This window comes from Enterobacter cloacae complex sp. 397G4, assembly GCF_050031515.1.
Classification (GTDB): domain Bacteria; phylum Pseudomonadota; class Gammaproteobacteria; order Enterobacterales; family Enterobacteriaceae; genus Enterobacter; species Enterobacter hormaechei_C.
The window spans coordinates 1374838-1490180 of sequence record NZ_JBLGWE010000001.1 but is presented as its reverse complement, the minus strand read 5'-3'; the positions used below and the strand labels follow the sequence as shown (position 1 = coordinate 1490180).

102 protein-coding genes and 12 tRNA genes (1 of these 114 running past the window's edge) are annotated in these 115343 nt (G+C 54.6%); 61 read left to right on the top strand and 53 right to left on the bottom strand.

The window, feature by feature from the left end; all coding sequences use genetic code 11:
* The first annotated feature begins 41 nt into the window (after positions 1 to 41).
* The 6 genes from modF (at position 42) to gpmA (ending at position 6994) form a co-directional block, all read left to right on the top strand.
* Positions 42 to 1514, top strand: coding sequence for a molybdate ABC transporter ATP-binding protein ModF (gene modF / locus ACQG1Y_RS07085; protein WP_414234599.1), 1473 nt, complete (start codon positions 42 to 44; stop codon positions 1512 to 1514).
* 201 nt (positions 1515 to 1715) lie between these two features.
* Positions 1716 to 2732 carry a UDP-glucose 4-epimerase GalE gene (gene galE, locus ACQG1Y_RS07080; protein WP_003858554.1) on the top strand — a complete coding sequence of 339 codons (1017 nt, stop codon included), beginning with the start codon at positions 1716 to 1718 and terminating at the stop codon, positions 2730 to 2732.
* Positions 2733 to 2741: 9 nt separating this feature from the next.
* Positions 2742 to 3788 (top strand): galactose-1-phosphate uridylyltransferase, encoded by a 1047-nt coding sequence (gene galT, locus ACQG1Y_RS07075; RefSeq protein WP_017384954.1) that lies wholly within the window; start codon positions 2742 to 2744, stop codon positions 3786 to 3788.
* Positions 3789 to 3790: 2 nt separating this feature from the next.
* Positions 3791 to 4939 carry a galactokinase gene (gene galK / locus ACQG1Y_RS07070; protein WP_368740466.1) on the top strand — a complete coding sequence of 383 codons (1149 nt, stop codon included), beginning with the start codon at positions 3791 to 3793 and terminating at the stop codon, positions 4937 to 4939.
* Positions 4933 to 5976, top strand: a complete 1044-nt coding sequence (galM, locus tag ACQG1Y_RS07065) for a galactose-1-epimerase (protein ID WP_032647749.1) — start codon at positions 4933 to 4935, stop codon at positions 5974 to 5976. Before galK ends, galM begins: the two co-directional genes overlap by 7 nt.
* 265 nt (positions 5977 to 6241) lie before the next feature.
* Positions 6242 to 6994, top strand: a complete 753-nt coding sequence (gpmA, locus tag ACQG1Y_RS07060) for a 2,3-diphosphoglycerate-dependent phosphoglycerate mutase (protein ID WP_006809557.1) — start codon at positions 6242 to 6244, stop codon at positions 6992 to 6994.
* Positions 6995 to 7055: 61 nt separating this feature from the next.
* Here the strand turns inward: gpmA and aroG are convergent, their stop codons facing one another.
* A complete protein-coding gene (gene aroG, locus ACQG1Y_RS07055) occupies positions 7056 to 8108 on the bottom strand; it encodes a 3-deoxy-7-phosphoheptulonate synthase AroG (RefSeq protein ID WP_003858564.1) in 1053 nt (350 codons plus the stop codon).
* Between the two features lie 304 nt (positions 8109 to 8412).
* Here aroG and ACQG1Y_RS07050 point away from each other — a divergent pair, with 304 nt between their 5' ends.
* Both ACQG1Y_RS07050 and zitB read left to right on the top strand, forming a co-directional pair.
* Complete coding sequence (locus ACQG1Y_RS07050; protein WP_017384957.1) at positions 8413 to 8772, top strand: protein YbgS; 360 nt, start codon at positions 8413 to 8415, stop codon at positions 8770 to 8772.
* 99 nt (positions 8773 to 8871) lie between these two features.
* A complete protein-coding gene (gene zitB, locus ACQG1Y_RS07045) occupies positions 8872 to 9810 on the top strand; it encodes a CDF family zinc transporter ZitB (protein ID WP_015571102.1) in 939 nt (312 codons plus the stop codon).
* Here zitB and pnuC read toward each other — a convergent pair.
* From pnuC to mngA, 20 genes are all read right to left on the bottom strand, one after another.
* A complete protein-coding gene (pnuC, locus tag ACQG1Y_RS07040) occupies positions 9807 to 10526 on the bottom strand; it encodes a nicotinamide riboside transporter PnuC (RefSeq protein WP_017694131.1) in 720 nt (239 codons plus the stop codon). The two genes, zitB and pnuC, sit on opposite strands and share 4 nt — an antisense overlap.
* Before the next feature lie 22 nt (positions 10527 to 10548).
* Positions 10549 to 11592, bottom strand: coding sequence for a quinolinate synthase NadA (gene nadA, locus ACQG1Y_RS07035; protein ID WP_017384960.1), 1044 nt, complete (start codon positions 11590 to 11592; stop codon positions 10549 to 10551).
* 230 nt (positions 11593 to 11822) lie between these two features.
* Positions 11823 to 11898: transfer RNA gene (locus ACQG1Y_RS07030), tRNA-Lys, on the bottom strand.
* 31 nt (positions 11899 to 11929) lie between these two features.
* Positions 11930 to 12005, bottom strand: a tRNA-Lys gene (locus tag ACQG1Y_RS07025).
* Positions 12006 to 12046: 41 nt separating this feature from the next.
* A tRNA-Lys gene (locus ACQG1Y_RS07020) sits at positions 12047 to 12122 on the bottom strand.
* Positions 12123 to 12125: 3 nt separating this feature from the next.
* Positions 12126 to 12201 (bottom strand) — tRNA-Val (locus tag ACQG1Y_RS07015).
* 27 nt (positions 12202 to 12228) lie between these two features.
* Positions 12229 to 12304 (bottom strand) — tRNA-Lys (locus tag ACQG1Y_RS07010).
* 161 nt (positions 12305 to 12465) lie between these two features.
* Positions 12466 to 13254 (bottom strand): cell division protein CpoB, encoded by a 789-nt coding sequence (gene cpoB / locus ACQG1Y_RS07005; RefSeq protein ID WP_003858574.1) that lies wholly within the window; start codon positions 13252 to 13254, stop codon positions 12466 to 12468.
* Positions 13255 to 13263: 9 nt separating this feature from the next.
* Entirely contained in the window at positions 13264 to 13785 is a 522-nt protein-coding gene (gene pal, locus ACQG1Y_RS07000) for a peptidoglycan-associated lipoprotein Pal (protein ID WP_003858578.1), read from the bottom strand.
* Positions 13786 to 13819: 34 nt separating this feature from the next.
* Complete coding sequence (tolB, locus tag ACQG1Y_RS06995; RefSeq protein ID WP_017384962.1) at positions 13820 to 15112, bottom strand: Tol-Pal system beta propeller repeat protein TolB; 1293 nt, start codon at positions 15110 to 15112, stop codon at positions 13820 to 13822.
* Positions 15113 to 15212: 100 nt separating this feature from the next.
* The gene (gene tolA / locus ACQG1Y_RS06990; protein ID WP_047057813.1) at positions 15213 to 16463 is read right to left on the bottom strand and encodes a cell envelope integrity protein TolA; all 1251 of its coding nucleotides are present in this window, start codon (positions 16461 to 16463) and stop codon (positions 15213 to 15215) included.
* A 28-nt stretch (positions 16464 to 16491) separates the two neighbouring features.
* Positions 16492 to 16920, bottom strand: coding sequence for a colicin uptake protein TolR (tolR, locus tag ACQG1Y_RS06985; protein WP_032647739.1), 429 nt, complete (start codon positions 16918 to 16920; stop codon positions 16492 to 16494).
* A 3-nt stretch (positions 16921 to 16923) separates the two neighbouring features.
* Positions 16924 to 17616 (bottom strand): Tol-Pal system protein TolQ, encoded by a 693-nt coding sequence (gene tolQ, locus ACQG1Y_RS06980; RefSeq protein ID WP_003858590.1) that lies wholly within the window; start codon positions 17614 to 17616, stop codon positions 16924 to 16926.
* A complete protein-coding gene (gene ybgC, locus ACQG1Y_RS06975; RefSeq protein WP_003858593.1) occupies positions 17613 to 18017 on the bottom strand; it encodes a tol-pal system-associated acyl-CoA thioesterase in 405 nt (134 codons plus the stop codon). The genes tolQ and ybgC overlap by 4 nt, the downstream gene beginning before the upstream one ends.
* A 148-nt stretch (positions 18018 to 18165) precedes the next feature.
* Positions 18166 to 18456 carry a cyd operon protein YbgE gene (ybgE, locus tag ACQG1Y_RS06970; RefSeq protein WP_003858596.1) on the bottom strand — a complete coding sequence of 97 codons (291 nt, stop codon included), beginning with the start codon at positions 18454 to 18456 and terminating at the stop codon, positions 18166 to 18168.
* A complete protein-coding gene (gene cydX / locus ACQG1Y_RS06965; protein WP_003858598.1) occupies positions 18456 to 18569 on the bottom strand; it encodes a cytochrome bd-I oxidase subunit CydX in 114 nt (37 codons plus the stop codon). Before cydX ends, ybgE begins: the two co-directional genes overlap by 1 nt.
* Before the next feature lie 14 nt (positions 18570 to 18583).
* Positions 18584 to 19723: a cytochrome d ubiquinol oxidase subunit II gene (gene cydB / locus ACQG1Y_RS06960; RefSeq protein WP_023303309.1), complete on the bottom strand. Its 1140-nt coding sequence runs from the start codon at positions 19721 to 19723 to the stop codon at positions 18584 to 18586.
* Positions 19724 to 19738: 15 nt separating this feature from the next.
* On the bottom strand, positions 19739 to 21307 hold the full coding sequence (cydA, locus tag ACQG1Y_RS06955; RefSeq protein WP_003858601.1) for a cytochrome ubiquinol oxidase subunit I: 1569 nt from the start codon (positions 21305 to 21307) through the stop codon (positions 19739 to 19741).
* Between the two features lie 679 nt (positions 21308 to 21986).
* On the bottom strand, positions 21987 to 24623 hold the full coding sequence (gene mngB / locus ACQG1Y_RS06950; protein ID WP_063658970.1) for a mannosylglycerate hydrolase: 2637 nt from the start codon (positions 24621 to 24623) through the stop codon (positions 21987 to 21989).
* Between the two features lie 23 nt (positions 24624 to 24646).
* Positions 24647 to 26563: a PTS 2-O-a-mannosyl-D-glycerate transporter subunit IIABC gene (mngA, locus tag ACQG1Y_RS06945; protein WP_032670328.1), complete on the bottom strand. Its 1917-nt coding sequence runs from the start codon at positions 26561 to 26563 to the stop codon at positions 24647 to 24649.
* Between the two features lie 170 nt (positions 26564 to 26733).
* Between mngA and ACQG1Y_RS06940 the strand changes: the two genes are divergently transcribed.
* A complete protein-coding gene (locus ACQG1Y_RS06940; RefSeq protein ID WP_032670329.1) occupies positions 26734 to 27450 on the top strand; it encodes a GntR family transcriptional regulator in 717 nt (238 codons plus the stop codon).
* A gap of 86 nt (positions 27451 to 27536) precedes the next feature.
* On the opposite strand, the gene sucD is transcribed toward ACQG1Y_RS06940, so the two are convergent.
* The 8 genes from sucD to sdhC all read right to left on the bottom strand — a co-directional run bounded on the left by sucD (position 27537) and on the right by sdhC (position 37308).
* Positions 27537 to 28406 (bottom strand): succinate--CoA ligase subunit alpha, encoded by an 870-nt coding sequence (gene sucD, locus ACQG1Y_RS06935; RefSeq protein ID WP_003858609.1) that lies wholly within the window; start codon positions 28404 to 28406, stop codon positions 27537 to 27539.
* Positions 28406 to 29572 carry an ADP-forming succinate--CoA ligase subunit beta gene (sucC, locus tag ACQG1Y_RS06930; protein ID WP_017384968.1) on the bottom strand — a complete coding sequence of 389 codons (1167 nt, stop codon included), beginning with the start codon at positions 29570 to 29572 and terminating at the stop codon, positions 28406 to 28408. Before sucC ends, sucD begins: the two co-directional genes overlap by 1 nt.
* Positions 29573 to 29656: 84 nt before the next feature.
* The gene (odhB, locus tag ACQG1Y_RS06925; RefSeq protein ID WP_003858613.1) at positions 29657 to 30883 is read right to left on the bottom strand and encodes a 2-oxoglutarate dehydrogenase complex dihydrolipoyllysine-residue succinyltransferase; all 1227 of its coding nucleotides are present in this window, start codon (positions 30881 to 30883) and stop codon (positions 29657 to 29659) included.
* A 14-nt stretch (positions 30884 to 30897) separates the two neighbouring features.
* Positions 30898 to 33705 carry a 2-oxoglutarate dehydrogenase E1 component gene (gene sucA, locus ACQG1Y_RS06920; protein WP_003858615.1) on the bottom strand — a complete coding sequence of 936 codons (2808 nt, stop codon included), beginning with the start codon at positions 33703 to 33705 and terminating at the stop codon, positions 30898 to 30900.
* A gap of 359 nt (positions 33706 to 34064) precedes the next feature.
* Positions 34065 to 34781, bottom strand: coding sequence for a succinate dehydrogenase iron-sulfur subunit SdhB (gene sdhB / locus ACQG1Y_RS06915; protein ID WP_017384969.1), 717 nt, complete (start codon positions 34779 to 34781; stop codon positions 34065 to 34067).
* 15 nt (positions 34782 to 34796) lie between these two features.
* On the bottom strand, positions 34797 to 36563 hold the full coding sequence (gene sdhA, locus ACQG1Y_RS06910) for a succinate dehydrogenase flavoprotein subunit (protein ID WP_003858619.1): 1767 nt from the start codon (positions 36561 to 36563) through the stop codon (positions 34797 to 34799).
* On the bottom strand, positions 36563 to 36910 hold the full coding sequence (gene sdhD, locus ACQG1Y_RS06905) for a succinate dehydrogenase membrane anchor subunit (protein ID WP_003858621.1): 348 nt from the start codon (positions 36908 to 36910) through the stop codon (positions 36563 to 36565). Before sdhD ends, sdhA begins: the two co-directional genes overlap by 1 nt.
* Positions 36904 to 37308, bottom strand: a complete 405-nt coding sequence (sdhC, locus tag ACQG1Y_RS06900; protein ID WP_026080740.1) for a succinate dehydrogenase cytochrome b556 subunit — start codon at positions 37306 to 37308, stop codon at positions 36904 to 36906. The genes sdhD and sdhC overlap by 7 nt, the downstream gene beginning before the upstream one ends.
* 639 nt (positions 37309 to 37947) lie before the next feature.
* On the opposite strand from sdhC, the gene ACQG1Y_RS06895 reads away from it, so the two are divergent.
* Positions 37948 to 39231, top strand: coding sequence for a citrate synthase (locus tag ACQG1Y_RS06895; RefSeq protein WP_006809584.1), 1284 nt, complete (start codon positions 37948 to 37950; stop codon positions 39229 to 39231).
* A gap of 41 nt (positions 39232 to 39272) precedes the next feature.
* Here ACQG1Y_RS06895 and ACQG1Y_RS06890 read toward each other — a convergent pair whose 3' ends face one another.
* The 4 genes from ACQG1Y_RS06890 to ACQG1Y_RS06875 form a co-directional block, all read right to left on the bottom strand.
* The gene (locus ACQG1Y_RS06890) at positions 39273 to 40052 is read right to left on the bottom strand and encodes an oligogalacturonate-specific porin KdgM family protein (RefSeq protein WP_368740465.1); all 780 of its coding nucleotides are present in this window, start codon (positions 40050 to 40052) and stop codon (positions 39273 to 39275) included.
* Positions 40053 to 40133: 81 nt separating this feature from the next.
* The gene (locus ACQG1Y_RS06885) at positions 40134 to 41324 is read right to left on the bottom strand and encodes a glycoside hydrolase family 88 protein (protein WP_368740464.1); all 1191 of its coding nucleotides are present in this window, start codon (positions 41322 to 41324) and stop codon (positions 40134 to 40136) included.
* 21 nt (positions 41325 to 41345) lie between these two features.
* Complete coding sequence (locus ACQG1Y_RS06880) at positions 41346 to 42608, bottom strand: oligosaccharide MFS transporter (RefSeq protein WP_058688880.1); 1263 nt, start codon at positions 42606 to 42608, stop codon at positions 41346 to 41348.
* A gap of 36 nt (positions 42609 to 42644) precedes the next feature.
* Positions 42645 to 44426, bottom strand: coding sequence for a DUF2264 domain-containing protein (locus ACQG1Y_RS06875; protein WP_426736705.1), 1782 nt, complete (start codon positions 44424 to 44426; stop codon positions 42645 to 42647).
* A 197-nt stretch (positions 44427 to 44623) separates the two neighbouring features.
* Here ACQG1Y_RS06875 and ACQG1Y_RS06870 point away from each other — a divergent pair, with 197 nt between their 5' ends.
* Positions 44624 to 45472, top strand: coding sequence for an AraC family transcriptional regulator (locus ACQG1Y_RS06870; RefSeq protein WP_368740462.1), 849 nt, complete (start codon positions 44624 to 44626; stop codon positions 45470 to 45472).
* A 2-nt stretch (positions 45473 to 45474) separates the two neighbouring features.
* Here the strand turns inward: ACQG1Y_RS06870 and nei are convergent, their stop codons facing one another.
* The 7 genes from nei to ACQG1Y_RS06835 form a co-directional block, all read right to left on the bottom strand.
* Positions 45475 to 46266 carry an endonuclease VIII gene (gene nei, locus ACQG1Y_RS06865; protein WP_062938143.1) on the bottom strand — a complete coding sequence of 264 codons (792 nt, stop codon included), beginning with the start codon at positions 46264 to 46266 and terminating at the stop codon, positions 45475 to 45477.
* A gap of 18 nt (positions 46267 to 46284) precedes the next feature.
* A complete protein-coding gene (gene pxpA, locus ACQG1Y_RS06860; RefSeq protein WP_063134827.1) occupies positions 46285 to 47025 on the bottom strand; it encodes a 5-oxoprolinase subunit PxpA in 741 nt (246 codons plus the stop codon).
* The gene (pxpC, locus tag ACQG1Y_RS06855) at positions 47012 to 47944 is read right to left on the bottom strand and encodes a 5-oxoprolinase subunit PxpC (protein WP_015571116.1); all 933 of its coding nucleotides are present in this window, start codon (positions 47942 to 47944) and stop codon (positions 47012 to 47014) included. Before pxpC ends, pxpA begins: the two co-directional genes overlap by 14 nt.
* On the bottom strand, positions 47938 to 48594 hold the full coding sequence (gene pxpB, locus ACQG1Y_RS06850) for a 5-oxoprolinase subunit PxpB (protein ID WP_003858633.1): 657 nt from the start codon (positions 48592 to 48594) through the stop codon (positions 47938 to 47940). The genes pxpC and pxpB overlap by 7 nt, the downstream gene beginning before the upstream one ends.
* Positions 48595 to 48608: 14 nt before the next feature.
* Positions 48609 to 49352, bottom strand: a complete 744-nt coding sequence (locus ACQG1Y_RS06845) for a type 2 GTP cyclohydrolase I (protein ID WP_026094364.1) — start codon at positions 49350 to 49352, stop codon at positions 48609 to 48611.
* Positions 49353 to 49362: 10 nt separating this feature from the next.
* Positions 49363 to 50775 carry a deoxyribodipyrimidine photo-lyase gene (gene phrB / locus ACQG1Y_RS06840; RefSeq protein WP_045349810.1) on the bottom strand — a complete coding sequence of 471 codons (1413 nt, stop codon included), beginning with the start codon at positions 50773 to 50775 and terminating at the stop codon, positions 49363 to 49365.
* A gap of 600 nt (positions 50776 to 51375) precedes the next feature.
* On the bottom strand, positions 51376 to 51582 hold the full coding sequence (locus ACQG1Y_RS06835; RefSeq protein WP_003858637.1) for a YbfA family protein: 207 nt from the start codon (positions 51580 to 51582) through the stop codon (positions 51376 to 51378).
* A gap of 309 nt (positions 51583 to 51891) precedes the next feature.
* Here ACQG1Y_RS06835 and kdpF point away from each other — a divergent pair, with 309 nt between their 5' ends.
* The 9 genes from kdpF (at position 51892) to potE (ending at position 63824) form a co-directional block, all read left to right on the top strand.
* Positions 51892 to 51981: a K(+)-transporting ATPase subunit F gene (gene kdpF, locus ACQG1Y_RS06830; RefSeq protein ID WP_003858638.1), complete on the top strand. Its 90-nt coding sequence runs from the start codon at positions 51892 to 51894 to the stop codon at positions 51979 to 51981.
* Positions 51981 to 53660, top strand: coding sequence for a potassium-transporting ATPase subunit KdpA (gene kdpA / locus ACQG1Y_RS06825; protein WP_032652985.1), 1680 nt, complete (start codon positions 51981 to 51983; stop codon positions 53658 to 53660). Before kdpF ends, kdpA begins: the two co-directional genes overlap by 1 nt.
* Positions 53661 to 53678: 18 nt before the next feature.
* A complete protein-coding gene (kdpB, locus tag ACQG1Y_RS06820; RefSeq protein ID WP_426736704.1) occupies positions 53679 to 55727 on the top strand; it encodes a potassium-transporting ATPase subunit KdpB in 2049 nt (682 codons plus the stop codon).
* 12 nt (positions 55728 to 55739) lie between these two features.
* Complete coding sequence (gene kdpC, locus ACQG1Y_RS06815; RefSeq protein ID WP_032652982.1) at positions 55740 to 56315, top strand: potassium-transporting ATPase subunit KdpC; 576 nt, start codon at positions 55740 to 55742, stop codon at positions 56313 to 56315.
* The gene (gene kdpD / locus ACQG1Y_RS06810) at positions 56316 to 59003 is read left to right on the top strand and encodes a two-component system sensor histidine kinase KdpD (protein WP_015571120.1); all 2688 of its coding nucleotides are present in this window, start codon (positions 56316 to 56318) and stop codon (positions 59001 to 59003) included.
* Positions 59000 to 59677, top strand: coding sequence for a two-component system response regulator KdpE (gene kdpE / locus ACQG1Y_RS06805; RefSeq protein ID WP_003858643.1), 678 nt, complete (start codon positions 59000 to 59002; stop codon positions 59675 to 59677). The genes kdpD and kdpE overlap by 4 nt, the downstream gene beginning before the upstream one ends.
* Positions 59678 to 59955: 278 nt before the next feature.
* Positions 59956 to 60060, top strand: coding sequence for a leader peptide SpeFL (gene speFL, locus ACQG1Y_RS06800; protein WP_003858645.1), 105 nt, complete (start codon positions 59956 to 59958; stop codon positions 60058 to 60060).
* Between the two features lie 255 nt (positions 60061 to 60315).
* A complete protein-coding gene (gene speF / locus ACQG1Y_RS06795; RefSeq protein WP_063138440.1) occupies positions 60316 to 62514 on the top strand; it encodes an ornithine decarboxylase SpeF in 2199 nt (732 codons plus the stop codon).
* A complete protein-coding gene (gene potE, locus ACQG1Y_RS06790; RefSeq protein ID WP_063413323.1) occupies positions 62511 to 63824 on the top strand; it encodes a putrescine-ornithine antiporter in 1314 nt (437 codons plus the stop codon). Before speF ends, potE begins: the two co-directional genes overlap by 4 nt.
* A gap of 102 nt (positions 63825 to 63926) precedes the next feature.
* Here potE and pgm read toward each other — a convergent pair whose 3' ends face one another.
* Positions 63927 to 65567 (bottom strand): phosphoglucomutase (alpha-D-glucose-1,6-bisphosphate-dependent), encoded by a 1641-nt coding sequence (gene pgm / locus ACQG1Y_RS06785; RefSeq protein WP_015571122.1) that lies wholly within the window; start codon positions 65565 to 65567, stop codon positions 63927 to 63929.
* A gap of 24 nt (positions 65568 to 65591) precedes the next feature.
* Entirely contained in the window at positions 65592 to 66137 is a 546-nt protein-coding gene (gene seqA, locus ACQG1Y_RS06780; RefSeq protein ID WP_003858650.1) for a replication initiation negative regulator SeqA, read from the bottom strand.
* Between the two features lie 183 nt (positions 66138 to 66320).
* On the opposite strand from seqA, the gene ybfF reads away from it, so the two are divergent.
* From ybfF to fur, 4 genes are all read left to right on the top strand, one after another.
* The gene (gene ybfF, locus ACQG1Y_RS06775; RefSeq protein ID WP_426736702.1) at positions 66321 to 67094 is read left to right on the top strand and encodes an esterase; all 774 of its coding nucleotides are present in this window, start codon (positions 66321 to 66323) and stop codon (positions 67092 to 67094) included.
* Between the two features lie 128 nt (positions 67095 to 67222).
* Positions 67223 to 67510, top strand: coding sequence for a LexA regulated protein (gene ybfE / locus ACQG1Y_RS06770; RefSeq protein WP_003858652.1), 288 nt, complete (start codon positions 67223 to 67225; stop codon positions 67508 to 67510).
* A gap of 155 nt (positions 67511 to 67665) precedes the next feature.
* Positions 67666 to 68196 carry a flavodoxin FldA gene (gene fldA, locus ACQG1Y_RS06765; RefSeq protein ID WP_003858653.1) on the top strand — a complete coding sequence of 177 codons (531 nt, stop codon included), beginning with the start codon at positions 67666 to 67668 and terminating at the stop codon, positions 68194 to 68196.
* Between the two features lie 291 nt (positions 68197 to 68487).
* Positions 68488 to 68934, top strand: a complete 447-nt coding sequence (fur, locus tag ACQG1Y_RS06760; protein ID WP_010428651.1) for a ferric iron uptake transcriptional regulator — start codon at positions 68488 to 68490, stop codon at positions 68932 to 68934.
* Between the two features lie 142 nt (positions 68935 to 69076).
* On the opposite strand, the gene chiQ is transcribed toward fur, so the two are convergent.
* The 4 genes from chiQ to nagE form a co-directional block, all read right to left on the bottom strand.
* Entirely contained in the window at positions 69077 to 69403 is a 327-nt protein-coding gene (chiQ, locus tag ACQG1Y_RS06755) for a ChiQ/YbfN family lipoprotein (protein ID WP_032102682.1), read from the bottom strand.
* Between the two features lie 47 nt (positions 69404 to 69450).
* Positions 69451 to 70848 carry a chitoporin ChiP gene (gene chiP, locus ACQG1Y_RS06750; protein WP_426736701.1) on the bottom strand — a complete coding sequence of 466 codons (1398 nt, stop codon included), beginning with the start codon at positions 70846 to 70848 and terminating at the stop codon, positions 69451 to 69453.
* Positions 70849 to 71294: 446 nt separating this feature from the next.
* Positions 71295 to 72962, bottom strand: a complete 1668-nt coding sequence (glnS, locus tag ACQG1Y_RS06745; RefSeq protein WP_015571127.1) for a glutamine--tRNA ligase — start codon at positions 72960 to 72962, stop codon at positions 71295 to 71297.
* Positions 72963 to 73131: 169 nt separating this feature from the next.
* Complete coding sequence (gene nagE / locus ACQG1Y_RS06740; RefSeq protein ID WP_017382457.1) at positions 73132 to 75081, bottom strand: PTS N-acetyl glucosamine transporter subunit IIABC; 1950 nt, start codon at positions 75079 to 75081, stop codon at positions 73132 to 73134.
* A 325-nt stretch (positions 75082 to 75406) separates the two neighbouring features.
* On the opposite strand from nagE, the gene nagB reads away from it, so the two are divergent.
* From nagB to ACQG1Y_RS06680, 12 genes are all read left to right on the top strand, one after another.
* On the top strand, positions 75407 to 76207 hold the full coding sequence (gene nagB, locus ACQG1Y_RS06735; RefSeq protein WP_003858663.1) for a glucosamine-6-phosphate deaminase: 801 nt from the start codon (positions 75407 to 75409) through the stop codon (positions 76205 to 76207).
* A gap of 56 nt (positions 76208 to 76263) precedes the next feature.
* Positions 76264 to 77412 (top strand): N-acetylglucosamine-6-phosphate deacetylase, encoded by a 1149-nt coding sequence (gene nagA, locus ACQG1Y_RS06730; protein ID WP_045328931.1) that lies wholly within the window; start codon positions 76264 to 76266, stop codon positions 77410 to 77412.
* An 8-nt stretch (positions 77413 to 77420) separates the two neighbouring features.
* Positions 77421 to 78641: a DNA-binding transcriptional regulator NagC gene (gene nagC / locus ACQG1Y_RS06725; protein ID WP_017694286.1), complete on the top strand. Its 1221-nt coding sequence runs from the start codon at positions 77421 to 77423 to the stop codon at positions 78639 to 78641.
* Positions 78642 to 78686: 45 nt separating this feature from the next.
* Positions 78687 to 79439, top strand: coding sequence for a ribonucleotide monophosphatase NagD (gene nagD / locus ACQG1Y_RS06720; protein ID WP_003858667.1), 753 nt, complete (start codon positions 78687 to 78689; stop codon positions 79437 to 79439).
* A gap of 250 nt (positions 79440 to 79689) precedes the next feature.
* On the top strand, positions 79690 to 81354 hold the full coding sequence (gene asnB, locus ACQG1Y_RS06715) for an asparagine synthase B (protein WP_015571128.1): 1665 nt from the start codon (positions 79690 to 79692) through the stop codon (positions 81352 to 81354).
* 225 nt (positions 81355 to 81579) lie between these two features.
* Positions 81580 to 81656 (top strand) — tRNA-Met (locus tag ACQG1Y_RS06710).
* A gap of 8 nt (positions 81657 to 81664) precedes the next feature.
* A tRNA-Leu gene (locus ACQG1Y_RS06705) sits at positions 81665 to 81749 on the top strand.
* A 23-nt stretch (positions 81750 to 81772) separates the two neighbouring features.
* Positions 81773 to 81847 (top strand) — tRNA-Gln (locus tag ACQG1Y_RS06700).
* Between the two features lie 32 nt (positions 81848 to 81879).
* A tRNA-Gln gene (locus tag ACQG1Y_RS06695) sits at positions 81880 to 81954 on the top strand.
* Positions 81955 to 81971: 17 nt separating this feature from the next.
* Positions 81972 to 82048, top strand: a tRNA-Met gene (locus ACQG1Y_RS06690).
* A gap of 41 nt (positions 82049 to 82089) precedes the next feature.
* Positions 82090 to 82164, top strand: a tRNA-Gln gene (locus ACQG1Y_RS06685).
* 34 nt (positions 82165 to 82198) lie between these two features.
* Positions 82199 to 82273, top strand: a tRNA-Gln gene (locus tag ACQG1Y_RS06680).
* Positions 82274 to 82369: 96 nt separating this feature from the next.
* On the opposite strand, the gene ubiF is transcribed toward ACQG1Y_RS06680, so the two are convergent.
* Positions 82370 to 83545, bottom strand: a complete 1176-nt coding sequence (gene ubiF, locus ACQG1Y_RS06675; RefSeq protein WP_368740707.1) for a 3-demethoxyubiquinol 3-hydroxylase — start codon at positions 83543 to 83545, stop codon at positions 82370 to 82372.
* Between the two features lie 135 nt (positions 83546 to 83680).
* Between ubiF and miaB the strand changes: the two genes are divergently transcribed.
* The 10 genes from miaB to rihA all read left to right on the top strand — a co-directional run bounded on the left by miaB (position 83681) and on the right by rihA (position 93929).
* A complete protein-coding gene (gene miaB, locus ACQG1Y_RS06670; protein ID WP_017382461.1) occupies positions 83681 to 85105 on the top strand; it encodes a tRNA (N6-isopentenyl adenosine(37)-C2)-methylthiotransferase MiaB in 1425 nt (474 codons plus the stop codon).
* Positions 85106 to 85268: 163 nt separating this feature from the next.
* Positions 85269 to 86315: a PhoH family protein gene (locus tag ACQG1Y_RS06665; protein WP_003858674.1), complete on the top strand. Its 1047-nt coding sequence runs from the start codon at positions 85269 to 85271 to the stop codon at positions 86313 to 86315.
* Positions 86312 to 86779, top strand: coding sequence for an rRNA maturation RNase YbeY (gene ybeY / locus ACQG1Y_RS06660; protein WP_017694310.1), 468 nt, complete (start codon positions 86312 to 86314; stop codon positions 86777 to 86779). The genes ACQG1Y_RS06665 and ybeY overlap by 4 nt, the downstream gene beginning before the upstream one ends.
* Before the next feature lie 84 nt (positions 86780 to 86863).
* Entirely contained in the window at positions 86864 to 87742 is an 879-nt protein-coding gene (gene corC / locus ACQG1Y_RS06655) for a CNNM family magnesium/cobalt transport protein CorC (RefSeq protein ID WP_003858679.1), read from the top strand.
* Between the two features lie 5 nt (positions 87743 to 87747).
* Positions 87748 to 89286: an apolipoprotein N-acyltransferase gene (gene lnt, locus ACQG1Y_RS06650; protein WP_032670351.1), complete on the top strand. Its 1539-nt coding sequence runs from the start codon at positions 87748 to 87750 to the stop codon at positions 89284 to 89286.
* 380 nt (positions 89287 to 89666) lie between these two features.
* Complete coding sequence (locus ACQG1Y_RS06645) at positions 89667 to 90572, top strand: amino acid ABC transporter substrate-binding protein (protein ID WP_003858681.1); 906 nt, start codon at positions 89667 to 89669, stop codon at positions 90570 to 90572.
* A gap of 155 nt (positions 90573 to 90727) precedes the next feature.
* Positions 90728 to 91468, top strand: coding sequence for a glutamate/aspartate ABC transporter permease GltJ (gene gltJ, locus ACQG1Y_RS06640; protein WP_015571133.1), 741 nt, complete (start codon positions 90728 to 90730; stop codon positions 91466 to 91468).
* Positions 91469 to 92143 (top strand): glutamate/aspartate ABC transporter permease GltK, encoded by a 675-nt coding sequence (gene gltK, locus ACQG1Y_RS06635; RefSeq protein ID WP_003858686.1) that lies wholly within the window; start codon positions 91469 to 91471, stop codon positions 92141 to 92143. It abuts the gene before it with no gap.
* Positions 92143 to 92868 carry an amino acid ABC transporter ATP-binding protein gene (locus ACQG1Y_RS06630; RefSeq protein WP_017382465.1) on the top strand — a complete coding sequence of 242 codons (726 nt, stop codon included), beginning with the start codon at positions 92143 to 92145 and terminating at the stop codon, positions 92866 to 92868. Before gltK ends, ACQG1Y_RS06630 begins: the two co-directional genes overlap by 1 nt.
* Before the next feature lie 119 nt (positions 92869 to 92987).
* Entirely contained in the window at positions 92988 to 93929 is a 942-nt protein-coding gene (rihA, locus tag ACQG1Y_RS06625) for a pyrimidine-specific ribonucleoside hydrolase RihA (protein WP_058700494.1), read from the top strand.
* A 56-nt stretch (positions 93930 to 93985) separates the two neighbouring features.
* Here rihA and ACQG1Y_RS06620 read toward each other — a convergent pair whose 3' ends face one another.
* On the bottom strand, positions 93986 to 94468 hold the full coding sequence (locus tag ACQG1Y_RS06620; RefSeq protein ID WP_003858689.1) for a zinc ribbon-containing protein: 483 nt from the start codon (positions 94466 to 94468) through the stop codon (positions 93986 to 93988).
* 214 nt (positions 94469 to 94682) lie between these two features.
* Between ACQG1Y_RS06620 and leuS the strand changes: the two genes are divergently transcribed.
* The 14 genes from leuS (at position 94683) to lipA (ending at position 109639) form a co-directional block, all read left to right on the top strand.
* Positions 94683 to 97265: a leucine--tRNA ligase gene (leuS, locus tag ACQG1Y_RS06615; protein ID WP_015571136.1), complete on the top strand. Its 2583-nt coding sequence runs from the start codon at positions 94683 to 94685 to the stop codon at positions 97263 to 97265.
* Positions 97266 to 97279: 14 nt separating this feature from the next.
* Positions 97280 to 97849 carry an LPS assembly lipoprotein LptE gene (gene lptE, locus ACQG1Y_RS06610; RefSeq protein WP_332999193.1) on the top strand — a complete coding sequence of 190 codons (570 nt, stop codon included), beginning with the start codon at positions 97280 to 97282 and terminating at the stop codon, positions 97847 to 97849.
* Positions 97849 to 98880 carry a DNA polymerase III subunit delta gene (gene holA, locus ACQG1Y_RS06605; RefSeq protein ID WP_032652963.1) on the top strand — a complete coding sequence of 344 codons (1032 nt, stop codon included), beginning with the start codon at positions 97849 to 97851 and terminating at the stop codon, positions 98878 to 98880. The genes lptE and holA overlap by 1 nt, the downstream gene beginning before the upstream one ends.
* Positions 98873 to 99538, top strand: a complete 666-nt coding sequence (gene nadD / locus ACQG1Y_RS06600; RefSeq protein ID WP_032103125.1) for a nicotinate-nucleotide adenylyltransferase — start codon at positions 98873 to 98875, stop codon at positions 99536 to 99538. The genes holA and nadD overlap by 8 nt, the downstream gene beginning before the upstream one ends.
* A 268-nt stretch (positions 99539 to 99806) precedes the next feature.
* Positions 99807 to 100124: a ribosome silencing factor gene (gene rsfS / locus ACQG1Y_RS06595; RefSeq protein WP_003858696.1), complete on the top strand. Its 318-nt coding sequence runs from the start codon at positions 99807 to 99809 to the stop codon at positions 100122 to 100124.
* Between the two features lie 3 nt (positions 100125 to 100127).
* Positions 100128 to 100595 carry a 23S rRNA (pseudouridine(1915)-N(3))-methyltransferase RlmH gene (gene rlmH / locus ACQG1Y_RS06590; protein ID WP_003858701.1) on the top strand — a complete coding sequence of 156 codons (468 nt, stop codon included), beginning with the start codon at positions 100128 to 100130 and terminating at the stop codon, positions 100593 to 100595.
* Between the two features lie 28 nt (positions 100596 to 100623).
* Positions 100624 to 102525, top strand: a complete 1902-nt coding sequence (gene mrdA, locus ACQG1Y_RS06585) for a peptidoglycan DD-transpeptidase MrdA (RefSeq protein WP_015571138.1) — start codon at positions 100624 to 100626, stop codon at positions 102523 to 102525.
* 2 nt (positions 102526 to 102527) lie between these two features.
* A complete protein-coding gene (gene mrdB, locus ACQG1Y_RS06580; RefSeq protein ID WP_015571139.1) occupies positions 102528 to 103640 on the top strand; it encodes a peptidoglycan glycosyltransferase MrdB in 1113 nt (370 codons plus the stop codon).
* Between the two features lie 16 nt (positions 103641 to 103656).
* Complete coding sequence (gene rlpA / locus ACQG1Y_RS06575) at positions 103657 to 104763, top strand: endolytic peptidoglycan transglycosylase RlpA (protein ID WP_368740709.1); 1107 nt, start codon at positions 103657 to 103659, stop codon at positions 104761 to 104763.
* Between the two features lie 139 nt (positions 104764 to 104902).
* Complete coding sequence (dacA, locus tag ACQG1Y_RS06570; RefSeq protein ID WP_003858714.1) at positions 104903 to 106114, top strand: D-alanyl-D-alanine carboxypeptidase DacA; 1212 nt, start codon at positions 104903 to 104905, stop codon at positions 106112 to 106114.
* A 107-nt stretch (positions 106115 to 106221) separates the two neighbouring features.
* Positions 106222 to 106485 carry a DUF493 family protein YbeD gene (gene ybeD, locus ACQG1Y_RS06565; protein ID WP_003858718.1) on the top strand — a complete coding sequence of 88 codons (264 nt, stop codon included), beginning with the start codon at positions 106222 to 106224 and terminating at the stop codon, positions 106483 to 106485.
* Positions 106486 to 106579: 94 nt separating this feature from the next.
* Complete coding sequence (gene lipB / locus ACQG1Y_RS06560) at positions 106580 to 107221, top strand: lipoyl(octanoyl) transferase LipB (protein ID WP_368740710.1); 642 nt, start codon at positions 106580 to 106582, stop codon at positions 107219 to 107221.
* Positions 107222 to 107512: 291 nt separating this feature from the next.
* Positions 107513 to 108466 carry a YbeF family transcriptional regulator gene (locus tag ACQG1Y_RS06555; RefSeq protein ID WP_141414166.1) on the top strand — a complete coding sequence of 318 codons (954 nt, stop codon included), beginning with the start codon at positions 107513 to 107515 and terminating at the stop codon, positions 108464 to 108466.
* Between the two features lie 207 nt (positions 108467 to 108673).
* Positions 108674 to 109639 carry a lipoyl synthase gene (gene lipA / locus ACQG1Y_RS06550; protein WP_006809637.1) on the top strand — a complete coding sequence of 322 codons (966 nt, stop codon included), beginning with the start codon at positions 108674 to 108676 and terminating at the stop codon, positions 109637 to 109639.
* Positions 109640 to 109719: 80 nt separating this feature from the next.
* Here the strand turns inward: lipA and tatE are convergent, their stop codons facing one another.
* A complete protein-coding gene (gene tatE / locus ACQG1Y_RS06545) occupies positions 109720 to 109923 on the bottom strand; it encodes a twin-arginine translocase subunit TatE (RefSeq protein ID WP_003858723.1) in 204 nt (67 codons plus the stop codon).
* A gap of 125 nt (positions 109924 to 110048) precedes the next feature.
* Positions 110049 to 110837: a deaminated glutathione amidase gene (locus ACQG1Y_RS06540; RefSeq protein ID WP_368740711.1), complete on the bottom strand. Its 789-nt coding sequence runs from the start codon at positions 110835 to 110837 to the stop codon at positions 110049 to 110051.
* 67 nt (positions 110838 to 110904) lie between these two features.
* Between ACQG1Y_RS06540 and crcB the strand changes: the two genes are divergently transcribed.
* Positions 110905 to 111288: a fluoride efflux transporter CrcB gene (gene crcB, locus ACQG1Y_RS06535; RefSeq protein ID WP_017382474.1), complete on the top strand. Its 384-nt coding sequence runs from the start codon at positions 110905 to 110907 to the stop codon at positions 111286 to 111288.
* 219 nt (positions 111289 to 111507) lie between these two features.
* Here crcB and cspE read toward each other — a convergent pair whose 3' ends face one another.
* From cspE to ACQG1Y_RS06520, 3 genes are all read right to left on the bottom strand, one after another.
* Complete coding sequence (cspE, locus tag ACQG1Y_RS06530; protein WP_002439184.1) at positions 111508 to 111717, bottom strand: transcription antiterminator/RNA stability regulator CspE; 210 nt, start codon at positions 111715 to 111717, stop codon at positions 111508 to 111510.
* 190 nt (positions 111718 to 111907) lie between these two features.
* Positions 111908 to 112483: a lipid IV(A) palmitoyltransferase PagP gene (pagP, locus tag ACQG1Y_RS06525; RefSeq protein ID WP_017382475.1), complete on the bottom strand. Its 576-nt coding sequence runs from the start codon at positions 112481 to 112483 to the stop codon at positions 111908 to 111910.
* Between the two features lie 161 nt (positions 112484 to 112644).
* A protein-coding gene (locus ACQG1Y_RS06520) for an efflux RND transporter permease subunit (protein WP_368740712.1) crosses the window boundary here: on the bottom strand, positions 112645 to 115343 show its 3' portion. Its footprint extends 418 nt past the window's final position; 2699 of the gene's 3117 nt are visible here — the last part of the coding sequence; the start codon falls outside the window, past its right edge — the gene reads right to left on this strand; it ends in the stop codon at positions 112645 to 112647.

Here is a 115343-nt window from a genome sequence, read left to right as displayed (position 1 = left end):
AGTATCCCTGACATCTGTTGCTGCAAAAAATGGGATAACACATGTCATCATTGCATATTTCGCAAGGCACGTTTCATCTTAGTGATATCCGTACCTTATCGCTGCCAGAGTTAACCCTTCGCGCCGGAGAAAGCTGGGCGTTTGTGGGCACGAATGGCAGCGGAAAATCCGCGCTGGCCCGCGCTCTGGCAGGCGAATTAACCCAACTGAAGGGTGAACGTCGGTGCACCTTTACCCGGCTGACGCGCCTTTCCTTCGAACAGCTGCAAAAGCTGGTCAGCGATGAGTGGCAGCGTAACAATACCGATTTGCTCAGCCCCGGCGAAGAAGATACCGGCCGCACGACGGCGGAAATTATCCAGGATGAGATAAAAGATCCTGCCCGCTGTCAGCAGCTGGCGGAGCAATTTGGCATTACCGCCCTGCTTAATCGCCGCTTTAAATACCTTTCAACCGGTGAAACGCGCAAAACGCTGCTGTGTCAGGCGCTGATGAGCGAGCCGGAACTCCTGATCCTGGATGAACCGTTTGACGGACTGGATGTGCAATCCCGCGCGCAGCTGGCAGTGTTGCTGGCGTCGCTTAACCAGCAGGGATACACGCTTGTGCTGGTTCTTAACCGATTTGATGAGATCCCGGATTTCGTACAGTATGCGGGCGTGCTGGCGGACTGTAGCCTGACCGAAACCGGCGAGAAAGCCGTACTGCTTCGGCAGGCGCTGATTGCGCAGCTGGCCCACAGCGAGAAACTGGACGGTATTGCCCTGCCGGAGCCGGATGCGCCTTCGGCACGCCACGGGCTGGAGCCTGACCAGCCGCGCATTGTGCTGCGCGATGGGGTGGTTGCTTACGACGATCGCCCTATTCTTAATCACCTCAGCTGGACGGTTAATCCTGGTGAGCACTGGCAGATCGTCGGCCCCAACGGAGCGGGTAAATCCACGCTGCTGAGCCTGATCACCGGGGATCACCCGCAGGGATACAGCAACGATCTCACCCTGTTCGGACGTCGCCGCGGCAGCGGGGAAACCATCTGGGATATCAAAAAGCACATCGGCTATGTCAGCAGCAGCCTGCACCTGGACTACCGGGTGAGCACCACGGTGCGAAATGTGATCCTCTCTGGCTTCTTCGACTCCATTGGTATTTATCAGGCGGTATCCGACAAGCAGCACAAGCTGGCGCAGCAGTGGCTGGATATTCTGGGTATGGATAACCGGGTCGCCGATGCGCCATTCCACAGCCTGTCGTGGGGGCAGCAGCGGCTGGCATTGATCGTCCGCGCGCTGGTCAAGCACCCTACGCTGCTGATTCTTGACGAACCGTTGCAGGGGCTGGATCCGCTCAACCGTCAGCTGATCCGCCGCTTTGTGGATGTCCTGATTAGCGAAGGTGAAACCCAGCTGCTGTTTGTGTCCCACCATGCTGAAGATGCCCCTTCCTGCATCACCCATCGGCTGGAATTTGTCCCTGACCGCGAGCAATACCGCTACCTGCTGAGCAAAATCGATTAACGCGTGGAGGGCGCTGCCCTCCGCTTTTCAGACAACCTGCAACAATACATCTCTATCTCTTTGATCTACAATGCACTCAGTCTGTGAAAAAGCGCGTGTGAAAACCAGTGTAAACGATACCACTATTTTATCCCATGTCACACTTTTCGCGTCTCTGATATGCTATGGTTAATTCATACCATAAGCCTAATGGAGCGAAATATGCGAGTTCTGGTAACAGGTGGTAGCGGTTACATAGGAAGTCATACCTGTGTGCAACTGCTGCAAAGCGGCCACGATGTCGTCATTCTTGATAACCTGTGCAACAGTAAGCGCAGCGTGCTGCCGGTCATTGAACGCCTTTCGGGTAAACAGCCGACTTTCGTGGAAGGCGACATCCGCAATGAAGCGTTGATGACTGAAATCCTTCACGATCACGCGATTGAAACCGTTATCCACTTCGCGGGCCTGAAAGCGGTTGGCGAATCGGTGGCAAAACCGCTTGAGTACTATGACAACAACGTTAACGGTACCCTGCGTCTGATCTCCGCCATGCGAGCGGCCAACGTTAAAAATTTTATCTTCAGCTCCTCCGCGACCGTCTACGGCGATCAGCCAAAAATCCCTTACGTTGAAAGCTTCCCGACCGGTACGCCGCAAAGCCCGTATGGCAAAAGCAAGCTGATGGTAGAGCAGATCCTGACCGACCTGCAAAAAGCTCAGCCTGAGTGGAGCATCGCCTTGCTGCGCTACTTCAACCCGGTCGGCGCGCATCCGTCAGGTGATATGGGCGAAGATCCGCAGGGCATTCCTAACAACCTGATGCCGTATATCGCGCAGGTTGCCGTAGGGCGCCGCGATTCCCTGGCGATTTTTGGTAACGATTATCCCACCGAAGATGGCACCGGCGTGCGCGATTACATTCACGTCATGGATCTGGCCGACGGCCACGTGGCGGCGATGCAGCAGCTGGCGGATAAACCGGGCGTGCATATTTACAACCTCGGCGCCGGGATCGGCAGCAGCGTGCTGGACGTGGTGAATGCCTTCAGTAAAGCCTGCGGCAAGCCGGTGAAGTATCACTTCGCTCCCCGCCGGGATGGCGACCTCCCGGCTTACTGGGCCGATGCCACCAAAGCGGATAAAGAGCTTAACTGGCGTGTCACCCGCACGCTTGATGAAATGGCACAGGATACCTGGCACTGGCAGTCGCGCCATCCGCAAGGCTATCCAGATTAAGGATTTGTCATGACGCAATTCAATCCCGTCGATCACCCGCATCGTCGTTTTAACCCGCTCAGCGGGCAATGGATTTTAGTTTCACCGCATCGCGCCAAGCGCCCCTGGCAGGGCGCGCAAGAGACGCCGGCTAAACAGACGCTGCCGCAGCATGATCCGGACTGTTTCCTCTGCCCGGGCAATACGCGCGTGACGGGCGATAAAAACCCGGACTACCAAGGCACCTTCGTGTTTACTAACGACTTTGCCGCGCTGATGACCGATACGCCGGACGCGCCGGAAAGCCATGACCCGCTGATGCGCTGCGAAAGCGCCCGCGGCACCAGCCGCGTGATCTGCTTCTCGCCCGATCACAGCAAAACGCTGCCGGAGCTGAGCGTGGAGGCGCTGAAAGAGGTGGTCAGCACCTGGCAGGCGCAAACCGCAGAGCTGGGGCAGAGCTATCCCTGGGTGCAGGTGTTCGAAAACAAAGGCGCGGCGATGGGCTGCTCCAACCCGCATCCGCACGGTCAGATCTGGGCGAACAGCTTCCTGCCGAATGAAGCCGAGCGTGAGGACCGACTGCAAAAAGCATATTTCGCCCAGAACGGTTCGCCGATGCTGGTGGATTACACCCAGCGTGAGCTGGCGGATGGCAGCCGTACCGTGGTGGAAACCGAGCACTGGCTTGCGGTGGTCCCTTACTGGGCGGCGTGGCCGTTTGAGACGCTGCTGCTGCCTAAAGCCCATGTTCAGCGCATTACCGAACTCAGCGACGCCCAGCGAGACGACCTTGCGCTGGCGCTGAAAAAACTGACCAGCCGCTACGACAACCTCTTCCAGTGCTCCTTCCCCTACTCCATGGGCTGGCACGGCGCGCCGTTTAACGGCGAAGAGAATCAACACTGGCAGTTACATGCACACTTCTACCCGCCGCTGCTGCGTTCTGCGACGGTACGTAAATTCATGGTGGGCTATGAAATGCTGGCGGAAACCCAGCGTGACCTGACGGCGGAACAGGCGGCAGAACGTCTGCGTGCCGTTAGCGACGTCCATTACCGCGAATCAGGAGTCTAAAAATGAGTCTGAAAGATAAAACACAATCCCTGTTTGCTGAAAAATTTGGCTACCCTGCCACCCATGTTATCCAGGCGCCAGGCCGCGTTAATCTGATCGGCGAGCACACCGACTATAACGACGGTTTTGTCCTGCCGTGTGCCATCGACTACCAGACGGTGATCAGCTGCGCGAAACGCGACGATCGTCATGTGCGAGTGATCGCCGCGGATTACGGCAACGAAATTGACGAATTTTCCCTCGATGCGCCGATCGTGACCCACGACAGCCAGCAGTGGTCGAACTATGTTCGCGGCGTGGTGAAGCACCTGCAAAAGCGTAACAAGAATTTCGGCGGGGCCGATCTGGTGATCAGCGGCAACGTGCCGCAGGGGGCGGGATTAAGCTCTTCCGCATCGCTGGAAGTGGCGGTCGGCACCGTGTTCCAGCAGCTTTATCATCTGCCGCTGGACGGGGCGCAAATCGCCCTCAACGGTCAGGAAGCGGAAAACCAGTTCGTAGGCTGCAACTGCGGCATTATGGATCAGCTGATTTCCGCGCTGGGCAAGAAAGAACACGCTTTGCTGATTGACTGCCGCTCCCTCGGGACCAAAGCGGTTCCACTGCCTAAAGGGGCGGCTGTGGTGATCATCAACAGCAACTTCAAACGCACCCTGGTGGGCAGCGAGTACAACACCCGTCGCGAACAGTGCGAAACCGGCGCGCGCTTCTTCCAGCAGCCAGCCCTGCGTGATGTCTCACTTGATGAATTTAACAAGGTTGCCCACGAGCTGGATCCGGTTGTCACGAAGCGCGTGCGCCATATACTGACGGAAAATACCCGCACCGTAGAAGCCGCCTCCGCGCTGGCGAAAGGTGACCTGAAACGGATGGGCGAGCTGATGGCCGAATCGCATGCCTCCATGCGTGACGATTTCGAAATCACCGTGCCGCAAATCGACACCCTGGTTGAAATTGTGAAAGCCACGATTGGCGACAAAGGCGGCGTGCGTATGACCGGCGGCGGATTTGGCGGGTGCGTCGTCGCCCTGGTGCCGGAAGAGCTGGTCCCTGCCATTCAGGACGCGGTGGCTAAACAGTACGAAGCCAAAACGGGCATCAAAGAAACTTTCTATGTCTGCAAAGCATCACAAGGAGCCGGACAGTGCTAAACGAAACACCAACACTCGCACCGGATGGTCTGCCGTATCGCCTGTTAACCCTGCGCAACAGCGCCGGGATGGTGGTTACGCTGATGGACTGGGGCGCAACGTTACTTTCTGCCCGCGTACCGATGCCTGACGGCAGCGTGCGCGAAACCCTGCTTGGCTGCGCATCGCCGGAGCAGTATATCGAGCAGACCGCTTTTCTGGGCGCATCCATAGGCCGCTACGCTAACCGCATCGCCAGAAGCCAGTTTACGCTGGACGGCGTAACGTATTCCCTGCTTGCCAGCCAGGGCGAAAATCAGCTACACGGCGGCCCGGAAGGGTTTGATAAACGTCGCTGGAAGATTGTGCAGCAAAATGACGGTGAGGTCTGGTTCTCTCTGGACTCCCTCGATGGAGACCAGGGCTTCCCGGGCAATCTCACCGCAACCGCGCGCTTCACCCTGACCGAAGATAATCGCATCGCCATTGAGTACCGCGCGACCGTCGATAAGCCGTGCCCGGTCAATCTGACTAACCACGCCTATTTCAACCTTGACGGTAATCAGACCGATGTCCGCAGCCACAAACTCCAGATCCTGGCGGATGAGTATCTGCCGGTCGATGAGATGGGTATCCCTTATCAGGGGCTGAAACCGGTAAGCGGAAATAGCTTTGATTTCCGTCAGCCGAAAACCATTGCTCAGGATTTCCTGAGTGATGACGATCAGCGCAAGGTGAAAGGCTACGACCACGCGTTCCTGTTGCAGGCAAAAGGCGATCTTTCTCAACCTGCCGCACAGATCTGGTCTGCTGATGAGAAGTTACAGATGACGGTCTACACCACCGCCCCCGCCCTACAGTTCTACTCCGGTAACTATCTGGAGGGTACCACGGCGCGTGAACATGACGCCTACGGCGCCTGGCAAGGACTGGCGCTGGAGAGCGAGTTCCTTCCGGACACGCCTAACCATCCTGAATGGCCGCAGCCGGACTGCGTGCTACGTCCGGGTGAAGAGTACGTAAGCGTCACCGAGTATCATTTCATTCCGCGCGCTTAATGTCCGGCGGCGCACGGGCCTACGAATATAGGCCTGATAAGCGAAGCGCCATCCGGCAAAAAAGACTGGCCCTCATCGCGAGGGCTTTTTTATCTCCGCCTTGCTGAAAATAGCGGCGATCGCAGACAAAATCATAACCCTGGATTCACATGCATCTTACACTCTCGAACTATTTTCGCTATGGTTAGGGTTAAGCGTTGCTGCTGGCACAGTCACGGCAATATAATGAGAATTGTTATCATTCAAAATGCTTGAGGAGTAAGAAATGGCTAATACTAAGCTTGTCCTGGTGCGCCACGGCGAAAGCCAGTGGAACAACGAAAACCGCTTCACCGGTTGGTATGACGTTGATCTGTCCGAGAAAGGCGTGAGCGAAGCAAAAGCGGCAGGTAAACTGCTGAAAGAAGAAGGCTTCACCTTTGACTTTGCTTACACCTCTGTGCTGAAACGTGCCATCCATACCCTGTGGAACGTTCTGGACGAGCTGGATCAGGCCTGGCTGCCGGTTGAGAAATCCTGGAAACTGAACGAGCGTCACTACGGTGCGCTGCAAGGTCTGAACAAAGCGGAAACCGCAGAAAAATACGGTGACGAGCAGGTTAAGCAGTGGCGTCGTGGTTTTGCGGTCACGCCTCCAGAGCTGAGCAAAGATGACGAGCGCTACCCGGGCCACGATCCGCGTTACGCGAAGCTGACTGAGGCTGAACTGCCGCAGACCGAAAGCCTGGCGCTGACCATCGACCGCGTTGTGCCTTACTGGAACGAAACCATTCTGCCACGCCTGAAAAGCGGCGAGCGCGTCATTATCGCTGCTCACGGTAACTCCCTGCGTGCGCTGGTGAAATACCTGGACAACATGGGTGAAGATGAAATCCTCGAGCTGAATATCCCTACCGGCGTGCCGCTGGTGTACGAGTTCGACGAAAACTTCAAGCCAGTTAAACATTACTACCTGGGTAACGCCGACGAAATCGCTGCAAAAGCGGCGGCCGTGGCGAACCAGGGTAAAGCGAAGTAATATTCGCCGGACATAAAAAAAGCGTGGAGCAATCCACGCTTTTTTATTGCCCGGGACAAACTTAGCCGCGACGCGCTTTAACCGCATCCGCCAACTGACGCAGGATCGCATCGGTATCGTCCCAGCCAATGCAGGCATCCGTCACGCTCTTACCGTAGACCAGCGGCTCGCTGCCCTCCAGGTTCTGGTTGCCTTCCACCAGATGGCTCTCAATCATCACCCCAATCACTGCGCGTTCACCGCTGGCGATTTGCTGACACACATCTGCGCCGACTTCCATCTGCTTTTTAAACTGTTTGCTGGAGTTGGCATGGCTGAAATCGATCATCACCTGCGGTGCCAGACCCGCTTTCTCCAGCCCTGCTTTTACCTCCGCTACGTGTTTAGCACTGTAGTTAGGCTCTTTACCGCCGCGCAGTATGATATGGCAATCGCCATTACCGCTGGTATTCACGATAGCGGAGTGGCCCCACTTGGTCACCGACAGGAAGCAGTGCGGTGCGCCAGCCGCATTAATGGCGTCAATAGCGACTTTAATGGTGCCATCAGTGCCATTTTTGAACCCCACCGGGCATGACAGGCCAGACGCCAGCTCACGGTGAACCTGAGATTCCGTCGTACGCGCGCCAATAGCGCCCCAGCTCATCAGGTCAGCCAGATACTGCGGGGTGATCATATCGAGGAATTCTCCGGCAGCAGGCAGCCCGCTGTCGTTGATCTCCAGCAGCAGCTTACGCGCAATGCGCAGGCCGTCGTTGATCTGGAAACTGTTGTCCATATGCGGATCGTTGATCAACCCTTTCCAGCCCACGGTGGTACGCGGTTTTTCGAAATAAACGCGCATCACGATTTCCAGTTCGCCTTTCAGCTCTTCACGCAAGGCGAGCAGACGCGACGCATACTCTTTGGCCGCAGCAGGATCGTGAATGGAGCACGGCCCAATGACTACCAGAAGACGATCGTCGCTACCTTTCAGGATCTTGTGGATCGCCTTGCGGGCATGAGACACCGTGTTGGCGGCATTTTCGGTGGCGGGGAATTTTTCAAGGAGCGCTACGGGAGGTAATAACTCATTGATCTCTTTAATGCGTAAATCGTCGTTCTGATAATTCATCTTCTTTCCGGCTCTGCCATATCTTTAGTAATGAAAGCAATCCTTTCAATCTAACTTGTCGGCCACGAAGTGTAAACGGGCTTTTACACTTCGCGCAGATAATTCCTGGAATTCGCCTAAAATACACAACAAAATAGCGAAAAATGAGATCTCGCCTAAGCTTTTTACTTGTAACGACTGTTTTTAAATATTTATACGCGATTCCATCCTGACATAAATCAGGAAACTGGGATCTTTCGCCACTGAACAAGATGCACTGTTGGAGAATGTTATCCAGCGTAACGATAAGAACAGGAGCACCATGATGAAAATGACGAAACTGACTACGCTTTTCCTGACGGCAACCCTTACTCTGGCAAGCGGTAGCGTACTGGCTGCTGACGCAGGCTCATCCGGCAGCAATGGCGACGCTAATGCCGCTGCCGAAGCGGGCCAGGTTGCGCCGGATGCAAAACAGAATATTGCGCCAAACAATGTTGATAACAGTAATATCAACACGGGCAATACCAACACCGGCGGGACGAGCACAGGCACGATGAACCATGAGGGTATGACCACCGACGAGGTTCATAAAAACTCTGTGTGTAAAGACGGGAAATGCCCGGACCCGAATGACAAAGTAGGCAGCGATGCCAATACCAAAACGGACGGTACTACCCAGTAACCTTCCGTAAGGTAAAACAGGGAGAGCAAATGCTCTCCTTTTTTATTTAAGCTCTTAAAAACGCTAAACTAAAAATAATAATAAATCAGGAACGATACCATGGCGCACTCCCACTCCCACTCCCACTCCACTGGCGATGAAAATGCCAAACGGCTTCTGCTGGCTTTTGGCGTCACTGCCACCTTTATGATAATTGAGGTAACAGGCGGGCTGATATCCGGATCGCTGGCGCTGCTGGCCGATGCCGGGCATATGCTGACCGACGCTGCCGCGCTCCTGTTTGCTCTGCTGGCCGTGCAGTTTGCCCGTCGCCCTCCCAATACCCGCCACACCTTTGGCTGGCTCAGACTGACCACGCTTGCCGCCTTTGTGAATGCGATTGCACTGGTGGTCATTACTCTTCTTATCGTCTGGGAGGCTTTTCAGCGCTTTCGGCATCCACAACCGATAGCCGGGACGACAATGATGGTTATCGCCATTGCCGGGTTGGTCGCCAATATTCTGGCGTTCTGGATATTGCACCGCGGTAGCAGTGAAAAAAATCTGAACGTACGGGCCGCGGCGCTTCATGTGCTGGGCGATCTGCTGGGTTCCGTAGGGGCCATCGTAGCCGCGCTGATCATTATGGGCACGGGCTGGACCCCTATCGACCCGATTCTTTCCGTGCTGGTATCGTGCCTTGTATTACGCAGTGCCTGGCGGCTGTTGAAAGAGAGCGTCAATGAGCTGCTGGAAGGCGCTCCCACGTCGCTGGATATTGGCGAGCTAAAACGCAATCTGTGTCGTTCCATTCCTGAAGTCCGTAACGTTCACCACGTTCACGTCTGGCTGGTGGGTGAGAAACCGCTTATGACGCTGCACGTTCAGGTTATTCCGCCCCACGATCACGATGCGTTGCTTGAACGTATTCGGCACTTCCTTGAGCATCACTACGAAATTGCGCACGCCACCATCCAGATGGAGTATCAGCCATGTAACGGGCCAGACTGTCACCTGAACGAGGCGCAGTCCGGCCACTCACACGCCCATCACCATTAACGGGAAAGCGCGCGCGAGCCACGCTCACGCGCGCTGTTAATCCACATGCGGCTACCGTTCAGGGCAATGACCGTCAGCAGCATGTACTCCAGCGACATGGCATAAACACCCTGGCGGGCAAAAATCACCACGCTAATGACGTTGATGACCACCCACAGCAGCCAGTTCTCAACGTATTTACGGGTCATCAGGATCATTGCGGCAATCGACAACACCATCATGCAGGAATCCCAGAACGGGAAGGCATCCGGCTGAAGCTCAGGCATCGTCACGTTTAATCCCAGACCCGACATGACCGAGACCGCCACGCGCGTCAGGAAGGCAAATACCGGATCAATAAAGACGGTCATAAAGCCGATAGCTACCACGCAGGCCGCGAACCAGGTGATGGCTTTTGGCAACGGCAGCCAGCGGATTTGCAGTTCCGCCTCCTGCTGACTGTTTTGCCGAGACCAGGCGTACCAGCCATAGATATTGGCTGCGAAGAAGAACAGTTGTAGAAGCAGGCTGGCGTAGAGCTGGATCTGGAAGAAGATGATCGCAAACAGCGTGACGTTTATCAGCCCGAACGCATAGTTGCTGATCTTCTCAAGGCTGGCCAGCCAGATACAGAGTAAACCGGCCAGCGTACCCACCGCTTCAATCCACGACAGGTCATAGCCGCCCGCACCAATCGGGATATGAACCAGGATGTTCTGTGTGCTAAAAAAATCCATTTTTTCTCCGGGGCGTAATAAGTTAAGTACGTAGTGTAGCCGCAAAATCCAGCATACGGTTAAGTGGAATTAACGCGCCTTCACGCAGAGCGGCATCCACGTGGATCTCATGCGCTGCGCCACCGTTTTCCAGCCCCTCCGCAATCGCTTTGAGCCCATTCATCGCCATCCACGGGCAATGCGCGCAGCTTCGGCAGGTCGCCCCTTCTCCGGCGGTCGGCGCTTCGAGCAACGTTTTTTCCGGCACGGCCTGCTGCATCTTGTAGAAGATACCGCGATCGGTCGCCACAATGAGCTGCTTGTGTGACAGGGTTTTCGCAGCATGAATGAGCTGGCTGGTTGACCCGACGGCATCCGCCATGTCGACGATGGACTGCGGGGATTCCGGGTGCACCAGAATCGCGGCGTCCGGGTATAACCCTCTCATGCGCGTCAGGGCCTGGGTCTTAAACTCGTCGTGAACGATACAGGCGCCCTGCCAGCACAGCACATCCGCACCGGTTTGTTTTTGTACGTAGTTTCCCAGGTGACGATCGGGCGCCCAGATGATTTTCTCCCCCAGGCTGTCCAGATGCTCAATCAGCTCAACGGCGATACTGGAGGTCACTACCCAGTCTGCCCGGGCTTTCACCGCCGCAGACGTGTTGGCATAGACCACCACGGTACGATCAGGGTGGGCATCACAGAAGGCGGTGAACTCATCAATCGGGCAACCGAGGTCAAGGGAGCATTCGGCATTCAGCGTCGGCATCAGTATGGTTTTTTCCGGGCTGAGAATTTTTGCCGTTTCGCCCATGAAGCGCACACCTGCAACCAGCAGCGTGGAGGCAGGATGTTTTGCACCGAAACGCGCCATTTCCAGGGAGTCTGAGATACAGCCGCCCGTCTCTTCTGCCAACTGCTGAATTTCCGGGTCGGTGTAGTAATGCGCCACCATCACCGCATCACGCTCTTTAAGCAGGCGCTTAATTTTTTCACGATAGAACTGTTTTTCATCCCGGCTTAGCGGAGCGGGCTTCGGCGGGAAGGGATAGATTGCGGTTTCGGGATCAAACATCACACTCATTATGGCTTCTCGTTTTACTGGCTTAACAATATTGCCTTTGTTTTGCATGAGATAACAAAAATGAGGCAATGGTGTTTTGTATACTAAACAAGATAGCGAATTTGAGGGGGAATGTCATCGGGAATTGATGCCGGTAGCATCTGTCGGGTGGCGGCTTCGCCTTACCCGACCTACAAGGCACTGGCGAACGACAGATAGCAAAAAGGCGCCTTTAGGGCGCCTTTCAACAATGGTGGGTCGTGCAGGATTCGAACCTGCGACCAATTGATTAAAAGTCAACTGCTCTACCAACTGAGCTAACGACCCCTTGCGGGATGTACTTCAAATCTATTCAGGCTGGTGGGTCGTGCAGGATTCGAACCTGCGACCAATTGATTAAAAGTCAACTGCTCTACCAACTGAGCTAACGACCCGTTCGGGTGTTGCCTGAATTATCACTCGGAACCAATAAAATTGGTGGGTCGTGCAGGATTCGAACCTGCGACCAATTGATTAAAAGTCAACTGCTCTACCAACTGAGCTAACGACCCGAGTGGTGGGTGATGACGGGCTCGAACCGCCGACCCCCTCCGTGTAAAGGAGATGCTCTACCAACTGAGCTAATCACCCACTCTGTACTGCCAGAACTGCTTTAAGTGGTGGGTCGTGCAGGATTCGAACCTGCGACCAATTGATTAAAAGTCAACTGCTCTACCAACTGAGCTAACGACCCACTTTTGCGCTGCTTTCACGTTGTTTGATATCCCGTGGCAACGGCGGCATATATTACTGATTTAAGAATTCTGCGCAACAAAAATTTCGATGAAGATCACTTAACTGCTTAGGAATCATGCTGCACGACCAGAAATGACGCGATTTCTGGTCATGCGATAATCAACCCATCGAACTTAAACGTTTTTGCGCTTGTTTGGCGCCGTCTGTACCCGGGAATTTTGCAACCACCTGCTGATAAACCGCTTTGGCTTTTGCAGTGTCGCCTTTGTCCTGCATGATCACGCCGACTTTATACATCGCATCAGGCGCTTTCGGTGATTTCGGGTAATTTTTCACCACAGAGGCAAAATAAAACGCCGCATCATCCTTTTTACCCTTGTTGTAATTCAACTGACCCAGCCAGTAGTTCGCATTTGGCTGGTAAGTGGAATCAGGGTACTTCTTAACGAAGTTCTGAAACGCAACGATAGCATCGTCCTGGCGCGATTTGTCCTGCACCAGGGCAATGGCCGCGTTGTAGTCCGTATTCGCGTCACCGCTCTGTACAGGCGCACCAGACGACGCGGAGGCATCTGCCGCAGGTGCAGGCGTTGCCGCACCGCTTTGATCGCCTGCTGCTGGCTGTGCTGCTGCTCCGCCGCTGTTCAGGCTATCCATCTGCAACAAAATTTGCTTCTGGCGCTCCACAACCTGATTAAGCTGATACTGACTCTCCTGGATCTGACCACGAAGGGAATCAATATCATTCTGGTTATCGGAAAGCTGCTGCTGGAGTTGAGTTAAAAGCTGGCTGTGAGCGTTAGAAATACGCTCGAGTTGAGTGACCCGGTCTTCTACCGAGCCTGAGCCGACACTACTGATTGGTGCCTGAGCAAAAGCGGCCCAGGGGGCCGCTATTCCAACCAGTAACGACAGACTCATCAGATGATGTCTGAAGTTACTGCTCATGCAATTCTCTTAGTAAACGAGTACGGCACGACGGTTTTTGGAGTAAGCCGCTTCGTCGTGACCCAGTACTGCTGGTTTTTCTTTACCGTAAGAAACGATGGAGATCTGGTCAGCAGAAACGCCTTTACCCTGGAGGTACATTTTAACAGCGTTTGCACGACGTTCACCCAGGGAGATGTTGTACTCTGGAGTACCACGTTCGTCCGCATGACCTTCTACGGTGACTTTGTAAGACGGGTTGCTACGCAGGAAGTTTGCGTGCGCATCCAGCATTGCAGCGAAGTCAGAACGGATGTCGTATTTATCCAGATCGAAGTAAACGATGTTGTTCTGCTGTAACTGCTGCATCTGAAGACGCGCTTGCTCTTCAGAAGACATATTGCCATTGCCGTTAGCGTCCATACCGGTGCCGGCACCCATCATGCCTTCGCCGCTCTGGTCATTGCTTGCATTCTTGTTAGAAGAACACGCTGCGATTGCCATAACAGGCAGAGCGATCATCAGCCCCTTCAGCACTTTGTTCAGTTGCATTTCTAAGATTCCTTTAGTAATCAATTAATTATTATTACAGATACGGCGACCAGGCAGGTGATTTTACCTGTCCATCAGTTGCCGGAAGACGCGCTTTGAAACGCCCATCTGTAGAAACCAGATTCAGCACGGATCCCATCCCCTGAGAAGAGCTGTAGATTACCATGGTGCCGTTAGGTGCCAGACTTGGCGTTTCATCCAGGAACGTTGACGACAGTACTTGTACGCCCCCCGTTACCAGATCTTGTTTGGCAATGTGCTGCTGACCACCCGCAGTACTGACCATTACCATCGTTTTACCATCGGCACTGACGTCAGCATCCTGGTTCTGAGAACCTTCCCAGGTAATACGCTGCGCTGCTCCGCCGTTGATATTCACTTTATAAACTTGTGGACGACCTGCCTGGTCAGACGTAAAGGCCAGATTCTGGCTGTCCGGGAACCAGGTTGGCTCAGTGTTGTTGCTACGACCATCCGTGACCTGACGGATCTGACCAGAACCAATATCCATCACGTACAGGTTCAGGCTACCGGTTTTAGACAGGGCAAACGCCAGTTTGGTACCGTCCGGAGAGAACGCAGGCGCACCGTTGTGACGCGGGAATGACGCAACCTGACGCACAGCACCGTTAGAGAGCGTCTGGATAACCAGCGCGGAACGGCCGCTTTCGAAGGTCACGTACGCCAGCTTAGAGCCGTCCGGAGACCATGCCGGAGACATCAGCGGCTGTGGTGAACGGTGTACGGTGAACTGGTTGTAGCCATCGTAATCAGAGACGCGCAGCTCATAAGGGAACTGGCCGCCGTTGGTCTGTACTACGTACGCGATACGAGTACGGAACGCACCTTTAATACCGGTCAGCTTCTCAAACACTTCGTCACTCGCCGTATGGCCTGCGTAACGCAGCCACTGCTTGTTCACCTTATACGTGTTTTGAGCCAGAACGGTACCCGGCGCACCGCCGGTATCCACCAGCTGATAAGCAACGTTATAGCCGCCGTCTGGCGCAGGAGTAACCTGTCCGACAACCACGGCATCAATACCCAGTGCAGACCATGCAGCAGGTTGAACTTCCTGAGCGGTACCAGGCTGCTGCGGCAGACGAGAACGATCTAAGGGGTTAAATTTACCGCTGTTACGCAGGTCAGCTGCAACAATGCCGCCAATATCTTCAGGCGCAGCGCCCGGGCCTGCCCACTGGAACGGAACGACACCGATTGGACGCGCTGAGTCGTTCCAGTCGGTAATGTCGATGCTTACTGTGGCATGCACTGCTGACGTCAACAGTACTAAAAAACCAAAAGCTAATCGTAATGCCTGCTTCATCATATCTCCCTTATCCGAACAATAAGTCCTGGATAATTTAGCAGAAGGTTAACAAACTCAAATACACAAAACTATCAGAACCCGATAACCGCAGCTCTGCTTATGGCTTAAAGTTCAGCGAAGCGTCTTTGAACACTTCATAGACAGCCTGTGACGGAGGTTTTGGCAGTTTTGCCTGATTCACTGCCACAAGTGCAGCCTGGCATAACGCTTCATCTCCCCCTTCGGACTCAACGCTCAGCACCATACCATCCGTAGCCAGTTTAATATGCAGTCGGCAGGTTTTCCCGGTATAGAGCGATTTATCGTTAAGTCTGCTGGCAATAGCCGCAGCAATCTGATTCTTATAGTCGTTGATCTCAGCGCCAGAAGCACCGTTGTTCTTAGTGTTACCGCTTCCCGCCGGGGCTGCATTACTCCCTTTCGCCCCACCGCCCGTTTTCGGTGCATTCTTACCAGAACTCAGGTCGCCAATGATATCGTCAGCGGTGGCTGCTTCAGCGGCAGCTTTTTCAGCAGCGGCCTTCCTGGCAGCGGCTTTTTCAGCGGCAGCTTTCTTGTCGGCTGCGGCTTTTTCGGCAGCAGCTTTTTTATCAGCCGCAGCTTTTTCAGCGGCAGCCGCTTTTTCAGCCGCAGCCTTCTCGGCAGCAGCCGCTTTCTTCGCAGCATCGGCAGCAGCTTTCTTCTCTGCTTCCTGAGCGGCTTTCTTCGCGGCTTCTGCTTCCGCTTTCTTCTGGGCATCAGCAGCGGCTTTCTTCGCAGCTTCTGCTTCCGCTTTTTTCTGAGCATCAGCAGCGGCTTTCTTCGCAGCTTCTGCTTCCGCTTTTTTCTGAGCATCAGCAGCGGCTTTCTTCGCCGCGTCAGCCGCTAATTTCGCCTGTGCGTCAGCCTGCGCTTTTGCATCAGCCGCGGCTTTGGCTGCCGCCTCTTCCGCCTGCTTCTGCTGTTCCTGCGCCTTCTTCGCAGCGGCTTCAGCCTGCTTCTGCTGCTCTGCCTGCTCTTTCGCCGCTTCCTGCGCCTGCAAACGCTCTTTCTCAAGCTGCTTCAGACGTTCCTGCTCGGCGGCCTGCTTTTCACGCAGCTCTTCCGCCTGCTGTTGCGCCTGTTTTTCTCGCTGCTCTTCAGCACGTTTAGAGCTCGCCTGCTGCTGTTGCTGACGATTATAGTTCTGAACGATCGCACCGGGATCCACCATGACGGCGTCGATAGACGAGCCCCCACCGCCGCCTGATGCATCAAGGTGCTCATCGAACGAACTCCAGATCAGCGCTGCAAAAAGAATTACGTGCAGCACTGCGGAGACGATTATCGCTCGCTTAAGCTTGTCGTTCTGTTCGGTTGCCTTTGACACTATCGGTTCCCAAAAACTACGCAGATGATCAAATAGGCTGAGTCATTAAGCCAACTGACTTAACGCCCGCGCTATGTAGCAAGTTCAGCGCTTTGATAATTTCATCATATGGTACGTCTTTCGCACCACCGATTAAGAAGACCGTCTTCGGATTTGACTCCAGGCGTCGTTGCGCTTCAGCAATAACCTGCTCTGGCGGAAGCTGATCCATACGATCTTTCTCTACCACCACGCTGTACTGCCCTACGCCGGAAACCTCAATGATGACCGGAGGATCGTCATTGGTGCTTACCGCCTGTGATTCTGTCGCATCCGGCAGATTAACTTCCACGCTCTGGGTGATGATGGGCGCCGTCGCCATAAAGATCAGCAGCAGCACCAGCAGCACGTCCAGTAACGGAACGATATTGATTTCGGACTTGAGCTCGCGACGACCTCGTCCACGCGATCTGGCCATGGTTTACCCCTTGTTGCTCTCGGTGCTGGTAAACGCCTGACGATGCAGAATCGCGGTGAACTCTTCCATAAAGTTGTCGTAGTTCAGTTCCAGTTTGTTCACGCGCTGGTTCAGACGGTTGTACGCCATTACCGCCGGAATTGCGGCGAACAGACCGATTGCGGTCGCGATCAGTGCTTCTGCGATACCCGGCGCAACCATCTGCAACGTTGCCTGCTTCACCGCCCCAAGGGCGATAAAGGCGTGCATGATCCCCCACACCGTACCAAACAGGCCGATATACGGGCTGATGGAGCCAACGGTTCCGAGGAAAGGAATATGCGTTTCAAGATTTTCCAGTTCGCGGTTCATGGAGATGCGCATCGCACGCGACGCCCCTTCTACCACGGCTTCCGGCGCATGGCTGTTAGCGCGATGTAAGCGAGCGAACTCTTTGAAACCGCTGTAGAAAATTTGTTCGGAGCCTGAAAGGTTATCACGGCGTCCCTGGCTTTCCTGATACAGACGCGAAAGCTCAATACCCGACCAGAACTTATCTTCAAACGCTTCGGCTTCGCGGCCAGCGGCATTGAGGATACGCGTTCTCTGGATGATGATGGCCCAGGATGCGATTGAAAAACCAATCAAAATCAACATGATAAGTTTAACCAGAAGGCTTGCCTTCAGGAACAAATCAAGGATATTCATGTCAGTCACTGCTTAAACTCCGCGACAATAGACTTAGGAAGCGCACGAGGCTTCATTATGGTTGGATCAACACAGACAATCAGGACTTCAGCTGAGTTCAGTACCGTGTTCTCTGCATTGACTATCCGCTGCGTGAAAACCAGTGAAGTTCCGCGCATTGATGTAATTTCTGTTTGGACTTCGAGCATATCGTCGAGTCTGGCAGGCGCAAAATACTCAAGCGTCATCTTGCGTACCACGAAGGCAACTCGCTCAGCCAACAGCACCTGTTGACTAAAGTGATGATGGCGCAGCATCTCTGTGCGTGCCCGTTCATAAAAAGCAACGTAGCTGGCGTGGTAGACCACACCACCGGCATCGGTATCTTCGTAATAGACACGTACCGGCCATCGAAACAGCGTTGTATTCACTTTACATCCCGGTAATACAAGAAAAGTTGGAGCTTTCAAACTTCGCTACTATACGCGCGGGAATGATGGTTTGGAATGGGAGAAAGTAAACGGAGAGTAAATTTTTATGGGCCAGGGTAAGCCCATAACGTTAACGGACATTTCTTATTCAGAAGAAGAAGAAAATCAAACCGGCGAGGAGAACCAGATCGGCAATCAGTGGGCAGAAGATGCCCTGCCAGTGTAGCGCTTTCGGACGAAAGCCGACACCGTGAATCACGCCTGCGCACACCGCCCACATAATCAGGAAGCCGTGCCAAATTTCAAGCTCGCTGGTTTTCGCCGCGAAGCGCGACGGGTCCCAGAAGATACAGCCTGCCAGCAGTAATGCCATAATGAGGGAAAGCGCCCTCAAGGGGCGCTTATCCATTACCGCATATAACGTTGCGATAATATTCATTAGTGCTTTTCTTCACCTGCTTTGGTCGCTTCTACATGCTCAAGCGCCAGGGCAGTGATGACACCAAACGCACAGGCAAGAAGCGTCCCTAAAATCCATGCGAAATACCACATATTCAGCTCCTTACTTAGTACATAGAGTGGGTGTTGCTTTCGATATGTTCTTTAGTGATACGACCGAACATTTTCCAGTAACACCAGATGGTGTAAGCCAGAACAATCGGAACGAACACGCAAGCCACATAGGTCATTAAGTTCAGCGTCATATGGCTGGACGTTGCATCCCACATGGTCAGGCTGGCATTCATCATGGTGCTGGATGGCATCACGAACGGGAACATCGCAATACCGGCCGTCAGGATGATGCACGCCAGCGTCAGGGAAGAGAATACGAACGCCAGAGCGCCTTTCTCCAGACGAGACGTCAGCACGGTCAGCAGTGGCAGCAGCACACCCAGAGCCGGGATAGCCCACAGCACAGGGGTATTGTTGAAGTTCACCAGCCATGCACCGGCCTGACGCGCCACCTCTTTGGTCAGCGGGTTAGACGGTGCAGCATGGTTGATAGCGGACGTCACCACGTATCCATCAATACCATACACCACCCACACGCCTGCCAGAGCGAAGCAGACCAGCGTCACCAGCGCTGCCACCTGAGCGGTAGCGCGGGAACGCAGATGCAGTTCACCTACGGTACGCATCTGGAGATAGGTTGCCCCCTGGGTGATGATCATCGCCACGCTCACCACGCCTGCCAGCAGACCAAACGGATTCAGCAGCTGGAAGAAGTTACCGGTGTAGAACAGACGCATATATTCGTCGACGTGGAACGGTACGCCCTGCAACAGGTTACCGAACGCCACACCAATGACCAGCGGTGGAACGAAGCTACCGATGAAGATGCCCCAGTCCCACATGTTACGCCAGCGGGTGTCTTCAATCTTGGAACGGTAGTCGAAACCCACCGGACGGAAGAATAGAGAAGCCAGCACCAGAATCATCGCCACATAGAAGCCGGAGAACGCAGCCGCGTAGACCATCGGCCAGGCAGCGAACAGCGCGCCGCCTGCGGTGATCAGCCACACCTGGTTACCGTCCCAGTGCGGGGCGATGGAGTTGATCATGATTCGACGCTCGGTGTCATTACGACCGAGGAAACGGGTGAGCATGCCCACGCCCATGTCGAAACCATCGGTGACCGCGAAACCAATCAGCAGAACACCGATCAGCAGCCACCAGATAAAACGCAATACTTCATAATCGATCATTTGATGACTCCTGTCTTAGCGTGCCGGCTGAGTAGTCGCAACAGACTGCTCGTAGTGGTAGCGACCGGTTTTCAGGCTGCTTGGGCCAAGGCGCGCGAACTTGAACATCAGGAACAGTTCAGCCACCAGGAACAGGGTGTACAGACCGCAAATGAGCAGCATGGAGAAGATCAGGTCGCCTGCGGTCAGGGAGGAGTTCGCTACCGCTGTTGGCAGCACCTCACCGATCGCCCACGGCTGACGGCCATATTCCGCTACAAACCAGCCGGACTCGATAGCAATCCATGGCAGTGGGATACCGTACAGCGCGGTGCGCAGCAGCCATTTTTTCTCACCGATACGGTTACGAATGACTGACCAGAACGAGGCCGCGATGATCAGCAGCATGATAATGCCGCAACCCACCATGATGCGGAACGCGAAGTACAGCGGCGCAACGCGTGGAATAGAGTCTTTGGTTGCCATCTGAATCTGCGCTTCCGTCGCGTCGGAGACGTTCGGGGTATAGCGTTTCAGCAGCAGACCGTAACCGAGGTCTTTCTTCACGTCGTTAAATTGATCGCGAACGGCCTGGTCGGTAGAGCCGGCGCGCAGCTGTTCCAGCAGCGAGTAGGCTTTCATCCCGTTACGGATACGCTCTTCATGCTGCACCATCAGATCTTTCAGGCCAGTCACCTGTTTGTCGACGGAGCGCGTGGCGATAATACCCAGAGCGTAAGGAATTTGAATGGCGAAGCGGTTTTCCTGCGCTTCCTGGTCAGGCACACCGAACAGGGTAAACGCTGCCGGTGCCGGCTGGGTTTCCCATTCAGCTTCAATTGCGGCGAGTTTGGTTTTCTGCACGTCGCCCATTTCGTAACCGGATTCATCACCCAGAACAATCACGGACAGAATCGCGGCCATACCGAAGCTTGCTGCGATAGCAAAAGAACGCTTGGCGAACGCGAAGTCACGGCCGCGCAGCATATAGTAGGAGCTGATGCCCAGCACGAACATCGCGCCGCACACATACCCAGACGCCACGGTGTGAACGAATTTAACCTGAGCAACCGGGTTCAGGACCAGCTCAGCGAAGCTGACCATCTCCATACGCATGGTTTCGAAGTTGAAATCAGATGCGATTGGGTTTTGCATCCAGCCGTTCGCCACCAGGATCCACAGTGCGGACAAGTTGGAGCCTAATGCCACCAGCCAGGTTACCGCCATATGCTGGACTTTACCCAGACGGTCCCAACCGAAGAAGAACAGACCTACAAAGGTGGATTCGAGGAAGAAGGCCATCAGACCTTCAATGGCCAGCGGCGCACCGAAAATATCCCCTACATAGTGGGAATAGTAAGACCAGTTTGTCCCGAACTGGAACTCCATGGTCAGACCGGTTGCCACGCCCAGCGCAAAGTTGATACCAAACAACTTGCCCCAGAACTTGGTCATATCTTTATAAATCTGTTTGCCGGAGAGGACGTAAACCGTTTCCATGATGGCCAGCAGGAACGCCATACCGAGCGTCAGCGGCACAAACAGGAAGTGGTACATCGCGGTCAAGGCAAACTGTAAGCGCGACAGTTCGACTACGTCTAACATTATGACTCCTTGCTCATCGCATGAAGACTCCGAGAGTGAACCCCGTTAGATAAGGATCCACACGCATGCCCCAATACAAAGTTATCTGCTTCCCTTCTTCGTTGCTTATTCTCTTCAGGAGGAAAAAGCAATGATGAAAGGTTACAAATACGTTAAGAAAAAACCAAATTGATCCCGTAAATATAATACGCTGCAAAACCCTTACAATAAACAGGTTTTTATTCGAACAGATTTACGTTTTTCGACGGCGATCAATTTATAGCAAAATTACCACTTTTCGGCCATTTTGATCGGGAACAATTTAACGCCTTTCGGAGGCTTTTTCCAAGGATTAAACATTGATTTAAATCAAAAACAGTCAGAGCTGTTAATGATGTTTCTTTGTGGTGCGGATAGTAAAAACCTTGTTAACAATATGTATATTTAAAGCCGTTATTGGTTATAAAAGCCAGAAGATAATATAAACAGTTGTGATTTTTATTAACGCGCAAGAAAAAACGCATTTTGCCGGAAGATAAACATATAATGTTATCTGCTTCACAGTATTTTTCTTTCGCTTTGCTACCCGCCGAAACGATTACATTTCATTCACCTTTAATAATCTTAAAATTAACACCCTTTCGTGACTATTTGATGAAATAAAGGCCGCAGGAATGCGGCCTTTATTTTGTTCGGAGGATTACCTTTCAATTTTTATGCTGAAGGTGCGTGACTGGCATGGCCGGAACGACCCCGTAATGGCTGAACCCTCCTCCCCTTGCGCCTTGCGCACCTCATTCATGTCCGTTTCGCAACAGGCCTGGACCTCACGGTTCACAGACAAAGCCACGTCACAGGAGCGGGTCCCCGAAGGGTTGTACAGACGAAGAATCATCTCGTCACGATCCTCCGCTTTTTTCAGCGCACTGAGTACACATCCGTTAGGCGCCAGCGTTAACAGGCTATAGCTACAAGGGGTGGTGAAAGAGGCGCGGTTAAGCTTCATCGCATCCCACGGGATTTTGTTATAACAGTGCACTGGCGTTAACCACGACTTCGTCTGCTGCGCAACGCCAGCACTTACGGGCGTACCATTAAAACTGAACAGGCTAAAGCGACAGGTTAACTGGCCCCGCATCTGCGAATCAGGCACCGGCATTTTGATCCCGGACGGTCTGCCGGGGCGCAGCAGTAAATCTTCCTTCCCAAGCACCCCCACGCCGCGAAGCAACGTCAGGGCAAACGTTTTTTGACGCTCGCCAGTCACTTCAAATTCGCGCAACCCTTCGGTAAACAGCGCCATTCCGTTACGCCGTTCCTGGAGCACCGCGTAGTTGAGCAGATTCCACACCGGCAGCGGCGCTTCCTTCCAGCCCTCCTCCTGCCAGTTCGCCATCGCTTCATCCTGTACAGGTCGCGTCAGCGAACCGAACTGGGTATCGGCTAACACCGTGTCTGCGGTAAATGGCGTCGGGATCAGCACCCGCACACGGTGGTCATCCGCGTGATTTCCGAGACGCGCCTCAACGTCGATACGTCGGCTGTTATGGCTGAGCGTGACCGTGAGTTCTGCCTCAAGCGTTCCCGTCTGCTGACGCGCAGAACGTTCGGCGAGATCCGCCGGCACCGCCATGCGATGGCGGATCACCGCCCTGCTCTGCCAGGCCTCGTGGATCACCTCAACCTCATGCTCGCCCTGAGCGGAAGTGAGTCTCCACTCTTCCCGTGAAGGCGAGTAGTCGTACTCATCGCCATCATCCGAGCTCTCTTCTATTTCCAGCGCGCGGTCATAGATAAGCCCGGACGCTTTATCGAGCAGACGCAGGGTGCCGTCGTCGTTTAACGTTATTTCCCAGAAAGCATTTTCCAGCAACGCCTCCGACGATTTTTCTGCCGCCAGCAGCTTGCCGGCCACGTGCGGCTCGATATAGAGCGTGCGGTAACCCATTGATGGCAGGATCTGATTGAGCTGGATATCAAACTCCATAAAGGGATCGTAGTTGCCGTAATGCACAATTTGCCGGTCAATCAAGCCGGGGTCGATTTCACGCGCGCTGCGCAGGCAGTAAGGGATTTCATTCCCCCTATCGTCCAGCAGGCGGAACTGGCTGGCGCGCAGACGTATCGTGGTGTTAATCACTTCCTCACGCGGCCAGGGCGTGAGGTTAAACATCACCAGTTTGTCTTCCTCGCTCTGCGGCATGTTGTCGACAATCTTGCGCATATAGAAGCACGTCAGGTTATCGGCCATGTCTTCCGCCAGCTCGAAGCGGGACATCACCTCACGATGCACTTTGTCACTACAGCAGCAGCCGATACTGTCATGGGCGTGATTCTTGAGGATCTCTTTCCACATTTTTTCCAGCAAGCCGTGGTGATACTCAAAGCCCAGCGTCCAGGCAAGCGTGGCCAGCGGCTCAAGGACGTTGACGATTTTATTCTCTATCCGGGCGTGGGCGATTTTAATGTCCATTCGCGTGGAGCCTATCGTCCGGTGCACCCGCATATATTTACCGTCAATAAACTCCCCTTTCAGCGTCGCCAGTTCATCGCGGTGCGCGTCAATGTGGTCAAACACGTCCTCGAAGCGGCTCATCACAAACTGACGCTGCGGATAGATTTCGCGCAGCTTATCCATCACCGCAAAGATGTTCTGCTGGAGCGGCATCTGATCATGGCCGTTAGGCAGCAAAATTTCTTTCGTCACGGAGGCTTTTTCCAGCACCTCGAAGTACGTGTCGAGCCGTTTGCGCAGCCCGGCCTCATCCTCCGGTAAGTACTTACCAATCGCGTAGCCCAGCGGCAGCACCTGTGCCGTCACTTCGCTGCCGTCCTGACTTTGCCAGAGAAATTCGGTTTTATCGGTACCGTGCCGCTCGGAACACCCGCGCCAGAACATGGTACGCGTGATGCCAAAACCATTGTAAATGTGCGGCAGCTGGGAAGACATGCCGAAGGAGTCCGGCAGATAGCCAATTTTCATCGGCTCGCCAAAGGCCAGACAGTCGCGTATACCGTACATCAGATTTCGAACAATCGACTCGCCGGAAACAAGGGTGGTATCCGTCTGGGTATACCACGGCCCGATAATCAGCTTCCCGGCCGCCACCAGTGCCTTCACGCGTGGCCTGTTTTCCGGTTTCACGGCAAAATAATCTTCCAGCACCGCCGTCTGGCCGTCGAGTACGTAGTATTTATACTCTGTGTCCTGCTCAAGACGAGTGAGGATCTCTTCCATATTATTGACCAGAAGAATACGTGACGCTTCGGTGGTGAAGTACCACTCCCGGTCCCAGTGCATATGTGGCGTGATATGAACGCGAGATACAGCTTTCATCTTCGTTTCCTGTCAGTGCGTGTTTACGATGGTATGTCTTCAGTCACGTAGGTGCCGCTCTTCACGGCCTGGCGTCGCCAGAGCAGTAAAATGAGCGTAGAGATTGTGGCGCCAGCCAGCGCGGCGCCAAACCAGCCGACAGCGGCCATCACGCCGCCCAGCCCGGCATCATGCAGTAAGAAGAGCGAGAAAATGCCCGCGCCGGGGGTGGATAGCCCAATCCCCATCGCCCCGACAATCGCTCCGGTCACCATTGACCCCAGAACAAATGAGCCGATGACCCGCAACGGATCCTCGATAGCCATCGGAATTGCCCCTTCGGTGATGCCCGCCAGCCCCAGCAGCCAGGTGGACTTGCCGGTTTCAATTTCGAACTGTTTGAACAGGTTCGGAGCCAGCATCGTTGATGCCGTCACGGTAAAGGCCGATACCATTTTGACGGAGGCAAAAATCGCATAAGGCCCGTATACGCCATTGGCCATCGCTCCCAGACAGAACGCGTAAGAGGCTTTGTTGACCGGACCGCCCAGATCGAACGAGCACATAAAGCCCAGGATCGCCCCCAGCAGCAGCGCGTTCGCGCCGGACAGACCGTTAAGCCAGGCGGTCAGGGCATTATTGATCCAGGCCACCGGTTCGCCGATCACAAACAGCATCAGGCTGCCTGCGCCCAGCACGCCAATCACCGGATAGAGATAAAAGGTCAGAAAGCCGTTGTAGCGGCTACTCAGTCGGATGTGGTTTTTTACCCAGCGCATCAGGTAGCCCGCAATCAGCCCGCCGACGATGGCCCCGAGAAAACCAGAGCCGATCATATTGGCGGCAAGACCCGCCGCAAAGCCCGGCGTTAGCGCAGGTTTATCCGCCAGCGAGTAAGCGGTATAGGCTGCCAGAACAGGCACCATCAGAATACCGAGCATCCCGCCGCCCAGTTTGCGGTACATCCACAGCCACGAATTTTCCTGATCGAACAGATGCTGCAAGCCCAGGATTTGCGCCAGCAGTACCGACACCGCCAGCACCGTGCCGCCAGCAACAATCAGCGGCACCGCAAAGGAGATACCGCTGAGCAGCGCCTGCTTGAGTTCGGTTTTAACGCACTTTTTCGCGTCCGAGTCGACATGCGCAGGACGCGCATCGGATACAGGCTGTAGCGCCAGCGCACGCTCAATGAGCGCTTCCGCATGGCGTAAGGGTTCCGCGACGGGCACGGAAATGGCGGGCATCCCCTGAAAACGCTCACGCTCTTTGATCGCCACTTCCGCCGCGAAGATACACGCTTTTGCCTCCTGCAACTGCTGCGCGGTGATGCGCCCCTCAATACCATTTGCCCCCTGCTTTTCGACCACCACATTGACGCCGAGCTTACGTCCCGCTTTTTCGAGATACTCCGCTGCCATGTAGGTATGGGCGATCCCGGCCGGACAGGCGGTAACGCAGACGATCGTCGGGGCATTCTCCGCAACGGCGGTTTCTTGTGCGTCAGGCGCCGTTTCCAGCGCCGCAAGCACCGCTTCCGCGCTGGTCGCCGTCATCACGCGCGCCCTGAGCTCGTCATCCGCCAGGCGAGACGTCAGTTCCGTCAGGACCTGAATATGCGTTGATCCCGCTTGTGCGGGAGGAATGGCGAGCAGAAAAATTAGCTCGACCTCCTCCGGTCCGTCCACACCTTCCCAGGCCAGCGGCTCACGCAGTGTGGCCACGGCAAAAGCCGCTTCGTTTACCGCCACTGATTTACCATGAGGTACGGCCAGCCCCTCGCCCAGCGCCGTCGGGCCAAGCGATTCCCGATGGAAAACGTCTGCCAGAAACGTATCGGCGTCGGCTATTTTGCTCAACGCCACCAGCCGCGTCGCAAGCTGACGGATTGCCTCATCACGGCTGGTAAACTGCGCCTGCACGCAGACAGCACGGGGGTCGGTCAGAGTCGTCAGGTTCATAAGATCCTCACCTATCCAAAGTTATTGTCTGGGCAGGATTGTGGCAGACCGGATAATACATTTATGTGATCATTTTCACTAACACCGATATTTGTATCTTATTTGTATTATTTACAAATTTACCACTGAAGGCATAATTCCCTGAAAACGTATTAAAAAGGCGCGACACAATGGGCAATAAACCGATGTACCGGCAGATCGCCGATGCGTTCCGCGAGAAAATTAATGCCGGTGAGTTAAAACCTGGCGACGCGCTGCCGACGGAATCCAGCCTTCAGGAGGCGTTTAGCGTCAGCCGGGTCACCGTGCGGCAGGCTTTGAAGCTGCTCGCCGACGAGCAGATCATCGAAAGTATTCAGGGCAGCGGCTCGTATGTAAAAGAGGAGCGGGTGAATTACGATATTTATCAGCTCACCGGTTTTTACGAAAAGTTAGCGGATCGCAACGTCGATACGCACAGCGACGTCAGCGTCTTCGAAGTGGTGAAAGCCGATGAGCGGCTCGCGGCAAAACTTGCGCTCAATCCGGATGATAAGGTCTGGCACGTCAAGCGCGTACGCTTCATCAGGGAAAAGCCGGTGAATCAGGAAGAGACATGGATGCCGCTGGCGATGTTCCCCGACCTCACCTGGGAAGTGATGGAACAGTCGAAATACCATTACATTGAGCAGATCAAAAAGATGGTGATCGATCGCAGCGAGCAGGAGCTGGTGCCAGTCATGCCATCGGACGAGGCGATTGCCGCCCTGGCGCTCGATCCGGCAAAACCGATTCTGGAAAAAGTCTCTCGTGGCTTTCTGAAAGACGGCCGGGTATTTGAATACAGTCGCAACGTGTTTAACACCGACGACTATAAATTCACCCTGGTGGCTAAACGCAGGCAATAAAAAAAGGCCGCTTTACAGCGGCCAACCATGTCGAAACGGACATTTTTTTATACTTCAACGCGCCCCAATCGGGGAGCAGAGAGGACTTACTTAATGATGGATTTCAGTGCTTCACCGATATCCGCCAGGCTGCGAACGGTTTTCACGCCTGCGGCTTCCAGTGCTGCGAATTTCTCATCAGCCGTACCTTTACCGCCTGCGATAATCGCGCCCGCGTGACCCATACGTTTGCCTTTCGGCGCGGTCACACCCGCGATGTAACCCACCACCGGCTTGGTCACATGATCTTTGATGTAAGCAGCCGCTTCTTCTTCCGCGCTACCACCGATCTCACCGATCATCACGATCGCTTCGGTCTGTGGATCTTCCTGGAACAGCTTCAGGATGTCGATGAAGTTAGAGCCCGGGATCGGGTCACCGCCGATGCCCACGCAGGTGGACTGGCCGAAACCGTAGTCGGTGGTCTGCTTAACCGCTTCATAGGTCAGGGTACCGGAACGGGACACGATACCCACTTTGCCTGGGCGATGAATGTGGCCCGGCATGATGCCGATTTTGCATTCGCCTGGAGTGATAACGCCTGGGCAGTTCGGGCCGATCATGCGCACGCCTGCTTCGTCCAGCTTCACCTTCACGGTCAGCATATCCAGCGTCGGGATGCCTTCGGTGATGGTGATGATCAGCTTAATGCCTGCGTCGATCGCTTCCAGAATAGAGTCTTTGCAGAACGGCGCCGGTACGTAGATCACGGTCGCGGTTGCGCCCGTCGCTTCTACCGCTTCACGCACGGTGTTGAACACCGGCAGGCCCAGGTGCGTGGTGCCGCCTTTACCTGGCGTTACGCCGCCAACCATCTGCGTACCGTAGGCAATCGCCTGTTCGGAGTGGAAAGTCCCCTGGCTACCGGTGAAGCCCTGGCAGATAACCTTGGTATCTTTATTAATTAAAACGGACATTATTTCCCCTCCACTGCGGCAACAACCTGCTGAGCTGCATCCGTCAGACTTTTCGCTGCAATAATATTCAGGCCGCTGTCAGCCAGTTTTTTCGCGCCGAGTTCAGCGTTGTTCCCTTCCAGACGTACAACAACCGGAACGTTAACGCCCACTTCTTCTACCGCGCCGATGATACCGTCGGCGATCAGGTCGCAACGTACGATACCGCCGAAGATGTTCACCAGAACCGCTTTCACGTTGCTGTCAGAGAGAATGATTTTGAACGCTTCGGTTACGCGCTCTTTGGTTGCGCCACCGCCCACGTCGAGGAAGTTCGCTGGCTCACCGCCGTGCAGCTTAACGATGTCCATGGTGCCCATTGCCAGGCCCGCACCGTTAACCATGCAGCCGATGTTGCCATCCAGCGCCACGTAGTTCAGTTCCCACTGTGCAGCCTGCGCTTCACGCGGATCTTCCTGAGACTGGTCGCGCATTTCGCGCAGATCGGACTGGCGGAACAGCGCGTTGCCGTCAGCGCCCAGCTTGCCGTCGAGGCAGATCAGGTCGCCCTGGGTGGTGATCACCAGCGGGTTGATCTCGATCAGCGCCAAATCGCGCTCCAGGAAAATGGTCGCCAGACCCATGAAGATCTTGGTGAACTGCTGAACCAGCTTGCCTTCCAGACCCAGTTTGAATGCCAGCTCACGACCCTGGTAAGGCATTGGGCCCGCCAGCGGATCGATAGCCACTTTGTGGATCAGGTGCGGGGTTTCTTCCGCCACTTTTTCGATTTCCACGCCGCCTTCGGTAGACGCCATGAACACCACGCGACGGGAGCTACGGTCTACGACTGCGCCGAGGTACAGTTCTTTCGCGATGTCGGTTGCCGCTTCAACCAGGATCTGGTTAACCGGCTGGCCGTTCGCATCTGTCTGGTAGGTTACCAGACGCTTGCCGAGCCAATGTTCAGCAAACGCACGGATCTCTTCTTTGCTCTTAACAACCTTCACACCGCCCGCTTTACCACGGCCACCAGCGTGAACCTGACATTTAACTACCCACGGGCCGGAACCGATTTTAGACGCGGCTTCTTCTGCTTCACGCGGGGTAGTACAGGCATAACCCACCGGAGCCGGTAAGCCATACCGGGCAAACAGCTGTTTGGCCTGATATTCATGTAAGTTCATGTGTTCTATCCATCCTTCAGGTAATCGTTAGGTTGTGCTTTGTAGGCCCGGCAAGCAACGCGCCGCCGGGCAAGACTGCAAAAACTAGACGTCCAGCAGCAGACGCGTTGGATCTTCCAGCAGCTCTTTAATGGCAACCAGGAAGCCTACGGACTCGCGGCCGTCGATCAGGCGGTGATCGTAAGAGAGCGCCAGGTACATCATCGGCAGGATCTCCACTTTACCGTCTACCGCCATTGGACGATCTTTAATGGCGTGCATACCCAGGATCGCGCTCTGCGGCGGGTTGATAATCGGGGTAGACATCAGCGAGCCGAACACACCACCGTTGGTAATGGTGAAGTTACCGCCAGTCAGGTCCTCAACGGTCAGCTTGCCGTCGCGGCCTTTCACGGCCAGCTCTTTGATTTTCTTCTCGATGTCAGCCATACCCAGGGTATCCACGTCACGCAGAACCGGGGTAACCAGGCCGCGCGGGGTAGAAACCGCCATGCTGACGTCGAAGTAGTTGTGGTAAACCACGTCATCGCCATCGATAGACGCGTTCACTTCCGGGTAGCGTTTCAGCGCTTCAACTACCGCTTTCACGTAGAAGGACATGAAGCCCAGACGGATACCGTGACGTTTTTCAAACGCGTCACCGTACTGCTTGCGCAGATCCATGATTGGCTTCATGTTGACTTCGTTAAAGGTGGTCAGCATCGCGGTGGAGTTTTTCGCTTCCAGCAGACGCTCGGCCACGCGCTTACGCAGGCGGGTCATCGGCACGCGTTTTTCGCTACGTGCGCCCAGAGCTGGCTGTGCCGCTGGTGCTGCCGCAGGGGCTTTCGCTTCCGCTTTCGCCTCAGAAGGCGCTTTTGCCAGATGCTTGTCGATGTCTTCGCGCGTCAGACGGCCACCCACGCCGGTGCCTTTGATGGCTGCCGGATCGAGGCTGTGCTCAGCCAGCAGGCGACGGATCGCCGGGCTGAGCGCGTCGTTGGTCTGATCGGACAGAGACGCCTGCTGGCGCTGGGCCGGTGTAGACGCTTTTTCTTCAGATTTGGCGCTGGACTCTTTGCCCGCGCTATTGCCTTCACGCAGGCGACCCAGGATCTGGCGAGAAGTGACGGTCGTACCTTCATCTTCCAGGACTGCATCCAGAATGCCATCCGCTGAAGCCGGTACTTCCAGTACCACTTTGTCAGTTTCGATTTCTACCAGCACTTCGTCACGGGTTACCGCGTCGCCTGGTTTTTTGTGCCAGGTGGCGACGGTTGCATCTGCTACGGACTCAGGCAGGTCGGGAACAAGAATATCTACGCTACTCATTATGTATCCTTTAATTAATCGACGTTCAGCGCGTCATTGACCAGATCTTGTTGCTGCTTCTGGTGAACGGACATATACCCTACCGCCGGAGAGGCGGAGGCCGGGCGACCTGCATAACGCAGGGCAGACCCAAATGGAATCACTTCACGGAAATGATGCTGGCTGCAATACCATGCGCCCTGGTTGAGCGGCTCTTCCTGGCACCAGACAAAATCATGAACGTGAGCGTACTGTTTCAGCACTTCCTGCATCGCCTGATGCGGGAACGGATAAAGCTGTTCGATACGCACGATGGCGACATCTTTCTGATCGTTCTTACGGCGCTGTTCCAGCAGGTCGTAATAAACCTTACCAGAACACATTACGACACGCTTAACGGCCTGCGGATCCAGCTCGTCAATTTCACCGATGGCCGGCAGGAAGGTGCCGTTTGCCAGCTCTTCCAGGCTGGAGACCGCCAGTGGATGGCGCAGCAGGGATTTTGGTGACATGACTACCAGCGGACGGCGCATACCGCGCAGCGCCTGACGACGCAGCATGTGGTAAACCTGAGCCGGAGTGGACGGCACGCAAACCTGCATATTCTGCTCGGCGCAGAGTTGCAGATAACGCTCCAGACGCGCGGAGGAGTGCTCCGGACCTTGTCCTTCATAGCCGTGCGGCAGCAGCATCACCAGACCGCACATACGGCCCCACTTCTGCTCACCGGAGGAGATGAACTGGTCGATGACGACCTGCGCACCGTTGGCGAAGTCACCAAACTGCGCTTCCCAGATGGTCAGAGTGCGGGGTTCTGCGGTGGCGTAGCCGTATTCGAAGGCCAGAACTGCTTCTTCTGACAGCACGGAGTCCCAGACCTTGAACTGGCCCTGACCGTTATGCACGTGCTGAAGCGGAGTGTACGTTGAACCGTTAGACTGGTTATGCACAACCGCGTGACGGTGGAAGAAGGTGCCACGACCCGCATCTTCACCGGACAGACGAACCGGAATACCTTCGTCAACCAGCGTCGCATAGGCCAGCGTTTCCGCGCCGCCCCAGTCGAACAGCTTCTCACCCGCCGCCATTGCCTGGCGATCGCCATAGATCTTGGCCACGCGGGACTGCATCTCGATCGCTTCCGGCACGGTGCTGATGCGTTTAGCCAGCTCCTGCAAACGCTTCATCTCAACCTTGTTCGGGTAGCTCTCGTCCCACTCGTGGTTGAGGTACGGCGACCAGGTGAAGGAGTGCATGTTCATTGGGCGCAGTTCTTTCACCACGCATTCACCCGCATCCAGCGCGTCGCGATAAAGATTGACCATCTCGGTCGCATCTTCCAGCGTCGCCACTTTTTCGCTTTCCAGCTTGTCAGCGTAGATTTTACGCGGCGTCGGGTGTTTTTTGATTTTCTGGTACATCAGCGGCTGGGTTGCACTTGGCTCATCCGCTTCGTTGTGGCCGTGACGGCGGTAGCAGAAGAGGTCAATGAACACATCGCGCTTGAAGGTGTTACGGAAGTCCAGCGCCAGACGGGTAACGAAAGCAACGGCTTCAGGGTCATCCGCGTTAACGTGGAAAATTGGCGCCTGAACCATTTTACCGATGTCGGTGCAGTACGGGGTGGAACGCGCATCCAGCGGGTTAGAGGTGGTGAAGCCCACCTGGTTGTTGATTACGATGCGAACGGTACCGCCCACTTCATAACCACGCGCTTTCGACATGTTCAGGGTTTCCTGAACCACGCCCTGCCCTGTGACCGCCGCATCACCGTGAATAGTGATTGGCAATACTTTATTGCTGCTCGGCTCGTCCAGACGATCCAGACGCGCACGCACGGAACCGATAACCACCGGGCTGACGATTTCCAGGTGCGACGGGTTAAACGCCAGCGCCAGGTGAACCTGACCGCCCTCGGTTTCGATATCCGACGAGAAGCCCATGTGGTACTTCACGTCACCGGTGCCGAGGTGCTCTTTATGTTTACCCGCAAATTCGTCGAACAGATCCTGCGGCTTTTTACCCAGCACGTTAACCAGCACGTTCAGGCGACCACGGTGCGCCATGCCCAGCACCACTTCGCGCGTGCCGCTCTTACCGGCATGACGAATCAGCTCTTTCAGCATCGGGACTAACGCATCGCCGCCCTCCAGTGAGAAGCGTTTTGCGCCAGGGAATTTCGCGCCCAGATAGCGCTCAAGGCCTTCCGCGGCGGTCAGTTCGCTGAGGAAACGTTTTTTCTCTTCTGCTGAGAAATTCGCGTGGCCTGCCACGGATTCGATACGCTGCTGGATCCAGCGTTTCTCTTCGGTGGAGGTAATGTGCATATATTCCGCGCCGATGGAGCCGCAGTAGGTTTGCTTGAGCGCGTCAATCAGATCGCCCAGCTTCATCGTGTCTTTGCCGATGGCAAAGGAACCTACGTTAAAGCTTTCCTGGAAATCGGCCTCGGTCAGATCGTGATAAGCCGGATCGAGATCCGCTACACGTTCCTGCTGCCACAGTCCCAGCGGATCGAGATTCGCATGCTGGTGACCACGGAAGCGATAAGCGTTGATAAGTTGCAGGACTTTAACCTGCTTCGCATTGGTGTCAGGGTCGGAAATCGCAGAAGAGTAACGTGAGGCATCCTTCGCCAGACGACGGAAATAATCACGTGTTTTTGAATGGAATTGATCCGGTTTGACCCCTGTACCAGGCAACTGCTGGAACATGGAACGCCAGTTTGCGTCCACTGAGTCAGGATCGGTTAAGAAGTCTTCATAGAGCTGTTCTATCCAGCTCTGGTTTGAACCAGAGAGGTAAGAAGAGTCCAGCCAGGCTTTCATTGCGCCGTTCTGCATCGTGATCCCTTAAGCATTTTTATGCTTACTTTCGCCGTAGAAACTACCACGCACACCACGTGTACGTGCCGGGGTTCACCTGCGAGCTCTTTGTGGCCCGCGAAGGAACCTTTAGAAACTGTCTAAATAATCTTCGTCGTTCCGGCTGCGACTGCGTTGCGGCTTTCACTCACCCCAGTCACATAGTCAACTATGCTCCAGGGGATTCGTTCAACCGCGCCTTGTCTCGCGCTGAACGTCTCGATTATTTACTTATCTGGCAGTTTTTAAAGGTTTCTGCAATTTGCCCGGTGACGCTACGCTTACCGGGCCTACTGTTACGTAGGCCGGATAAGCGCAGCGCCATCCGGCGTTGTTACTTACGCACTGCGCTGCAACAACATCGACTTAATATGGCCGATGGCGCGCGTCGGGTTCAGCCCCTTAGGACACACACTGACGCAGTTCATGATGCTATGGCAGCGGAATACGCTGAAAGCGTCACTTAGCCCTTCCAGACGATTCTCGGTTTCGGTATCGCGGCTGTCGATCAGGAAGCGATAGGCAGCCAGCAGACCCGCAGGGCCGATAAATTTATCCGGGTTCCACCAGAATGACGGGCATGACGTTGAACAGCATGCACAGAGAATACACTCGTACAACCCATCGAGTTTTTCACGCTGCTCAGGAGACTGTAAGTGCTCGCGAGCGGGTGGATTTTGCCCATTATTCAATAAGTAAGGCTTAATCTTCTCATATTGTGCATAGAATTGCCCCATGTCCACCACCAAATCACGCACGACCGGCAGGCCAGGCAGAGGACGGATCACAATTTTCTGGCCTGGACGCTGTAGCGCTGAAATTGGCGTAATACAGGCCAGACCGTTTTTGCCGTTCATGTTTACACCGTCAGAGCCACACACCCCTTCACGGCAGGAGCGGCGGAACGACAGCGTAGGATCTTTCTCTTTCAGCTGGATTAAGGCATCCAGCAGCATCATGTCACGACCTTCTTCCGCTTCGAGGGTGTAATCCTGCATACGCGGAGCATCGTCTACATCCGGGTTATAACGATAAACTGAGAATTCGAGTTTCATTATCCTGTCTCCGCATTAGTAAGTACGAATCTTCGGCGGGAACGCCGGACGCAGTTTCGGTTCCATGTTAACGCTACGACGCGTCATGGTTTCCGACTCTGGCAGATACAGGGAATGGCACAGCCAGTTTTCGTCATCACGATCCGGGAAGTCGAAGCGGCTATGGGCGCCACGGCTTTCGGTACGGAAGTTTGCCGACATCGCAGTGGCGAACGCGGTTTCCATCAGGTTATCCAGCTCCAGGCACTCCACGCGCTGGGTGTTGAACTCGCTTGAGGTATCGTCCAGACGGGCATTCTTCAGACGTTCACGGATCGCTTTCAGCTGCTCAAGCCCTTTGGCCATCGCGTCACCTTCACGGAATACCGAGAAGTTGTGCTGCATACACTCCTGCAACGCCTTACGGATCTCCACCGGATCTTCGCCGTTACGATTACCGTTCCAGCGATTGAGGCGCTCAAGAGAGGCATCTATTTCGTCGTCGGTCGCATCACGCAGCGCGCCCTGCTCGGCAATAGATTCCTGGAGATGCAGCCCCACCGCACGACCAAATACCACCAGGTCCAGCAGGGAGTTGCCGCCCAGACGGTTTGCGCCGTGCACGGATACGCAGGCAATTTCGCCTACCGCGAACAGGCCAGGGATGACCACGTCTTCGCCCTGCTCGTTCACGGTCAGCGCCTGACCGGTCACTTTGGTCGGAATACCGCCCATCATGTAGTGACAGGTTGGGATAACCGGAATTGGCTCTTTCACCGGGTCGACGTGCGCGAAGGTGCGGGACAGCTCCAGAATGCCCGGCAGACGGGATTCCAGCACTTCTTTACCCAGATGGTCGAGTTTCAGCTTCGCGTGTGGACCCCAAGGGCCGTCACAGCCGCGGCCTTCACGGATTTCGATCATGATGGAACGCGCCACCACGTCACGGCCCGCAAGGTCTTTTGCGTTTGGCGCATAACGCTCCATGAAGCGCTCGCCATGTTTGTTCAGCAGGTAACCACCTTCACCACGGCAGCCTTCTGTCACCAGTACGCCCGCACCGGCGATACCGGTTGGGTGGAACTGCCACATCTCCATGTCCTGCACCGGCACGCCAGCGCGGATCGCCATCCCAACGCCGTCACCGGTGTTGATATGGGCGTTGGTAGTGGACTGATAGATACGGCCTGCGCCGCCGGTCGCCAGCACGGTTGCGCGGGCTTTGAAGTAGACCACTTCACCGGTTTCGATGCACAGGGCGGTACATCCCACCACGGCGCCATCGGCGTTTTTCACCAGATCCAGCGCATACCACTCGGAGAAGATGGTGGTGTGGTTTTTCAGGTTCTGCTGATACAGCGTGTGCAGCAGCGCGTGGCCGGTACGGTCAGCCGCCGCTGCGGTACGTGCCGCCTGCTCGCCGCCGAAGTTTTTCGACTGGCCGCCAAACGGACGCTGATAGATGGTGCCATTTTCCAGACGAGAGAACGGCAGACCCATGTGGTCCAGCTCCAGAATCGCTTCCGGGCCGGTTTTACACATATATTCGATGGCATCCTGGTCACCGATGTAATCGGAACCTTTTACCGTATCGTACATGTGCCATTCCCAGTTATCTTCATGGGAATTACCCAGCGCAACGGTGATACCGCCCTGCGCAGACACAGTGTGGGAACGGGTCGGGAATACTTTAGAGAGCAGCGCACAGGTCTGGCCGCTCTGGGAAATTTGTAGTGCGGCGCGCATACCTGCGCCACCCGCACCAATCACAACAGCATCAAATTCTCTGACTGGCAGTTTCATTACACACCCCACACCACAACAAATCCATAAATGACGTAAACCAGCAGAGCAACAACAATAATCAGTTGCAGCGGAAGGCGAATAGCCAGCGGTTTAACGTAATCGGTCAATACCTGCCACATGCCAATCCAGGCATGAATAAGGATGGAGAACAGGGCCAGCAGGGTGAACACTTTGGTGAAGGCCGATCCGAAGAAACCACTCCAGATTTCCCACGTCAGCGTGCCGCTGGTCGCGAAGAAACCGATCATATAGATGATGTAAAGGGTGAGAACGATGGCGGTAGCACGGACCAGGATGAAGTCATGTACGCCGTTGCGTCCTAATGCGGAGGCGTTGCTTACCATACGAGAACTCCTGCGAGAAGTGAAAGCACGACAGTGATCACAAATGAAATGTTAGCGGTACGTTTACCGGCCTCGAACGTCTCTTCCAGGTAGCCAAAGTCCATCAGCATATGGCGAACGCCGCCAACCACGTGATAGGCCAGTGCAGTCAGAATGCCCCACATGATAAATTTCACGAAGAAGCTGTTCATAATGGCTGAGGCCTGGAGGAATCCTTCAGGGGATGAGAGGCTGGTTCCCAGTAACCACAGCAAGATACCGACCGCCACAAACGTAATCACACCAGAAACACGGTGCAGAATGGACGCTATTGCTGTTACAGGGAATCGGATCGTTTTCAGATCCAGATTGACAGGTCTTTGTTTTTTCACATTTCTTATCATGAATAACGCCCACATGCTGTTCTTATTGTTTCCTTCCTCCGGACTGCGATGCGGGTCAGACAGCGTTCCTTTTCTATAACTGCGCGTCATGCAAAACATTGCTTCCAAATGCTAAAACGACACGTTACAACGCTGGGTGGCTCGGGATTGCAGGGTGTTCCGGAGACCTGGCGGCAGTATAGGCCGTTCACAAAATCATTACAATTAACCTACATACAGTTTGTTGGGTTTTCTCTGGAACAGTGATCGGGGTCACGATAACAACATCTTTTTAATTTTTAATCATCTGATTTGACAAATGTTAAACAATATTGTTACAAACGTCATCAGAAAAGGCATATAATGCGCAAAAGTTATGAGGTCTATCTTTCACCTGACAAATAGTTATGTAACAGTGTGATGGTATTGACCGAAGTTATCAGGACAGTTATTAGTGATATACAGGTTTGAATAATTCGGACTGCAAAAACGCTGATTTGCTGTTGTTTCACTGATATTTCATTCGTTTACCTGCAAGGCGCCATAGCTCTGTACCCTGGTTTCTCCTCGTGAGCTGAGCGGTAAGCCAAATAACAATCTGGTAACGATGATTAACAGCTGAAAGCAAATCCGGTAAAGCGCAGTCTTAAGCATAAGGCGCTAAGGAGACCGTAAATGGCTGATACAAAGGCAAAACTCACCCTAAATGGTGATGATGCTATTGAACTGGATGTGCTAAAAGGCACGCTCGGTCAGGATGTTATTGATATCCGTACGCTGGGTTCCAAAGGGGTATTCACCTTTGACCCTGGATTCACCTCCACCGCATCTTGCGAATCCAAAATCACCTACATTGACGGTGACGAAGGTATCCTGCTCCATCGCGGCTTCCCCATCGATCAGTTAGCCACCGAATCCAACTATCTGGAAGTGTGCTACATCCTGCTGAACGGCGAAAAACCGACGCAGGCCCAATACGATGAATTTAAAACCACCGTGACCCGTCACACCATGATCCATGAGCAGATTACCCGTCTGTTCCATGCGTTCCGTCGTGACTCTCATCCGATGGCGGTCATGTGCGGTATTACCGGTGCGCTGGCGGCGTTCTACCACGATTCTCTGGACGTGAATAACCCACGTCACCGTGATATCGCGGCGTTCCGTCTGCTGTCTAAAATGCCTACCATGGCGGCGATGTGTTACAAATACTCTATCGGTCAGCCGTTTGTGTACCCACGCAACGACCTCTCCTACGCGGGTAACTTCCTGCGTATGATGTTCTCCACGCCGTGCGAAGAGTACGAAGTGAACCCGGTGCTGGAACGCGCGATGGACCGTATTCTGATCCTGCACGCTGACCACGAACAAAACGCCTCGACCTCTACCGTCCGTACCGCGGGCTCTTCAGGCGCGAACCCGTTCGCCTGTATCGCTGCAGGCATCGCCTCCCTGTGGGGACCGGCGCACGGCGGCGCGAACGAAGCGGCACTGAAGATGCTGGAAGAGATAAGCTCCGTTGAGCACATTCCTGAGTTCGTGCGCCGCGCGAAAGACAAGAATGACTCCTTCCGTCTGATGGGCTTCGGTCACCGTGTTTACAAAAACTACGACCCGCGCGCGACCGTCATGCGTGAGACCTGCCACGAAGTGCTGAAAGAGCTGGGCACCAAAGATGATCTGCTGGAAGTGGCGATGGAGCTGGAACACATCGCGCTGAACGACCCGTACTTCATCGAGAAGAAACTCTACCCGAACGTCGATTTCTACTCTGGCATTATTCTGAAAGCGATGGGCATTCCGTCTTCCATGTTCACCGTAATCTTCGCCATGGCCCGTACCGTGGGCTGGATTGCGCACTGGAACGAAATGCACAGCGAAGGCATGAAAATCGCGCGTCCTCGTCAGCTGTATACCGGCTACGAGCAGCGTGATTTCAAATCAGATATTAAACGTTAATTCGTTACATCTGCAAAAACGCGCCCAAGGGCGCGTTTTTTTTAGTTTAAATTGTATTTGAACCCCACTCGCAGCTGATATTCACTTTTTGTATCATCGCCATCTTTATATTCATCAAGATAGCCAAGTTCAAAGAAGGGATAAAACCGTGGCGTAGTATGGAAATTAAAAACAACGTTGTGCTGTAAGGTGTGGTTTTTACCATTGGTATACACGAATTTATCAGAGTGCGTTTTACTGTAATACGTTGGGTTATATTGCACCCAAAAGTCTGGAGTAAAATATTTTGTCAGATAAATATCCACGCGATGCTCCGACGAATCATCCCACTCACCCTGACGTGTTTCACTGTCATGATTCTGATGATTGTAGCGATAGCGCAGTACCGCCCCCAACGTTGGATCAAAATGGTAACCAATGCCAATGTAGGGATCGATGCGTGACCCTGCCGATTCCCAATGAAAAACGGTTCCTGTTTCCAGCCAGAACTGGCTGGCACCTAGCGAGAAGGGCTTATTGAACTCCGCTTCCTGGTAACTGCTTTTCCACTGATCCATGTGCTTACCTAAATCGGCATCGGTTTCAAAACTCCAGTACATGCTTTTCAGGATGCTGTCAGGATCCTGAACAACGCCTGTTAACATCAACCGTTGTAAAAAACTTTCACTGGCGGTGCGGTATTGCGTACGCGGGGCAAAGAACACCGTAGTATACGGTGTCGCTTTTACCTGCGCAGCAGTAATAGTATTATTATTTTCTGCACACACACCCAGTGAAGAAAACGTTATTGCAGCGAATATAATTACGCTGTTTCTTTTCATTATATTATCCTTGCCATTACAGAGATAAGCGCTCCCCTGCCTGATTAAAGACATAATTTAGAGAACAGGGAGAGCGAGATATTACCAGTAACTATTCCATGACGACGTTGCCCGCGCGATGGCTTCCATCAGGAAATAATCTCCCCAGGCACAGCATTCATTTACGCCAACGTTACCTTTAAAATGATAGACAGAATGGTTGAGAAGTCCTTCCCCCTGCTGATGCGTCAGATTGAAATAGCGATCGATCATGCTTTCAATGATTTTTAACCCTAGCGCCTCATAGCTTTCACGATCAGGATGGGTCACCGGTAGCTGTTTCACCAGCTCCAGCAGTGCACAAGCGAGAATGGCGCTGGCAGAACTGTCTCGCTCACTATTCGGGTCGGTTAACGCCAAATCCCAATAGCAAATAAGATCGTCCGGCAGCCGGTTGATAAAGTAGTTTGCCAGGGTCTGGCTCAGCGCCAGCAGCTTTTTATCACCGGTGTAGAGATAATTAAGCAGAAAACCATACACGCCCCAGGCCTGCCCGCGCGACCAGCAGGAATCATCAGAGAACCCCTGATGGGTATTGCCAAACCGTGGCTCACCGGTTCTGACATCCATATAGTACGTATGGAATGTAGAACCATCTTCACGAACGATATAGCGTCGGGCCTGTTCAATATGCCTTTTCGCCGCTTCAGCATAGCGTGGCTCCCCGGTGGCAAGGCTGGCCTGATATAACAGCGGCAAATTCATATTGCAGTCGATGATCATTCTTCCCTGCTGCTCAGGGTTATCCAGCTCTCCCCACGCCTGAATAATGCCGCAGCGGTGATGGTAGCGCTCCATTAACAATTCAGCAGCCTGTAGGGCGATGTATTTTGCCTCTCTGTCGCCCGTTAGTTTGCTGCCTGCGATACAGGAAAGACTGTATAAGAACCCCAGATCGTGGTGGTTAGTACAATCTCGTTTGGTAATCCGCTCGCCAAATGAGCGGACGTGCTGTTCGGCTAATGTGCGATAGCTCGCTTCCCCGGTCCACTCCCAGGCGAGCCACAGCTGCCCGGTCCAGAAACCGGTCGTCCATTCCTGATTATCAATTACCGGATACTGACCGTTACGGCAGGCCGCATCGGGAAAGCGCTGTCCGAACCAGGTCATGTTCCGTTCAACCGCGCTGGCGATAAGCGGCATGGCATCACGGATTTTCGTTGCAATCGCCGCGCGCTCACCATGGCGAAGCATAACAGGGACAATCGGTTCCTTACGTATATTCTCAGACATCATTCTCTCGTTCTCGTTGCTTCAGTGAAGGGCTTCCTGACCCGGTGACGGAAGGTCCGGGACCTTTTTATGCTGGTAACACGCGGAGAGGGTAAAAGCAGAAATCCCCGTAAACACCAGTGCTATCAGCCCCATAACCAGATAGGTGTGTTCAAACCCAATTGTCTGGTAGGCATAGCCGGCCGGAGGCGCAACAACGATTGATCCCACATAGATCATCGCCTGATACCCCAGCAGATACATCGTGGCGTTGACACGCTTATCAAAATGTTCGGCAATGTACTTAAAGACCGAGACCAGAATCAGGGCGATTTCGATCCCGTACAGGGGTTTGATAAGGCAGATAATGACCGGATCGTTTGTCAGCCCGGAAACAATTAATCGCAGGCTGATCACCAGTCCGGTGAGCAATAACCCCTGTTTTGCTCCAATGCGATTTATGAGGGCAGGCACTAACATCATGCCGAAAAACTCCGTCGCAGATTGCGTTGTACTCATATAACCAAACATGGCATTCCCCTCTTCTTTTGTGCTGAAGAAGGTGACGAAGTAGCGTGAAAACTGTTGTTCAGCGATAAACATCATCCATGCCACGCCGGCGATGTAGAGCGCAAAGGTCCAGAATTTTTTGTTACGTAGCAGGTTATATACATCGCCAATCACAATTTTTTCTTTCGACAGAACGTTATTCTCTTCCTGACCGAAATGATCGACTTTGAGCGTCAGCAGCACCGCAAGCATGCACAGTGCGGAAGCGCTACTGATAACAAAGTTAATTTTTGGCGAGATGTTATAGAGGTAACCGGAAAATGAGGAGGCCGACGCCCATCCCAGTGCGGCCCACATGCGGATACGGCCAAACTCCATATCGTATAAACGGCTGAAACGATCGACATAAGACTCTTCGGCCGCAACGCCTGCGTACCATCCAAGACTGAAAAACAAGGCGCCGACGATCATGCCGCTGACAAAATGAGTCTCCAGCAGCGGCAGATAGCACCAGATAAAAAAGGGAGCCATCATTGCTGAAACGGCGCAGACAAAGTAAAGCAGATGTTTTTTCATGCCCATTTTGTCCATGATATAGCCATAAATAGGCTTAAAAATGACAGCAAAAACGCCGTTAACGGCGAACACGGTGCCAATTTCTATGCCATCAAGTCCGGCTTTATCCCCCAGCCAGATGGCATAAAGCCCAAAACTTGCAGCCCAGGTAAAGGTAAACAGAAAAACGAAGAGGCTTAGTTTGATATAAGCCGAACGTGTTGATTGAACAGGGTTCATGGTTATCTTTCTCCGCACGCACGCCAGGTGCGCCAGCTATTGTATGTGTAGGGTTTTCGTGTTCAGCGTGAGAACCTGGCTCAGGCGATCGAAGGCCAGCGTCATCGGTGGCGGCAGGACAGAGGCCATCGTGGCCGTTACGGCACACGCCAGCCAGTGCGTACCGGGTTCAAGCACGGCGCCCAGGCAGGGGATCTCGCCCGGTGCAGCATGGAGAATGTGGCTGTTGGGAGGCGTCGTGACGGTCAGCGCGTGACGCTCGCAGAGCAGATCCACAATCTGGCTACACCCGGACAAGGTGTTCAGGGCTACCTCATGAGAAGCTTTACTTGTTTTCGCGAGTAAATGACGATTGATGGCGAATCCACCCTCGACGCTGTCGAGCGCGCGCTGGGTTTCAACCCGGTGGAGTCGGATGTGCCCCTGTTGATGCGGGATAAGCCAGGTTGTGACAAATACATCCGGCCAGGGTTGCCAGGTGCTGCGGAGCCAGGCGTCAGTCATGTCGACAGAGGTGCACTCGCGACGTCCGCGCCAGTAGTTGTCCTGCTCACTGAATATCAGCATCGAATCGCATGCCGCATGATTCAGGGCGTCATTTCCCCGCGTAAGCGTGAATCCAAAATGGCTGGAATAGGCAAACTTGCTGTATTTCGCCTCGAAATTGACGAAGTTATTACGATCGTACTGACCCGACATCAGCATCCATGCGTGCCGGTTTTCGTCGGCATGTACGATGATTTGCCCGGCCTCTTTTATCTGATGAATATTTTCCCGCGCTGGCAGCGGTGCGGCCTCAGCCTGCCAAAACGGGCTATCATCCGGTAATGCAAGAATCAATAATGTTTTGCATGCCCACCAGGGTGTGCACGGGCTATTGTAATCTTCCGTCATCACCAGGTTCGGATAGGTATAACCCAGGGTAAATAAGCCGTCATTATCCGTAAAGGGCTGCGCCATCCACCAGTCAAGATGGCGAAGGATCAGGCCTTTGACGACCCCTGGCGAGAAAACATCCAGCCCGGTATAGGCCACTGCGCTCCAGAATGCGGCCTGCACAAAGCGGTAGGTCAAGCTACGGCCAAAGGGGATGGCATTACCGTCGCAGGTGAAATAGTGGAGGTAGTCGCCCGCAAACTGATGCGCCCGCTGGCGATAACAGAGACAACGCGACGGATCGACATCCTGCATAAAGTGGCTATACAACAGGCTGTAAAAATGAAAACCGCTGGAAATGTAGTAATCGCGTGGCTTTCCGGCGCCGTCGGAATACCATCCGTTACCCAGCCAGAAGGGTTCAACCGCGTTCAGATGCTTATCAATCACCATCATATCGTAATGGCGCCCTACCCGTTTCAGTCCAACCTGAACCAGGACCGGGAAAAAATGCCAGTTATTATCGGGGATGGTTATTTCGGCACTCTGGCGCAGCCAGCGTTCCAGATTGTCCTGTTCAGTAGCCGAAAGCGCCTGCCAGATCCCGGTGTCAGGTAGCGCCAGCGCCAGGCCAAACGCCGCCATTTCGACACAGCGCTGGTCGTTGTCAGACAGATCGCCCCAGTAGTCTGGATGCTGAGGGTCGCAACCACTACGGATGCCCTGTAAAAATATTTCCCTATACCCTTCCGCTTCGCCGCCGCTCAACAGCGGCGCAAGCGCCCACATCAGGCGTGCAAAGCCCTCAATACCCGCGATATCGTCTGTATAGTGAGCTGCCGTTTCCCCAATGTGCAAACGGGTATTTTCCCGGGTCAGATGGGGCACAGCAGCGGCAATCCAACCCTCTGCGAGTTGGCAATAATCGTTCTTTACCTGCATAATGAAACCTCGTTTCATTTGATGATTTCGGGGCATCATAAGGAGTCAGAGACGCAGACAAATGTGATAATTGTCGTATTTTCAAACAGCGCAGTTTATTGAGAACAATATTGGCTGGAATTTTGGCGGTAAAATTTGGTTAAGATGATAAAAGTTTAAGTTTGTTCACATCCTCTCCGAGGCAGCCAGGGGCTACCATGCAGCGTTCCGAAGACAACAGTTATCTGGAACATATCAATCTCACAGACAGGTCGATCTACTTTAACCGCATGAAAGATATGCCAGCGAATTACTATCATTGGCATCAATGTGTGGAAATTTTATCGGTGTCCCTGGGGGTTGGGATCGCGTTGATGGAGCATCAGCAATATACCGTTAAACCCGGGCGGATCTTTATTTTCCCACCGGGGAAACTTCACAAAGTTTACGTCGAGCAGGACGCACGCAATATCTACCACCGCACGACGCTGCACTTTAACGGCTCAGTGATTGACCACTATCTGCGTGATTTCCCCCGTCAGCAAAAACTGCTTCGCCAGTTGTGTGGTCGCGGAGAAAAAGCCCGGGTCTTTGATGTGCACGATGTACAACCCGTCATTGAGAACGTACTGGATCGCTTTGAAGCCCTGATGAAAAGTGAAACATTCAGCATCAGTGACAGCGCATTTCTGGTGATGCAGTTGATCAGCCTGTTACCCTGGCAGGAGCAGGCCACCGGGCAGAATACCTTTTCGGCGAATATTATCCGCTGGCTCGAAACCCGCTTTCATCAGCGCTGTACGCTGGAAGAGATCGCCAGAGCCATGGGTTGTTCCCGAGGACATGCATCCCGCCGGTTCCACGATGAAACCGGCGGGACGATTCAGGAATATTTGACGATGAGGCGCATCCGCCAGGCGTGCGAATTATTACTGCACAGCAATGCTACGGTACGGGAGATTGCCGCACAGGTTGGCTTCTCCGAATACGCCTGGTTTATTACCTGCTTTCGTAAAAATATGGGGAAAACGCCCCTACAGTATCGCAAGACCTACGCTACACCATGACGTCATCTCTGACAGTTCGGACACCAGTAAAACGGCCTGGAAGAGATCGTCGCCTTCTCAATCACCCCGCCGCACCGCTCACACTTTTTACCTGCCCGATGAAACACCTTGAAGCGGAACAGCGCCCCGTGATGCTTGTTCTCATCCACCACGCCGCGCGTGTTGTACGACAGCCGTGGGATATCCAGTAACGCGTACGACAGCGCCTCCAGCTGTTCATCGCTCAGCTGCGACGCTTTGCGCTGCGGCGCCAGCCCCACTTCCCAGAGGATCTCCACCCGCAGGTAGTTTCCCAACCCCGCCAGAAATGCCTGATCGAGCAACAGCCCGGAGAACTGCCGGTTGCGGAATGTGGGGGATAACAACCGGGCTTTCACATCGCTTGCCGTCAGACGCATGTCGAGCACGTCCGGCCCGACCCGCTGTAAGAACGGATGCGTCAGCAGCTGCTCCGGCGTTAACATTTCGATATCAGAGGCGCTGTAAAGCAGGATCGCCTTATCCGCCGTTTGTAGCCGCACGCGCAGCACGCGGGTCGTTTGCGGCTGCTCGTCCGCCTCCACCACCCGCCAGACACCGTAAAGCTGATTATGGCTGTATAACGTCAGGTTATGGGAAAAGTGGGTGAGTAACGCCTTGCCGCGCGTTTCAATGTGGGTCACCGTCTGCCCCACCAGCTGCGATTCAAACGGCTTGAGTTGAGGAAAGGCAAACCAGACGTGTGTCAGAGGTTTGCCCTTTATCGCCGCCTCCAGGCTATCCGCCGCGCGGCGGATCTCCGGACCTTCTGGCATGTTATTGTCCTTTCATGATTATTCTGCGCTGACAACAATGCCCTCTTCCGAGAACGCCGCCCGCAGGCGTCGCGCAAACTGGAGCGCATGCTCGCCGTCACTGTGTAAGCACACCGTATCAGCCTGAACGTTTGCCGTTGTCCCCTCCGTTGAGGTTACTCGCCCGAAGCGCACCATCTCCAGCGTCTGCGCCAGTGCTTTACCTTCGTCGGTGATCAGCGCACCGGCCTGCGTACGCGGAACCAGGCTACCGTCCGGCAGGTATCCCCGATCGGCAAACACTTCCTGCCGCGTCGTCAGCCCCAGCCGTTCTCCGGCACGAATAAGCTCGCTGCCCGCCAGGCCTACCAGAATCAGTTGCGGATTACAGTCCCGCACCGCACGGGCAATGGCATCCGCCAGCGCCGGATCTTTCGCCGCCTGGTTATAGAGCATGCCGTGCGGCTTGACGTGGCGCAACACGCCATTCTCAGCGCGCACTATCGCCTCCAGCGCGCCGATCTGGTAGAGCATTTGCGCGTAAACCGTCTCAGGCGGCAGATCCATCGCTGTGCGACCAAAGTTTTCCCGGTCGGGAAAGCTGGGGTGAGCGCCAATCGCCACAACGTTTTTCATGGCATTGCGCACGCTCGCCAGCATGGTCTGCGCATCGCCGGCATGAAACCCGCAGGCGATATTCACCGAGGAGACCAGCGTCATCAGCGCCGCATCGGCGTTGCTGCCCTCCCCCAGATCGGCGTTTAAATCAATCTTTACCATCGAGCCTCCACGCCAGCTGTTCGAGATAACGCTGCTGATCCTGCCGGGCTTTCAGCGCCTCCTCCAGCGAACACTGCACAAAATGAATGGGCTGACCGAGAGGAATTTGCGCCAGATGGTAGCGATCCGCTTCGATAATGCAGGCAATACGCGGATATCCCCCCGTGGTTTGCGCATCGTTCATCAGTACGATGGGCTGCCCGTTGCCCGGCACCTGAATCACCCCGGGCAACAGACCATGGGAAAGCAGCTCCCGGTCAGTCGTGCGGGTCAGCGGCTGCCCCTGAAGCCGGTAACCCATGCGGTTACTCTGCGGGCTGATCTTCCACGGCGAGCGCCAGAAAGACTCTTTCGCGGCTTCATCAAACTCATGGTATTCCGGTCCTGGTAAGGCGCGGATCACGTTCCCCCACAGCAGCTGTTTCACGCCCTGCGTGGTGGTGAAATGGCGCGTTGAGGTCTTTATCCGCAGACGATCGCCGTCACGCAGCAGCCGCCCTTCATGGCCGCCCATTCCCGCTTTCTGGTCGGTGCTGGATGAGCCCAACACCTCCGGCACGTCGATCCCCCCCGCCACCGCAAGATAGCTGCGCACGCCGTGCAGAGGACGCTTGAGCGTCAGACGCTGCCCGGCCTTCGCCCGCAGGCGCCAGCCGGTCCACACCGCTTTGCCGTCCAGCGTCGCGTCACAGCCCGCGCCGGTTAAGGCAAACCAGGTTTCCTGACCAAACTCAATCACGCACTGACCCAGCGTAATTTCTAACGCCGCCGTGCTGCCTGCGTTACCTACCAGCAGGTTGGCAATCTCCAGCGAAGGGCGATCGAGCGCACCGCAGTAGCTCACGCCCGACTGACGCAGCCCAAAACGCCCGGCATCCTGTACCGAGGTGTAAAGCCCTGCGCGAATAAGCGTTAACATACCCCCTCCTTCTGCGGGATAAAGCGCAGGGTATCCCCCGGACGCAGGAGTATGGGCGCGTCCTGGCCTGGTTCAAATAACGGCGTGGACGTGTGCCCAATCAGTTGCCAGCCTCCCGGTGAGGCGAGCGGATAAATTCCCGTTTGCTCGCCACCAATCGCCACGCTGCCCGCCGGTACGCTCAGGCGCGGCTCAGCCCGGCGCGGCGTATGCAGCTGGGGCGATAACCCGCCCAGATAGGGGAAACCCGGCTGAAATCCCAAAAACCAGACAACATAGTCGACTGAGCTATGCAGCTCCACAACCTGCTTCTCCGTTAATCCACAGTGTTCGGCCACCACGCCAAGGTCGGGGCCTCCCTTGCCGCCATAGACAACCGGGATCTCAATCGTCCGCGATTCCGGCTCCAGCGCCTCGCTCTCCTCCCACCAGCGTTGCAGACGCTCAATGGCATCCAGCGCCCCCGTGTGCGGATCACGCAGCACCACGGTGATATTATTCATACCCGGAATAGCTTCAACCACGCCGGGTAGCTCGGGCAGTCGCTGAGCCAGACGCCAGATACGCTTTTGCGTAGCAAGCGTCACCGGAGGCTCAAGCTCCAGAACTACCGCGGTTTCACCCAGAAGATAACAACGCGCTCGCTGCACTTAACTACCTCTCATCAGGCCGGATTAGGGATATCAATAAACGTCACATCCAGATCGGTATTTTCCGTCAGCCACTCGCTGAGGGCGCGGATGCCGCCACGCTCGGTGGCGTGATGGCCCGCCGCGTAAAAATGCAGGCCTTGTTCACGGGCTGAGTGAATGGTCTGCTCGGAGACTTCGCCGGTAATGAAGGCGTCGACACCAAAACGCGCCGCGCTGTCAATAAAGCCCTGGCCGCCGCCGGTGCACCATGCCACGCGCTTCACGGTATCCGGCCCGGTGTCGCCGCACCACAGCGGACGACGCCCCAGGCGCGCTTCGATCCACGAAGCCAGCTCCAGACCCGGAACCGGCATCGACAGTTCGCCCCACGGCACCAGAGGTTCAATTTCACCCATCACGGTAATCCCCAGCAGCTGCGCAAGCTGAACGTTATTTCCCAGTTCAGGATGCGCATCGAGCGGCAGGTGATAGCCGTACAGGTTGATGTCATTCGCCAGCAGCGTTTTGAGTCGGTTGCGCTTCATGCCGCGAATAATCGGTGATTCGTTTTTCCAGAAATAACCGTGGTGGACAATCACCGCATCGGCTTCCTGACGCACCGCCTCATCCAGCAGCGCCTGGCTTGCCGTCACGCCGGTGATGATTTTTTGCACCGCCTCGCGCCCCTCCACCTGCAAGCCATTCGGGCCGTAGTCGCTAAACGAAGCCGTGTTGAGTTTTTCGTTAATCAGGCGTTCCAGTTCACTGTTTTTCATCATCATTCTCTCAAACTTTTCGGGCGGCTTCGTACGCCGCCAGCGTGGCGACGCGCGCCTGTTTATGGTCGACAATGGGACGGGGATAGTTCAGGGTAACACGCTGTTTATCCGCCCATACCCAGGGTTCATGAATGGCTTTGGCCGGGACATCCTTTAGCTCAGGCAGCCAGCGACGGATAAACTCGCCGTCGGCGTCAAATCGTTGTCCCTGCGTGGTCGGATTGAAGATCCGAAAATAGGGAGCCGCATCCGTTCCGGTGGAGGCCGCCCACTGCCAGCCGCCGTTATTCGCCGCCAGATCGCCATCGATCAGCTGAGAGATAAAATAACGCTCTCCGGTTCGCCAGTCGATAAGCAGATCCTTCACCAGGAAGCTGGCGGTAATCATACGCAGACGGTTATGCATCCACCCGGTTTCATTGAGCTGCCGCATAGCCGCATCAACAATCGGGAAGCCGGTGAGCCCACGCTGCCATGCTTTAAGCAGCTTCTCATTCGACTGCCACTGTACCTGTTCGGTCCAGTGAATAAAGGGCCGATGTTTACACAAATCAGGATGATACGTCATCAGATGGCGATAAAACTCACGCCAGATCAGTTCGTTCAGCCACACTGCGCCCGCCCCCCCGTCTAAGGCCTGAGGCTGTTCCGCCAGCAGGCGATGTAAACACTGGCGCGGAGAGAGCGCGCCCAGCGCTAAACAGGCCGACAAGCGGCTGGTGCCTTCAGTCGCTGGAAAATCCCGACGCGCCTCGTACTCTGCCGCCCCCTGCGTGCAGAACTGACGCAACCGGTCAATAGCTGCTTTCTCACTGGCGGGGAATACTGTTTCATCGAACGACTGCTGGGGATAATTCAGCCTGATCGCCGGCAGATCCGTTATCGTTTCCCCTCTCACGGTCGGGGCGGTAACGCACTCAGGTAGTCCCTCTTTCAGGCGTTTGATAAAGGCATTTTTAAACGGCGTGAAAACTTTATACATTTCGTGGCTACCGGTCATTACGCTGCCCGGCGCGAGCATCACGCTGTCATCAAAGCCTTCACAGACCACGCCCGCAAGGGTTTTCTCCAGCTGACGATCCCGCTGTTGCTCGTTGAATTCATACTGATAGTTGTAATAAAGATGCGTTACTGCGTGCTGCTGGCAGATTGCCTGCACCGTCTGGCGCTGCGCGGCAAAATCATGGGCCTCTTTATAGATCAGCGGAATGCCTTTTTCAGCCAGTGAATGTTGCAGGTCATTCAGATACGCGCTGAGTAGTGCCGCTTGCCGGGGCGCCATGTCATGCTGCCGCCACTGTTCAGGCGTGGCGATAAACAGGGCCAGCACATTCGCGTCTTTAGCGCGGCAGGCCGCCGCGAGAGCGAAGTTGTCGTGAATGCGTAAATCCGCGCGAAACCAAACCAGATGGGTGGGCATAAAACTCCTGCAATTGTCCATTATGTCCGTAAGGGCATGCCGTAAAAGGAAAAAGGCACGCATTGAACTACTTTGCCATGAAGTGTAGACGGGATGAAATAAAAAAGGCCGCCCGAGGCGGCCTTAACGCTACTTGTCCTGCGCTATCAGGGTAAAGGCAATAAACACATCCGGTTTATCACTCTTTACAACGAGTGCGCTGGCGACAATGAACGCGATGCATAAATAGCGTTTCACTATGCGGTCCCTGCTGCTAACCGCTCCACCTATCACCACCGGTGATAAATCGGTGGACACAAGCTCTGTGTGGAGCCTGACTCACGGTTGTGGTAACACCTTTCCCGGGACCGGTGCCCATTTGCGAGATGGCGGAAAGGGACGCTGCATAGTAGGCATCACGTGAGCAAAGCGTCATCCATTGAACCTGTTTTTAAGAATTTATTTAGGAGTGAAGCGTTTGCTTATTAAACCAGCAGAAGTATGCTTGTAAGCCTCTGTGTGAGAGCTTGAAAACCACCCAACGGACCGCGAATCCCTAGGGACAAAAAAACCGCCACATTGCTGTAGGCGGTTTTTTTATGGCTACGATGTCACACCGTATCAGTAGAAATCGCAGGTCGCTTTCTCGGCCTGATCCATCCACACCGGCTTCTCGCTGGTTTTCGCCCAGACGCGGTGCAGGTAACTGTAGAAACGTGCGCGATCTTTCCAGAACAGCATCACCGGCAGGGCCAACACGCCAGCCACTACGGCGAAAGTGCGACGCATGAAAATGATATGAGCCGGAAACTCTTTATAAAGATCCATAATTTTCTCCCCTGTAGTTGGCCGGAAACCGTCTCCGGAAAATGTGAAATCTGTGACCTGGTTAAAATAATACCGCTTTGTTTGTAATTTTACTACTCATCCGACCACTTATTTTCATTCATTTCGTGAATATTTACATTCCCGCCTGTAATTAAGTTACAAAAAAGTTAACGATTTACTTACCAATAGTTAAAATGTGGTCTTTCCCTTTTTATACTTTTTTTACACCTGCCCTTCTGATTTTTGCGAAATCTTTGCGCCATAAATCCTACCGTTTGTACAACAACAAAAGTCACCCGGAGGTGGATTGTGAGTGCAGGTCTGATTGCCGGCATCGTGCTGGTGTTCCTGTTATTGGGTTATCTGATTTATGCCCTGATTAATGCGGAGGCATTCTGATGGCTGCTCAGGCGTTTTTGCTTATTGCCAGCTTTTTACTGGTGCTGTTTGTGCTCGCCAGGCCGCTGGGAACAGCGCTGGCGCGTCTGATAAACAACGTGCCATTGCCGGGCACGCGAAATATTGAAAACGTGCTCTGGCGCATTTCAGGTATCAGCGACCGGGAAATGAACTGGCGCCAGTACCTGATGGCGATACTGCTTCTGAATATCCTGGGGCTTATTGCCCTCTTTACGCTGCTGATGCTCCAGGGCAGTCTGCCGTTGAACCCGCAGCAATTACCGGGTTTATCCTGGCATCTGGCGCTGAACACGGCGGTCAGCTTTGTCACCAACACCAACTGGCAGTCTTACGCTGGTGAAACCACGCTCAGCTACTTCAGCCAGATGGCCGGGTTAACCGTGCAAAACTTTCTTTCTGCGGCCAGCGGTATCGCGGTGATCTTCGCCCTGACGCGCGCGTTTGCCCGTCAGAATGTCAGCACCCTCGGCAACGCCTGGGTTGATGTCACGCGCATCACCCTTTGGATCCTGGTGCCTGTTGCGCTGATTATTGCCCTGTTCTTTATTCAGCAAGGCACTCTGCAAAACCTGCTGCCTTATACCCCTTACACCTCGCTTGAAGGGGCCAGGGAACTCCTTCCTATGGGGCCGGTGGCGTCGCAGGAAGCGATCAAGATGCTGGGCACCAACGGCGGCGGCTTCTTCAACGCCAACTCATCGCATCCGTTTGAAAACCCAACGGCATTAACCAATTTTGTACAGATGCTGGCGATCTTCCTGATCCCCGCCGCGCTCTGCTTCGCCTTTGGCGATGTGGTTAACGATCGCCGCCAGGGACGTACGCTGCTGTGGGCGATGTCGTTGATCTTCGTGGTCTGCGTAGCACTGGTGATGTGGGCCGAATGGAACGGCAACAGCCACTTCATGCTGCTGGGGGCTAACAGCAATATCAACCTGGAAGGCAAAGAGAGCCGCTTCGGCATTCTTGCCAGCAGCCTCTATGCGGTGGTCACCACGGCGGCCTCCTGCGGGGCAGTGAACGCCATGCACGACTCTTTTACCGCGCTCGGCGGCATGATCCCGATGTGGCTGATGCAGATTGGCGAGGTAGTTTTCGGTGGGGTCGGTTCGGGGCTGTACGGCATGCTGTTGTTCGTTCTGCTCGCCGTGTTTATCGCCGGGCTAATGATCGGTCGCACGCCGGAGTATCTCGGCAAAAAAATCGACGTCCGTGAAATGAAATTAACCGCGCTGGCAATTCTGGTCACCCCCACCCTTGTGCTGCTCGGTACCGCGCTGGCGCTGATGACCGACGCCGGGCGCAACGGCATCTTTAACCCGGGCATTCACGGCTTTAGCGAAGTGCTTTACGCCGTTTCGTCTGCCGCCAACAACAACGGCAGCGCCTTTGCAGGATTAAGCGCCAACTCGCCGTTCTGGAACTGTTTGCTGGCGTTCTGCATGTTCATCGGACGTTTCGGCGTGATTATTCCCGTCATGGCGATCGCTGGAACACTGGTGAATAAGAAGATCCAGCCGACCACCACCGGTACGTTACCGACTCACGGCGCGCTGTTCGTCGGCCTGCTGATTGGCACCGTTCTGCTGGTGGGTGCCCTGACCTTTATCCCCGCCCTCGCGTTAGGCCCGGTTGCGGAATATCTCTCTTTACGCTGATTTTGCGGAGAATTTGTCATGAGTCGTAAACAACTGGCCCTGCTCGAACCGACGTTAGTTCGTCAGGCCCTCATGGATGCGGTAAAAAAACTGAGCCCGCGCGTGCAGTGGCACAACCCGGTGATGTTTATTGTCTGGACTGGAAGTTTACTCACCACCGCACTGGCGATTGCCATGGAAACGGGACACCTTTCAGGGAATGCAACCTTTACCGCCGCCATCAGCCTGTGGCTGTGGTTTACCGTGCTGTTCGCCAACTTCGCCGAAGCGTTAGCGGAAGGCCGCAGTAAGGCACAGGCCAACAGCCTGAAAGGGGTAAAAAAGACCGCCTTTGCACGCAAATTACGCGAACCTAAATACGGCGCGCAGATGGACCACGTTCCGGCGGATGAACTGCGCAAAGGTGACGTGGTGCTGGTGGAAGCTGGCGACATCATCCCCTGCGACGGTGAGGTGATTGAGGGCGGCGCGTCGGTAGACGAAAGCGCCATTACCGGGGAATCCGCACCGGTGATCCGTGAGTCGGGCGGAGATTTCGCCTCAGTTACCGGCGGAACGCGCATTCTTTCCGACTGGCTGGTGATCCAGTGCAGCGTTAACCCGGGCGAAACCTTTCTCGACCGGATGATCGCCATGGTGGAAGGCGCACAGCGTCGTAAAACGCCGAACGAGATCGCCCTGACCATTCTGCTGGTGGCGCTCACCATTGTTTTCCTGCTGGCAACGGCGACCCTGTGGCCTTTCTCCCCCTACGGCGGTACAGCGGTTAGCATCACCGTACTGATCGCCCTGCTCGTCTGTCTGATCCCCACCACTATCGGCGGCCTGCTTTCCGCGATTGGCGTGGCGGGGATGAGCCGGATGCTGGGCGCGAACGTCATCGCCACCAGCGGACGCGCCGTTGAAGCGGCGGGTGACGTAGACGTGCTGCTGCTGGATAAAACCGGGACCATCACCCTGGGCAATCGTCAGGCCTCTGACTTTCTACCTGCTCCCGGCGTGGATGAAAAAACGCTGGCTGACGCGGCGCAGCTTTCCTCGCTGGCCGATGAAACGCCGGAAGGCCGCAGTATCGTGATCCTCGCCAAGCAGCGCTTTAACCTGCGCCAGCGCGACGTTCAGAGCCTGCACGCCACGTTCGTGCCCTTCACAGCGCAAACCCGAATGAGCGGAATTAACATTCAGGACCGGATGATCCGTAAAGGGTCCGTTGATGCCATTCGCCGTCATATTGAAGCCAATAATGGACACTTCCCCCCGGAAGTCGACAACCTGGTGGAAAGCGTGGCGCGTCAGGGAGCAACCCCGCTGGTGGTGGCGGAAGGTGCAAGCGTTCTGGGGGTTATCGCCCTGAAGGATATCGTTAAAGGCGGTATTAAAGAGCGTTTCGCCCAGATGCGTAAGATGGGCATTAAAACAGTGATGATCACCGGGGATAACCGTCTGACTGCGGCGGCCATTGCCGCCGAAGCGGGCGTGGATGATTTCCTTTCCGAAGCGACGCCGGAAGCGAAGCTGGCACTCATTCGCCAGTATCAGGCGGAAGGCCGTCTGGTGGCGATGACCGGCGACGGCACCAACGACGCCCCGGCGCTGGCGCAGGCCGACGTGGCGGTGGCGATGAACTCCGGTACCCAGGCGGCAAAAGAGGCGGGCAACATGGTGGATCTCGACTCGAACCCGACCAAGCTGATCGAAGTGGTACATATCGGTAAGCAGATGCTGATGACGCGCGGCTCGCTGACCACGTTCAGTATCGCCAACGACGTGGCGAAGTATTTCGCCATCATTCCGGCGGCTTTTGCGGCAACCTACCCGCAGTTGAATGCCCTGAACGTGATGCACCTGCACTCTCCGGCCTCGGCCATTTTGAGCGCGGTGATCTTCAACGCGCTGATTATTGTCTTTCTTATTCCGCTGGCGCTGAAAGGGGTGAGCTATAAGCCGCTGTCGGCCGCCGCCATGCTGCGCCGTAACCTGTGGATTTACGGTCTGGGTGGGCTGGTGGTGCCCTTTATTGGGATCAAGGTTATCGACATGCTGTTAACGCTGTTCGGGCTGGTTTAAAAGGTGGATCCAATGACGATGTTACGTCCCGCTATACTGTTGTTTATTCTGCTGTCTCTGATTACCGGCGGGCTTTACCCGCTGATGACTACCGCGCTGGGCCAGTGGTGGTTTAAAGATCAGGCCAACGGCTCGCTGATTATCCAGAACGGTGAAAACCGCGGCTCGCGTCTGATTGGGCAGAACTTTACGGACCCGCGCTACTTCCAGGGACGCCCTTCCGCCACTGCGGAAAGCCCGTATAATCCAATGGCCTCCGGCGGCAGCAATCTGGCTGGCAGTAATCCTGACCTGGACAAAGCCGTTGCTGAACGCGTTGCCGCCCTGCGCGCCGCGAATCCGCAGGCCAGCCGTGAGGTGCCGGTTGAGCTGATCACCGCTTCCGCGAGCGGGCTGGATTACAGCCTGACGCCGGATGCGGTGGTGTGGCAGATCCCACGCGTGGCAGCCGCCCGTCAGCTGACCGTCGAGCAGGTGAGCCAGCTGGTCGCAGAACATACGCAAAAGCCGCTGGTCAGCTTCATCGGCATGCCGATAGTGAACATTGTTGAGCTGAATCTGGCGCTGGACGCGCTAAGGAAGAACTAAATGACCGACGAGCCCATGCGCCCGGATCCGGACAGGCTGCTTGAACAGACGGCTGAAGCCCACCGCGGCAAGCTGAAAATTTTCTTCGGCGCCTGCGCGGGCGTCGGGAAAACCTTCGCCATGCTGACGGAAGCCCAGCGGCTTCGGGCGCAGGGGCTTGATATTCTCATCGGCGTGGTGGAAACCCACGGTCGCAAAGAGACGGCTGCGCTGCTGACGGGGCTGGCGACGCAGCCGCCCCAGCGTATCAGCCATCGCGGGCGGCTGGTCACGGAGTTTGATCTTGATGCCGCCCTCGCCCGCCGCCCTGCCCTGATCCTGATGGACGAACTGGCGCACAGCAATGCGCCAGGCTCCCGCCATCCGAAGCGCTGGCAGGATGTTGAGGAGCTGCTTGAGGCAGGCATTGACGTCTTCACCACGGTAAATGTTCAGCATCTGGAAAGCCTGAACGACGTAGTGAGCGGCGTAACCGGTATCCAGGTGCGGGAAACCGTCCCCGATCCGTTTTTTGATTCTGCCGATGAAGTCGTACTGGTTGACCTGCCGCCGGACGATCTACGCCAGCGCCTGCACGAAGGCAAAGTGTATATTGCCGGCCAGGCCGAACGCGCCATCGAACATTTTTTCCGCAAAGGAAACCTGATTGCCCTGCGCGAGCTGGCCCTGCGCCGCACCGCCGATCGCGTTGATGACCAGATGCGCGCCTGGCGAGACCTACAGGGACAAGAGCGCGTCTGGCACACGCGGGACGCCATTCTGTTATGCATTGGTCACGGCAGCGGCAACGAAAAACTGGTTCGCACCGCCGCCCGGCTGGCAGCGAAATTTGGCAGCGTCTGGCACGCGGTCTACGTCGAAACGCCGCAGCTGCATGGCCTGCCAGAAAATCAGCGTCGCGCCATTTTGAGCGCGCTGCGGCTGGCGCAGGAGCTGGGTGCCGAAACCGCCACCCTTTCCGAACCGCAGGAAGATAAAGCCATTCTGCGCTACGCGCGCGAGCACAACCTGGGCAAGATTGTCATTGGACGTCGACAGCATCGCCGCTGGTTTAGCCGCGAATCTTTTGCCGACAGGCTGGCCCGCCGCGCGCCGGATCTTGATTTAGTCATCGTCGCGCTGGATGACAAGCCCGCCCCACTGCCCAACCGTACGCCGGATGCTCGCACCTTTGGCGATAAATGGCGCATTCAGATCCGGGGTTGCCTGGTGGCAGTGGTCCTTTGCGCCCTGATTACGGTGATTGCCAGCCAGTGGCTCATCGCCTTCGACGCCGCCAATCTGGTCATGATTTATCTGCTCGGCGTCGTTGTGGTCGCGCTCTTTTATGGCCGCTGGCCGTCGGTGCTGGCAACGGTGATCAACGTCATCAGCTTCGACCTTTTTTTTATCGCTCCGCGCGGGACGCTTGCTGTCTCGGACGTGCAGTACATTCTGACCTTTGCCGTGATGCTTACCGTCGGGCTGGTGATCGGGAATCTGACGGCAGGCGTACGCTACCAGGCACGCATTGCCCGCTATCGCGAGCAGCGCACGCGCCATCTGTATGAAATGTCAAAATCGCTGGCGGTTGGCCGCACGCAGCGGGATATCGTACAGACCAGCGAGCAGTTTATCCGTTCGACCTTTCATGCCAGTAACCTGATTTTGCTCCCCGACGAACAGGGGCGCCTTCGCCCGCTGACCTCCCCTTCGGGGATGACGCCCTGGGATGAAGCGATTGCCCGCTGGAGTTTCGATAAGGGGTTACCTGCCGGCGCCGGCACCGACACGCTGCCCGGCGTGCCTTACCAGATCCTGCCGCTGCGCAGCGCGGATAAAAATCACGGGCTGGTCATCGTCGAGCCGTCTAACCTGCGTCAGCTGATGATCCCAGAGCAGCAGCGCCTGCTGGAAACCTTCACCCTGCTGGTCGCCAGCGCCCTTGAACGGCTGGCGCTCACCGCCAGCGAAGAGCAGGCGCGGCTGGCAAGCGAGCGCGAAAGTATTCGCAATTCGCTGCTGGCAGCGCTGTCTCACGATTTGCGCACCCCGCTTACCGTGCTGTTTGGCCAGTCCGAAATTCTGACGCTGGATCTGGCGGCGGAAGGATCAAAGCACGCGATGCAGGCCAGCGAAATTCGCCAGCACGTGCTGAATACCACGCGCCTGGTGAACAACCTGCTGGACATGGCGCGCATTCAGTCCGGCGGGTTTAACCTCAAAAAAGAGTGGCTCACCCTTGAGGAGGTTGTCGGCAGTGCGCTGAAGATGCTGGAGCCGGGTCTCGGCGGGCGCCATATTGAGCTGGACATGCCGGAACCCCTGACGTTAATCCATGTGGATGGCCCGCTGTTTGAGCGCGTGCTGATTAATCTGCTGGAAAACGCGGCTAAATACGCCGGGACAAAGGCCCGGCTGGGGATTGCTGCCAGGGTGGATAAACGTGTGCTGCGGCTCGACGTCTGGGATAACGGGCCGGGTATTCCGGCCGGTCAGGAGCGCGCCATATTCGAAAAATTTGCGCGCGGTAATAAGGAATCCGCCATTCCGGGCGTTGGGCTGGGTCTGGCGATCTGCCAGGCGATTGTCGACGTGCATGGTGGCACCATTTCCGCAGAGAACCGCCCGGAAGGTGGGGCACGCTTTTGTGTTACACTTCCTCTTGAAACCCCACCAGAACTTGATGAATTACCAGAGGATTTGTGATTAACGTTCTGATTGTTGAAGATGAGCTCGCTATCAGCCGATTTCTGCGTACCGCGCTGGAAGGCGACGGCTTGCGCGTGCATGAAGCCGGTACGCTTCAACGGGGGTTAATTGAAGCCGCCACCCGCAAGCCAGATCTGGTGATCCTGGATCTGGGACTTCCGGATGGCGACGGCATCGATTTTATTCGTGAGGTGCGTCAGTGGAGCCAGATGCCCATTCTGGTGCTCTCTGCCCGCACCGAAGAGACGGATAAAATCGCCGCGCTGGATGCCGGAGCGGATGATTATCTGATCAAACCGTTTGGCATTGGCGAGTTACAGGCCCGGCTTCGTGTGGCGCTGCGTCGACACAGTGCCACGTCCCCTTCCGATCCGGTGTACGCCTTTGGCGATATCCGCGTCGATCTTGCCGCCCGCCGCATCGTGCGAGGGGAAGAAGAGATCCACCTTACGCCTATCGAATTTCGTCTGCTGGCCGTGCTGCTCAATAACCACGGAAAAGTGTTAACGCAGCGACAGCTGTTAAGCCAGGTCTGGGGACCGAATGCTGTCGAGCATAGTCACTATTTACGCATTTATATGGGACACCTTCGCCAGAAACTTGAAGCCGATCCCGCGCGTCCTCGTCATTTATTAACAGAAACCGGTATCGGATATCGGTTTATGATCTGAATAAGTATTCACTTTAATTTTAAATAAAAAACATACCAGCCTTAATATAGCCATGAAAATAACGATGAGTTTATTTTCATAGCTATATCCGCCCTCTTTAAACACAATTAAAACATCAAATTAACACCGAACCAACAAAACAGCATTTTGATCTGCGTTATTCACTCAAAACGATTAATTATTTCTAAAATGATCGGTTATTGGTGATCTGTTTCACAGTTAATCCCTTTTTCCTGGATAAAATGACCATGCTTTCAATTACTGAAAGGAAACTGAACATGGAAAACAATAATCGTTTAATGCCCCATATCAGGCGGACAACACATATCATGATGTTTGCCCACCGTAACTGTTTTGACTTTCATCTCTTTAACGCCCGGTAGTCCTTCGACTTCTGGCGCATCTGCTTACAGGTTATCCTGAAAAACGCTATTTTACAGGCTGTTGCCTGTGAACACCTGCGCTCATTCCTTGTGATTCAGATTCTCCGCAACCGGGCGGACTGAATTCTACTCAGCAAAAAAGCAATTAACTGATTTCGTATCAGCGGACACGCTTTGCTTTTTTTTCCGGAAATAATCGATTTCTTTACCGCAAGAAGTCGAGGGCCCCATATTGCATGAAATAAAGAGATAAAGATGAAAACGTTAAAAATTGCCGTCAGCCGTGCCTGCCCTGAATGCTTTACCACTTCGCGCGACATCGTGGATATCACCGCATCAGATTATATTGATGTGGCAGCCGTGGTTCTGGCCGTCAGCGATATTTTCAATGGCGCCATAGAAGAAATTGAAGCCACGGGATTCGGTATCCCGGTGTTTATTGCCACGCATAAAGAAGAAAGGGTTCCGGCTGAATTTCTGTCGCGTATTCACGGCGTTTTTGAGTACTCCGACACCAGCAATGCGTACTACGGACGCCAGCTTGAAGCGGCTGCACAGAAGTACGAAACCCAGCTCCGCCCGCCGTTCTTCCGCGCGCTGGTCGATTACGTCCAGCAGGGGAACAGCGCGTTTGACTGCCCCGGACATCAGGGAGGCCAGTTCTTCCGCCGCCATCCGGCCGGAAACCAGTTTGTCGATTTCTTTGGCGAAACGCTTTTCCGCGCCGATCTGTGCAATGCCGACGTGGCAATGGGCGATCTGCTGATCCACGAAGGCGCGCCATGCATCGCCCAGCAGCATGCGGCAAAAGTCTTTAATGCGGATAAAACCTACTTCGTGCTGAACGGCACCTCCTCTTCTAACAAGGTGGTGCTCAATGCCCTGCTCACGCCAGGCGATCTGGTGCTGTTCGATCGCAATAACCATAAATCTAATCACCACGGGGCGCTGTTACAGGCGGGCGCGACGCCGGTGTATCTGGAAACGGCGCGCAACCCGTACGGGTTTATCGGCGGTATCGACGCACACTGTTTCGACGAGAGCTACCTGCGGGAGCTGGTGTCAGAGGTCGCGCCTGGCCGTGCGCGGGATGAACGTCCGTTCCGTCTGGCGGTGATCCAGCTGGGCACCTACGACGGTACCATTTATAACGCCCGTCAGGTGGTGGATAAGATTGGTCACCTGTGCGATTACATTCTGTTTGACTCCGCCTGGGTGGGTTACGAGCAGTTTATCCCGATGATGGCCGACTGCTCGCCGCTGCTGCTGGAGCTGAACGAAAACGATCCGGGCATTCTGGTGACCCAGTCGGTGCATAAGCAGCAGGCGGGCTTCTCGCAAACCTCGCAAATCCATAAGAAGGACAGCCACATAAAAGGCCAGCCGCGCTATGTCCCGCATAAACGCCTCAACAACGCCTTTATGATGCACGCCTCCACCAGCCCCTTTTATCCGCTGTTTGCCGCCCTGGATATCAACGCCCGCATGCACGAGGGGCAAAGTGGGCGCAACATGTGGATGGACTGCGTGGTGACGGGTATCGAAGCGCGGAAACTGATCCTTCAGAACTGTCAGTTTATTCGTCCGTTCGTGCCGGAGACGGTGGATGGCCGTCCATGGGAAAGCTGGGATACGGCAGAGATTGCGACCGATCTGCGCTTCTTCCATTTCGTTCCGGGCGAACGCTGGCACGCCTTTGAGGGATACGCCGAGCATCAGTATTTTATCGATCCCTGCAAACTGCTGCTAACTACGCCGGGCATCAACGCCCGCACCGGTGAGTACGATGATTTCGGCGTGCCCGCCACCATCCTCGCCAACTTCCTGCGTGAAAACGGCATCGTGCCGGAAAAATGCGACCTCAATTCCATTCTGTTCCTGCTCACCCCGGCGGAGGACATGGGCAAATTGCAGCAGCTCGTCGCCCAGCTGGTGCGCTTCGAAAAACTGCTCCAGAGCGATGTGCCGCTGAAAGAGGTTCTGCCCTCTCTTTATAAGCAACATCCGGAACGTTATGCGGATTATACCCTGCGTCAGATTTGTCAGGAGATGCATGACCTCTACGCCCGCCATAACGTGAAGCAACTGCAAAAAGAGATGTTCCGCAAGTCTCACTTCCCACGCGTCATGATGAACCCGCAGGAGGCGAACTATGCCTATCTGCGCGGTGAGGTCGAGCTGGTGTCCCTGCGCGACGCGGAAGGCCGTATCGCCGCGGAAGGCGCGCTGCCTTACCCACCGGGGGTGTTGTGCGTGGTGCCGGGAGAAGTCTGGGGCGGTTCCGTGCTGCGCTATTTCGCCGCGCTGGAAGAAGGGATCAATCTGCTGCCGGGTTTTGCGCCGGAGTTACAGGGGGTTTACGTCGAGGAGTGTGACGGTCGCAAACAGGTGCGCTGCTACGTCATCAAACAACCTGCCGCTCAGCCATCGCTGCTGAAAGGAGAAAAATTATGAGTAAGGCCAACAAGATGGGCGTGGTGCAACTCACTATTCTCACCATGGTGAATATGATGGGTTCGGGGATCATCATGCTCCCCACCAAGCTCGCTGAAGTGGGGACGATTTCGATTATCTCCTGGCTTGTTACCGCCGTGGGTTCGATGGCGCTGGCGTGGGCGTTTGCCAAGTGCGGTATGTTCAGCCGCAAGTCCGGCGGGATGGGCGGCTATGCCGAATATGCGTTTGGTAAGTCCGGTAACTTTATGGCGAACTATACCTATGGCGTGTCGCTGCTGATCGCCAATGTGGCGATTGCCATTTCCGCTGTCGGTTACGGCACAGAGCTGTTTGGCACGACGCTGACCCCGGTGCAAATTGGGCTGGCGACCATCGGCGTGCTCTGGATCTGCACCGTCGCTAACTTTGGCGGCGCGCGCATCACCGGACAGCTCAGCAGCATCACCGTCTGGGGCGTCATCATCCCGGTTGTCGGCCTGTGCATCATCGGCTGGTTCTGGTTCAGCCCGACGCTGTACGCCAATTCCTGGAATCCGCATCACGTACCGTTCTTCACCGCCGTGGGATCGTCCATCGCCATGACGCTGTGGGCCTTCCTCGGGCTGGAGTCGGCCTGTGCGAATGCGGAAGTGGTGGAAAACCCGGAGAAAAATGTGCCGATCGCGGTACTCGGCGGGACGCTGGGGGCGGCGGTGATCTATATCGTCTCAACCAACGTGATTGCGGGAATTGTGCCCAACATGGATCTGGCTAACTCCACGGCGCCGTTCGGACTGGCGTTTGCGCAGATGTTTACGCCGGAGGTAGGGAAAGTGATCATGGGACTGATGGTGATGTCCTGCTGCGGCTCGCTGCTGGGCTGGCAGTTCACCATCGCCCAGGTATTCAAATCTTCCGCTGACGAAGGTTATTTCCCGAAAATCTTCTCCCGCGTCACCAAAGCGGATGCACCGGTGCAGGGCATGCTGGCGATTGTCATCTTCCAGAGCGGATTGTCGCTGATGACCATCAGCCCGTCACTGAACAGCCAGTTTAACGTGCTGGTCAACCTGGCGGTGGTGACGAACATCATTCCGTACATTCTGTCGATGGCGGCGCTGGTGATTATTCAGAAGGTGGCGAAGGTGGATCCGCGCAAAGCCCGGGCGGCCAATATCGTGGCGCTGATTGGGGCGATTTACAGCTTCTATGCGCTCTACTCGTCCGGTCAGGAGGCGATGCTGTATGGGGCGATGGTGACCTTTATGGGCTGGACGCTGTACGGTCTGGTATCGCCGAGATTTGAATTGAAGAATAAGCATAGTTAGGTAAAGCAAAACGGCAACCCATGGGTTGCCGTTTTTAGTGTTTTCTCCCTCTCCCTGTGGGAGAGGGCCGGGGTGAGGGCATCAGCCCGCACCAAACACCACTTACGCGTTTTTCAGCACTTCGCTGACAATCTCTACCGCTTCTTTCTCAATCTGCTGACGATGCTCAGCGCCGAGGAAGCTTTCACAATAGATTTTGTACGCATCTTCCGTACCGGATGGACGCGCGGCGAACCAGCCGTTTTCGGTCATCACTTTCAGGCCGCCGATCGATGCGCCGTTACCCGGCGCCGCCGTCAGACGCGCGGTGATCGGGTCACCAGCCAGGGTACTGGCACTGACCATCTCCGGAGAGAGTTTTGACAGAGCTGCTTTTTGCGCAGACGTGGCGCCAGCCTGAATACGGTTATAGCTTGGCGCACCAAAACGTTCCGCCAGCTCGTTGTAATGTTCCTGCGGGTTCTTACCGGTGACCGCGGTGATTTCCGCCGCCAGCAGGCACATGATGATGCCGTCTTTATCGGTTGACCATGGGGTGCCGTCGAAGCGCAGGAAGGATGCCCCCGCGCTCTCTTCACCGCCAAAGCCGAAGCTGCCGTCGTGCAGACCGTCAACAAACCACTTGAAGCCCACCGGCACTTCCACCAGCTTGCGACCCAGCGCATCGACCACACGGTCAATCATAGCGGAAGAGACCAGCGTTTTACCCACCGCGACCTCTTTGCCCCACTGCGGACGGTGCTGGAAGAGATAATTGATTGCAACAGCCAGGTAGTGGTTCGGGTTCATCAGCCCTGCCGGGGTGACGATACCGTGGCGGTCGTAGTCCGGGTCGTTGGCAAACGCCAGATCGAACTTGTCGCGCAGCGCCAGCAGGCCAGCCATTGCGCATTCGGAGGAGCAGTCCATACGGATCGCGCCGTCTTTGTCCAGGTGCATAAAGCGGAAGGTCTGATCGACGTGATCGTTCACGATGGTCAGATCCAGCTTGTAGTGCTCGGCAATGCGTTTCCAGTATTCAATACCGGAGCCGCCCAGTGGATCCACGCCCAGCTTCAGACCGGCTTTCTGGATAGCGGCCATATCGACGATATCCGCCAGCCCTTCCACGAACGGCTGCACCAGATCCTGCTCTTTCACGTGGCCGGAGGCCATGGCTTCATCCAGCGAGATGCGTTTCACACCGTTCAGACCGTTAGCCAGTAACGCGTTGGCACGATCTTCCACCACTTTTGTGACGTTGGTATCCGCCGGGCCACCGTTAGGTGGGTTGTACTTGATGCCGCCATCTTCCGGTGGGTTGTGGGACGGGGTGATCACAATGCCGTCAGCCTGCGCGCCACCTTTTTTGTTGTGTACCAGAATAGCGTTAGAAACCGCTGGCGTTGGCGTAAAACCGTTGTTCTCCTGAACAATCACGTCTACGCCGTTCGCCGCCAGCACTTCCAGCACGGAAATAAAAGCAGGTTCAGACAGGGCGTGGGTATCTTTCCCTACATAGCACGGACCGGTGACGCCATTTTTGGCGCGCTCTTCCGCGATGGCCTGAGCAATGGCCAGAATGTGCGGTTCGTTAAAGCTGTGGCGCGCCGCACTACCGCGGTGGCCAGATGTACCAAACTTCACTGCGTGTTCTGCGTTGCCCACCACCGGCTTCAGCACGTAGTACTGCGCGGTCAGTTGAGCGACGTTAATCAAATCGCTTTGTTGTGCAGGTTGTCCTGCACGGCTGTGATTTGCCATTGCCTGGTCCTTCTGATGCAAGGGTTAAATTGTACCGCAAACCTTTTCGATCAATTCCGCCGGGAACTGCATGGACTGCATGATATGTTCGATCATGCTGCACTTACGGCCCGTATTGGTGTTGGTGATCACCCAGTATGGTGTACCGGGAACGTGTTTGGGCTTGGTTTGGTTGCCATTTTGCAGCAGGGTCTGCTCGTCGCCTGCGAAGTAAACGCGCGTGCGACCGTGCAGCGACTCTGTCGCTTCTGCAAATGCGTTGTTATCCAGTGAGTAAAGTGTAGACAGCACCAGCATAAAGCGGTTAACCGCCTTTTTCTGCTCGGCATATTCATCGGACAGCAGCAACTCGCGCATCGCGCGCACTTTGTCTTTTGCCGGCATGACGGCAGGTTTTACTTGTGCAACAACGCTCGGCTGAGACACGACATCTTTAGTGACAGGAGTGGGCTGTGAGGCGGCGGAAATTTTAAGCATGCGCCGTAAAATGTCGGACGCGCTCTCCCCAATATGCCGCGTCTGGCTGGCAATATACTGATAGAGTTCGTCATCAACTTCGATTGTTTTCATCTTAATCCAGTGCGATATCTTATCTGAATACAAGTCGTTGAGATTATAAGGTCAAATCCCAACAGCGGATAGCGTCAAACCAGGTTGGCGGCAAAAGTCAGATTAAACTGGATCCTTGCCCCCGGGCGGCAGAATGGTCAACATGATACCCTAACCTGACAAACCTAAAAAAAGAACTTTGCCATGAAATTGAATACCCGAGCGCAAACTGCACAATCGCCGAACAATAATTCTCCCATCGTACTGGTTCACGGCCTATTTGGTAGACTGGATAATCTGGGTGTGCTGGCGCGCGATTTAGTGACCGATCACGCGATCCTCCAGGTTGATATGCGCAATCACGGTCTTTCTGGGCGCTCGGAGGAGATGACCTACGCAGCCATGGCGCAGGATCTGCGGGACACCCTCGATGCGAATAATATCCAGAAAGCGACGCTTATCGGGCATTCAATGGGCGGCAAAGCGGTGATGGCGCTCACTGCGCTGGCCCCTGAGCGAATTTCCGGGCTGGTGGTCATCGACGTTGCGCCCGTCAATTACGACGTTCGCCGTCACGATGAGATTTTTACCGCCATCAATGCGGTCACCGAAGCGGGTGTCGCAACCCGCCAGCAGGCGGCTGCCGTTATGCGTGAGCATCTTGATGAGGAAGGCGTAGTTCAGTTCCTGCTGAAATCGTTTGTTGACGGACAATGGCGCTTTAACGTCCCGGTATTGTGGGATCAGTATTCGCATATTGTGGGCTGGGAAACCGTCCCCGCCTGGCCGCACCCTACCCTTTTTATTCGCGGCGGCAACTCCCCTTACGTCACTGATGCGTATCGTGACACGCTGCTGGCGCAATTCCCGCAGGCTCGCGCTCACGTCATTGCCGGTGCCGGACACTGGGTACACGCGGAAAAACCGGATGCCGTCCTGCGCGCCATTCGCCGCTATCTTACTGATACAGCTAATTGATTAAAAAGCCAGCGACCGGAAGACGACGGGCTTCCAGTCGTTGGCGTGTGGATTTGGGTGATGTATGATGGCGCGCTTATCGCCCGGGCATTAGCAGGGCGGCGTGTTTCCCCCGAAGTCTCAGAATCATGGCCAAAGAACAAACGGACCGTACGACACTAGATCTGTTCGCGAATGAGCGTCGACCGGGACGACCGAAAACGAATCCGCTTTCGCGCGATGAACAGCTGCGTATCAATAAACGCAACCAGCTTAAACGCGATAAAAATCGTGGGCTTAAGCGTGTCGAACTGAAGCTGAATGCCGATGCCGTCGATGCGCTTAACGAGTTAGCTGACGCGCGCAACATCAGCCGCAGCGAACTGATCGAAGAGATGCTGATCGCCCAGCTTGAGACGTTACGCGGCAAGGCGTGAGTCAGAAAATCCCCAATATTACCTTTTTCATGTAGCACAGAGTGCAGTCCTGCGTGATAGCTGTTTCCGCAGGGTTGCCTGTTCTGCTATTATTGCCCTTATCCGTGGACAATTTGCGCCACCATACCATTAAGTTTCAAGAGGTTATTTTACTCATGGCAATCATCGGCATTTTCTTTGGCAGTGATACCGGCAATACTGAAAATATCGCAAAAAACATTCAAAAACAGCTCGGTAAAGACGTTGCTGATGTGCATGACATCGCCAAGAGCAGCAAAGAAGATCTCGAGGGCTATGACATCCTGCTGCTGGGCATCCCGACCTGGTACTACGGTGAAGCACAGTGTGACTGGGACGATTTCTTCCCGACGCTGGAAGAAGTAGACTTCAACGGCAAGCTGGTTGCCCTGTTTGGCTGTGGCGATCAGGAAGACTATGCTGAGTATTTCTGTGATGCGCTGGGCACTATTCGCGACATCATTGAGCCACGCGGTGCGGCGATCGTCGGTCACTGGCCAACGGCGGGTTACCATTTCGAAGCGTCCAAAGGTCTGGCAGATGACGATCACTTCGTTGGCCTGGCCATTGATGAAGACCGTCAGCCAGAGCTGACCGCTGAGCGTGTAGAAAAATGGGTTAAGCAGGTTCGTGAAGAGCTGAACCTGGACGATATCCTTAACGCCTGATATCCCTGCGGCGCAACTCCGGTTGCGCCCGTTTTCCAGGTAAAACCGATTAAATTAATTGCTACAAACTTTTAACTTTTTCGCCCAGACCTGTACAATATCCCCCTGGTAAAAAGTGGGTGCCATCGAACAAGTTTGTTGGTGATACCACGTTTTTATAAGCATACTTTGCTTGAGACTTGCAGTTTTCATTTAGCCATGGCAGTTCTATAATGAGACGCATTATCCCAAGTGCATTTTCTGTCACTTCTTCTTTTGAAGTGAATCGTTTAGCAACAGGACAGATTCCGCATGACTGACAACAATACCGCATTAAAGAAAGCTGGCCTGAAAGTAACGCTTCCTCGGTTAAAAATCCTTGAAGTGCTTCAGGGGCCAGACAATCACCATGTCAGTGCGGAAGACCTTTATAAGCGTCTTATCGATATGGGTGAAGAGATTGGGCTGGCAACCGTCTATCGTGTGCTGAACCAGTTTGATGACGCGGGCATTGTTACTCGTCATAATTTCGAAGGCGGTAAATCCGTGTTCGAGCTGACTCAGCAGCATCACCACGATCACCTGATCTGCCTCGACTGTGGCAAGGTCATTGAATTTAGCGATGATTCCATTGAATCACGCCAGCGTGAAATCGCCGCCCGTCATGGCATCCGCCTGACCAACCACAGCCTGTACCTGTACGGTCACTGCGCTGAAGGCGATTGCCGCGAAGACGACCACGCGCACGACGCGAAATAATATCGTGTTCATACTCTGAGCCAGCCGTAAGGTTGGCTTTTTTTTGCCTGAAAAAAGTCCGGTGGCGCTGCGCTTACCGGGCCTACGGGCTGTGACACCGTTGTAGGCCCGGTAAGCGCAGCGCCACCGGGCATAAAGCAACTTATTTATTGTTATTGCGAATCTCGTCCCAGATCTTATCGCAACGCTTCGCCACTTCCTGATCGTTACCGCTTTTCCGCGCCTGGATACAGGCCTGGTAATCCATCACGCGAACATTTTCCTGCGTCGCAAACTGCTCATGCGCTTTCTCTTTTTTCAGCACATTCAGCACGCTCTGGCAGGCTTCAATCTTCTCTGGCGATCCTTGTGCTGTATTGATGCAGGCGCTATACGCCTCCTTCAGACGGGAGTCTTCTTTCTGCGCCTGATCCTGCGCACACGCCACCAGCCCCGATGCCAGCAGCGCAACGATTACCATTTTTTTCATCATATGCAGTCTCCATGCAGGCGGGATTTCGCCCGCCTGCGTGTTCATCAGAAGATTGTGAATGGCGCAATCACCATGAATTTCACGTCACGTTCATCCTGGAAGATGTTGCCGTAACCGCCCGCGTAGCTCGGGATATCGGAGTGGTTGTCATACTGGGTGAAGTGCAGTTTGAACATCGTGCCTTTCGCACGGCCCTCCTGAAGGGTGTAAATCGCATCCAGGCTGTATGAAGACTCTTTCAGACGGTAGTTCGGATCGTAGTAGGCGTCTGGCGTAGCCATATCTGCTGGCTTCGCGTCCCAGGCGTACGCGTAGGACGCACCCACCGCCCAGCCAGGCAGGTTCCAGTTCTTCAGGTCATACATTGCGCCGAAGAAGACCGCCTTTTCGCCGTCGGCGTTAAAGTCAGAGCGGTTATCCCACCAGATATCCAGACGACCATTGGAAGAGGCGTAGGTTGGCGTCATACGTTGCAGGAAGTAGCCCTGCTGCCCTTCTGCCTTGACCCATGTTCCCTCCAGACGTAAATCAACCTGACCTACCTTGTAACCGAAGGTCAGCGCCTGTAACCACGCGGTGCCGTCATAGATATCATTTACGCTGCCATCACTGACTTTGTCGCGCGTACCGTAGAACTGATAGCTGGTGCTCAGCGGGCTACCCGCGATATCAAATTTGTAGCTGGCTTTAGCAAAGTACTGATCGATATAGCCTTCAGCCTGACTAAAAGCAGCTTCCAGCACCAGATCGTTTTTGAAGTCGTACTTCGCCCCCAGCGAGTGGAGATAATCAACTTTGGTTTTTTTATCGTTCTGATAGAACTTGTCCATCTCAATGTGCCACGGCGCTTTATACTCGTTGGTCCACATATAGGAGAAGCTCAACGCCCCCGCATCGCCGTAGTCAAAATTAGCACCGGCTTCCGCACCCTGATAGGTACCTGGCATAAAGCTCCAGTGCGGTGCTAACAGCGTCTGGCCGGTTGGCTGGATATAACCTCCACGCGCCCAGACCGGACCATATTTGAATTTTGCAGCCGCTTTATACAGGCTGATTCCGCTTTTATCGCCGGACCAGTCTTCGTCGTAGGCTTTATTGCTGGAGGAGAACGCAATTTCGTTCGGATGGCCGCTGTCGCCATTTTCGGCCATTTCAATTGCGGTGAACGCTGCAATATCGATCCCGAACATATCGGCGGCATATCCCGACTGGAAATCAAGGTTGGCGTTCCAGGTCGAGTGAGAAAGGTTGGTTTTGTATTTATCTTCAGTGACGTCTTTACGGTCACGCTCACGCTGCCAGTAATAAATACCGCCCGTGAGGGTGGAATCTTCGATGAAACCTGCTGCTTTTGCCTCTGGCGCAACCACCAGGCCCGACATTGCTGTCACACCGGCGATAGCCAGCGCCAGCGCACTACGTTTGCCACTGAACGTACGCATAGATTATTCCTCTTTGACGAATTAAAACGCCTTAAACGGCGAAAAACAGAAAAGACCAAGTGGTCAGGGGTAGTCAGAAATACCCTCGAATTAACTACCGTCTTTAGGTTATTTTTCGCGACGCGAATTATCAATGCTTTTATCAGGCAAAAGTCAGGATTATGACGAAGAGCACATATTTCGTAGTGCTTTGTAACATTTACCGGGAAGCAAGTACTGGCGGGGGAATACGCTAATTTTCAGTAAGTAACATTGATATTGTGAATATATTTTTCAGCGTTTCTGTTTTTTGGAAAACAACAAACTTTTTTAAATAAAATAAGTAGCACCACATTGACCTGGAATGTTGGCTTTAATTCATCATCCCGATGCTTAACGACATGATCGTTAAATAAAAAAACGCCGCATTACGCGGCGTTTGTTTCTCATTGACCATGCCAGCGTGATTATTCGCCGATCTTAGTCCAGGTATCACGCAGACCGACGGTACGGTTAAATACCGGTTTTTCCGCCGTGCTGTAACGGCTGTCCAGGCAGAAGTAACCCTCACGTTCAAACTGGAACGCTTTACCGGCTTCAGCGGCTTTCAGAGACGGCTCGGCATACCCCTGCTTGATAATCAGCGACTCAGGGTTGATAACCGCCAGGAAGTCCTCCGCAGCGCCTGGGTTAGGTACGCTGAACAGACGATCGTAGAGACGGATCTCAACCGGCAGCGCATGCTGCGCACTCACCCAGTGGATTACACCTTTTACTTTACGGCCATCCGCCGGATCTTTACTCAGCGTCTCTGCGTCGTACGTACAGAAGATGGTCGTGATGTTACCTTCCGCATCTTTCTCTACGCGCTCGGCTTTGATCACATAGGCGTTACGCAGACGCACTTCTTTGCCCAGCACCAGACGCTTGTACTGCTTGTTCGCTTCTTCACGGAAGTCGGCGCGATCGATCCAGATTTCACCGCTGAACGGCACGTCGCGGGTGCCCATTTCCGGTTTGTTAGGATGGTTAGGCATCGAGACCAGTTCGCTTCCACCCTGCGGATAGTTTTCGATGACCAGTTTCACTGGATCGATCACTGCCATCGCGCGCGGCGCGTTTTCGTTCAGGTCTTCGCGAATGCAGGATTCCAGAGACGCCATTTCGATGGTGTTGTCCTGCTTGGTAACGCCAATACGTTTGCAGAACTCACGAATAGACGCCGAGGTATAGCCACGACGACGCAGGCCAGAGATGGTGGGCATACGCGGGTCGTCCCAGCCTTCAACGTGCTTGTCGGTGACCAGCAGGTTCAGCTTACGCTTGGACATCACGGTGTATTCCAGGTTCAGACGAGAGAACTCGTACTGACGCGGATGCACAGGAATGGTGATGTTATCCAGCACCCAGTCGTACAGACGACGGTTGTCCTGGAATTCCAGCGTGCACAGAGAGTGCGTAATGCCTTCCAGCGCATCGCTGATGCAGTGGGTGAAGTCGTACATCGGGTAGATGCACCACTTGTTACCGGTCTGGTGGTGTTCAGCGAACTTAATGCGGTACAGCACCGGATCGCGCATCACGATGAACGGAGACGCCATATCGATTTTGGCACGCAGACACGCTTTACCTTCTTCGAAGCCACCGGCACGCATTTTTTCAAACAGCGCCAGGTTCTCTTCCACGCTACGATCGCGGAACGGGCTGTTTTTACCAGGCTGAGTCAGCGTACCGCGGTATTCACGGATTTCGTCAGCAGACAATTCGTCGACGTATGCCAGACCTTTGTTAATCAGTTCAACCGCATAGGCATACAGCTGATCGAAGTAGTCTGAGGAGTAGCAGATATCGCCAGACCAGTTGAAGCCCAGCCATTGCACGTCGTTTTTAATCGACTCAACGTATTCGATGTCTTCTTTTACTGGGTTGGTGTCATCGAAACGCAGGTTGCACTGCCCCTGGTAATCTTGCGCAATACCAAAGTTCAGGCAGATCGATTTGGCGTGACCAATGTGCAGGTAGCCATTTGGCTCCGGCGGGAAACGCGTGTGGACTGTGGTGTGCTTACCACTGGCCAGATCTTCATCGATGATCTGACGAATAAAGTTACTCGGGCGGGCTTCTGCCTCACTCATCGTGGATTCCTCAAAGCGTAAACAACGTATAACGGCATATGATCTTATAAGCCGGACGTAGTGACAACCCTTAAAACGTCCCGGAAGAAAATAATGGGGGCAATTGCTGCAAAAAAAAGCGGCGGAGGATATCCCCCGCCGCTAAAGGCATAACTCTACTCAGGAGCGATTACTTGCCTTTAATCTCATACAGTGGCGTCTGGCCTGCAACCACCTGACCCTGCGCCTGGATCACCAGACCGCTGAAGTCGTCGATGTTGCTGCACACGACCGGGCTTATCATGGAGCGCGCGTTGGCATTCAGGAAGTCCAGATCCATTTCCAGAATCGGCTGACCTGCCGCCACTTCAGCACCCTCTTCCACCAGACGAGTAAAGCCCTGACCGTTCAGCGCAACGGTATCGATACCCATATGAACAACGATCTCCGCGCCTTTTTCCGTTTCCAGGCAGAACGCGTGGTTGGTGTTGAAGATTTTCACGATAGTACCGGCAGCCGGAGAGACCACGGTTTTGTCCGTTGGTTTCACCGCCACGCCGTCACCGACCGCTTTGCTGGCGAACGCTTCGTCAGGCACCTGCTCAAGCGCAACAACGTCACCTGTCACCGGAGAAACCAGCGCAGCGATGGTCACCGCGTTTGGCACAGCCTGCGGTTTTGCAACCGGCGCGTCAGCCACTGGCGCGTTATCCGTTGAGGCGGCAGCGACCGGCCCACGGGCAACCACTTTTTTCATTTCATCGCCGATAGATTCGGCTTTCGCACCCACGATAACCTGGATGGTTTGTTTGTTCAGTTTCACCACACCAGACGCACCCAGGCGTTTGCACATTGCATCGCTCACGCGTGCGGAGTCACCTACGGTCAGACGCAGACGGGTAATACAGGCATCGATCGCTTTCAGGTTGTCGGTGCCACCCACAGCGGCAATGTAGTTGGTTGCCAGCTGGGTTAAACCCTCTTCGGTATTGCTGTTGGCTTCACTGGTCACAACATCATCTTTCGTATCTTCGCGGCCCGGCGTCTTCAGGTTAAACATACGAATAACCGCGCTGAACAGAACGAAGTAGATAACGAAGAAGATCAGGCCCATCACCATCAGGATCCAGACGTTGCTGCTTGCCGCCGGCAGGTTGTACATCAACACATAGTCGATGGCGCCTGCGGAGAAGGAGAAGCCAGCATGGATACCCAGAAGGGTGGCGACGAACAGGCTGATACCGGTCAGGATCGCGTGCATCAGATACAGCAGCGGAGCCAGGAACATGAACAGGAATTCCAGTGGCTCGGTCACGCCGGTCAGGAAGGCGGTGATCGCAACGGACAGCAGCATCCCGCCAACCATTGGGCGACGCGCTTTCGGCGCAGCCAGGTACATTGCCAGCGCCGCGCCAGGCAGACCAAACATCATGATTGGGAAGAAGCCAGACATGAACATGCCCGCGGTGCCGTCGCCTGCGTAGAAGCGGTTGATATCACCGTGGAATACCGCGCCGGCCGCGTTGGTGAACTCACCAATCTGGAACCAGGCGATGGTGTTCAGTACCTGATGCAGACCGGTTGGGATCAGCAGACGGTTAATGAAACCGAAGATGCCCGCGCCCATTGCGCCCGCAGACACGATCCACTCGCCACCCGCATGGATAGCATGCTGCACCGGTGGCCAAACGTAGCCAAAGATGGCGGCGAGGATCAGACAGAAAAAGCCCGTCGCAATCGGCACAAAACGTTTACCGCCGAAGAAGCTCAGGAAGTCAGGAAGTTTGATACCTGCCCAACGGTTGTACACGGCGCCACCCACCAGGCCGGTAATGATACCTGCCAGCACACCCATATTGATTTCAGGGTTGATGGTTACCATCGCTTTCGTGAGGATGAAGTAACCGACAGCCCCTGCCAGTGCCGCGGCACCAGCGCTGTCTTTTGACCAGCTTGACGCCACACCGATGGCGAAAATCAGCGCCAGGTTGTCAAAAATTGCACCGCCTGCCTGGGCAATAAACGGCACGTTAAGAAGATCGGGTTGCCCGAATCGCAGCAGCAACGCTGCAACCGGTAGCACGGCGATAGGGAGCTGCAAAGCCCTACCGAGGCGCTGGAAAAAACCTAAAATATTCATCCTATTCCCCCTACGAGACCCTTTGTTAAGACTCGCGCATAAACTATGTTTTTATTGTGTCACGAACGATAGATACAGTTGATGATTCACTGGCAGTGTGAGTGTGTGAAAAATTAATTCGTATCGCAAATTAAACACCTATTTTTTGTGATTATTGTCACCAAATATCGTATTAAACCCTCCCTTTCACTGGCTAAAGACGAAAACTTATTTTACCATTCAAAAAATCAAGACGGATTGATCCGGCCTGAAAGGTTCCAGGTTACGCTTAGTTCAGGTTGCACTAATCATCCGCCCACTTTTACTTAAACTTTAGAGGTGAATAATGAGACTGATTCCCCTGGCAACAGCTGAACAAGTCGGAAAATGGGCTGCTCGTCATATCGTTAACCGCATCAACGCGTTCAAACCAACAGCCGATCGTCCTTTCGTTCTCGGTCTTCCAACCGGTGGCACGCCCCTGACCGCGTATAAAGCTCTGGTTGAAATGCACAAAGCGGGCCAGGTTAGCTTTAAACACGTTGTGACCTTCAACATGGACGAATATGTCGGCCTGCCGAAGGAACATCCGGAAAGTTACCACAGCTTTATGCACCGTAATTTCTTCGATCACGTTGATATTCCGGCTGAAAACATTAACCTGCTGAATGGAAACGCGCCTGATATTGACGCAGAATGCCGTCAGTATGAAGAAAAAATCCGTTCCTACGGTAAAATCCACCTGTTTATGGGCGGCGTAGGCAACGATGGTCATATCGCGTTCAACGAACCGGCATCTTCACTAGCTTCCCGTACCCGTATTAAAACGCTGACCCATGATACGCGCGTGGCTAACTCCCGCTTCTTTGACGGCGACGTCAATCAGGTGCCTAAATACGCGCTGACCGTGGGCGTGGGCACGCTGCTGGATGCCGAAGAAGTGATGATTCTGGTGCTGGGCGCGGTGAAAGCGCAAGCGCTTCAGGCTGCCGTTGAAGGTAACGTGAACCATATGTGGACGATCAGCTGCTTACAGCTGCATCCAAAAGCGGTTGTCGTGTGTGACGAACCGTCCACCATGGAGCTGAAAGTGAAAACGCTGAAATACTTCAACGAGCTGGAAGCTGAGAACATCAAAGGTCTGTAATTGAATAACCGCCTCTTTATATCCGGGGCGGTCGCTTTTTTTAACCGGGGGTCGATATGTACGCTTTAACCCACGGTCGGATTTATACCGGCCATGAAATTCTGGATGACCATGCGATTGTAATCGCCAATGGCCTGATTGAACGTGTTTGCCCGCTGGCGGAACTGCCGCCGGAGATCGAACAGCGTTCCCTCAATGGAGCAGTAATCTCCCCCGGTTTCATCGACGTACAGCTTAACGGCTGCGGCGGTGTCCAGTTTAACGATACCGCAGAGGCGGTATCGGTTGAAACGCTGGAAATCATGCAAAAAGCCAACGAGAAATCGGGCTGCACCAGCTATCTGCCAACGCTGATCACCAGCAGCGATGACCTGATGAAACAGGGTATCCGCGTCATGCGCGAATACCTGGCAAAACATCCGAATCAGGCGCTGGGCCTGCACCTGGAAGGACCATGGCTGAATATGGTCAAGAAAGGCACCCATAACCCAAACTACGTGCGCAAACCGGATGCCGAGCTGGTGGATTACATGTGCGCCAATGCCGATGTGATCGCCAAAGTAACGCTGGCCCCGGAAATGACCGGCACGGACGTTATCAGCAAACTGGCCGCCGCCGGGATTGTGGTGTCTGCGGGCCATTCGAACGCGACGCTGAAAGAGGCGAAGGCCGGTTTCCGCGCAGGCATTACGTTTGCCACACACCTTTATAACGCGATGCCCTATATTACTGGCCGCGAACCGGGACTGGTTGGCGCCATTCTGGATGAACCAGACGTCTACTGCGGCATTATCGCCGACGGCTTGCATGTCGATTACACCAACATCCGCAACGCCAAGCGTCTGAAAGGCGACAAGCTCTGCCTGGTGACGGATGCTACCGCTCCGGCAGGAGCGAATATTGAGCAGTTCATTTTTGCTGGTAAAACAATATACTACCGGAATGGACTGTGTGTGGATGAGAACGGCACGCTGAGCGGTTCTTCTCTGACGATGATCGAAGGGGTACGTAACCTCGTTGAACATTGCGGCATCGCGCTTGAGGAAGTGCTGCGCATGGCCACGCTTTATCCGGCGCGCGCCATTGGCGTCGATAAACAGCTCGGCGGTATTGCGCCAGGTATGGTTGCAAACCTGACGGCGTTCACACACGATTATAAAATTATTAAGACCATCGTTAATGGTAACGAGGTCGTCACTGAGTAAGTAAAAGTATGACACCAGGCGGACAAGCTCAAATCGGTAATGTCGATCTCGTTAAACAACTTAACAGCGCGGCGGTTTATCGCCTGATTGACCAGCACGGGCCAATCTCACGCATTCAGATAGCCGAACAAAGCCAGCTTGCTCCCGCCAGCGTGACAAAAATTACACGTCAGCTTATTGAGCGCGGCCTGATCAAAGAAGTCGATCAGCAGGCCTCCACCGGGGGCCGCCGCGCGATTTCCATCGTCACGGAAACCCGCAATTTTCAGGCCATTGGCGTTCGCTTAGGACGTCATGACACCACGCTTACGCTCTACGATCTGAGCAGCAAGGCCATTGCCGAAGAACACTACCCCCTTCCTGAGCGCACGCAGGAGACGCTTGAACACGCGTTGCTGAATACCATTGCGCAGTTTATCGAAAGCTGTCAGCGCAAGATCCGTGAACTCATCGCCATCTCGGTGATTTTGCCCGGCCTGGTTGACCCGGAAAGCGGCGTTATTCGCTACATGCCGCATATTAAGGTAGAGAACTGGGGGCTGGTTGAGGCGCTGGAAAAGCGCTTCAAGCTGACCTGCTTTGTTGGTCACGATATTCGCTCGCTGGCGCTGGCGGAGCACTACTTTGGTGCGAGCCAGGACTGCGAAGACTCTATTCTGGTGCGCGTTCACCGTGGTACAGGTGCGGGCATCATCTCGAATGGCCGCATTTTTATTGGCCGTAACGGTAACGTAGGCGAGATTGGTCATATCCAGGTGGAACCGCTTGGCGAGCGCTGCCACTGCGGTAACTTTGGCTGTCTTGAAACCGTTGCCGCCAATGCCGCCATTGAACATCGCGTTCGCCATCTGCTGGAGCAGGGTTACCAGAGCCGCGTCACGCTGGACGATTGTAAGATCGGCGCCATCTGCAAAGCGGCAAACAAAGGCGATGCGCTGGCCTGCGAAGTGATCGAACAGGTAGGACGCCACCTGGGTAAGACCATCGCCATTGCCATCAACCTGTTTAATCCGCAGAAAGTGGTGATTGCCGGCGAGATCGTTGAAGCCGAAAAAGTGTTACTGCCCGCCATTGAAGGCTGCATCAATACCCAGGCGCTGAAGGCATTTCGCCAGAATTTGCCGGTGGTGCGATCTACGCTCGATCACCGCTCGGCAATTGGCGCATTCGCCCTGGTAAAACGTGCCATGCTCAACGGGATCCTGCTGCAACATTTGCTGGAATCCTGATCGGACCTTATAGTAACGCCTTCTTTTTTTGATGTCGGATTGTCCATGACCATTAAGAATGTAATTTGTGATATCGACGGCGTGCTGATGCACGACAACGTTGCCGTGCCGGGTGCTGCGGAGTTTCTTCACCGCATCATCGACAAAGGAATGCCACTGGTTCTTCTCACGAACTACCCTTCACAGACTGGTCAGGATCTGGCAAACCGCTTTGCTACCGCAGGCGTCAACGTCCCGGACAGCGTGTTCTATACCTCTGCGATGGCGACCGCGGATTTCCTGAAGCGTCAGGAAGGCAAAAAAGCCTATGTCGTTGGTGAAGGTGCGCTGATCCACGAGCTGTATAAAGCGGGCTTCACCATCACCGACGTGAACCCGGACTTTGTCATCGTGGGCGAAACGCGCTCCTTTAACTGGGAGATGATGCATAAGGCAGCCTACTTTGTCGCCAACGGTGCGCGTTTTATCGCCACCAACCCGGACACGCACGGTCGTGGTTTTTATCCCGCCTGCGGTGCGCTTTGCGCCGGTATCGAAAAAATCTCGGGTCGTAAGCCGTTTGTTGTCGGTAAACCGAGCCCGTGGATCATCCGCGCCGCACTGAATACGATGCAGGCACACTCAGAAGAAACCGTCATCGTGGGCGACAACCTGCGTACCGATATTCTGGCTGGCTTCCAGGCGGGGCTTGAAACCATCCTGGTGCTTTCTGGCGTTTCACAGCTTGATGACATTGATACGATGCCGTTCCGGCCAAGCTGGATTTACCCTTCTGTCGACGAAATCGACGTTATTTGATTCAGAACCACGCCTCAGGGCGTGGTTTTTCATTTCTGCTGTCTGAAAACATCACTTCATCTAAAGAAATCAGCCCTTCATTGAGAAATCATCAATAGAATTGCTTAAGACATACTCTTTTTTTAAGATTCGGCAATCGTCATTGCACTTTTTACGTTTTCATCGGTAAAACGCTTGCGCCCCCTCCCCCTTTTGCGGCATTTTCATAAGCAAGCAACATCACAACGCAACAGGGTTAACGGAGAAGGTTATGTGTTCTATTTTTGGCGTACTGGATATTAAAACTGACGCGGGCGAACTGCGTAAAAAAGCACTCGAATTGTCCCGCCTGATGCGCCATCGCGGTCCGGACTGGTCAGGCGTATACGCCAGCGATAAAGCGATTCTGGCTCACGAACGTCTCTCCATTGTTGATGTAAACGCTGGCGCACAGCCGCTGTATAACGAGAAAAAAACGCACGCGCTGGCTGTTAACGGTGAAATTTACAACCATCAGGCGCTGCGCGCCGAGTACGGCGATCGCTACGCGTTTCAGACCGGCTCAGACTGCGAAGTGATCCTGGCGCTGTATCAGGAGAAAGGCCCGGAGTTCCTCGACGATCTGCAAGGTATGTTCGCCTTCGCGCTGTACGACAGCGAAAAAGACGCTTACCTGATTGGCCGCGACCATATCGGTATTATCCCGCTGTACATGGGACACGATGAGCACGGCAACTTCTACGTTGCCTCAGAGATGAAAGCCCTGGTACCGGTGTGCCGCACCATCAAAGAGTTCCCGGCAGGTAGCTACCTGTGGAGTAAAGACGGCGAGATCCGCCCGTACTACCAGCGCGACTGGTTTGATTATGAGGCGGTGAAAGACAACGTGACGGACAAAGCCGAACTGCGTCAGGCCCTGGAAGAGTCAGTGAAAAGCCACCTGATGTCAGACGTACCTTACGGCGTACTGCTCTCCGGCGGTCTGGACTCCTCCGTGATCTCCGCGATCACCAAGAAATTCGCCGCACGTCGCGTGGAAGATCAGGAGCGCTCTGAAGCCTGGTGGCCGCAGCTGCACTCCTTTGCCGTGGGTCTGGAAGGGGCACCTGACCTGAAAGCCGCCCAGGAAGTGGCAAATCATCTCGGCACGGTGCACCATGAAATTCACTTCACCGTACAGGAAGGTCTGGATGCGATCCGCGATGTGATCTATCACATTGAAACCTATGATGTGACCACCATTCGCGCCTCCACACCGATGTATTTGATGTCGCGGAAGATCAAAGCGATGGGCATCAAGATGGTGCTCTCCGGCGAGGGTTCTGACGAAGTGTTTGGCGGTTACCTCTATTTCCACAAAGCGCCAAACGCCAAAGAGCTGCATGAAGAAACGGTGCGTAAGCTACAGGCGCTGCACATGTTTGACTGCGCGCGCGCCAACAAAGCGATGTCCGCCTGGGGTGTGGAAGCCCGCGTGCCGTTCCTCGATAAGAAATTCCTTGATGTGGCGATGCGCATCAACCCGCAGGACAAAATGTGCGGCAACGGCAAAATGGAGAAACATATCCTGCGTGAATGTTTTGAATCCTACCTGCCGGCAAGCGTGGCGTGGCGTCAGAAAGAGCAGTTCTCGGATGGCGTGGGTTACAGCTGGATCGACACCCTGAAAGAGGTGGCGGCGAAACAGGTTTCTGATCAACAACTGGAAACTGCGAGCTTCCGTTTCCCGTACAACACGCCAGCCTCGAAAGAAGCGTATTTGTACCGTGAGATCTTTGAGGAGCTGTTCCCGGTTCCAAGCGCAGCAGAGTGCGTACCGGGTGGCCCATCGGTCGCCTGCTCTTCTGCTAAAGCCATTGAATGGGATGAATCATTCAAAGCGATGAACGATCCGTCAGGACGCGCGGTGGGCGTTCACCAGTCTGCCTATAAATAATGTTCAGAGTATCATCAGGCCCTCCGGGGCCTGATTTTTTTGCCTCTCTTTTCTCCGCATAAAATCGATTAATAACCAATAATTGTCGAATATTCGGCCTCGCTGTTCGCAACCTAACCAAACAGTCACATTCCGGCTATTTTCATTGAAAAAGGTGTTGACGCTGCAAGGGTCTATACGCATAATGCGCCCCGCAACGCCGATAAGGTAACGCGAAAAAAAGATGGCTACGTAGCTCAGTTGGTTAGAGCACATCACTCATAATGATGGGGTCACAGGTTCGAATCCCGTCGTAGCCACCATCTTTTTTGCGGGAGTGGCGAAATTGGTAGACGCACCAGATTTAGGTTCTGGCGCCGCAAGGTGTGCGAGTTCAAGTCTCGCCTCCCGCACCATTCCCAGGTAAGCGTTGCACGGATGGGGTATCGCCAAGCGGTAAGGCACCGGTTTTTGATACCGGCATTCCCTGGTTCGAATCCAGGTACCCCAGCCATATTTCTTCGATTATGCGGTTCTCCGCAGTATTGGGGTATCGCCAAGCGGTAAGGCACCGGTTTTTGATACCGGCATTCCCTGGTTCGAATCCAGGTACCCCAGCCATCGAAGATTGCAGTACTGGCTACGTAGCTCAGTTGGTTAGAGCACATCACTCATAATGATGGGGTCACAGGTTCGAATCCCGTCGTAGCCACCATATTTATGTTATCGAATACGATTCGGTAAACTGAACATTGTTGGGGTATCGCCAAGCGGTAAGGCACCGGATTCTGATTCCGGCATTCCGAGGTTCGAATCCTCGTACCCCAGCCACTTTAAAGTCGTTAAGCAGTTTGTTTAACGCAATTGGGGTGTCGCCAAGCGGTAAGGCTCTGGTTTCTGATACCAGCATTCCGGGGTTCGAATCCCTGCACCCCAGCCACTTAAAACAAACAAGCCCGCTCTGCGGGCTTTTTTGTTTTTGTTGTTCAGAATAGTGCGGCCTGATGCCCTCTCCCACGGGGAGAGGGAATAAAGATCAGAGTCCGAGGGCATATTTCAGGGCCTGACGCTTCAGACCACCGGCGCGTTCCGCTGCCATCAATCCAATATTGCGCACTATACGCACCGGACCAACATCGTTGCTGAACCCGGCATAGAACAGATCCATCCCCGACTGCATAATGAAGTTATCCGCCATACGGCGCGTCTGGTAGCGCTTCAGTACCTGATGGCTGGCCCAGGCTTCCGCGTGGGCGCGAGCGTTACCCAGCACATCCAGTAACGCATCGACGTCACGGTATCCCAGATTCACCCCCTGCCCCGCCAGCGGATGAATGGTGTGCGCCGCGTCCCCCACCAGCACCAGTCCTTCAAGGGCATACTGCAACGCATGGCGTCGCATCAGCGGGAATGCGCCGGCGGCAACCGGGGTCACGTTGCCCAGACGGCTCGGGAAGTGCTGGCGGATTTCGCGCTGCAACTGATCCATGGACAGCCCCTGCAACTGTCGAATGCGCGCCGGTTTGTCGTACCACACCAGCGAAGCCCAGTTATCAAACAGCGGTAAGAATGCATGCGGGCCGTTCGGCGTAAAATGCTGCCAGGTGCTTTCGCCCGGCGCGTTTTCTGACTGCACGGTGATCAGCATGCAGGACTGCTGGTACTGCCAGGCATGGATCCCAATGCCTGCCATCTGCCTGACCTGCGAGTTCGCGCCATCCGCCCCCACCACCAGCTTCACGGCCAGCTCATCGTCGTTGTCCAGCGTCAGGAGATACCCGCCCTCATGACGATGCAGGCCTTTCAGCGAGTCCGGAACGCGCAGCGTCACCTTCGGGTGCGCCTCCAGCGCCTGCCAGAGTGCCTGCTGGAGCACGTTGTTTTCCACCATATAGCCCAGGCGCGGCAGTTTCAGCTCGGCGGCATCAAACGACACGTGAGCATTTTCCCACTCCCAGGTTTCAAGACGGCTGTATGGGTGCGCGCGCATCGCCAGCACCGCCTCCCAGACGCCCAGCCCGCGAAGCAGATCAACAGAGGCCGCGCTGATGGCGGAAATACGCACGTCCGGTTGGCTGGCAGGATCGAATGCCGGCGGAGCCGCCTGTTCAATAACGGTTACGTCAAATCCCTGCTGCGCCAGCCCCAGCGCCAGTGCGCCGCCGACCATACCGCCGCCAACAACGGCAACTTCGATGTTCAGGAGTGTCATGGTCACTATTCCTTATTGGAGAATACCTTAAGTTTACCGGATTTTTGCGGCCCTGAGGTTGACAACCTTCATACTGGTCACAACCGCACCAAAGCATTACAATACGCGGCTTGCAATCCTGAGCTGAGCAAGTCGATGACTAAAAAACTCCATATAAAAACGTGGGGCTGTCAGATGAACGAATACGATTCATCGAAGATGGCCGATCTGCTGGATACCACCCACGGATACCAGCTGACTGAAAATGCGAAAGAAGCCGATGTGCTGCTGCTGAACACCTGTTCAATTCGTGAAAAAGCACAGGAAAAAGTTTTTCATGTGTTAGGCCGCTGGAAGCTTCTCAAACGGAAAAATCCGGACCTGATTATTGGCGTGGGTGGCTGCGTCGCATCGCAGGAAGGTAAGCTGATCCGCCAGAGAGCCCCCTATGTGGATATCGTTTTTGGCCCTCAGACCCTGCACCGCCTGCCAGAGATGATTAATCAGGTTCGCGGCAGCCGTAGCCCGGTGGTTGACGTGAGCTTCCCGGAGATCGAGAAATTTGACCGTCTGCCTGAGCCGCGCGCTGATGGCCCGACCGCCTTCGTCTCCATCATGGAAGGCTGCAACAAATACTGTACTTACTGCGTGGTGCCTTACACCCGCGGTGAAGAAGTGAGCCGCCCGGCAGACGATATCCTGTTTGAAATCGCGCAGCTTGCCGCGCAGGGCGTTCGTGAAGTGAACCTGCTGGGTCAGAACGTGAACGCCTGGCGCGGGGAAAACTACGACGGTACCACCGGCAGCTTTGCTGAACTGCTGCGTCTGGTGGCGGCGATTGACGGCATCGACCGCATTCGCTTTACCACCAGCCATCCGATGGAATTTACCGACGACATAATTGACGTCTATCGCGATACGCCAGAGCTGGTGAGCTTCCTGCACCTGCCGATCCAGTGCGGTTCTGATCGCGTGCTGAACCTGATGGGTCGTCCACATACGGTGCTCGAGTATAAGTCCACCATCCGCAAGCTGCGTGAAGCGCGCCCGGATATCCAGATTAGCTCCGACTTTATCGTCGGCTTCCCTGGCGAAACCGCTGATGACTTTGAGCGCACCATGAAGCTCATCGGCGAGGTGAATTTCGACGTCAGCTACAGCTTTATCTTCTCTGCGCGCCCGGGCACCCCTGCGGCCGATATGGTTGACGATGTGCCGGAAGAAGAGAAAAAGCAGCGTCTGTATATTCTACAGGAGCGTATCAACCAGCAGGCCAACGCCTGGAGTCGTCGTATGCTCGGCACTGTCCAGCGTATTCTGGTGGAAGGCACCTCCCGTAAGAGCGTCATGGAACTGTCTGGTCGAACCGAAAATAACCGCGTGGTGAATTTTGAAGGCACCCCGGACATGATCGGTAAGTTTGTGGACGTCGAGATTGTCGAAGTACTCACGAACTCGCTGCGCGGGAAGGTGGTACGCACTGAGGACGAAATGGGTCTGCGTATTGCCGAGACGCCGGAATCCGTTATCTCTCGCACCCGCAAAGTCAACGATTCTGGCGTGGGTATTTACCAGCCTTGATCCTTCTGGCCTGCCTGTCCGGCAGGCCTTGTATTTCCTCTCATCGCCCCCAATATCTACCGCAACGCTTGCGCCTTTATTCTGTGGCGTGAATAATTTCGGTAATGACCGTTTTATTACGCCGTGTGGCCACAGGTCAGTTAACCAATTAAAGAGGAACAGTTTGAACATAGATACGCGTGAAATTAGCCTTGAGCCCGCAGACAACGCTCGCCTGCTGAGCCTGTGCGGGCCGTTTGATGACAACATCAAACAACTGGAGCGACGTCTGGGTATCGAAATCAATCGTCGCGATAACCATTTCAAACTCACCGGACGCCCAATCTGCGTCAACGCCGCGGCGGATATTCTCCGCAGCCTGTATGTTGATACCGCCCCGATGCGCGGTGAGATCCAGGATATTGAACCTGAACAGATCCACCTGGCCATTAAAGAGGCACGCGTGCTTGAGCAGAGCGCGGAGAGCGTGCCGGACTATGGCAAAGCCATCAACATCAAAACTAAACGCGGCGTGATTAAGCCTCGTACCCCGAACCAGGCGCAGTACATCGCCAACATTCTCGACCACGACATCACCTTCGGCGTGGGCCCGGCGGGTACGGGTAAAACCTATCTGGCGGTTGCCGCTGCGGTTGATGCGCTCGAGCGTCAGGAGATCCGCCGTATCCTGCTGACCCGCCCTGCTGTTGAAGCCGGTGAAAAACTGGGCTTCCTGCCGGGCGATTTGAGTCAGAAAGTAGATCCCTACCTGCGCCCGCTGTATGACGCGCTGTTCGAAATGCTCGGCTTCGAGAAAGTTGAAAAGCTCATCGAGCGTAACGTGATTGAAGTTGCTCCGCTGGCCTACATGCGTGGCCGTACGCTTAACGACGCGTTCATCATTCTGGATGAGAGCCAGAACACCACCATCGAACAGATGAAGATGTTCCTGACGCGTATTGGCTTTAACTCGAAAGCGGTTATCACCGGTGACGTCACCCAGATTGACCTGCCGCGTAACACCAAATCGGGTCTGCGTCACGCCATCGAAGTCCTGGCCGAGGTAGAGGAAATCAGCTTTAACTTCTTCCACAGTGAAGACGTGGTACGCCATCCGGTCGTCGCGCGTATCGTTAACGCTTATGAGGCCTGGGAAGAGGCAGATCAGAAGCGCAGGGCCGAGCTGGCCGCAGAACGTAAGCGCGAAGCGCAGGAGCATGAACAGAAATGAGTCAGGTGATCCTCGATTTACAGCTGGCCTGTGATGATAATTCCGGCATGCCAGAAGAGGCACAGTTTCAGAAATGGCTGGATGCCGTTATCCCCCAGTTTCAGGAAGAATCAGAGGTCACGATTCGCCTGGTGGATGAAGCAGAAAGCCATGAGCTCAACCTGACCTACCGCGGGAAAGATAAGCCGACCAACGTGCTCTCTTTCCCGTTCGAAGCCCCTCCGGGCATTGAGATGCCGCTGCTGGGCGATCTGATCATCTGCCGTCAGGTGGTTGAGCAGGAAGCCAAAGAGCAGCAAAAGCCGCTGGAAGCGCACTGGGCACACATGGTGGTGCACGGTAGCCTGCATCTTCTGGGTTACGACCATATTGAAGATGACGAAGCGGAAGAGATGGAATCCCTCGAGACAGAGATAATGCTTGCTCTGGGCTATGAGGATCCGTACATTGCCGAGAAAGAATAGTCAGTCACTGACTACCATGCCGCCGCGCAGGGACATAGCGCGGCGGTTAACATTGAACTAACAAGAGAACCCTTAACAAACGCCATGAGCGACGACAATTCACACAGTAGCGACACGACAACCACTAAAAAGGGATTTTTCTCCCTCATTCTGAACCAGCTTTTCCACGGCGAACCGAAAAACCGTGATGAACTGCTGGAGCTGATTCGTGATTCCGGGCAGAACGACCTTATCGACGAAGATACGCGCGAAATGCTCGAAGGGGTGATGGACATCGCCGACCAGCGCGTCCGCGACATCATGATCCCCCGCTCGCAGATGATTACCCTGAAACGCAACCAGACGCTGGACGAGTGCCTCGATGTGATTATCGAATCGGCTCACTCACGTTTCCCGGTCATCAGCGAAGACAAAGATCACATTGAAGGGATTTTGATGGCGAAAGATCTGCTGCCGTTTATGCGCAGCGATGCCGAAGCCTTCAGTATGGAAAAGGTGTTACGCCCGGCCGTGGTTGTGCCGGAAAGTAAACGTGTGGATCGGATGCTGAAGGAGTTTCGCTCCCAGCGCTATCACATGGCGATTGTTATTGATGAATTTGGTGGCGTTTCCGGTCTGGTCACAATCGAAGACATCCTTGAGCTGATCGTGGGCGAAATCGAAGATGAGTATGACGAAGAAGAGGATATCGACTTCCGTCAGCTGAGCCGCCACACCTGGACCGTGCGCGCGCTGGCCTCCATTGAAGACTTCAACGATACCTTTGGCACCAGCTTCAGCGATGAAGAAGTGGACACCATTGGTGGTCTGGTGATGCAGGCCTTCGGCCATCTTCCGGCCCGCGGTGAAACCGTTGACATCGATGGTTACCAGTTCAAGGTCGCAATGGCTGACAGCCGACGTATTATTCAGGTTCACGTCAGAATGCCGGACGACTCACCGGTGCCAAAACTGGAAGATTAATGTAAATGGCATTTGCCCCACTCTTTGAACGCCAGCGCGTCCGTTTGCTGCTGGCGCTGTTACTCGGAGCCAGCGGTACGCTGGCTTTTTCTCCTTACGATATCTGGCCAGCCGCTATTCTCTCCCTGATGGGGCTACAGGGTCTTACCCTGAACCGTCGTCCGGTACAGGCCGCGGCCATTGGCTACTTCTGGGGGCTGGGGCTGTTCGGCTCTGGTATCAACTGGGTCTACGTCAGTATCGCGCAATTTGGCGGAATGCCGGGGCCGGTTAACGTCTTCCTGGTTGTGCTGCTCGCTGCCTATCTCTCGCTCTACACCGGCCTGTTCGCGGGCATCCTGTCTCGCCTGTGGCCAAAAACGACCTGGCTGCGCGTGGCGATAGCGGCACCCGTTGTCTGGCAAATCACCGAATTTCTGCGCGGCTGGGTACTGACCGGCTTCCCGTGGTTGCAGTTCGGTTATAGCCAGGTAGACGGCCCGCTGAAAGGCCTGGCCCCGGTCATGGGCGTGGAAGCCATCAATTTCCTGTTGATGATCGTCAGCGGCCTGCTGGTGCTGGCACTGGTGACACGTAACTGGAAGCCGCTGGTTGCCGCGTTGATCCTGTTTGCCCTGCCCTTCCCGCTGCGTTATATCCAGTGGTTTACGCTGGAGCCCGCGCGCGCCACGCAGGTTTCACTGGTACAGGGCGATATCCCGCAGTCCCTGAAATGGGATGAGAATCAGCTGCTGAACACGCTGAAAATCTACGCCAACGCCACTGAAAAGGTGATGGGCAAATCGCAGCTCATCATCTGGCCTGAGTCTGCGATCCCGGACCTGGAGATCAATCAGCAGCCCTTCCTGAAGATGATGGATGATCTGCTGCGCGCGCGCGGCAGTACGCTGATCACCGGAATTGTGGATGCGCGTCTCAATCAGCAGAACCGCTATGACACGTACAACACGATCATTACGCTCGGTAAGGACAGCGAATACAGCTATACCTCCACCAATCGCTACAACAAAAACCACCTTGTACCGTTTGGCGAATTTGTTCCGCTGGAGTCTATTCTGCGCCCACTGGCACCGTTCTTTGATTTGCCGATGTCCTCATTCAGCCGGGGCCCTTACGTTCAGCCGCAGCTGCATGCGCACGGTTTTGCCCTGACGGCCGCCATTTGCTACGAGATTATCCTCGGCGAGCAGGTGCGCGATAATTTCCGCCCGGACACCGACTATCTGCTGACCATCTCAAACGATGCGTGGTTCGGTAAATCGATTGGCCCGTGGCAGCACTTCCAGATGGCGCGAATGCGTTCTCTGGAGCTGGCACGTCCGTTGCTGCGCAGCACCAATAACGGCATTACCGCCGTGATTGGTCCGCAAGGTGAAATCCAGGCCATGATCCCGCAATTTACCCGTGAGGTGCTGACTACTAACGTCACGCCAACTACCGGGCTTACGCCTTACGCGCGCACCGGGAACTGGCCGCTGTGGATTTTGACCTTGCTGTTCGGCTTTGGCGCAGTACTGATGAGCCTGCGTCAGCGTCGTAAATAACCTTACCTTCTGTTGTCGGGTGGCTGCTACGCCCTACCCGACCTACTCTCCAGCGCCGCCACCCGACAATTTCCTCCCAAACTTCAATTCTGGCACGCCTGTTGCTTTGTTTATTCACATCAACGCTGTCTGGCTTAACGTGCAACTTTGTCGCACCAGCGTAGATCATCGGTAGCACCGAAACGGTGCAACGAGGGATTATTGCCTCTGAATGGTGCGGCGCGCTTCGCAAAAATAAACAATAACGCAGCAAAATCTTTACATTAAGCCAGACTAAATGTTAACAAGCTTGCATAACACTGCACTCGCATTGCGCGAGATATAACAACATCACAATGGGTATCTATGCGTCACTGGCGCTGATAAGAAAGGAGTTGGGTATGCAATTACGTAAACTGGCCACAGCAATGCTGGTTATGGGAATGTCTGCGGGGGTTGTCCACGCTGAAGACGCTCCGGCAGCAGGAAGCACTCTCGACAAGATTGCCAAAAACGGCGTGATCGTGGTCGGCCACCGTGAATCTTCTGTCCCGTTCTCTTACTACGACAACACGCAAAAAGTCGTGGGCTATTCACAGGATTACTCCAACGCCATCGTTGAAGCCGTGAAGAAAAAGCTGAACAAACCTGACCTGCAAGTGAAGCTGATCCCCATCACTTCACAAAACCGTATTCCTCTGCTGCAAAACGGCACATTTGATTTTGAATGTGGCTCAACCACCAACAACCTTGAGCGTCAGAAACAGGCCGCTTTCTCGGACACCATCTTCGTTGTGGGCACCCGCCTGCTGACGAAGAAAGGCGGCGACATCAAAGATTTTGCTGACCTGAAGGGCAAAGCGGTTGTCGTGACCTCCGGTACCACGTCCGAAGTGCTGCTGCACAAGCTGAACGACGAGAAGAAAATGGACATGCGCATCATCAGCGCGAAAGACCATGGCGACTCCTTCCGTACCCTGGAAAGCGGCCGTGCTGTCGCGTTTATGATGGATGACGCCCTGCTGGCGGGCGAACGCGCGAAAGCGAAGAAACCAGACAACTGGGAAATCGTCGGTACCGCCCAGTCGAAAGAAGCCTACGGCTGTATGCTGCGTAAAGGTGACGAGGACTTCAAGAAACTGATCGATGACACCATCGCTCAGGCGCAAACCTCCGGCGAAGCGGCAAAATGGTTCGACAAATGGTTCAAGAACCCAATTCCACCAAAAAACCTGAACATGAACTTTGAACTGTCTGACGACATGAAAGCGCTGTTCAAATCACCAAACGACAAAGCTCTTAACTAATTAGAACGACAGGGGCGGGATCTCCTGCCCTCTCGATTGTCGGGAAGCATGGACAGACTATACGTTGAGTGGTCGTTCCCCACTCAGCGCAAAAATTGAGCTTCTCACCAATCTTCGAGGGTAGCGCTGCTACCCTTTTTTTTCTGGAGTTTACTATGTCAATTGACTGGAACTGGGGCATCTTTCTGCAACAAGCCCCGTTCGGCAACACCACCTATCTCGGCTGGCTGTGGAGCGGCTTTCAGGTTACCGTTGCGTTATCGATAACGGCGTGGATTATCGCGTTTCTTGTCGGTTCGCTGTTCGGTATTCTGCGTACCGTCCCTAACCGTTTTCTCTCTTCGATTGGCACGCTCTATGTGGAACTGTTCCGTAACGTTCCGCTGATCGTGCAGTTCTTTACCTGGTATCTGGTGATCCCGGAACTGCTGCCGGAAGATCTCGGCATGTGGTTTAAGGCCGAGCTGGATCCTAACGTACAATTTTTTGTCTCCTCTATGCTGTGTCTGGGGCTGTTCACCGCTGCGCGCGTCTGCGAGCAGGTACGTGCCGCCATACAGTCACTGCCGCGCGGGCAAAAGAATGCGGCACTGGCAATGGGCCTGACTCTGCCCCAGGCCTACCGTTACGTACTGCTGCCTAACGCTTACCGCGTCATCGTTCCGCCGATGACGTCCGAGATGATGAACCTGGTAAAAAACTCGGCTATCGCCTCAACCATCGGTCTGGTGGATATGGCGGCACAGGCGGGCAAACTGCTGGATTACTCCGCTCACGCCTGGGAATCCTTCACGGCGATTACGCTCGCCTATGTTCTGATTAACGCTTTCATCATGCTGGTGATGAACCTGGTTGAACGCAAAGTACGCCTGCCGGGCAATCTGGGGGGCAAATAAATGTACGATTTTGACTGGAGTTCCATTGTTCCCTCCATGCCCTATCTGCTGGATGGACTGGCAATCACCTTAAAGATCACCGTTATCGCCATTATCGTCGGTATCGTCTGGGGCACCCTGCTGGCAGTGATGCGCCTGTCGAGCTTTAAGCCGCTCGCCTGGTTTGCCACGGCTTACGTTAACGTATTCCGCTCCATTCCACTGGTCATGGTGCTGCTGTGGTTTTATCTGATTGTTCCCGGCTTTTTACAGAACGTACTGGGACTGTCGCCAAAGACCGATATCCGCCTGATCTCTGCCATGGTGGCGTTTTCCATGTTTGAAGCCGCCTACTACTCAGAGATCATCCGCGCAGGTATTCAGAGTATCTCTCGCGGGCAGTCCAGCGCTGCGCTGGCGCTCGGTATGACGCACTGGCAGTCCATGAAGCTCATTATTCTGCCGCAGGCGTTTCGCGCCATGGTTCCGCTGCTGCTGACGCAGGGCATCGTCCTGTTCCAGGATACCTCCCTGGTCTACGTGCTGAGTCTGGCAGACTTCTTCCGTACCGCCTCCACCATTGGCGAACGTGACGGAACGCAGGTTGAGATGATCCTCTTCGCGGGCGGGGTCTATTTTGTGATTAGTTTAAGCGCATCGCTGTTGGTCAGCTGGCTGAAGAAAAGGACGGTATAATGATTTCCCTGAAAAATGTTTCTAAATGGTATGGGCACTTTCAGGTGCTGACCGACTGCTCAACAGAAGTAAAAAAAGGCGATGTGGTAGTGGTATGCGGCCCGTCCGGTTCCGGTAAGTCCACGCTTATCAAAACCGTTAATGGGCTGGAACCTGTCCAGCAGGGCGAGATTGTCGTTAACGGCACCAAAGTAAATGACCGCAAAACCAACCTTGCCCAGCTTCGCTCCCACGTAGGGATGGTGTTCCAGCATTTTGAGCTGTTCCCTCACCTGTCCATCATTGAGAACCTGACGCTGGCGCAGGTCAAAGTGCTGAAGCGCGACAAAAAAGCGGCGCGCGAAAAGGGGCTGAAGCTGCTGGAACGCGTCGGGCTGTCTGCGCATGCGAATAAGTTCCCGGCCCAGCTTTCGGGCGGCCAACAGCAGCGTGTGGCAATCGCGCGTGCGCTGTGCATGGATCCGGTGGCAATGCTGTTTGATGAGCCGACGTCCGCGCTCGACCCTGAGATGATCAACGAAGTGCTGGACGTCATGGTGGAGCTGGCGCACGAAGGGATGACCATGATGGTGGTGACGCACGAAATGGGCTTCGCCCGTAAAGTGGCCAACCGCGTGATCTTCATGGATGAAGGGAAAATTGTTGAAGACTCACCAAAAGAAGAGTTCTTCGCAAATCCTAAATCTGAACGTGCAAAAGACTTCCTCGCCAAAATCCTGCATTAATCTTTTTAGTGCGCAATCTGCGGATTGCGCACTGCTTCACGCTTTAGATCTCTTTTTCTATTCGGCGTCACATCGCAGCGTTAACCTTGTCACAAATAATGCTGAGAATGGAGAACGCTATGGCACAGCCAATTATTCTCGACTGCGATCCGGGTCATGATGACGCGATCGCACTCGTCCTTGCTCTTGCTTCCCCTGAACTGGACGTAAAAGCTGTCACCTCCTCCGCCGGGAACCAGACGCCGGATAAAACCTTGCGAAACGTGTTGCGCATGTTGACGCTGCTGAAACGCACCGATATTCCGGTCGCAGGTGGCGCCGTTAAGCCACTGATGCGCGAGCTGATCATTGCGGATAATGTTCACGGTGAAAGTGGGCTGGATGGCCCGGCGCTACCGGAGCCGAATTTCACACCGCAAAACTGCACTGCCGTCGAGCTCATGGCGAAGGTGCTGCGTGAGAGCGCAGAGCCCGTGACGCTGGTGGCGACCGGCCCGCAGACCAACGTAGCGCTGCTGCTGAACAGCCATCCTGAACTGCACAGCAACATCGCCCGTATCGTCATCATGGGCGGGGCAATGGGGCTGGGGAACTGGACGCCAGCAGCAGAGTTCAACATCTTCGTTGACCCGGAAGCCGCGGAAATCGTCTTCCAGTCGGGCCTGCCGATTGTGATGGCGGGGCTGGACGTGACGCATCGGGCACAGATTATGACAGGCGATATTGAACGCTTCCGCGCCGTGGGCAACCCGGTTGCAACGACCGTGGCCGAGCTGCTCGACTTCTTTATGGAGTATCACAAAGCCGAGAAGTGGGGCTTCCACGGCGCCCCGCTGCATGACCCATGCACCATCGCCTGGCTGCTGAAGCCGGAAATGTTTACCACGGTCGAGCGTTGGGTTGGTGTGGAAACACAGGGGAAATATACCCAGGGAATGACGGTGGTGGACTATTACTCATTGACGGGAAACAAGCCGAATACCACGGTAATGGTGGATATCGATCGGGAAGCGTTTGTGGATTTGCTGGCGGAGCGGCTGGCTTATTATTCTGCGGCCTGATGCCCTCACCCCGCCCCTCTCCCACAGGGAGAGGGTGCAAACAATTTTGCTTTTACCTACGGCTCAAATGGTCGACGCTGGAACTGGTCGTGCCCGCACTTCGGACACAGCGACAGCACCTCCGGCGTATAAACGGCGATATGGTGGTGGCACTTCTCACACACCAGGTTCCCCAACCCCACTACTTCGCCGCTGTGATAGACACCGTGGTGGTTTAAATCCTGAAACACCTCACGCCATTCCAGCTGAGTTTTATCGGTAATATCCGCCAGCTCCTGCCACAGGCTCTCTTTGATGACCCGCATAAAAACGCTGTCGGCGATCTCGTCCTGGCTCTCTTCATAGCTTCGCGCGAACTCCTCCAGGTCACGGCGCACGGCGCGCGTCACCTCTTCCACTTCGGTTCGCGTTAACTCACCCGTTTGCGTCACGCGTGCGCGTGCCTGTTCGACCAGCGCGTCGATATCACGCTCGCCGTTACGCAGCCGTTCCGTCAGAGTCGCTACCAGTTCACGGTAAAATTGAGCAACCTTGTTCATCATTTTGCCTCCCGGGTAAGTAACTGCCTCTAATAATAGACCTTATTTCGCCGCCGCTTTGTCAGGTGAAGCACAGACCCGGTAAATTCCTGCAAAGTGCATTTGCGTGAAAGGCTGTTTTGACGCGGGCGTTTGGGCTATGCTATGCGGATCTGAATTACCACATCCATTGGCTACATTTGTAGCTGTATTGAACACAGGACCACTGGCTGCCATGCAAGAGCAATACCGCCCGGAAGAGATAGAATCAAAAGTCCAGCAACACTGGGACGAGAAGCGCACCTTTGAAGTAACCGAAGACGAGAGCAAAGAGAAGTATTACTGCCTGTCGATGCTTCCCTATCCTTCTGGTCGACTACACATGGGCCACGTGCGTAACTACACCATCGGTGACGTGATTGCGCGCTACCAGCGTATGCTGGGCAAAAACGTTCTTCAGCCTATCGGCTGGGATGCGTTCGGCCTGCCTGCTGAAGGCGCGGCGGTGAAAAACAACACGGCACCGGCTCCGTGGACGTACGACAACATTGCGTACATGAAAAACCAGCTGAAAATGCTGGGCTTTGGCTATGACTGGAGTCGCGAGCTGGCAACCTGTACCCCGGAATACTACCGCTGGGAGCAGAAATTCTTCACCGAGCTGTATAAAAAAGGCCTGGTGTACAAGAAGACCTCTGCCGTTAACTGGTGTCCGAATGACCAGACCGTTCTCGCGAACGAGCAGGTTATCGACGGCTGCTGCTGGCGCTGCGACACCAAAGTAGAGCGTAAAGAGATCCCGCAGTGGTTTATCAAAATCACCGCCTACGCTGACGAACTGCTGAACGATCTGGATAATCTGGACCACTGGCCAGATACCGTTAAGACCATGCAGCGCAACTGGATCGGCCGTTCCGAAGGTGTGGAAATTACCTTCAACGTTGAGAACTACGACCAGACCCTGACCGTCTATACCACCCGTCCGGACACCTTCATGGGCGCGACCTACCTGGCCGTGGCCGCAGGTCACCCGCTGGCGCAGAAAGCGGCAGAAAACAATCCGGAACTGGCGACCTTCATCGACGAATGCCGCAATACTAAAGTGGCCGAAGCCGACATGGCGACGATGGAGAAAAAAGGCGTTGATACCGGCTTTAAAGCCATTCACCCGCTGACGGGCGAAGCGATCCCTGTCTGGGCAGCCAACTTCGTACTGATGGAATACGGCACAGGCGCAGTGATGGCCGTGCCGGGTCACGACCAGCGCGACTACGAATTTGCCACCAAATACGGCCTGACCATCAAGCCTGTTATTCTTGCTGCTGACGGCTCTGAGCCCGATCTCTCTGAGCAAGCGCTGACTGAAAAAGGCACCCTGTTTAACTCCGGTGAGTTCAGCGGCCTTAGCTTCGAAGAAGGCTTCAACGCCATCGCCGACAAGCTGGCCTCCCTGGGCGTGGGCGAGCGTAAAGTGAACTACCGTCTGCGCGACTGGGGCGTTTCCCGTCAGCGTTACTGGGGTGCGCCAATCCCAATGGTGACTCTGGAAGATGGCACCGTGATGCCAACGCCGGAAGATCAGCTGCCGGTGATCCTGCCGGAAGACGTGGTCATGGACGGCATCACCAGCCCGATCAAAGCCGATCCTGAGTGGGCGAAAACCACCGTCAACGGTCAGCCAGCGCTGCGTGAAACCGACACCTTCGACACCTTTATGGAATCCTCCTGGTACTATGCGCGCTACACCTGCCCGCAGTACAAAGAAGGCATGCTGGATTCCGATGCAGCAAACTACTGGCTGCCGGTAGACATCTACATCGGTGGCATTGAACACGCCATTATGCACCTGCTCTACTTCCGCTTCTTCCACAAACTGATGCGTGACGCAGGCCTCGTCAACTCCGACGAGCCGGCAAAACAGCTGTTGTGTCAGGGTATGGTGCTGGCAGATGCGTTCTACTACGTTGGCGCGAACGGCGAGCGTAACTGGGTTTCTCCGGTTGATGCGATTGTGGAGCGCGACGAGAAAGGCCGTATCGTGAAGGCGAAAGACGCCGAAGGTCATGAACTGGTGTATACCGGCATGAGCAAGATGTCCAAGTCGAAAAATAACGGTATCGACCCGCAGGTAATGGTTGAGCGTTACGGCGCTGACACCGTGCGTCTGTTCATGATGTTCGCCTCCCCGGCAGATATGACGCTGGAATGGCAGGAATCCGGCGTTGAAGGGGCAAACCGCTTCCTGAAACGCGTCTGGAAACTGGTGTACGAGCACACCTCTCAGGGAGATGCGCCAGCGCTGAACGTGGCTGCACTGAGCGAAGATCAGCAGGCGCTGCGTCGTGATGTTCATAAAACCATTGCGAAAGTCACCGATGATATTGGTCGTCGTCAGACCTTCAATACCGCAATTGCGGCTATTATGGAACTGATGAACAAGCTGGCGAAAGCCCCGCAGGACGGCGAGCAGGATCGCGCCTTAATGCGTGAAGCGCTGCTGGCGGTCGTTCGCATGCTTAACCCGTTCACGCCGCACGTTAGCTTCACCCTGTGGCAGGAGCTGAAAGGCGAAGGCGATATCGACAACGCGCCGTGGCCAGTGGCGGATGAATCCGCTATGGTGGAAAACACCACGCTGGTGGTGGTGCAGGTTAACGGTAAAGTGCGCGGTAAAATTACCGTCGCGGTCGACGCAACCGAAGAACAGGTTCGCGAGCGCGCTGGCCAGGAGCATCTGGTCGCGAAATACCTTGAGGGCGTTACCGTACGTAAAGTGATCTACGTACCTGGTAAACTGCTGAATCTGGTCGTTGGCTAAGCGCGGGAGGAAACGTGCGACAACTGGCAACAATACTCTTATCTCTGGCGGTGCTGGTCACCGCTGGCTGCGGCTGGCACCTGCGCAACACCACGGCAGTGCCTGCTCAGATGAAAACAATGATCTTCGACTCATCCGATCCGAACGGACCGCTGAGCCGGGCCATTCGTAACCAGCTGCGTTTGAACGATGTTGAGCTGATCGAGAAGGGAACCCTGCGTCAGGATGTTCCTTCGCTTCGCGTCCTGAAATCAACGCTGTCACAAGATACGGCCTCGATCTTCCAGGATGGGCGGACGGCGGAATATCAGATGGTGCTTACCGTTGATGCGGCCGTCTTGATGCCAGGTAAAGATATTTATCCTATCAATACCAAAGTCTACCGCTCGTTCTTCGATAACCCGCAGACGGCGCTGGCAAAAGACGCCGAACAGCAGATTATCACCAAAGAGATGTACGATAAGGCCGCGGAACAGCTGATCCGCAGACTGCCTGCCATTGCCACGTCGACGAAAAAAGGCGCTGACGTCATCGAAACACCGGATGCCAGCACGCCGGATATGCCAACGTCTCTGGGTAACTGATGATCAGGTTGTATCCTGAACAACTCCGCGCGCAGCTCAACGAAGGGCTGCGCGCGGCCTATCTGCTACTCGGCAATGACCCCCTGTTACTTCAGGAAAGCCTTGATGCGGTTCGCCATGCGGCAGCCGCGCAGGGTTTCGATGAACATCATACGTTCCAGATCGATAACAGTACCGACTGGAACGCTATCTTCTCGCTTTGTCAGGCCATGAGCCTGTTTGCCTCTCGTCAGACAATCCAGATCCTGCTGCCGGAGAATGGTCCTAACGCTGCCATCAATGAACAGCTGGCTATGCTGGTGAGTTTGTTACACAGCGATCTGCTGCTTATCGTACGCGGCAACAAACTCACAAAAGCGCAGGAAAACGCGGCCTGGTTTACCCGGCTAGCCCCCAGTGCGGTGCTGGTCACCTGCCAGACGCCAGAGCAGGCGCATCTGCCAAAATGGGTTGCCGCGCGAGCAAAGCAGCACAATTTGCAGCTGGATGAGGCCGCCAGTCAGCTCCTGTGCTACTGCTACGAAGGCAACCTTCTGGCACTGGCGCAGGCGCTGGACAGGCTCGCCCTGCTGTGGCCCGATGGTAAGCTGACGCTGCCGCGCGTGGAACAGGCGGTGAATGATGCCGCGCACTTTACCCCCTTCCACTGGGTTGATGCGCTGCTGTCGGCGAAAAGTAAGCGTGCTCTGCACATCCTGCAACAGCTGCGCCTGGAAGGGAGTGAGCCGGTCATCCTGCTCCGTACGCTCCAGCGCGAATTACTGCTGCTGAACAACCTTAAACGCCAGTCAGCACACACGCCCCTGCGCGCCTTATTCGACAAACATCGCGTCTGGCAAAACCGTCGGGCGATGACCACGGAGGCGATAAACCGCCTGAGCCAGGAGCAGTTGCGTCAGGCAGTACAACTTCTGATGCGCGCCGAACTGACGTTAAAACAGGATTACGGCCAGTCTGTCTGGGCGGAGCTGGAGAGCCTCTCTTTGCTGCTCTGCCATAAGGCGCTGGCAGACGTATTTATCGATGGGTGATATGCATTCTTTACAGGCAATGTATGGCGGGACCTTCGACCCGGTACACTATGGGCATCTTAAGCCGGTTGAAATCCTCGCGAATTTGATTGGGTTGCAGCGGGTAATCATCATGCCCAACAATGTTCCGCCGCACCGTCCTCAGCCAGAAGCAACCAGCGAGCAGCGTAAAGCGATGCTCGCGCTGGCTATCGCCGATAAGCCTCTCTTCACGCTGGATGAGCGTGAACTGCGCAGGGATACCCCTTCCTGGACATCGCAAACGCTGCGGGAGTGGCGCGCTGAGCAAGGGCCCATGAAACCGCTGGCGTTTATCATCGGCCAGGATTCCTTGCTCAACTTTCCCAGCTGGTACCAGTACGAAACCATTCTGGAAAACAGTCATCTGCTGGTCTGCCGCCGTCCGGGCTACCCGCTGACCATGCGCGACGCACAGCATCAGCAGTGGCTTGACGCGCATCTGACGGACAATATAGAAGACCTGCACAGTCTCCCCGCCGGGAAAATTTACCTCGCCGAAACGCCGTGGTTTGATATTTCCGCGACCCTCATCCGCGAACGTCTCCAGCAGGGTTTAGACTGTGACGATCTCCTCCCCTCGTCCGTGCTGGCCTATATCCATGCGCACGGTCTGTATCAGAAAAGTACAGATGCCTGAGTATCGCCGGCGAAATTGTTCGTTAATGATTATCCTGCCTTGACAGGCTAAGCCATACTGATATCCTCCGCTGCCAGACTTTCCCGCCGATCGCTGCTTTACAGAAATTGTTTTACAAAAATGGCGATGCAATCTCAGGCGGAGGGTGGGATGATACCCGCCTTCAAAAGCCGGGCGGTGACATTTGTCCCGCGACTGGCGTCAGTTCAGGTATACTGACTGGCCACGAATTCATAGTTGTACAATCTCATTCACCCAGGGGGAAAACTTGCAGGGTAAAGCACTCCAGGATTTTGTTATCGACAAAATTGATGACCTGAAAGGTCAGGACATCATCGCTATCGACGTTAAGGGTAAATCCAGCATCACCGACTGCATGATCATCTGCACCGGGACCTCAACTCGTCACGTTGTTTCGATTGCTGACCATGTTGTTCAGGAATCGCGCGCGGCAGGGCTGCTTCCGCTGGGCGTTGAAGGTGAAGCGACCGCTGACTGGGTGGTTGTCGATCTCGGCGATGTGATTGTCCACGTCATGCAGGAAGAGAGCCGTCGCCTGTATGAGCTGGAAAAACTCTGGGGTTAATGCGTGAAGTTGCAGCTGGTCGCCGTCGGCACCAAAATGCCGGACTGGGTACAAACCGGTTTTACTGAGTATCTGCGTCGTTTTCCAAAAGATATGCCGTTCGAACTGGTGGAGATCCCAGCAGGAAAGCGCGGCAAGAACGCAGATATCAAACGTATTCTCGATAAAGAGGGAGAACTGATGCTGGCTGCCGCAGGCAAAAACCGCATCGTGACCCTCGATATTCCGGGCAAACCCTGGGATACGCCGCAGCTGGCGCACGAACTGGAGCGCTGGAAGCAGGATGGTCGGGACGTCAGTCTGTTGATTGGCGGACCAGAGGGGTTATCTCCCGCCTGCAAAGCGGCAGCAGAACAAAGTTGGTCACTCTCGGCGCTGACGCTGCCCCACCCGCTTGTACGGGTTCTCGTGGCAGAAAGTTTGTATCGCGCATGGAGCATCACTACCAACCACCCTTATCACCGCGAGTAATGACTGACCAGGGTAATTTAAGCAGCGGATGAAACTACAGAATTCTTTTCGCGACTATACGGCTGAGTCCGCGCTGTTTGTGCGCCGGGCGCTGGTCGCCTTTACGGGGATTTTGCTGCTTACCGGCGTGCTGATCGCCAACCTCTATAATCTGCAAATTGTCCGCTATACCGATTACCAGACCCGCTCAAACGAAAACCGTATCAAGCTGGTGCCCATCGCGCCCAGCCGCGGCATTATCTACGATCGTAACGGCACGCCGCTGGCGCTTAATCGCACCATCTACCAGATAGAGATGATGCCCGAGAAAGTGGATAACGTGCAGGATACCCTGAACGCGCTGAGAAGCGTTGTCGACCTGACTGATGACGATATCGCTGCGTTCAAAAAAGAGCGCGCACGTTCTCACCGCTTCACCTCCATTCCGGTAAAAACCAACCTGACGGAAGTGCAGGTCGCCCGTTTTGCCGTTAACCAGTACCGTTTCCCCGGTGTGGAAGTCAAAGGCTATAAACGCCGCTACTATCCTTACGGCTCCGCGCTGACGCACGTCATTGGTTACGTCTCCAAAATCAACGATAAAGACGTCGAACGCCTTGATAAAGACGGCAAGCTGGCTAACTACGCCGCAACCCATGATATTGGCAAGCTGGGGATCGAACGTTATTACGAAGACGTGCTGCACGGTCAGACCGGGTATGAAGAGGTTGAAGTTAACAACCGTGGCCGCGTGATCCGTCAGCTGAAAGAGGTTCCCCCGCAGGCGGGGCATGACGTCTATCTGACGCTCGACCTGAAGCTACAGCAGTATATCGAGACGCTGCTGGCGGGTAGCCGTGCTGCGGTTATTGTGACCGACCCGCGTACCGGCGGCATTCTGGCGATGGTTTCGATGCCAAGCTACGATCCGAACCTGTTCGTGGATGGTATCTCCAGCAAGGATTACTCCGGCCTGCTCAACGATCCAAACACGCCGCTGGTGAATCGCGCGACGCAGGGGGTTTATCCTCCAGCTTCAACGGTTAAACCGTATGTCGCCGTGTCTGCGCTAAGCGCGGGCGTCATCACCCGCAATACCAGTCTGTTTGACCCCGGCTGGTGGCAGTTGCCTGGCTCTGAGAAACGCTACCGCGACTGGAAAAAATGGGGCCACGGCCATCTGAACGTGACCAAATCACTGGAGGAGTCGGCGGATACCTTCTTCTATCAGGTCGCCTACGACATGGGTATTGACCGTCTGTCTGAATGGATGAGCAAATTCGGCTACGGGCATTACACCGGTATAGATTTGGCTGAAGAGCGTTCCGGCAACATGCCAACCCGCGAATGGAAGCTGAAGCGCTTTAAAAAACCCTGGTATCAGGGTGACACCATTCCGGTAGGGATCGGCCAGGGCTACTGGACGGCAACGCCGCTGCAAATGAACAAGGCGATGATGATCCTCATTAACGATGGCGTTGTGAAAGTGCCGCACCTGCTGCAAAGCACCGTTGAAGACGGCAAAAAAGTGCCGTGGATACAGCCGCACGAGCCGCCGGTGGGTGACATTCATTCCGGGTACTGGGAAATCGCGAAAGACGGCATGTACGGTGTAGCCAACCGCCCTAACGGGACGGCGCACAAATATTTCGCTGGCGCACCGTATAAGGTAGCCGCGAAATCAGGTACGGCTCAGGTCTTCGGTCTGAAAGCGAATGAAACTTATAACGCACATAAAATTGCCGAACGTCTGCGTGACCACAAGCTCATGACGGCGTTTGCCCCTTATGATAACCCGCAGGTTGCGGTGGCGATGATTCTTGAGAACGGCGGCGCAGGCCCGGCGGTGGGTACCATCATGCGTCAAATCCTCGACCACATCATGCTGGGTGACAACAACACCGAACTGCCAGCTGAAAACCCGGCAGCCGCTGCGGCGGAGGACCAATAATCATGACGGATAATCCGAATAAAAAATCGCTGTGGGACAAGATCCACATCGACCCTGCCATGCTGCTGATCCTGCTGGCTCTGCTGGTCTATAGCGCCCTCGTTATCTGGAGCGCCAGCGGCCAGGATATCGGCATGATGGAGCGTAAAATCGGCCAGATCGCCATGGGTCTGGTCATTATGGTGGTGATGGCGCAAATACCGCCGCGCGTGTACGAGGGCTGGGCGCCCTATCTCTATATTTTCTGTATCATTTTGTTGGTGGCAGTAGATGCTTTCGGTGCCATCTCGAAGGGCGCACAGCGCTGGCTGGATCTGGGGATTGTTCGCTTCCAGCCGTCGGAAATCGCCAAAATCGCCGTCCCGCTGATGGTGGCGCGCTTTATTAACCGCGACGTCTGCCCGCCGTCGTTGAAAAATACCGCCATTGCGCTGGTGCTGATTTTCCTGCCGACGCTGCTCGTGGCCGCACAGCCGGACCTCGGGACTTCAATTCTTATCGCCCTATCCGGCCTGTTCGTCCTGTTCCTGTCCGGCCTGAGCTGGCGTCTGATCGGTATCGCCGTGGTGCTGGTTGCCGCCTTTATCCCCATCCTCTGGTTCTTCCTGATGCATGATTACCAGCGTCAGCGCGTTATGATGCTGCTCGATCCCGAGACCGATCCGCTGGGCGCAGGCTATCATATTATTCAGTCGAAGATTGCGATTGGCTCCGGAGGCCTGCGTGGTAAAGGCTGGCTGCACGGTACGCAGTCGCAGCTCGAATTTTTACCGGAACGCCACACCGACTTTATCTTTGCCGTTCTGGCTGAGGAGTTAGGGCTGGTTGGCATCCTGGTGCTGCTTGCACTCTACGTGCTGCTGATCATGCGAGGTTTGTGGATTGCCGCGCGCGCGCAAACCACCTTTGGTCGCGTGATGGCAGGCGGATTAATGTTGATTTTGTTCGTTTATGTCTTCGTAAATATTGGTATGGTGAGTGGTATTCTGCCGGTTGTTGGCGTACCGCTGCCGCTGGTGAGTTACGGGGGCTCGGCACTGATCGTGTTGATGGCCGGGTTTGGTATCGTCATGTCGATCCATACCCACAGGAAAATGTTGTCCAAAAGCGTATAAAAATAAGGGGATCGCAATGCGTAAGCAGTGGCTGGGGATCTGCATCGCAGCAAGTTTACTTGCCGCCTGTACAAGTGATGATGGTCAGCAACAGGCAACCGTCGCGCCGCCGCAGCCTGCGGTCTGTAATGGCCCGATTGATGAGATTAGCGGTGCCGATCCCGTTTATGAATCGCTGAACGCCAGCGTGAATCAGGATTATCAGCGCGACGGTAAAAGCTATAAAATCGTTCAGGATCCTTCCCGTTTCAGCCAGGCTGGCTTTGCTGCCATCTATGACGCTGAGCCCGGCAGCAATCTGACCGCGTCGGGTGAAACCTTCGATCCGATGCAGATCACGGCGGCACACCCGACGTTGCCTGTCCCGAGCTATGCACGCATCACTAACCTGGCGAATGGCCGAATGATCGTGGTGCGTATCAACGATCGCGGTCCTTACGGCACCGATCGCGTGATCTCCCTGTCCCGCGCGGCTGCCGACCGTCTGAACACCTCAAACAATACTAAAGTGCGTATCGACCCGATTATCGTGGCGCAGGATGGTTCACTGTCTGGCCCGGGCACGGCCTGTACCACGGTCGCGAAACAGACCTATGCCCTGCCCGCTCGCCCGGATCTGAGCGGTGGTATGGGGGGCGCTTCAACGCCGGCAGAGCCCGCACAGCCGCAGGGTGAAGTGCGTGCTATCAGCAACGATACGCTGCAAAGTGAAGACGCGACCGGCGCCCCGGTGAAAAGCAGTGGTTTCCTTGGCGCACCCACCACGTTAGCGCCGGGCGTGATTGAATCAAATGAACCTGCCCCAGCGCCTGCGCCCGTCGCTGCTGCACCCGCTACACAACCCGCCCCGGTGACCGCGCCTGCTGCTACGCAGACTGCGGCGCCTGCGACGGCGAGCGGCAGCTACGTGGTTCAGGTTGGCGCCGTCAGCGATCGGACCCGTGCAGAGCAATATCAGCAGCGTTTAAGCAAGCAGTTTGGCGTGCCAGGCCGCGTTGAGCAAAACGGTGCGGTATGGCGTATCCAGATGGGTCCGTTTGCCAGCAAATCGCAGGCAGCGTCCCTGCAACAGCGTTTGCAGAGCGAGGCGCAGCTCCAGTCGTTTATCGCTGTTGCAAAATAATTATTCGGTGGTATCCGAAATGTCAGTTTGTGTAAAGCACGTTAACACTCTCATGATGAAAGTCGGATGCCTGCCCGTATAGCATTTGCTATAGTAAGGCACTTTTTTTAATTCCATCACGGATGTCGTAGTTCTGACCATGAAGACCACTTTTTCTGCTCGTTTTGTGCAGCGCATGGCGCTGACCACGGCCCTTTGCGCTGCTGCGTTCTCCGCAGCTCACGCGGACGACCTGAACATCAAGACCATGATCCCTGGCGTTCCGCAGATCGACGCGGAATCCTACATCCTGATTGATTACAACTCCGGCAAAGTTCTGGCAGAACAGAACGCCGATGCCCGCCGCGATCCGGCCAGCCTGACCAAAATGATGACCAGCTATGTTATCGGCCAGGCCATGAAAGCAGGCAAATTCAAAGAAACCGACCTGGTGACCATCGGTAATGATGCGTGGGCAACCGGCAACCCGGTGTTCAAAGGTTCATCGCTGATGTTCCTGAAGCCAGGCATGCAGGTTCCGGTCTCTCAGCTTATCCGTGGCATCAACTTGCAGTCCGGTAACGACGCCTGCGTGGCCATGGCCGATTTTGCAGCGGGCAGCCAGGACGCGTTTGTGGGCCTGATGAACAGCTACGTCTCCGCCCTGGGCCTGAAAAACAGCCACTTCCAGACCGTTCACGGCCTGGACGCCGAGGGTCAGTACAGCTCCGCGCGTGACATGGCGCTGATCGGTCAGGCGCTGATCCGCGATGTGCCAAACGAGTACTCTATCTACAAAGAGAAAGAGTTCACCTTCAACGGCATTCGTCAGACCAACCGTAACGGCCTGCTGTGGGACAACAGCCTGAACGTCGACGGCATCAAAACTGGCCACACCGATAAAGCCGGCTATAACCTGGTGGCCTCCGCCACTGAAGGCCAGATGCGTCTGATCTCTGCCGTGATGGGGGGGCGTACGTTTAAAGGCCGCGAAACGGAAAGCAAAAAGCTGCTGACCTGGGGCTTCCGCTTCTTCGAAACCGTGAACCCGCTGAAAGCTGGTAAAGAATTTGCCTCTGAACCTGTCTGGTTTGGCGATAACGATCGCGCTTCCCTGGGCGTGGACAAAGATCTCTATCTGACGATCCCACGCGGTCGTATGAAAGATCTGAAAGCCAGCTACGTGCTGAATACCACCGAGCTGCACGCCCCGCTGCAAAAGAATCAGGTCGTGGGTACGATTAACTTCCAGCTGGATGGCAAAACCATCGATCAGCGCCCGCTGGTGGTGCTGGAGGAAATTCCTGAAGGCAATTTCTTCGGCAAAATCATTGATTACATTAAGCTGATGTTCCATCACTGGTTTGGTTAAAAATTGAACACTTGAAAGTGTGATTTTGATCCCCATATACTACGTATCAGTAAAACTCCCGCCCCGTGGCGGGAGTTATTATTTTTTATACACACGCCGGAGCTGACATGAAAACCAAACTTAACGAACTGCTTGAATTCCCTACCCCTTTTACTTACAAAGTAATGGGTCTGGCGAAACCTGAGCTGGTTGATCAGGTGGTTGAAGTGGTACAGCGCCATGCGCCGGGTGACTACTCTCCATCAGTCAAACCGAGCAGCAAAGGTAACTACCACTCGGTCTCAATCACCATCACTGCGACACACATTGAGCAGGTTGAGACGCTGTACGAAGAGCTCGGCAATATCGAAATTGTTCGTATGGTGCTGTAGTCCCCCTGCGGTTACCCGGTTTGCCGGGTAACCCACTTCCCCGCTGTGATATACTCCCCGTTACCTATTCTCCCTTGTCTTCGGAGACGTCCTTTTGTACCAGGATAAAATTCTAGTCCGCCATCTTGGGCTACAGCCTTACGAGCCAGTCTCTCAGGCTATGCATGACTTTACCGATATGCGCGATGACACCACCTTTGATGAAATCTGGCTGGTTGAACACTTGCCGGTGTTTACTCAAGGCCAGGCAGGAAAAGCCGAACATTTATTGATGACGGGTGATATCCCGGTGATCCAGAGCGATCGCGGTGGACAGGTAACCTACCACGGCCCGGGCCAGCAGGTAATGTATGTCCTGCTTAACCTGAAACGCAGAAAGCTGGGCGTGCGTGAGCTCGTGACCTTACTGGAACAAACCGTGGTGAACACGCTCGCTGAGTACGGTATCGATGCTCACCCTCGCGCCGATGCCCCGGGCGTCTATGTTGGAGAGATGAAGATCTGTTCGCTGGGGCTGCGTATCCGTAAAGGCTGCTCGTTCCACGGGCTGGCGCTGAATATCAATATGGATCTGACCCCTTTCCAGCGCATCAACCCATGCGGGTATGCCGGTATGGAAATGACGCAAATGCGCCAGTGGGTCGATACCGCCACCCCTGAGAATATCCGCCCCGTGCTTCTGAAGAAGTTTTTAGCGCTGCTTAACAATCCTGACTACGAATATATTGCTGCTTAACACACTTCCGACAGTGGTTCGGTTATTTGACCAGCCACTGCTTAATTGCCGCATTTACGCTTTACAATAAACCGCATATTCTATATTTTCGAGTCGCCCATATATTAACGTCCCATATTAATTAGAACCTTAATAGTACCATCACCGGGTATCGTGTAACGTGCGTGATAATCACCCAACTGCTTGTTTTCGATAAACAAGGGAAACTTGCGAAACACTTTACGAATCTCTGCAAGCATAATAAATAAATTCAACTATCATTCATATTGTGAATGGATACTGAGTAAGAGCGTGGAGCCTACTAATTTACCAGCCAAACGCCTGAATGAAACCAGCGGCGAAGATAAGCCGCAAATTTTCCGGACTTTACGTAATATTGATCTCAATTTATTGACTATTTTTGAGGCGGTATATGTCCACAAAGGTATCGTTAATGCTGCGAAAATTCTCAATCTCACGCCCTCCGCTATTAGCCAGTCAATTCAAAAATTGCGCGCGATATTTCCCGATCCCTTATTTATTCGTAAAGGCCAGGGCGTAACCCCCACCGCGTACGCCACCCATCTGCATGAGTACATCAGCCAGGGTCTGGAATCGATTCTGGGCGCGCTGGATCTCACCGGCAGTTACGATAAGCAACGAACCATCACCATAGGCACCTCTCCCTCTGTGGGCGTTCTGGTCATGCCCGCTATTTACCAGGCTGTTAAACAGCATGCGCCACAGCTGCTGATCCGCAACGTGACCGTTAACGATCCGGAAACTCAGCTGGCACAATTCCAGACGGACCTGATCATCGACAGCAACAGCTTCGCGGCCAGGGCATTAGGGCATAACGTTCTCTATACCGACTCTCTGGCGCTCGTATGTCGTCAGAGTCATCCTGCTTTGGGCGCAGCTTTGACGCCTGAAAATTTGCGTCATTACGAACATGCAACCTTTATGTCCGAGGGGCAGGGTCCGGATCCGCTGCGCCAGCGTATTGACGAACTGTTCCCGGACCGTCTGATCAGCTTCAGCAGTTACAATATGTTTACCCTCGCGGCCCTTATTGGCAGCAGCGATTTGCTCTGTATTATGCCTGTGCGTCTCTTCACTCTGCTTCAAAAGTGCTGGCCGCTGGAGAGCATTCCATTGAGTCAACTTACGACGGAATCTGTTGAAATCTCACTGCATTATAACAAGCTAAGCCTGCGCGATCCGGTGCTGGAAAACGTCATTAACGTGATCCGCCAGGCGTTCTGATCCCGCCTTTCAGCACAAGCCCCTGCCGCAAGCGGGGCAAAAGGCACAAAACAACAACTATTTTACAAATTGGCGACCTGGCAGGCTGCTTTATCGCCCCTTTAAATGATATACTGCCTGTCGTTCGTTCAAAAATAGTTGATAATTACAACATTCCCTTGAATTGAAACGCTTTCCTTCGATATTCGCAACTGGAACACGCACGCTATGAGTAAACCCATTGTGATGGAACGCGGTGTTAAATACCGCGATGCCGATAAAATGGCCCTTATCCCGGTTAAAAACGTGGCTACAGAGCGCGAGGCGCTGTTAAGAAAACCGGAATGGATGAAAATCAAACTTCCGGCCGACTCTTCGCGTATCCAGGGGATCAAAGCGGCGATGCGCAAAAATGGCCTTCACTCTGTCTGTGAAGAGGCCTCCTGCCCTAACCTTGCTGAATGTTTCAATCACGGTACCGCGACATTTATGATTCTGGGTGCCATCTGCACCCGCCGCTGTCCGTTCTGTGACGTTGCCCATGGCCGTCCTGTTGCGCCTGACGCAAACGAACCGCAAAAACTGGCGCAGACGATTGCCGATATGGCGCTGCGTTATGTTGTTATCACCTCCGTTGACCGTGACGATCTGCGCGATGGCGGTGCTCAGCATTTTGCTGACTGTATTACCGCCATCCGCGAAAAAAGCCCGAACATTAAGATTGAGACGCTGGTGCCAGACTTCCGTGGCCGTATGGATCGCGCGCTCGATATCCTGACCGCGACGCCACCAGACGTGTTCAACCACAACCTGGAGAACGTACCGCGTATCTACCGACAGGTACGTCCCGGTGCAGACTACAACTGGTCGCTGAAGCTGCTGGAGCGCTTTAAAGAAGCCCATCCGCATATTCCAACCAAGTCCGGCCTGATGGTCGGCCTGGGTGAAACCAACGCTGAGATCATTGAAGTGATGCGCGATCTGCGCCGCCACGGCGTCACCATGCTGACGCTGGGCCAGTACCTCCAGCCAAGCCGTCACCACCTGCCTGTACAGCGTTACGTGAGCCCGGATGAGTTCGATGAAATGAAAGCCGAAGCGATGGCGATGGGCTTTACCCATGCCGCGTGCGGTCCGTTTGTTCGCTCCTCTTATCACGCCGATATGCAGGCGAAGGGCGAAGAAGTGAAATAAAGCTGTAAAATTTATTTACAGTAAAACAAAAAACCGGCCTCGTGAGCCGGTTTTTTTATGCAAGCCTTGCAGCATTGCCATTACTCTTTGTGTGAAAGCTTCTGTGCAGTGATGTCATCTTCGGCGCTTTTCTTTGCTGCCGCGTCGTCATCGTTCATTGCTTTCTTAAAGCCCTTAATGGCAGCACCCAGGTCTCCACCCAGCGTGCGTAACTTCTTGGTACCGAACAGCAGGACGACCAGTGCGGCAACCACCAGCAGTTTGGTAATACTAATCTCACCCATAAATACCTTCTTTACATGAAACAGGCTGCATTCCGCCAAAAAACCTGAACGTATTAACGGTCATTTGGCGCGTGCACACAATAGCAATCTGTAACAAGGTGAATCAAGCATTGTTGAAAAAAACATCACATTAATTGCGGTGGCGCAAACCTGCGGTTGCGCAGAACAGGTAATTGCTGACGCGCAAGCGCTATTCGGGCGAAAATTATCTCCGTCAGCAATAACGCAGGCGTCTCCGCTGCTGCCGCAACCGTCACCCCCAGCGGATCGACAACCCTGCTCTGCCCGATATTTTTGTTACCACATTCACCCGCGGCTACCACGTAACAGGTGGTATCCAGCGCGCGTGCTGCCAGCAGCGTCGCCCAGTGATGCTCCTTAAGCGGTCCTTTGACCCACGCGGCAGGCAGAACCAGCACCTCGGCCCCCTGCAATGCCAGGTTCAGCGCCAGCTCGGGAAAACGGATATCGTAGCAGGTCATCAGGCCAATCTTAAAACCCTCGACCTCAATCAGCGGCGGAATTACACTCCCCGGATCGACCAGGCGCGACTCCTGAACGCTGAACGCATCATACAGATGAAGTTTGGCGTAGCTCGCGACGATGGCACCCTCACGTATCGCCACCAGCGTGTTTACCGCGCGCCCCGGCGAGGACGGAATATGGACCGTCAAGATGGTGGTGAGCGTGTTGCCAACGCTTTCGGCCAGCAGTCGTTTCAGAAACTCCCCTTCCAGCGTTTGCGCAGACTTTACCGACAGGTCTGGATCGCCATCATCACGGGCCAGTAACGCCTCGGGAAGTACCAGCAACGACGCCCTCTTTTGCTTCGCCTGATGCATCAGGGAGACGCATTTTTCCGCGTTTTCATTCCAGTCCGGCGTCACCGCGAACTGCCCTACTGCAACATACATAATTGTCTCCCGGTTAAAAACAGCGTTACACTCGACGCACTTACACAGCAAATAGCAGGTATTGACAGTGTTACAACTACTTATAGCCGTTTTTATTGGTGGAGGCACGGGTAGCGTTGCGCGGTGGCTCTTAAGCATGCGGTTTAACCCCCTGCATCAGGCCATTCCGATGGGGACACTGGCGGCAAATCTGATCGGGGCGTTTATTATTGGGATGGGGCTGGCCTGGTTTAATCGCATGACCAACATCGACCCTATGTGGAAGGTTCTGATTACAACTGGTTTCTGCGGCGGCTTAACAACGTTTTCTACCTTCTCTGCGGAGGTGGTCTTTCTGTTTCAGGAAGGCCGGATGGGCTGGGCGCTGACCAACATTGCCGTTAACATGCTTGGCTCGTTTGCGATGACTGCGATCGCATTCTGGTTATTTTCCTCCGCCAGCGGACATTAAGCGCGGCAACCTTAATGTTGGCTTAATTTTTCTCTGTCACTCTTGGCTCAATATTGAATGAGGGTGATAGCATGAAAGAAACTCTGTCAGGCGTGGGTATGGTATTGCTAAGCGTCGCGATTGTGGCCAGCTTCCTGAAGATCTATCTTATTGGTTGATTCAGAACGAAAAAAACCCGCTCATTGAGCGGGTTTTGAAATTCTTGCTGACGCGTCTGAATTACAGAGCGATTACGTTAGCAGCAGAAGGGCCTTTGGCACCGTTAGTGATTTCGAACTCTACGCGCTGACCTTCAGCCAGAGTTTTGAAACCATTAGACTGGATTGCAGAGAAGTGTACGAACACGTCTTTGCTGCCATCTTCAGGAGTAATGAAACCGAATCCTTTGGACTCATTAAACCACTTAACGTTACCTTTAATCTTAGACATCAAAATTACCTTTACATTAAAAAACGACACAAATGCTGTGTCGGGTATCAGTACAACAATTGTGAGGCGTTTTGTCCAGCGGATCTTTGATAAAAAGTGACAAAAGTCGCGTTAATTTTCGCTGTTCGATTTTTATCCTTTACATTTCAATATCTGTGCGTTTTTTGGCCGATTTAGCAGAAAAATTCAGTTAAAACTGAAACCGCATCCAGGCAAAGTAAACGTTACCGTTGTTATAGGTACCCGGTATGTAGGTCATCTGAAACGTTGCCGGACCATAGCCGATGGAGGCAAGCGGCAGCAGTACCGGAACAGGAATGTATTTCCAGTTATCACGCGCCGTGAACCCTGCCGTATAGCCCAGCCCCAGACGGAAGTTGTCGTCTGATAACGGGCGCCAGGTTTTTTCCCAGCCGTAGCCACCAATAGGCTCCCATTTATTGTAGGAGTCCTTAAACGCCATCAGGTACAGGCCATGCCAGTTACCTTTTTCATCCCAGCGAGACTGACCGAAGCCGGCCCCCCACGGACGCTCGTTATAACGGTCAGTTTTTTCTTTATCGTAGGCAAAACGTGCATGCCACGTAATGGCCGGAATATAGAGATCGTAATGCTCAGGTTCGTTCCATGTTTGCGCGACGTTATCCGTGAAGGTGGTGAACCAGCCTTTATCCGCTGTATTGCTGTCTGCATTAACCGCAGACGCAAACGATAACTGCCCAATAATAAACAACAAAATCAGGGGGAATTTAATTCGTACAATCACAATGCCATTACCATATTTAGTATTCGGTGCAGACCTTAACACAGAATACTTGAATGAACGCTTAACAGCATGAGTGTTATTCCTAATTACCATCCCGTTCCTGGGAATAATCTGAGGATACATAAACTGCATGCCTGAATAAGTACATGCAGTTGACATATTTAACGTTGATGTAACAATTTGTAGAGTGTGGGAATAACTAACATCGATAATAACGGTGCCGTTACCATGCCACCAATCATCGGCGCGGCAATACGTTGCATCACCTCTGAGCCACTCCCACTGCCCCACATGATGGGCAGCAGTCCCGCCATAATAGTGGCGACCGTCATCACCTTCGGACGCACGCGCAGAACGGCACCTTCGTGGATCGCCCGCATCAGCACCGTATTTCCCCCTTCTGGCTCCAGCCTGTGATATTTATCGAGCGCATGATTCAAATAAAGAACCATAATTACGCCGAATTCTGCCGCCACCCCGGAAAGGGCGATAAAGCCAACGGCCCCCGCCACTGACAAATTATATTCAAGCAGCCACAGTAACCACACGCCCCCAATAAGCGCGAAAGGCAATGTCCCCATTATTATCAGGACATTTGATATCCGCCTGAAGGTTAACCATAAAAGGACGAATATAATCATCAGCGTGACAGGTAAGACTATTTTGAGCGTCGCGGTCGCCCGTTCCAGATATTCAAACTGCCCGGACCAGGAGAGAGACACGCCCTGCGGCAATACCACCTTCTCCTCCACCCGTTTTTGCATTTCATCCACGGCGGACTTCAGATCGCGCCCGCGCAAGTCCACGTAGATCCAGCTGGAAAGGCGCGCGTTTTCACTTTTTAGCATCGGTGGGCCTTCCGTCACGACGATATCGGCCAATTCCCCCAGCGCCACCTGGCTACCGCTGGCGGTCACTACCGGCAACACCCGCAACGTGTCGACGTTATCACGCAAATCGCGGGGATAACGCAGGTTGATGGGATACCGCTCGCGTCCCTGGATCACCTCGCCAATGTTATCACCCCCGACCAGCGTGGAGACCAGGCTTTGCAGTTCATCGACGGAAACGCCGTAGCGCGCGGCTTTTTGCCGGTCGATACGTATATCCACGTAGCGCCCGCCTTCCAGACGCTCCGCCAGCGCAGAGGAGACGCCAGGAACGTCCTTCACCACCTGCTCAATCTGCCGGGCCACGCGCTCAATGTCGGCAATATTATTGCCGTTCACCTTAATGCCGACAGGGCTTTTGATCCCGGTTGCCAGCATGTCCAGGCGGTTACGGACAGGCGGCACCCACACATTGGCAATACCCGGCAGCGACACGGTTTTATCGAGCTCCTCCACCAGCTTTTGCGGCGTCATTCCTGGCCGCCACTGCTCGCGGGGCTTAAAGTGAATGGTTGTTTCCAGCATGGTTAATGGCGCGGGATCGGTTGCCGACTCCGCGCGACCGGCTTTGCCAAACACGCTCGCGACCTCCGGTACGCTTTTGATCAAGCGGTCCGTCTGCTGAAGCAGCCGCGATGCCTCGCGAGCAGAGATCCCCGGCAGCGTGGAGGGCATATAGAGTAAATCCCCTTCATCCAGCGGCGGCATAAATTCGCTTCCCAGGCGGCTCAGCGGCCAGAGCGTGGCGATCAGCAGCAGACATGCCAGTGCCAGCGTCATTTTCGGGAAGGTCAGTACCTTGTCCAGCAGCGGCTCATACAGGCGGATCAGGAGGCGGTTGATCGGGTTTGCCTTCTCATCCGGGATTTTCCCGCGAATGAAAAAGCCCATTAGCACCGGCACCAGGGTGATCCCAAGCCCGGCGGCCACGGCCATCGACCAGGTTTTGGTGAACGCCAGCGGCGAGAACATTCGCCCCTCCTGCGCTTCCAGCGAAAAAACCGGTATAAATGACAGCGTGATGATTAACAGGCTGCAAAACAGCGCCGGTCCCACTTCAACCGCCGCCTTTTCCGCCAGACGCCAGTATTCCCCCGGCGCGGGCTCCTTGCCCGGATTATCATGCCGCCACTGCTCCAGCACCTTATGCATGTTTTCAATCATCACAATTGCCGCATCCACCATCGCCCCGATGGCAATGGCGATCCCGCCGAGCGACATCATATTCGCGTTAATGCCCTGATAGTGCATCACCACAAAAGCACCGAGGATCCCCAGCGGCAGAGAGACCATCGCCACCAGCGCGGAGCGCAGGTGGAAAAGGAACAGCGCGCACACCAGTACCACCACGGCAAACTCTTCGAGCAGCTTGTGCGTCAGCGTTTTGACCGATTCCTCAATCAGCGTGGAACGATCGTAGACCGGAACAATCTCGACGCCCTGCGGCAGCGTTTTTTGCAGCTTGCTCAGTTTCGCTTTTACCGCACGAAGCGTTTCCAGCGCATTCTGCCCGTAGCGCATCACGATCACGCCGCCAGCGACCTCCCCTTCACCGTTAAGCTCCGCCACGCCCCGGCGGATCTCCGGGCCAATGCCAATGGTGGCGACATCTTTCAGCAGGACAGGTACGCCATCGCGGGTGGCGATCACCACATTGCGAAAATCCTCCAGCGAGCGCAAATAGCCCGTTGTCCGCACCATATACTCCGCTTCGCCCATCTCCAGCAGGGCGCCGCCGCTCTCTTTATTGGCGGCCTGCACCGCGCCCGATAGCTGGCTGTGGGTAATATTCAGCGCGCGCATCTTCGCCGGGTCCGCCACGATCTGATACTGACGCACCATTCCGCCAATGCTTGCCACTTCAGATACATTCGGTACTGTCTTAAGCTCGAACTTAAGCGTCCAGTCCTGAAGGGCCCGCAGATCTGCCAGGCTGTGTTTTCCACTACGGTCGATCAGCGCATATTCGT

Excerpts from the sequence above, each read along its gene's own strand:
- ACQG1Y_RS06885 (WP_368740464.1), bottom strand. The coding sequence starts at position 41,324 with ATGTCTGAGAATATACGTAAGGAACCGATTGTCCCTGTTATGCTTCGC.
- aroG (WP_003858564.1), bottom strand. The coding sequence starts at position 8,108 with ATGAATTATCAGAACGACGATTTACGCATTAAAGAGATCAATGAGTTA.
- kdpB (WP_426736704.1), top strand. The coding sequence starts at position 53,679 with ATGAGTCGTAAACAACTGGCCCTGCTCGAACCGACGTTAGTTCGTCAG.
- leuS (WP_015571136.1), top strand. The coding sequence starts at position 94,683 with ATGCAAGAGCAATACCGCCCGGAAGAGATAGAATCAAAAGTCCAGCAA.
- ybeY (WP_017694310.1), top strand. The coding sequence starts at position 86,312 with ATGAGTCAGGTGATCCTCGATTTACAGCTGGCCTGTGATGATAATTCC.
- ACQG1Y_RS06845 (WP_026094364.1), bottom strand. The coding sequence starts at position 49,352 with ATGAAAAACAGTGAACTGGAACGCCTGATTAACGAAAAACTCAACACG.
- cydX (WP_003858598.1), bottom strand. The coding sequence starts at position 18,569 with ATGTGGTATTTCGCATGGATTTTAGGGACGCTTCTTGCCTGTGCGTTT.
- mngB (WP_063658970.1), bottom strand. The coding sequence starts at position 24,623 with ATGAAAGCTGTATCTCGCGTTCATATCACGCCACATATGCACTGGGAC.
- ACQG1Y_RS06940 (WP_032670329.1), top strand. The coding sequence starts at position 26,734 with ATGGGCAATAAACCGATGTACCGGCAGATCGCCGATGCGTTCCGCGAG.
- seqA (WP_003858650.1), bottom strand. The coding sequence starts at position 66,137 with ATGAAAACAATCGAAGTTGATGACGAACTCTATCAGTATATTGCCAGC.
- pxpA (WP_063134827.1), bottom strand. The coding sequence starts at position 47,025 with ATGGTAAAGATTGATTTAAACGCCGATCTGGGGGAGGGCAGCAACGCC.
- dacA (WP_003858714.1), top strand. The coding sequence starts at position 104,903 with ATGAAGACCACTTTTTCTGCTCGTTTTGTGCAGCGCATGGCGCTGACC.
- pgm (WP_015571122.1), bottom strand. The coding sequence starts at position 65,567 with ATGGCAAATCACAGCCGTGCAGGACAACCTGCACAACAAAGCGATTTG.
- tolB (WP_017384962.1), bottom strand. The coding sequence starts at position 15,112 with ATGAAGCAGGCATTACGATTAGCTTTTGGTTTTTTAGTACTGTTGACG.
- nagD (WP_003858667.1), top strand. The coding sequence starts at position 78,687 with ATGACCATTAAGAATGTAATTTGTGATATCGACGGCGTGCTGATGCAC.
- ybfF (WP_426736702.1), top strand. The coding sequence starts at position 66,321 with ATGAAATTGAATACCCGAGCGCAAACTGCACAATCGCCGAACAATAAT.
- ACQG1Y_RS06895 (WP_006809584.1), top strand. The coding sequence starts at position 37,948 with ATGGCTGATACAAAGGCAAAACTCACCCTAAATGGTGATGATGCTATT.
- mrdA (WP_015571138.1), top strand. The coding sequence starts at position 100,624 with ATGAAACTACAGAATTCTTTTCGCGACTATACGGCTGAGTCCGCGCTG.
- ubiF (WP_368740707.1), bottom strand. The coding sequence starts at position 83,545 with ATGACACTCCTGAACATCGAAGTTGCCGTTGTTGGCGGCGGTATGGTC.
- gltK (WP_003858686.1), top strand. The coding sequence starts at position 91,469 with ATGTACGATTTTGACTGGAGTTCCATTGTTCCCTCCATGCCCTATCTG.
- modF (WP_414234599.1), top strand. The coding sequence starts at position 42 with ATGTCATCATTGCATATTTCGCAAGGCACGTTTCATCTTAGTGATATC.
- kdpC (WP_032652982.1), top strand. The coding sequence starts at position 55,740 with ATGACGATGTTACGTCCCGCTATACTGTTGTTTATTCTGCTGTCTCTG.
- tatE (WP_003858723.1), bottom strand. The coding sequence starts at position 109,923 with ATGGGTGAGATTAGTATTACCAAACTGCTGGTGGTTGCCGCACTGGTC.
- nadD (WP_032103125.1), top strand. The coding sequence starts at position 98,873 with ATGGGTGATATGCATTCTTTACAGGCAATGTATGGCGGGACCTTCGAC.
- galK (WP_368740466.1), top strand. The coding sequence starts at position 3,791 with ATGAGTCTGAAAGATAAAACACAATCCCTGTTTGCTGAAAAATTTGGC.
- nadA (WP_017384960.1), bottom strand. The coding sequence starts at position 11,592 with ATGAGTGTGATGTTTGATCCCGAAACCGCAATCTATCCCTTCCCGCCG.
- ACQG1Y_RS06620 (WP_003858689.1), bottom strand. The coding sequence starts at position 94,468 with ATGAACAAGGTTGCTCAATTTTACCGTGAACTGGTAGCGACTCTGACG.
- ACQG1Y_RS06875 (WP_426736705.1), bottom strand. The coding sequence starts at position 44,426 with ATGCAGGTAAAGAACGATTATTGCCAACTCGCAGAGGGTTGGATTGCC.
- chiP (WP_426736701.1), bottom strand. The coding sequence starts at position 70,848 with ATGCGTACGTTCAGTGGCAAACGTAGTGCGCTGGCGCTGGCTATCGCC.
- galE (WP_003858554.1), top strand. The coding sequence starts at position 1,716 with ATGCGAGTTCTGGTAACAGGTGGTAGCGGTTACATAGGAAGTCATACC.
- tolR (WP_032647739.1), bottom strand. The coding sequence starts at position 16,920 with ATGGCCAGATCGCGTGGACGAGGTCGTCGCGAGCTCAAGTCCGAAATC.
- mrdB (WP_015571139.1), top strand. The coding sequence starts at position 102,528 with ATGACGGATAATCCGAATAAAAAATCGCTGTGGGACAAGATCCACATC.
- ybfE (WP_003858652.1), top strand. The coding sequence starts at position 67,223 with ATGGCCAAAGAACAAACGGACCGTACGACACTAGATCTGTTCGCGAAT.
- holA (WP_032652963.1), top strand. The coding sequence starts at position 97,849 with ATGATCAGGTTGTATCCTGAACAACTCCGCGCGCAGCTCAACGAAGGG.
- kdpD (WP_015571120.1), top strand. The coding sequence starts at position 56,316 with ATGACCGACGAGCCCATGCGCCCGGATCCGGACAGGCTGCTTGAACAG.
- sdhA (WP_003858619.1), bottom strand. The coding sequence starts at position 36,563 with ATGAAACTGCCAGTCAGAGAATTTGATGCTGTTGTGATTGGTGCGGGT.
- chiQ (WP_032102682.1), bottom strand. The coding sequence starts at position 69,403 with ATGAAAAAAATGGTAATCGTTGCGCTGCTGGCATCGGGGCTGGTGGCG.
- gltJ (WP_015571133.1), top strand. The coding sequence starts at position 90,728 with ATGTCAATTGACTGGAACTGGGGCATCTTTCTGCAACAAGCCCCGTTC.
- glnS (WP_015571127.1), bottom strand. The coding sequence starts at position 72,962 with ATGAGTGAGGCAGAAGCCCGCCCGAGTAACTTTATTCGTCAGATCATC.
- mngA (WP_032670328.1), bottom strand. The coding sequence starts at position 26,563 with ATGAACCTGACGACTCTGACCGACCCCCGTGCTGTCTGCGTGCAGGCG.
- nei (WP_062938143.1), bottom strand. The coding sequence starts at position 46,266 with ATGCCAGAAGGTCCGGAGATCCGCCGCGCGGCGGATAGCCTGGAGGCG.
- pal (WP_003858578.1), bottom strand. The coding sequence starts at position 13,785 with ATGCAACTGAACAAAGTGCTGAAGGGGCTGATGATCGCTCTGCCTGTT.
- ACQG1Y_RS06880 (WP_058688880.1), bottom strand. The coding sequence starts at position 42,608 with ATGAACCCTGTTCAATCAACACGTTCGGCTTATATCAAACTAAGCCTC.
- nagC (WP_017694286.1), top strand. The coding sequence starts at position 77,421 with ATGACACCAGGCGGACAAGCTCAAATCGGTAATGTCGATCTCGTTAAA.
- cydB (WP_023303309.1), bottom strand. The coding sequence starts at position 19,723 with ATGATCGATTATGAAGTATTGCGTTTTATCTGGTGGCTGCTGATCGGT.
- speFL (WP_003858645.1), top strand. The coding sequence starts at position 59,956 with ATGGAAAACAATAATCGTTTAATGCCCCATATCAGGCGGACAACACAT.
- asnB (WP_015571128.1), top strand. The coding sequence starts at position 79,690 with ATGTGTTCTATTTTTGGCGTACTGGATATTAAAACTGACGCGGGCGAA.
- gpmA (WP_006809557.1), top strand. The coding sequence starts at position 6,242 with ATGGCTAATACTAAGCTTGTCCTGGTGCGCCACGGCGAAAGCCAGTGG.
- nagB (WP_003858663.1), top strand. The coding sequence starts at position 75,407 with ATGAGACTGATTCCCCTGGCAACAGCTGAACAAGTCGGAAAATGGGCT.
- ACQG1Y_RS06645 (WP_003858681.1), top strand. The coding sequence starts at position 89,667 with ATGCAATTACGTAAACTGGCCACAGCAATGCTGGTTATGGGAATGTCT.
- odhB (WP_003858613.1), bottom strand. The coding sequence starts at position 30,883 with ATGAGTAGCGTAGATATTCTTGTTCCCGACCTGCCTGAGTCCGTAGCA.
- pnuC (WP_017694131.1), bottom strand. The coding sequence starts at position 10,526 with ATGGATTTTTTTAGCACACAGAACATCCTGGTTCATATCCCGATTGGT.
- sucC (WP_017384968.1), bottom strand. The coding sequence starts at position 29,572 with ATGAACTTACATGAATATCAGGCCAAACAGCTGTTTGCCCGGTATGGC.
- galT (WP_017384954.1), top strand. The coding sequence starts at position 2,742 with ATGACGCAATTCAATCCCGTCGATCACCCGCATCGTCGTTTTAACCCG.
- rihA (WP_058700494.1), top strand. The coding sequence starts at position 92,988 with ATGGCACAGCCAATTATTCTCGACTGCGATCCGGGTCATGATGACGCG.
- sdhD (WP_003858621.1), bottom strand. The coding sequence starts at position 36,910 with ATGGTAAGCAACGCCTCCGCATTAGGACGCAACGGCGTACATGACTTC.
- ybeD (WP_003858718.1), top strand. The coding sequence starts at position 106,222 with ATGAAAACCAAACTTAACGAACTGCTTGAATTCCCTACCCCTTTTACT.
- ACQG1Y_RS07050 (WP_017384957.1), top strand. The coding sequence starts at position 8,413 with ATGAAAATGACGAAACTGACTACGCTTTTCCTGACGGCAACCCTTACT.
- speF (WP_063138440.1), top strand. The coding sequence starts at position 60,316 with ATGAAAACGTTAAAAATTGCCGTCAGCCGTGCCTGCCCTGAATGCTTT.
- phrB (WP_045349810.1), bottom strand. The coding sequence starts at position 50,775 with ATGCCCACCCATCTGGTTTGGTTTCGCGCGGATTTACGCATTCACGAC.
- corC (WP_003858679.1), top strand. The coding sequence starts at position 86,864 with ATGAGCGACGACAATTCACACAGTAGCGACACGACAACCACTAAAAAG.
- ACQG1Y_RS06540 (WP_368740711.1), bottom strand. The coding sequence starts at position 110,837 with ATGTATGTTGCAGTAGGGCAGTTCGCGGTGACGCCGGACTGGAATGAA.
- ACQG1Y_RS06630 (WP_017382465.1), top strand. The coding sequence starts at position 92,143 with ATGATTTCCCTGAAAAATGTTTCTAAATGGTATGGGCACTTTCAGGTG.
- ACQG1Y_RS06890 (WP_368740465.1), bottom strand. The coding sequence starts at position 40,052 with ATGAAAAGAAACAGCGTAATTATATTCGCTGCAATAACGTTTTCTTCA.
- kdpA (WP_032652985.1), top strand. The coding sequence starts at position 51,981 with ATGGCTGCTCAGGCGTTTTTGCTTATTGCCAGCTTTTTACTGGTGCTG.
- ybgE (WP_003858596.1), bottom strand. The coding sequence starts at position 18,456 with ATGAATATTATCGCAACGTTATATGCGGTAATGGATAAGCGCCCCTTG.
- sucD (WP_003858609.1), bottom strand. The coding sequence starts at position 28,406 with ATGTCCGTTTTAATTAATAAAGATACCAAGGTTATCTGCCAGGGCTTC.
- zitB (WP_015571102.1), top strand. The coding sequence starts at position 8,872 with ATGGCGCACTCCCACTCCCACTCCCACTCCACTGGCGATGAAAATGCC.
- rlpA (WP_368740709.1), top strand. The coding sequence starts at position 103,657 with ATGCGTAAGCAGTGGCTGGGGATCTGCATCGCAGCAAGTTTACTTGCC.
- ACQG1Y_RS06835 (WP_003858637.1), bottom strand. The coding sequence starts at position 51,582 with ATGGATCTTTATAAAGAGTTTCCGGCTCATATCATTTTCATGCGTCGC.
- miaB (WP_017382461.1), top strand. The coding sequence starts at position 83,681 with ATGACTAAAAAACTCCATATAAAAACGTGGGGCTGTCAGATGAACGAA.
- pxpC (WP_015571116.1), bottom strand. The coding sequence starts at position 47,944 with ATGTTAACGCTTATTCGCGCAGGGCTTTACACCTCGGTACAGGATGCC.
- sucA (WP_003858615.1), bottom strand. The coding sequence starts at position 33,705 with ATGCAGAACGGCGCAATGAAAGCCTGGCTGGACTCTTCTTACCTCTCT.
- cspE (WP_002439184.1), bottom strand. The coding sequence starts at position 111,717 with ATGTCTAAGATTAAAGGTAACGTTAAGTGGTTTAATGAGTCCAAAGGA.
- nagA (WP_045328931.1), top strand. The coding sequence starts at position 76,264 with ATGTACGCTTTAACCCACGGTCGGATTTATACCGGCCATGAAATTCTG.
- sdhB (WP_017384969.1), bottom strand. The coding sequence starts at position 34,781 with ATGAAACTCGAATTCTCAGTTTATCGTTATAACCCGGATGTAGACGAT.
- potE (WP_063413323.1), top strand. The coding sequence starts at position 62,511 with ATGAGTAAGGCCAACAAGATGGGCGTGGTGCAACTCACTATTCTCACC.
- ACQG1Y_RS06870 (WP_368740462.1), top strand. The coding sequence starts at position 44,624 with ATGCAGCGTTCCGAAGACAACAGTTATCTGGAACATATCAATCTCACA.
- cpoB (WP_003858574.1), bottom strand. The coding sequence starts at position 13,254 with ATGAGCAGTAACTTCAGACATCATCTGATGAGTCTGTCGTTACTGGTT.
- lnt (WP_032670351.1), top strand. The coding sequence starts at position 87,748 with ATGGCATTTGCCCCACTCTTTGAACGCCAGCGCGTCCGTTTGCTGCTG.
- nagE (WP_017382457.1), bottom strand. The coding sequence starts at position 75,081 with ATGAATATTTTAGGTTTTTTCCAGCGCCTCGGTAGGGCTTTGCAGCTC.
- lipA (WP_006809637.1), top strand. The coding sequence starts at position 108,674 with ATGAGTAAACCCATTGTGATGGAACGCGGTGTTAAATACCGCGATGCC.
- sdhC (WP_026080740.1), bottom strand. The coding sequence starts at position 37,308 with ATGTGGGCGTTATTCATGATAAGAAATGTGAAAAAACAAAGACCTGTC.
- fur (WP_010428651.1), top strand. The coding sequence starts at position 68,488 with ATGACTGACAACAATACCGCATTAAAGAAAGCTGGCCTGAAAGTAACG.
- cydA (WP_003858601.1), bottom strand. The coding sequence starts at position 21,307 with ATGTTAGACGTAGTCGAACTGTCGCGCTTACAGTTTGCCTTGACCGCG.
- fldA (WP_003858653.1), top strand. The coding sequence starts at position 67,666 with ATGGCAATCATCGGCATTTTCTTTGGCAGTGATACCGGCAATACTGAA.